The 113,758-nt window shown below is 70.8% G+C and carries 105 protein-coding genes, 1 tRNA gene and 2 pseudogenes (2 of these 108 only partly in view); 63 read left to right on the top strand and 45 right to left on the bottom strand.

Annotation, left to right across the window (positions count from 1 at the left end):
* From proP to CG723_RS04805, 3 genes are all read left to right on the top strand, one after another.
* Positions 1-284: the end of a glycine betaine/L-proline transporter ProP gene (proP, locus tag CG723_RS04815; RefSeq protein ID WP_100591973.1), read on the top strand. It extends 1,132 nt beyond the left edge of the window; the window shows 284 of its 1,416 coding nt (coding positions 1,133-1,416); its start codon lies beyond the left edge, outside the window; it ends in the stop codon at positions 282-284.
* Between the two features lie 85 nt (positions 285-369).
* Positions 370-1,503 (top strand): DUF2330 domain-containing protein, encoded by a 1,134-nt coding sequence (locus tag CG723_RS04810; protein ID WP_199841659.1) that lies wholly within the window; start codon positions 370-372, stop codon positions 1,501-1,503.
* A gap of 41 nt (positions 1,504-1,544) precedes the next feature.
* Entirely contained in the window at positions 1,545-2,225 is a 681-nt protein-coding gene (locus tag CG723_RS04805) for an O-methyltransferase (RefSeq protein WP_100591971.1), read from the top strand.
* A 36-nt stretch (positions 2,226-2,261) separates the two neighbouring features.
* Here the strand turns inward: CG723_RS04805 and CG723_RS04800 are convergent, their stop codons facing one another.
* Entirely contained in the window at positions 2,262-2,657 is a 396-nt protein-coding gene (locus CG723_RS04800) for an FHA domain-containing protein (RefSeq protein WP_100591970.1), read from the bottom strand.
* 107 nt (positions 2,658-2,764) lie between these two features.
* Here CG723_RS04800 and CG723_RS04795 point away from each other — a divergent pair, with 107 nt between their 5' ends.
* Positions 2,765-3,178, top strand: coding sequence for a J-domain-containing protein (locus tag CG723_RS04795; protein WP_100591969.1), 414 nt, complete (start codon positions 2,765-2,767; stop codon positions 3,176-3,178).
* A 37-nt stretch (positions 3,179-3,215) separates the two neighbouring features.
* The gene (locus CG723_RS04790) at positions 3,216-3,530 is read left to right on the top strand and encodes an antibiotic biosynthesis monooxygenase family protein (protein WP_100591968.1); all 315 of its coding nucleotides are present in this window, start codon (positions 3,216-3,218) and stop codon (positions 3,528-3,530) included.
* A 4-nt stretch (positions 3,531-3,534) separates the two neighbouring features.
* On the opposite strand, the gene CG723_RS04785 is transcribed toward CG723_RS04790, so the two are convergent.
* A complete protein-coding gene (locus CG723_RS04785; protein ID WP_100592558.1) occupies positions 3,535-4,080 on the bottom strand; it encodes a DinB family protein in 546 nt (181 codons plus the stop codon).
* Positions 4,081-4,227: 147 nt separating this feature from the next.
* Here CG723_RS04785 and CG723_RS04780 point away from each other — a divergent pair, with 147 nt between their 5' ends.
* Positions 4,228-4,725 (top strand): GNAT family N-acetyltransferase, encoded by a 498-nt coding sequence (locus CG723_RS04780; RefSeq protein ID WP_100591967.1) that lies wholly within the window; start codon positions 4,228-4,230, stop codon positions 4,723-4,725.
* A gap of 44 nt (positions 4,726-4,769) precedes the next feature.
* On the opposite strand, the gene CG723_RS04775 is transcribed toward CG723_RS04780, so the two are convergent.
* The 3 genes from CG723_RS04775 to CG723_RS04765 form a co-directional block, all read right to left on the bottom strand.
* Entirely contained in the window at positions 4,770-6,848 is a 2,079-nt protein-coding gene (locus CG723_RS04775; protein ID WP_100591966.1) for an MDR family MFS transporter, read from the bottom strand.
* Between the two features lie 200 nt (positions 6,849-7,048).
* Positions 7,049-7,720, bottom strand: coding sequence for an HAD-IA family hydrolase (locus CG723_RS04770; RefSeq protein ID WP_100591965.1), 672 nt, complete (start codon positions 7,718-7,720; stop codon positions 7,049-7,051).
* 134 nt (positions 7,721-7,854) lie between these two features.
* On the bottom strand, positions 7,855-8,433 hold the full coding sequence (locus tag CG723_RS04765) for a TMEM165/GDT1 family protein (protein WP_100591964.1): 579 nt from the start codon (positions 8,431-8,433) through the stop codon (positions 7,855-7,857).
* A gap of 470 nt (positions 8,434-8,903) precedes the next feature.
* Here CG723_RS04765 and CG723_RS04760 point away from each other — a divergent pair, with 470 nt between their 5' ends.
* The 4 genes from CG723_RS04760 (at position 8,904) to CG723_RS04745 (ending at position 13,922) form a co-directional block, all read left to right on the top strand.
* Entirely contained in the window at positions 8,904-9,551 is a 648-nt protein-coding gene (locus CG723_RS04760; RefSeq protein ID WP_100591963.1) for an HNH endonuclease family protein, read from the top strand.
* A gap of 96 nt (positions 9,552-9,647) precedes the next feature.
* Positions 9,648-11,300, top strand: coding sequence for an alkaline phosphatase D family protein (locus CG723_RS04755; RefSeq protein ID WP_100591962.1), 1,653 nt, complete (start codon positions 9,648-9,650; stop codon positions 11,298-11,300).
* A gap of 139 nt (positions 11,301-11,439) precedes the next feature.
* The gene (locus CG723_RS04750) at positions 11,440-13,401 is read left to right on the top strand and encodes an FAD/NAD(P)-binding protein (RefSeq protein WP_100592557.1); all 1,962 of its coding nucleotides are present in this window, start codon (positions 11,440-11,442) and stop codon (positions 13,399-13,401) included.
* 59 nt (positions 13,402-13,460) lie between these two features.
* Positions 13,461-13,922 carry a DoxX family protein gene (locus tag CG723_RS04745; RefSeq protein WP_100591961.1) on the top strand — a complete coding sequence of 154 codons (462 nt, stop codon included), beginning with the start codon at positions 13,461-13,463 and terminating at the stop codon, positions 13,920-13,922.
* Positions 13,923-13,987: 65 nt separating this feature from the next.
* Here the strand turns inward: CG723_RS04745 and CG723_RS04740 are convergent, their stop codons facing one another.
* Complete coding sequence (locus CG723_RS04740; RefSeq protein WP_100591960.1) at positions 13,988-14,638, bottom strand: superoxide dismutase; 651 nt, start codon at positions 14,636-14,638, stop codon at positions 13,988-13,990.
* A 262-nt stretch (positions 14,639-14,900) separates the two neighbouring features.
* Between CG723_RS04740 and CG723_RS04735 the strand changes: the two genes are divergently transcribed.
* The gene (locus tag CG723_RS04735; protein ID WP_100591959.1) at positions 14,901-15,527 is read left to right on the top strand and encodes a DedA family protein; all 627 of its coding nucleotides are present in this window, start codon (positions 14,901-14,903) and stop codon (positions 15,525-15,527) included.
* 52 nt (positions 15,528-15,579) lie between these two features.
* Here CG723_RS04735 and CG723_RS04730 read toward each other — a convergent pair whose 3' ends face one another.
* The gene (locus tag CG723_RS04730) at positions 15,580-15,822 is read right to left on the bottom strand and encodes a DUF2277 domain-containing protein (protein WP_100591958.1); all 243 of its coding nucleotides are present in this window, start codon (positions 15,820-15,822) and stop codon (positions 15,580-15,582) included.
* Positions 15,823-15,952: 130 nt separating this feature from the next.
* On the opposite strand from CG723_RS04730, the gene CG723_RS04725 reads away from it, so the two are divergent.
* Positions 15,953-16,291, top strand: a complete 339-nt coding sequence (locus CG723_RS04725) for a hypothetical protein (protein ID WP_100591957.1) — start codon at positions 15,953-15,955, stop codon at positions 16,289-16,291.
* A 29-nt stretch (positions 16,292-16,320) separates the two neighbouring features.
* On the opposite strand, the gene CG723_RS46810 is transcribed toward CG723_RS04725, so the two are convergent.
* Positions 16,321-16,485 carry a hypothetical protein gene (locus CG723_RS46810; RefSeq protein ID WP_165914432.1) on the bottom strand — a complete coding sequence of 55 codons (165 nt, stop codon included), beginning with the start codon at positions 16,483-16,485 and terminating at the stop codon, positions 16,321-16,323.
* A gap of 217 nt (positions 16,486-16,702) precedes the next feature.
* Here CG723_RS46810 and CG723_RS04720 point away from each other — a divergent pair, with 217 nt between their 5' ends.
* The 3 genes from CG723_RS04720 (at position 16,703) to CG723_RS04710 (ending at position 20,571) form a co-directional block, all read left to right on the top strand.
* The gene (locus CG723_RS04720) at positions 16,703-17,341 is read left to right on the top strand and encodes a PASTA domain-containing protein (RefSeq protein ID WP_100591956.1); all 639 of its coding nucleotides are present in this window, start codon (positions 16,703-16,705) and stop codon (positions 17,339-17,341) included.
* Between the two features lie 2,357 nt (positions 17,342-19,698).
* Positions 19,699-20,052 carry a hypothetical protein gene (locus CG723_RS04715; protein ID WP_159032387.1) on the top strand — a complete coding sequence of 118 codons (354 nt, stop codon included), beginning with the start codon at positions 19,699-19,701 and terminating at the stop codon, positions 20,050-20,052.
* 285 nt (positions 20,053-20,337) lie between these two features.
* Positions 20,338-20,571 (top strand): hypothetical protein, encoded by a 234-nt coding sequence (locus CG723_RS04710; protein WP_100591954.1) that lies wholly within the window; start codon positions 20,338-20,340, stop codon positions 20,569-20,571.
* A 206-nt stretch (positions 20,572-20,777) separates the two neighbouring features.
* Here the strand turns inward: CG723_RS04710 and CG723_RS46050 are convergent, their stop codons facing one another.
* Entirely contained in the window at positions 20,778-21,122 is a 345-nt protein-coding gene (locus CG723_RS46050; RefSeq protein ID WP_159032386.1) for a hypothetical protein, read from the bottom strand.
* A gap of 1,228 nt (positions 21,123-22,350) precedes the next feature.
* On the opposite strand from CG723_RS46050, the pseudogene CG723_RS47320 reads away from it, so the two are divergent.
* Positions 22,351-23,634 (top strand): annotated as a pseudogene (locus CG723_RS47320) (IS481 family transposase); the annotation flags it as partial.
* 111 nt (positions 23,635-23,745) lie between these two features.
* A pseudogene (locus CG723_RS49115) lies at positions 23,746-24,096 on the top strand (tyrosine-type recombinase/integrase); the annotation flags it as partial.
* 71 nt (positions 24,097-24,167) lie between these two features.
* On the opposite strand, the gene CG723_RS04695 reads toward CG723_RS49115, so the two are convergent.
* Positions 24,168-24,239: transfer RNA gene (locus tag CG723_RS04695), tRNA-Val, on the bottom strand.
* A 215-nt stretch (positions 24,240-24,454) separates the two neighbouring features.
* Here CG723_RS04695 and CG723_RS04690 point away from each other — a divergent pair.
* From CG723_RS04690 to CG723_RS04660, 7 genes are all read left to right on the top strand, one after another.
* A complete protein-coding gene (locus CG723_RS04690; protein ID WP_234374147.1) occupies positions 24,455-25,795 on the top strand; it encodes a hypothetical protein in 1,341 nt (446 codons plus the stop codon).
* Between the two features lie 98 nt (positions 25,796-25,893).
* On the top strand, positions 25,894-26,550 hold the full coding sequence (locus CG723_RS04685) for a DUF4383 domain-containing protein (protein ID WP_100591950.1): 657 nt from the start codon (positions 25,894-25,896) through the stop codon (positions 26,548-26,550).
* 25 nt (positions 26,551-26,575) lie between these two features.
* Positions 26,576-27,367 carry a FadR/GntR family transcriptional regulator gene (locus CG723_RS04680; protein WP_234374146.1) on the top strand — a complete coding sequence of 264 codons (792 nt, stop codon included), beginning with the start codon at positions 26,576-26,578 and terminating at the stop codon, positions 27,365-27,367.
* Between the two features lie 48 nt (positions 27,368-27,415).
* Positions 27,416-28,561: a galactonate dehydratase gene (gene dgoD, locus CG723_RS04675; RefSeq protein ID WP_100591949.1), complete on the top strand. Its 1,146-nt coding sequence runs from the start codon at positions 27,416-27,418 to the stop codon at positions 28,559-28,561.
* A gap of 56 nt (positions 28,562-28,617) precedes the next feature.
* Positions 28,618-29,238: a bifunctional 4-hydroxy-2-oxoglutarate aldolase/2-dehydro-3-deoxy-phosphogluconate aldolase gene (locus CG723_RS04670; RefSeq protein ID WP_100591948.1), complete on the top strand. Its 621-nt coding sequence runs from the start codon at positions 28,618-28,620 to the stop codon at positions 29,236-29,238.
* The gene (locus CG723_RS04665) at positions 29,235-30,227 is read left to right on the top strand and encodes a sugar kinase (RefSeq protein WP_267893683.1); all 993 of its coding nucleotides are present in this window, start codon (positions 29,235-29,237) and stop codon (positions 30,225-30,227) included. The genes CG723_RS04670 and CG723_RS04665 overlap by 4 nt, the downstream gene beginning before the upstream one ends.
* Before the next feature lie 33 nt (positions 30,228-30,260).
* On the top strand, positions 30,261-30,488 hold the full coding sequence (locus tag CG723_RS04660; protein WP_100591947.1) for an FmdB family zinc ribbon protein: 228 nt from the start codon (positions 30,261-30,263) through the stop codon (positions 30,486-30,488).
* Positions 30,489-30,501: 13 nt separating this feature from the next.
* Here the strand turns inward: CG723_RS04660 and CG723_RS04655 are convergent, their stop codons facing one another.
* From CG723_RS04655 to CG723_RS04645, 3 genes are read right to left on the bottom strand one after another with little or no spacing between them, the layout of a single operon-like run.
* Entirely contained in the window at positions 30,502-31,335 is an 834-nt protein-coding gene (locus tag CG723_RS04655) for an HAD family hydrolase (protein ID WP_100591946.1), read from the bottom strand.
* Entirely contained in the window at positions 31,332-33,821 is a 2,490-nt protein-coding gene (locus CG723_RS04650; protein WP_234374145.1) for a phosphoribosyltransferase, read from the bottom strand. The genes CG723_RS04655 and CG723_RS04650 overlap by 4 nt, the downstream gene beginning before the upstream one ends.
* Positions 33,822-33,847: 26 nt before the next feature.
* A complete protein-coding gene (locus CG723_RS04645; RefSeq protein ID WP_100591944.1) occupies positions 33,848-35,014 on the bottom strand; it encodes an HpcH/HpaI aldolase/citrate lyase family protein in 1,167 nt (388 codons plus the stop codon).
* A 187-nt stretch (positions 35,015-35,201) separates the two neighbouring features.
* Between CG723_RS04645 and CG723_RS04640 the strand changes: the two genes are divergently transcribed.
* Positions 35,202-36,131 carry a TerD family protein gene (locus CG723_RS04640; RefSeq protein WP_100591943.1) on the top strand — a complete coding sequence of 310 codons (930 nt, stop codon included), beginning with the start codon at positions 35,202-35,204 and terminating at the stop codon, positions 36,129-36,131.
* 80 nt (positions 36,132-36,211) lie between these two features.
* On the opposite strand, the gene CG723_RS04635 is transcribed toward CG723_RS04640, so the two are convergent.
* The 6 genes from CG723_RS04635 to CG723_RS04610 form a co-directional block, all read right to left on the bottom strand.
* On the bottom strand, positions 36,212-36,952 hold the full coding sequence (locus CG723_RS04635; protein WP_100591942.1) for a TerD family protein: 741 nt from the start codon (positions 36,950-36,952) through the stop codon (positions 36,212-36,214).
* A 99-nt stretch (positions 36,953-37,051) separates the two neighbouring features.
* Positions 37,052-38,200 (bottom strand): DUF475 domain-containing protein, encoded by a 1,149-nt coding sequence (locus tag CG723_RS04630; RefSeq protein WP_100591941.1) that lies wholly within the window; start codon positions 38,198-38,200, stop codon positions 37,052-37,054.
* 73 nt (positions 38,201-38,273) lie between these two features.
* Positions 38,274-38,849 carry a TerD family protein gene (locus CG723_RS04625; protein ID WP_100591940.1) on the bottom strand — a complete coding sequence of 192 codons (576 nt, stop codon included), beginning with the start codon at positions 38,847-38,849 and terminating at the stop codon, positions 38,274-38,276.
* Positions 38,850-38,947: 98 nt separating this feature from the next.
* Positions 38,948-39,523, bottom strand: a complete 576-nt coding sequence (locus CG723_RS04620; protein WP_100591939.1) for a TerD family protein — start codon at positions 39,521-39,523, stop codon at positions 38,948-38,950.
* A 180-nt stretch (positions 39,524-39,703) separates the two neighbouring features.
* Positions 39,704-40,162, bottom strand: a complete 459-nt coding sequence (locus tag CG723_RS04615) for a peroxiredoxin (RefSeq protein WP_100591938.1) — start codon at positions 40,160-40,162, stop codon at positions 39,704-39,706.
* 171 nt (positions 40,163-40,333) lie between these two features.
* Positions 40,334-40,771, bottom strand: a complete 438-nt coding sequence (locus CG723_RS04610; protein WP_100591937.1) for a DUF3052 domain-containing protein — start codon at positions 40,769-40,771, stop codon at positions 40,334-40,336.
* Between the two features lie 437 nt (positions 40,772-41,208).
* Between CG723_RS04610 and aceE the strand changes: the two genes are divergently transcribed.
* The gene (gene aceE, locus CG723_RS04600; RefSeq protein WP_100591936.1) at positions 41,209-43,956 is read left to right on the top strand and encodes a pyruvate dehydrogenase (acetyl-transferring), homodimeric type; all 2,748 of its coding nucleotides are present in this window, start codon (positions 41,209-41,211) and stop codon (positions 43,954-43,956) included.
* Positions 43,957-44,035: 79 nt separating this feature from the next.
* On the opposite strand, the gene CG723_RS04595 is transcribed toward aceE, so the two are convergent.
* The gene (locus CG723_RS04595; protein ID WP_100592554.1) at positions 44,036-44,407 is read right to left on the bottom strand and encodes a peptidase inhibitor family I36 protein; all 372 of its coding nucleotides are present in this window, start codon (positions 44,405-44,407) and stop codon (positions 44,036-44,038) included.
* 235 nt (positions 44,408-44,642) lie between these two features.
* Positions 44,643-46,253 carry a DHA2 family efflux MFS transporter permease subunit gene (locus tag CG723_RS04590; protein ID WP_100591935.1) on the bottom strand — a complete coding sequence of 537 codons (1,611 nt, stop codon included), beginning with the start codon at positions 46,251-46,253 and terminating at the stop codon, positions 44,643-44,645.
* A 115-nt stretch (positions 46,254-46,368) separates the two neighbouring features.
* Here CG723_RS04590 and CG723_RS04585 point away from each other — a divergent pair, with 115 nt between their 5' ends.
* The 7 genes from CG723_RS04585 to CG723_RS04555 all read left to right on the top strand — a co-directional run bounded on the left by CG723_RS04585 (position 46,369) and on the right by CG723_RS04555 (position 54,108).
* Positions 46,369-47,013, top strand: a complete 645-nt coding sequence (locus CG723_RS04585; protein ID WP_234374144.1) for a TetR family transcriptional regulator — start codon at positions 46,369-46,371, stop codon at positions 47,011-47,013.
* A gap of 160 nt (positions 47,014-47,173) precedes the next feature.
* Positions 47,174-48,382 (top strand): alpha/beta hydrolase family protein, encoded by a 1,209-nt coding sequence (locus CG723_RS04580; RefSeq protein ID WP_100591933.1) that lies wholly within the window; start codon positions 47,174-47,176, stop codon positions 48,380-48,382.
* A gap of 76 nt (positions 48,383-48,458) precedes the next feature.
* A complete protein-coding gene (locus CG723_RS04575) occupies positions 48,459-49,313 on the top strand; it encodes a DUF4429 domain-containing protein (RefSeq protein ID WP_199841657.1) in 855 nt (284 codons plus the stop codon).
* A gap of 206 nt (positions 49,314-49,519) precedes the next feature.
* Positions 49,520-50,884 (top strand): sensor histidine kinase, encoded by a 1,365-nt coding sequence (locus CG723_RS04570; protein ID WP_199841656.1) that lies wholly within the window; start codon positions 49,520-49,522, stop codon positions 50,882-50,884.
* A gap of 16 nt (positions 50,885-50,900) precedes the next feature.
* Positions 50,901-51,578 (top strand): response regulator, encoded by a 678-nt coding sequence (locus tag CG723_RS04565; RefSeq protein WP_100591930.1) that lies wholly within the window; start codon positions 50,901-50,903, stop codon positions 51,576-51,578.
* Positions 51,579-51,763: 185 nt separating this feature from the next.
* On the top strand, positions 51,764-52,894 hold the full coding sequence (locus tag CG723_RS04560; protein WP_100591929.1) for an alpha/beta hydrolase: 1,131 nt from the start codon (positions 51,764-51,766) through the stop codon (positions 52,892-52,894).
* Positions 52,891-54,108, top strand: coding sequence for an acyltransferase family protein (locus tag CG723_RS04555; protein ID WP_100591928.1), 1,218 nt, complete (start codon positions 52,891-52,893; stop codon positions 54,106-54,108). The genes CG723_RS04560 and CG723_RS04555 overlap by 4 nt, the downstream gene beginning before the upstream one ends.
* A gap of 70 nt (positions 54,109-54,178) precedes the next feature.
* Here the strand turns inward: CG723_RS04555 and CG723_RS04550 are convergent, their stop codons facing one another.
* On the bottom strand, positions 54,179-55,207 hold the full coding sequence (locus CG723_RS04550; RefSeq protein WP_100591927.1) for an aldo/keto reductase: 1,029 nt from the start codon (positions 55,205-55,207) through the stop codon (positions 54,179-54,181).
* Between the two features lie 5 nt (positions 55,208-55,212).
* A complete protein-coding gene (locus tag CG723_RS04545; RefSeq protein WP_100591926.1) occupies positions 55,213-55,674 on the bottom strand; it encodes a MerR family transcriptional regulator in 462 nt (153 codons plus the stop codon).
* 148 nt (positions 55,675-55,822) lie between these two features.
* Here CG723_RS04545 and CG723_RS04540 point away from each other — a divergent pair, with 148 nt between their 5' ends.
* The gene (locus CG723_RS04540) at positions 55,823-56,638 is read left to right on the top strand and encodes a serine hydrolase domain-containing protein (RefSeq protein WP_100591925.1); all 816 of its coding nucleotides are present in this window, start codon (positions 55,823-55,825) and stop codon (positions 56,636-56,638) included.
* A gap of 57 nt (positions 56,639-56,695) precedes the next feature.
* Here the strand turns inward: CG723_RS04540 and CG723_RS04535 are convergent, their stop codons facing one another.
* Complete coding sequence (locus tag CG723_RS04535; protein WP_199841686.1) at positions 56,696-57,352, bottom strand: pirin family protein; 657 nt, start codon at positions 57,350-57,352, stop codon at positions 56,696-56,698.
* Between the two features lie 95 nt (positions 57,353-57,447).
* Here CG723_RS04535 and CG723_RS04530 point away from each other — a divergent pair, with 95 nt between their 5' ends.
* From CG723_RS04530 to CG723_RS04510, 5 genes are all read left to right on the top strand, one after another.
* The gene (locus CG723_RS04530; RefSeq protein WP_100591924.1) at positions 57,448-58,662 is read left to right on the top strand and encodes a PucR family transcriptional regulator; all 1,215 of its coding nucleotides are present in this window, start codon (positions 57,448-57,450) and stop codon (positions 58,660-58,662) included.
* A gap of 89 nt (positions 58,663-58,751) precedes the next feature.
* Positions 58,752-59,690 carry an ACP S-malonyltransferase gene (locus CG723_RS04525; protein WP_100591923.1) on the top strand — a complete coding sequence of 313 codons (939 nt, stop codon included), beginning with the start codon at positions 58,752-58,754 and terminating at the stop codon, positions 59,688-59,690.
* A gap of 17 nt (positions 59,691-59,707) precedes the next feature.
* Positions 59,708-60,739: a ketoacyl-ACP synthase III gene (locus CG723_RS04520; RefSeq protein WP_100591922.1), complete on the top strand. Its 1,032-nt coding sequence runs from the start codon at positions 59,708-59,710 to the stop codon at positions 60,737-60,739.
* Positions 60,740-60,810: 71 nt separating this feature from the next.
* Positions 60,811-61,059, top strand: coding sequence for an acyl carrier protein (locus CG723_RS04515; RefSeq protein ID WP_100591921.1), 249 nt, complete (start codon positions 60,811-60,813; stop codon positions 61,057-61,059).
* Between the two features lie 83 nt (positions 61,060-61,142).
* The gene (locus CG723_RS04510) at positions 61,143-62,414 is read left to right on the top strand and encodes a beta-ketoacyl-[acyl-carrier-protein] synthase family protein (RefSeq protein WP_100591920.1); all 1,272 of its coding nucleotides are present in this window, start codon (positions 61,143-61,145) and stop codon (positions 62,412-62,414) included.
* 112 nt (positions 62,415-62,526) lie between these two features.
* On the opposite strand, the gene CG723_RS04505 is transcribed toward CG723_RS04510, so the two are convergent.
* On the bottom strand, positions 62,527-63,021 hold the full coding sequence (locus CG723_RS04505) for a DUF3145 domain-containing protein (RefSeq protein WP_100591919.1): 495 nt from the start codon (positions 63,019-63,021) through the stop codon (positions 62,527-62,529).
* A 380-nt stretch (positions 63,022-63,401) separates the two neighbouring features.
* On the opposite strand from CG723_RS04505, the gene CG723_RS04500 reads away from it, so the two are divergent.
* Both CG723_RS04500 and CG723_RS04495 read left to right on the top strand, forming a co-directional pair.
* Positions 63,402-64,322, top strand: a complete 921-nt coding sequence (locus CG723_RS04500) for an SGNH/GDSL hydrolase family protein (protein WP_100591918.1) — start codon at positions 63,402-63,404, stop codon at positions 64,320-64,322.
* A 31-nt stretch (positions 64,323-64,353) separates the two neighbouring features.
* Positions 64,354-65,346 carry an aldose epimerase family protein gene (locus tag CG723_RS04495; RefSeq protein ID WP_100591917.1) on the top strand — a complete coding sequence of 331 codons (993 nt, stop codon included), beginning with the start codon at positions 64,354-64,356 and terminating at the stop codon, positions 65,344-65,346.
* A gap of 97 nt (positions 65,347-65,443) precedes the next feature.
* Here CG723_RS04495 and CG723_RS04490 read toward each other — a convergent pair whose 3' ends face one another.
* Positions 65,444-67,882 carry a glycoside hydrolase family 3 protein gene (locus CG723_RS04490; RefSeq protein ID WP_234374143.1) on the bottom strand — a complete coding sequence of 813 codons (2,439 nt, stop codon included), beginning with the start codon at positions 67,880-67,882 and terminating at the stop codon, positions 65,444-65,446.
* A gap of 94 nt (positions 67,883-67,976) precedes the next feature.
* On the opposite strand from CG723_RS04490, the gene CG723_RS04485 reads away from it, so the two are divergent.
* Positions 67,977-68,585 carry a TetR/AcrR family transcriptional regulator gene (locus CG723_RS04485; protein WP_100591915.1) on the top strand — a complete coding sequence of 203 codons (609 nt, stop codon included), beginning with the start codon at positions 67,977-67,979 and terminating at the stop codon, positions 68,583-68,585.
* A 19-nt stretch (positions 68,586-68,604) separates the two neighbouring features.
* On the opposite strand, the gene CG723_RS04480 is transcribed toward CG723_RS04485, so the two are convergent.
* The 5 genes from CG723_RS04480 to CG723_RS04460 form a co-directional block, all read right to left on the bottom strand.
* A complete protein-coding gene (locus CG723_RS04480; RefSeq protein WP_100591914.1) occupies positions 68,605-68,934 on the bottom strand; it encodes a YrdB family protein in 330 nt (109 codons plus the stop codon).
* Between the two features lie 19 nt (positions 68,935-68,953).
* Entirely contained in the window at positions 68,954-69,763 is an 810-nt protein-coding gene (locus CG723_RS04475) for an NAD(P)-dependent oxidoreductase (RefSeq protein WP_100591913.1), read from the bottom strand.
* Between the two features lie 47 nt (positions 69,764-69,810).
* Positions 69,811-70,608 carry an EI24 domain-containing protein gene (locus CG723_RS04470; RefSeq protein WP_100591912.1) on the bottom strand — a complete coding sequence of 266 codons (798 nt, stop codon included), beginning with the start codon at positions 70,606-70,608 and terminating at the stop codon, positions 69,811-69,813.
* A 68-nt stretch (positions 70,609-70,676) separates the two neighbouring features.
* Positions 70,677-71,099: an organic hydroperoxide resistance protein gene (locus CG723_RS04465; RefSeq protein WP_100591911.1), complete on the bottom strand. Its 423-nt coding sequence runs from the start codon at positions 71,097-71,099 to the stop codon at positions 70,677-70,679.
* 73 nt (positions 71,100-71,172) lie between these two features.
* Positions 71,173-72,204 carry an NADP-dependent oxidoreductase gene (locus CG723_RS04460; protein ID WP_100591910.1) on the bottom strand — a complete coding sequence of 344 codons (1,032 nt, stop codon included), beginning with the start codon at positions 72,202-72,204 and terminating at the stop codon, positions 71,173-71,175.
* A 70-nt stretch (positions 72,205-72,274) separates the two neighbouring features.
* Between CG723_RS04460 and CG723_RS04455 the strand changes: the two genes are divergently transcribed.
* Positions 72,275-72,784, top strand: coding sequence for a MarR family winged helix-turn-helix transcriptional regulator (locus CG723_RS04455; protein WP_100591909.1), 510 nt, complete (start codon positions 72,275-72,277; stop codon positions 72,782-72,784).
* 106 nt (positions 72,785-72,890) lie between these two features.
* On the opposite strand, the gene CG723_RS46045 is transcribed toward CG723_RS04455, so the two are convergent.
* Positions 72,891-73,568 (bottom strand): SCO2400 family protein, encoded by a 678-nt coding sequence (locus CG723_RS46045; RefSeq protein WP_159032385.1) that lies wholly within the window; start codon positions 73,566-73,568, stop codon positions 72,891-72,893.
* A gap of 226 nt (positions 73,569-73,794) precedes the next feature.
* On the opposite strand from CG723_RS46045, the gene CG723_RS04445 reads away from it, so the two are divergent.
* The 8 genes from CG723_RS04445 (at position 73,795) to CG723_RS48615 (ending at position 82,549) form a co-directional block, all read left to right on the top strand.
* On the top strand, positions 73,795-74,958 hold the full coding sequence (locus CG723_RS04445) for a mandelate racemase/muconate lactonizing enzyme family protein (RefSeq protein WP_100591907.1): 1,164 nt from the start codon (positions 73,795-73,797) through the stop codon (positions 74,956-74,958).
* Positions 74,955-75,971 carry a zinc-dependent alcohol dehydrogenase gene (locus CG723_RS04440; RefSeq protein WP_100591906.1) on the top strand — a complete coding sequence of 339 codons (1,017 nt, stop codon included), beginning with the start codon at positions 74,955-74,957 and terminating at the stop codon, positions 75,969-75,971. The genes CG723_RS04445 and CG723_RS04440 overlap by 4 nt, the downstream gene beginning before the upstream one ends.
* A gap of 100 nt (positions 75,972-76,071) precedes the next feature.
* Complete coding sequence (locus CG723_RS04435; RefSeq protein WP_100591905.1) at positions 76,072-77,040, top strand: hypothetical protein; 969 nt, start codon at positions 76,072-76,074, stop codon at positions 77,038-77,040.
* A gap of 67 nt (positions 77,041-77,107) precedes the next feature.
* Positions 77,108-78,217: a multiple monosaccharide ABC transporter substrate-binding protein gene (gene chvE, locus CG723_RS04430; RefSeq protein ID WP_100592552.1), complete on the top strand. Its 1,110-nt coding sequence runs from the start codon at positions 77,108-77,110 to the stop codon at positions 78,215-78,217.
* Positions 78,218-78,275: 58 nt separating this feature from the next.
* Positions 78,276-79,802 (top strand): multiple monosaccharide ABC transporter ATP-binding protein, encoded by a 1,527-nt coding sequence (mmsA, locus tag CG723_RS04425; RefSeq protein ID WP_423835770.1) that lies wholly within the window; start codon positions 78,276-78,278, stop codon positions 79,800-79,802.
* 5 nt (positions 79,803-79,807) lie between these two features.
* Positions 79,808-81,058: a multiple monosaccharide ABC transporter permease gene (mmsB, locus tag CG723_RS04420; protein WP_100591903.1), complete on the top strand. Its 1,251-nt coding sequence runs from the start codon at positions 79,808-79,810 to the stop codon at positions 81,056-81,058.
* A gap of 58 nt (positions 81,059-81,116) precedes the next feature.
* Positions 81,117-82,277 carry an aldose epimerase family protein gene (locus tag CG723_RS04415; protein WP_100591902.1) on the top strand — a complete coding sequence of 387 codons (1,161 nt, stop codon included), beginning with the start codon at positions 81,117-81,119 and terminating at the stop codon, positions 82,275-82,277.
* Positions 82,163-82,549: a DUF4291 family protein gene (locus CG723_RS48615; protein ID WP_100591901.1), complete on the top strand. Its 387-nt coding sequence runs from the start codon at positions 82,163-82,165 to the stop codon at positions 82,547-82,549. The genes CG723_RS04415 and CG723_RS48615 overlap by 115 nt, the downstream gene beginning before the upstream one ends.
* A 25-nt stretch (positions 82,550-82,574) precedes the next feature.
* Here the strand turns inward: CG723_RS48615 and arfA are convergent, their stop codons facing one another.
* The 9 genes from arfA to CG723_RS46800 all read right to left on the bottom strand — a co-directional run bounded on the left by arfA (position 82,575) and on the right by CG723_RS46800 (position 91,790).
* The gene (gene arfA / locus CG723_RS04405; RefSeq protein WP_100591900.1) at positions 82,575-84,083 is read right to left on the bottom strand and encodes an arabinosylfuranosidase ArfA; all 1,509 of its coding nucleotides are present in this window, start codon (positions 84,081-84,083) and stop codon (positions 82,575-82,577) included.
* A 20-nt stretch (positions 84,084-84,103) separates the two neighbouring features.
* Positions 84,104-85,030, bottom strand: a complete 927-nt coding sequence (locus CG723_RS04400; protein ID WP_100592551.1) for an arabinan endo-1,5-alpha-L-arabinosidase — start codon at positions 85,028-85,030, stop codon at positions 84,104-84,106.
* Between the two features lie 68 nt (positions 85,031-85,098).
* Positions 85,099-85,968, bottom strand: coding sequence for a carbohydrate ABC transporter permease (locus CG723_RS04395; protein ID WP_100591899.1), 870 nt, complete (start codon positions 85,966-85,968; stop codon positions 85,099-85,101).
* Positions 85,965-86,906 carry a carbohydrate ABC transporter permease gene (locus tag CG723_RS04390; protein ID WP_100591898.1) on the bottom strand — a complete coding sequence of 314 codons (942 nt, stop codon included), beginning with the start codon at positions 86,904-86,906 and terminating at the stop codon, positions 85,965-85,967. The genes CG723_RS04395 and CG723_RS04390 overlap by 4 nt, the downstream gene beginning before the upstream one ends.
* Positions 86,903-88,258, bottom strand: coding sequence for an extracellular solute-binding protein (locus CG723_RS04385; protein WP_100591897.1), 1,356 nt, complete (start codon positions 88,256-88,258; stop codon positions 86,903-86,905). The genes CG723_RS04390 and CG723_RS04385 overlap by 4 nt, the downstream gene beginning before the upstream one ends.
* A gap of 156 nt (positions 88,259-88,414) precedes the next feature.
* The gene (locus CG723_RS04380) at positions 88,415-89,263 is read right to left on the bottom strand and encodes an SMP-30/gluconolactonase/LRE family protein (RefSeq protein ID WP_100591896.1); all 849 of its coding nucleotides are present in this window, start codon (positions 89,261-89,263) and stop codon (positions 88,415-88,417) included.
* Positions 89,260-90,036, bottom strand: coding sequence for an IclR family transcriptional regulator (locus CG723_RS04375; RefSeq protein WP_100591895.1), 777 nt, complete (start codon positions 90,034-90,036; stop codon positions 89,260-89,262). The genes CG723_RS04380 and CG723_RS04375 overlap by 4 nt, the downstream gene beginning before the upstream one ends.
* Before the next feature lie 306 nt (positions 90,037-90,342).
* Positions 90,343-91,635 carry a helix-turn-helix domain-containing protein gene (locus CG723_RS04370; protein ID WP_234374141.1) on the bottom strand — a complete coding sequence of 431 codons (1,293 nt, stop codon included), beginning with the start codon at positions 91,633-91,635 and terminating at the stop codon, positions 90,343-90,345.
* Positions 91,636-91,637: 2 nt separating this feature from the next.
* Entirely contained in the window at positions 91,638-91,790 is a 153-nt protein-coding gene (locus tag CG723_RS46800) for a hypothetical protein (protein ID WP_165914430.1), read from the bottom strand.
* A gap of 188 nt (positions 91,791-91,978) precedes the next feature.
* Here CG723_RS46800 and CG723_RS04365 point away from each other — a divergent pair, with 188 nt between their 5' ends.
* From CG723_RS04365 to CG723_RS04325, 9 genes are all read left to right on the top strand, one after another.
* A complete protein-coding gene (locus tag CG723_RS04365; protein WP_100591894.1) occupies positions 91,979-92,989 on the top strand; it encodes a DUF3068 domain-containing protein in 1,011 nt (336 codons plus the stop codon).
* Between the two features lie 279 nt (positions 92,990-93,268).
* On the top strand, positions 93,269-94,420 hold the full coding sequence (locus CG723_RS04360) for a glycosyltransferase family 4 protein (protein WP_100591893.1): 1,152 nt from the start codon (positions 93,269-93,271) through the stop codon (positions 94,418-94,420).
* On the top strand, positions 94,417-95,166 hold the full coding sequence (locus tag CG723_RS04355) for a class I SAM-dependent methyltransferase (protein WP_100591892.1): 750 nt from the start codon (positions 94,417-94,419) through the stop codon (positions 95,164-95,166). The genes CG723_RS04360 and CG723_RS04355 overlap by 4 nt, the downstream gene beginning before the upstream one ends.
* The gene (locus CG723_RS04350) at positions 95,163-99,269 is read left to right on the top strand and encodes an alpha-(1->3)-arabinofuranosyltransferase (protein WP_100591891.1); all 4,107 of its coding nucleotides are present in this window, start codon (positions 95,163-95,165) and stop codon (positions 99,267-99,269) included. Before CG723_RS04355 ends, CG723_RS04350 begins: the two co-directional genes overlap by 4 nt.
* A complete protein-coding gene (locus CG723_RS04345; RefSeq protein WP_100591890.1) occupies positions 99,266-100,564 on the top strand; it encodes a condensation protein in 1,299 nt (432 codons plus the stop codon). Before CG723_RS04350 ends, CG723_RS04345 begins: the two co-directional genes overlap by 4 nt.
* Positions 100,561-101,292 carry a class I SAM-dependent methyltransferase gene (locus tag CG723_RS04340; protein WP_100591889.1) on the top strand — a complete coding sequence of 244 codons (732 nt, stop codon included), beginning with the start codon at positions 100,561-100,563 and terminating at the stop codon, positions 101,290-101,292. The genes CG723_RS04345 and CG723_RS04340 overlap by 4 nt, the downstream gene beginning before the upstream one ends.
* A gap of 14 nt (positions 101,293-101,306) precedes the next feature.
* Positions 101,307-102,236, top strand: coding sequence for a hypothetical protein (locus CG723_RS04335; protein ID WP_100592549.1), 930 nt, complete (start codon positions 101,307-101,309; stop codon positions 102,234-102,236).
* Entirely contained in the window at positions 102,223-102,453 is a 231-nt protein-coding gene (locus tag CG723_RS04330; protein ID WP_100591888.1) for a Trm112 family protein, read from the top strand. The genes CG723_RS04335 and CG723_RS04330 overlap by 14 nt, the downstream gene beginning before the upstream one ends.
* A gap of 23 nt (positions 102,454-102,476) precedes the next feature.
* Positions 102,477-103,085 carry a hypothetical protein gene (locus CG723_RS04325; RefSeq protein ID WP_100591887.1) on the top strand — a complete coding sequence of 203 codons (609 nt, stop codon included), beginning with the start codon at positions 102,477-102,479 and terminating at the stop codon, positions 103,083-103,085.
* A gap of 70 nt (positions 103,086-103,155) precedes the next feature.
* Here the strand turns inward: CG723_RS04325 and CG723_RS04320 are convergent, their stop codons facing one another.
* Positions 103,156-103,866 carry a FadR/GntR family transcriptional regulator gene (locus CG723_RS04320; protein WP_100591886.1) on the bottom strand — a complete coding sequence of 237 codons (711 nt, stop codon included), beginning with the start codon at positions 103,864-103,866 and terminating at the stop codon, positions 103,156-103,158.
* A 168-nt stretch (positions 103,867-104,034) separates the two neighbouring features.
* Between CG723_RS04320 and CG723_RS04315 the strand changes: the two genes are divergently transcribed.
* Both CG723_RS04315 and CG723_RS04310 read left to right on the top strand, forming a co-directional pair.
* On the top strand, positions 104,035-105,483 hold the full coding sequence (locus CG723_RS04315; protein ID WP_100591885.1) for an acyl-CoA synthetase: 1,449 nt from the start codon (positions 104,035-104,037) through the stop codon (positions 105,481-105,483).
* Complete coding sequence (locus CG723_RS04310; RefSeq protein ID WP_100591884.1) at positions 105,476-106,828, top strand: carboxyl transferase domain-containing protein; 1,353 nt, start codon at positions 105,476-105,478, stop codon at positions 106,826-106,828. The genes CG723_RS04315 and CG723_RS04310 overlap by 8 nt, the downstream gene beginning before the upstream one ends.
* Before the next feature lie 390 nt (positions 106,829-107,218).
* Here the strand turns inward: CG723_RS04310 and CG723_RS04305 are convergent, their stop codons facing one another.
* Together CG723_RS04305 and CG723_RS04300 are read right to left on the bottom strand one after the other, a co-directional pair.
* Complete coding sequence (locus CG723_RS04305; protein ID WP_100591883.1) at positions 107,219-108,091, bottom strand: LLM class flavin-dependent oxidoreductase; 873 nt, start codon at positions 108,089-108,091, stop codon at positions 107,219-107,221.
* 401 nt (positions 108,092-108,492) lie between these two features.
* The gene (locus CG723_RS04300; RefSeq protein ID WP_100591882.1) at positions 108,493-112,167 is read right to left on the bottom strand and encodes a S8 family serine peptidase; all 3,675 of its coding nucleotides are present in this window, start codon (positions 112,165-112,167) and stop codon (positions 108,493-108,495) included.
* Between the two features lie 258 nt (positions 112,168-112,425).
* On the opposite strand from CG723_RS04300, the gene CG723_RS04295 reads away from it, so the two are divergent.
* A complete protein-coding gene (locus CG723_RS04295) occupies positions 112,426-112,764 on the top strand; it encodes a CU044_2847 family protein (protein ID WP_100591881.1) in 339 nt (112 codons plus the stop codon).
* A gap of 378 nt (positions 112,765-113,142) precedes the next feature.
* Here CG723_RS04295 and CG723_RS04285 read toward each other — a convergent pair whose 3' ends face one another.
* Positions 113,143-113,758 carry the 3' end of an MFS transporter gene (locus CG723_RS04285; protein ID WP_100592548.1) on the bottom strand. Its footprint extends 662 nt past the window's final position, so the window shows 616 of its 1,278 coding nt (coding positions 663-1,278); the start codon falls outside the window, past its right edge — the gene reads right to left on this strand; the stop codon is at positions 113,143-113,145.

The raw sequence follows: 113,758 nt of genomic DNA, 5'->3' as shown, positions 1-113,758 counted from the left end.
CGCTGCCCGCGCTCTTCCCGACCCGGGTGCGCTACGGCTCGCTGTCCATCGGCTTCAACATCTCCGTCTCGCTCTTCGGCGGCACGACCCCGCTGGTCGTCACCGCCCTCATCGGGGCGACCGGGAACATGATGATGCCCGCGTACTACATGATGGCCGCGGCCGTCATCGGCGGTGTCGCGGTGTGGTTCATGACCGAGTCGGCACGCCGCCCGCTGCCGGGCTCGCTGCCCGCGGTCGAGCCCTGCGACCTGCCGCAGACCGCGACCGCTACAGCCGCGTAACACCCGGAACCGCGCTCCACCGCGCCCCGTCTGCTCCTTCGCCGCACACGGCACGGACACACGGGGCGCGACATCGGGGGCCGGCATGAGAACCGCACAACCACTGACCATGAGGGCCAGGGCGCTGCTGACAGCCCTGGCCCTCATGGCGTTCCAGATCGCCGCGCTCGTGTCACCGGCGTACGCGTGCGGATGCGGCGCGATGGTGCCGCCCGCGGGCACGGACCTCACCGTGTACGACGAGACGTCCGCGGTGCGCTGGGACGGGCACAGCGAGCAGATCGTGATGAGCCTGTCGGTGAGCGGCAACGTGCGCGACGCCGCCTGGATCATGCCCGTACCGCACCGCGCGTCGGTCGAACTCGGCGACCCCGGGCTCTTCTCGCAGCTGAGCGACGTGACGGCACCGGTCGAGCGGACCCGGCACCACTTCTGGCCCGGCGCCGACGACTGGCCGTTCGACGGCGGGAGCGGCGACGGCGCCACGGCCGGCGCCCCCGCACCCGGCGGCCCCGTCGAGGTGGTCGGCCGCGAGCACCTCGGACCGTTCGACGTCGCCCGCCTCACCGCGACCGACCCCGGCGCACTCGCCGGCTGGCTCGACGAGAACGGTTTCCAGCTCCCCGACCGCCTCGACAACGCGCTGCGCCCGTACGTCGACCAGGGCTGGGAGTACGTGGCGATCCGCCTCGCGCCCGCCGACGCCGACAGCGTGCTCGGCGGCGCCCTCGACCCGCTCCACCTCACCTTCGCCAGTGACCGCCTCGTCTACCCGATGCGGCTGTCGAAGCTCGCCCGCACCGAGCAGCACCTGCGCCTGTACGTGCTCTCCGCCCACCGCATGGAGCCGCGCTCCACGATCGGCGGCGACGCCCCGGAGGTCACGTACGCGGGCCGGATCCCGGCCAAGTCCGGCGGGCCGCTGACCGAATTCGCGGGAGGCGAGCGCTACTTGACCGCGCTCACCCAGGATTTCCCGCAGCCGTCGCGCATTTACGACGACCACGAACTGCGGCGCACCGCGAGCGACGCCACGCACCGCAGCGTCGTGTGGGACGACGAACTCCTCACCGCCGGGGGCGTCCCGGTGTGGCTGCTCACCGTTCCGCTGCCCGTGACCCTGCTCCTGCTGGCGGCCGCCGTCCTCCGGTTCCGCCGGCGGGCCCGTCGGCCGGTGCCGCCCCCGACGCCGGTGCACGCCCCGCCGCCGCCCGGCTGAATCCCGTGCGGCCCGCCGCCCCGTACGCCCATCATGGGGCCATGGCTGAGCACGCATCCGAAGAACAGTGGACCGCCGTCGACGACTACCTGACCGGACTCCTCGCCCCTGACGACGAGGCCCTGGCGGCGGCCCTCGCGGACAGCGAGGCGGCGGGCCTCCCGCACATCGCCGTCGCCCCGAACCAGGGCAAGTTCCTCCACCTGATCGCCCGGATCCAGGGCGCGCGCCGCGTCCTGGAGATCGGCACGCTCGGCGGGTACAGCACGATCTGGCTGGCCCGCGCCCTCCCCGCCGACGGCGTCCTCGTCACCCTCGAGTACGACCCCCGGCACGCCGAGGTGGCCCGCGGCAACCTCGCCCGCGCCGGCCTCGACAAGATCGCCGAGGTGCGGGTCGGCCCCGCCCTCGACTCGCTGCCCGGCGTCGCGGCCGACCACCCCGACCCCTTCGACCTCGTCTTCATCGACGCCGACAAGGCCAACAATCCGCACTACGTCGAGTGGGCGCTGCGCCTGACCCGCCCCGGCAGCGTGATCATCGTCGACAACGTGGTGCGCGGCGGCCGCGTGACGGACGACTCCGGTGCGGCCCCCGACATCCGCGGCACCCGCGCCGCGCTCCAGATGATCGCCGACCACCCGAGGCTGGACGGCACGGCGGTCCAGACGGTGGGCAGCAAGGGCTACGACGGCTTCGCGCTCGCCCGCGTACTGCCGTAGCGCCCGTTCCTGACGCTCCGACAGCCTGATGGGTCATCACATCTCGTGGTAGAAGCCCACGTTGACGCTGCGGGGCTCATTGCGGTCCAGGACCACGACCTCACCGGACGCACCCGGCGCGAGAGCCGCGGCCCCTCCGTACACGAGGGGCCGCGGCTCCCCGCCCGTCAGCGTGAGGCGCACCTCGGACGAGGGCTCGTCGTGCGAGCCGCGCAGCCAGAACACGGACCAGGCGCCGTCCTGCCCGCAGCGGAACTCCAGATGGACGCGCGAGACGAACAGCCAGTCGTCGGGCGTCGCGAGCCGGCACACGTTCCGGTCACGCCCCACGCGCAGCACGGCTCCCGGCTCGCTCGGCGCGTCGGCCATCAGCATCCCGGCCGTCGCACCCGCGTCCGCCCCCGCGACGGAGGCCATGGTCAGCTCCAGCACCCGCACAGCTCCTTCGGTCTTTCGCGGCCCGTCGGTACCGGGTCCGCCGACGCCGCATCCTAAGTTGTCCCCTGCCCCTACGGGATGCCCTCTGGGACAATGGGCCCATGACCGAACGCAAGCCACCCGACGTCAGCTTCGAGTCATGGGTCGACAAGCAGATCCGCGACGCGGAGCGCGCAGGAGACTTCTCCCACCTCGCCGGAGCCGGCAAGCCGCTGCCGAGCACGGCCGACACGACGTACGACGAGAACTGGTGGATCAAGCAGAAGATGGCCCGCGAGGGCTTCTCCGTGCTGCCCCCGTCACTCGCTCTGCGCAAGGAGGCCGAGGACGCGCTCGCCGAGGCGGCGCAGGCCTCCTCCGAACGGATCGTCCGCAAAATCGTCACGGACATCAACGACAAGATCCGCGACATGATGTTCAAGCCCCCGCCGGGACCGCCGCTCGGCCTGAAGCCGTACGACGTCGAGGAGATCGTCCGCGACTGGCACGAGCGACGCGGGGCGCACGGGGCCTGACGCCGATCTCACGCGCCGGTGCGCGAGGATGGGCGCCATGAGCATCGTGAAGATCAACGTCCTGACCGTCCCGGCTGAACAGCGGGAAACCCTGGAGAAGCGCTTCGCCTCGCGCGCGGGCGCGGTGGAGAACTCGGACGGCTTCGAGTGGTTCGAGCTGCTGCGCCCGATCGAGGGCACGGACGACTACCTGGTGTACACGCGGTGGCGCGACGAGGCGTCGTTCACCGCGTGGATGGAGGGCTCCATGAAGGAGGCCCACCAGGGCGGCGCGGACCGACCGAAGCCTGCGGCCAGCGGGTCCCAGGTGTGGTCGTTCGAGGTGGCGCAGCAGGCTTCGCCCAAGTCGTAGCGGCCTAGGAGCGGTCCGCCTCACGATCCTCCGTGAGCACCAACCAGCGCCGCCCGTCGATGAGTTCGCGGGCGGCGTCCAGGTGTCCGGCGTGGCAGGCGGTCTCGGTGATGACGTGCAGCAGCACGTCCCGGTGGCTGTGCAGGTGCGGCGGTCCGAAGAGGTGGTGCGGCCACCAGGCGAGGGGCGCGTCCGCGGGTGTGGCGGTGATGATCTCGTCCGCGCGGTCCGTCTCGCGGCGGTACCGCTCGAGGACGTCGGCCGCCGGCACGTCCGGGGCGACCTGCCAGGCGTCCTCGGTGGCGTCGAGGCCGTCGATGACGGGTTGATCACCCGTCAGGACCGCCTGGAACCAGAAGCGTTCGACATCGAGCGCCAAGTGCTGGACCAGTCCCAGACACGACCAGCCGGACGGCAGCACGGGCCGCCGCAGCGCCTCGGGGCCGAGCCCGTCGATGATGCCCAGGATGTGGCGGCGCTGTCCGCGCAGGGCGTTGAGCAGCGCCTTGATCTCGCCGGCGCCCGTCTCGTCGTAGGTCGCGCCGGTCATTGCCACGTCGGTCACAGGTACGTCCGTCATGGGTACGTCGGTCACGGGTACGTCGGTCACAGCAACAGAGCATGTCCGAACCCCGGGTGCCTGTACAGGGCGAAACCCGCTTGCGTCCGGCGCCGCCCCTTCGCCGACAATGCCCGCATGAACTCGCCGTGGACCGTCACCCCTGAGCCGTTCGACTCCACCGTCGCCGCGGAGCTGTGGCGCGCGTACTACACGGAGGTCAGCGACCGCTGGTACCTGCTGCACGAGGGGCACACGACCGACCCCGACGAGCTGGAGCGCGAGGTCGCCGCCGACACGGGTGCCTATCTCGCGGCGCCGGGCGGGGTGTTGCTGGTCGCGCGGTACCGGGGCGAGCCCGCCGGGACCGCGGGCGTGCGGATGATCGACGCCTCGACCGGCGAGCTGAAGCGCGTCTTCGTACGGCCGGAGATGCGCGGGAAGGGCGGCGGCTCCGTGCTGCTCGCGGAGGTCGAGAGCTCCGCGCGGGGTCTCGGCGCCGAGCGGGTCGTGCTCGACACGCGGGGCGACCTGGTGGAGGCCCGCATGCTGTACGCGCGCCACGGCTACCAGGAGACGGCCCCGCACAACGACGAGGTGTTCGCCGAGCACTGGTTCACCAAGAAGCTCATCTGACGAGCCTGATGACGAGCCGGGCCCGAAGCGCCTGAGCAGTGGTGTCAGGGGCCGGCCGTGAGGCCGTCGTGCGGGCGCTCCGCGTCCGACCCGCACAGCTCCGCGTTGAGCTCCTCCACCAGTTTCACCAGGTCCGTCGGGCGGTCCGGGCCCCACCAGTCGCCCAGCAGTTCGGCGAGCGACTCCTCGCGGGACGCGGACAGCCGCGCGGCGACCTCGCGGCCCTCGTCGGTGAGGACGAGGTCCACGCCCACGCGCGTGGCGAGGCGCCGTTCCTCCACCTGCCGGGCGGCCGCGATGATCACGGGCAGCGGTACGGCGCTGTGTTCGGCGAGCGCCGCCGGCTCCGCCCACCCGTACCGCTTGATGCGCAGCAGGAGCCAGCTCGCGGCGGGCAGCAGGTCGTAGCCCGCCCGTTCGGTGATCTTCTCGTAGATCTCGCGGCGCCCCTCCCGGGTGCCGAGCACCGACAGGGCCCGCGCCACCTCGTCGTGCGACGAGCGCTGTACGGGGTTGCTGGCCAGGGTCTCCGTCCCGTCCGGCGCGGTGACCGAGCCGCGCAGCGTGTCCTCACGCAGGAACCAGGCCAGTACGAAAGCGACGAGGGCGACCGGGGCGGCGTAGAGGAAGACGTCCGTGATGGACGACGCGAAGGCGTGCAGGACCGGTCCGCGTACGGCGGGCGGCAGGCCGCCGATGCCTCGTGGGTCCGACTGGAGCGCGTTCACGTCGACGCCGGGCGGCAGGCTGCGGCCTGCGAGGGCGTCCGTGAGTTTGTCCCCCAGGCGGCTCGAGAAGATCGTGCCGAAGATCGCGACGCCGAAGGAGGCGCCGATGGAGCGGAAGAACGTCGCGCCGGAGGTGGCGACGCCCAGGTCCTCGTACGAGACGGCGTTCTGCACGATCAGGACGAGGACCTGCATGACGAGGCCGAGGCCCAGGCCGAAGACGAAGAAGTAGGCGCTCATCTCGCCCGTCGAGCTGTTCTCGTCGAGCTGGTGCAGGAGGAGCAGACCGAGGGTGGTGACGCCGGTGCCGACGACGGGGAAGACCTTCCAGCGGCCCGTACGGCTGACGATCTGGCCGGACACCGTCGAGGAGAGCAGCAGTCCGATGACCATCGGCAGCATGTGCACGCCCGACAGCGTCGGCGAGATGCCCTGGACGACCTGGAGGAACGTCGGCAGATACGTCATCGCGCCGAACATGGCGAAGCCGACGACGAAGCTGATCACCGCGGAGAGCGTGAACGTGCGGATGCGGAACAGCTTCAGCGGCAGGACCGGCTCGGCGGCCCGCCGCTCGACCTGGACGAACACCACCGCGAGGACCACACCGAGTACAGCGAGGCCGATGATCTGCGCCGAGTCCCAGGCCCAGGTCGTTCCGCCGAGCGAGGCGACCAGGACCAGGCAGGTCGCCACGGCGGCGATCAGGAAGGTGCCGAGGTAGTCGATCGTGTGCTTGGCGGAGCGTACGGGGATGTGGAGCGTGGTCGCGATGACGACGAGCGCGACGACGCCGATGGGCAGGTTGACGTAGAAGACCCAGCGCCAGCTGAGGTGTTCGGTGAAGAGCCCGCCGAGCAGCGGGCCCAGCACGCTCGTCGCGCCGAAGACCGCACCGAACAGGCCCTGGTACCTGCCCCGGTCACGGGGCGGGACGATGTCGCCGACGATCGCCATGGACAGGACCATCAGCCCGCCGCCGCCCAGTCCCTGGAGGGCGCGGAAGCCGATCAGCTGCGGCATGTTCTGCGCCATGCCGCACAGCGCCGAGCTGATCAGGAAGATCACGATGGCGATCTGGAAGAGCTTCTTACGGCCGTACTGGTCGCCGAGCTTGCCCCACAGGGGCGTGGCGGCCGTCGACGCCAGCAGGTACGCGGTCACGACCCAGGACAGGTGTTCAAGGCCGCCGAGGTCGCTCACGATGGTCGGCAGCGCCGTCGAGACGATGGTCTGGTCGAGCGCCGCGAGAAGCATGCCGAGCAGCAGCGCACCGATCGAGACCATCACGCTGCGGGGGGCGTGGCCGCCGCCGATCGTGGAGCCGGTGCGGTCAACGCCGGGGCCTGCCGTCAGGTCCGTGCGGGGAAGGCCCCCGCTAGCGTCCTGGGTCATGGACACCTCCTGAGACACCGCGCCGGACACTGCCGGCGGGTGCTCTGCCATGTACCAGGATGGTGGGTGAGTCCCGGTTTGGCCTGTTGAGGCCGGGGCGCTCAGGAGGGGTCCGGCGGCGCGGGCCCGGCGGATGGTGCGGCGCGGGGCTCGCCGATACGGATACAGGGGTGTGGGGCTGTCCGATACCGGGGTGCGGGCTAGCCGATGTGCAGCAGGATCTCTCCGGCGGCGCCCGCCTCGACCCGTACCTGCGTCAGGTCGTCCACGACCACCGTGGGGCCGTGCGCGCCCGCGCGGGGGCCGACGCCGACGACGCGCATCCCGGCGGCGCGGCCGGCCGCGATCCCGGCCTCCGAGTCCTCGAAGACGACACAGTCGGCCGGGTCGATGCCCAGCTCGGCGGCGCCCTTGAGGAACCCCTCGGGGTCGGGCTTGCTGGCGCCGACGCTCTCGGCGGTGATGCGCAGGTCGGGCTGGGTGAGGCCGGCGGCGGCCATGCGGCGGGTGGACAGGGCCACGTCGGCCGAGGTCACCAGGGCGTGCGCCAGACCGCCCTCGCGCAGTGAGGCCATGAACTGTGCGGCGCCCGGCACGGGGACGACGCCGTCGATGTCGGCGGTCTCCTCGGCGAGCATGCGCGCGTTCTCGGCGTGGTTCTCGGCCATGGGACGGTCGGGCAGGAGGAGCGCCATGGACGCGTAGCCCTGGCGGCCGTGGACCACCTTCATGACCTCGACGGCGTCGAGCCCGTGGAGGGCCGCCCAGCGGTGCCAGCAGCGCTCGACCACCGCGTCGGAGTTGACCAGCGTGCCGTCCATGTCGAGCAGAAGGGCGCGGGCGGACAGAACAGTGGTGGCCGTCATCGGCAGGGTCCTCCAGGCGTAGGAACAAGGTGACCCCGCCCACCGGTCAGGGTGAATGGGCGGGAGCCACTTTGTTCCTCAACTGTACAAAACAGGGTGGCGGCTACGCCAGCGGCCCTGGTCAGGGCCGGATCCACGGCTTACGCCACCGCTTCGTAGAGGCTCCACACGCCCATGCCGAGCATCAGGACCGCGGCGATCTTCGTGATGAGCGCGAGCGGCACCCGCTTCATCAGCGCCTTGCCGCCGACGATGCCGAGGCCCCCGACGGCCCACAGGGCGAGGACGGCGCCGAGGCCGACGGAGAGCGGGTCGTCGTAGCGGGCGGCGAGGTTCGCGGTCATGATCTGCGTCAGGTCACCGAACTCCGCGACCAGGATGAGCATGAAGCCCGCGCCGGAGACCTTCCAGAAGCTCTGGTCCTTGGGCCTCCGGACCTCTTCCTCCTCCTCGTCCTTCTTCATCAGGAGGACGGCAGCGCCACCGAGGAACAGCACACCGGTCAGGGCGTGCACGAGCTGCTGCGGCAGCAGGGTCAGGACGCTGCCCGCGGCGACGGCGAGCGCGACATGGACGGCGAAGGCGGCGGCGACACCGGCGAAGACGTACGAGGCGCGGTAGCGCGTGCCGAGGACGAGTCCGGCGAGCGCGGTCTTGTCGGGGAGTTCGGCCAGGAAGACGATGCCGAAGACGACCGCCATCACGCTGATGCTGATCAAGATTCCTCAATCGGTCGGGCTGCCCCGCCGAGAGTCACGTAGTCCTTTACGACACCTCGGCACGGCAGCGCTCAGGTGCGTACACAGGTGTGCACGCAGTTGAATCACTGCTTTGCCGAAGGTCTCGCTGGCCGGACCGGGCGTACGGGTCCTGCCTCCGGGCGCCGGCTCAGAACGAGCTGAGCAGTATGTCGACGGTCCGGCGAAGAGCTACTCCCCTTCTGCGCCGTCCATCGTACGCGAACTGCTGAGCGAATCGGCATGACCCGCGTCACGCCCGGACGCGCCGCCCCGGTACACCGGCCCGCACCCCAAGTCACGCCCGCTCCCCCAGAAGTCACGTCCGCCCCCTTGATGTGTACGCGTCGTTGACGCGACCCTGTCACTCGGCGCACATCTCCCGGAAACCCCGGAGCGCCAGCATGGCCGGGCCCGCTCGGCCAACTTCCCCCCACTTCAAGGGAGTTCACATGCGCATGTTCTACGCGCGTCGACGCACCGCCGCACTCGGCGCCGTCACCGCCGTCGTCTCCGCTCTCACCCTGCTGAACGGCCCGGCGGCGCAGGCCGCTCCCCCCACCCCGGTCAGCGGCGCCACCGCCCGCACGTACCTCTCCGAGCTCACGGTCAAGGCCGAGGGCTCCTCCGACGGCTACAGCCGTGACCTCTTCCCGCACTGGATCACGCAGTCCGGCGCCTGCAACACCCGTGAGGTCGTCCTCAAGCGCGACGGCACGAACGTCTCGCAGGACTCCAGCTGCGCGGCCACGTCCGGCAGTTGGTACTCCGAGTACGACGGCGCGACCTGGAGCGCGGCGGCCGACGTCGACATCGACCACATCGTGCCGCTCTCCGAGGCCTGGAAGTCCGGCGCCAACGCCTGGACGACCGCCCAGCGCCAGGGCTTCGCCAACGACCTCACGCGGCCCCAGCTCATCGCCGTCACGGACAACGTCAACCAGTCCAAGGGCGACCAGGACCCGGCCAAGTGGATGCCGTCGCGCACCGCGTACAAGTGCACCTATGTCCGCATGTGGGTGCAGGTGAAGCACTACTACAACCTCTCGGTGGACTCCGCCGAGAAGAGCGCGCTGACCTCGTACCTCAGCGGCTGCTGACCCCTGGGGCCGAAGACCTGGATCCCGGCTTCCCGGAACCACCCCGCCGGTCTCCGTCGTTCCGTACCGTACGGGGCGACTGAGGAGGCTGATCACGTGGCACGGCTGCGACTTGGACCGCTGCTGAGATACGTGGACGAGTCGTCGGCGACCGTCTGGGTCGAGGCGAGCCGTCCGTGCACCGCCGAAGTGCGCTGCACGGACGGCTCGTCCGGCCGTGCCCGCACGTTCCAGATCTGCGGCCACCACTACGCGCTGATCCCGGTGACCGGCCTCACGCCGGGCAGCGCGACGGCCTACGAGGTGCTGCTCGACGGCGTCCAGGTCTGGCCGCTCGCCGACTCGCCCTTTCCACCGAGCACGATCCGCACGCCCGCGTACGACGACGCGGCCCGCCCCGTCCGTATCGCGTTCGGCTCGTGCCGCTGGGCAGCGCCGCCCGCCGACGGCCACGACCCCGTCGGCCCGGACGCCCTGGACACGCTGGCCACCGAACTCGCCGCAGCGCCCGAGGCCGAGCGCCCCGATGTACTGCTCCTGCTCGGCGACCAGGTCTACGCGGACGAGACCTCACCGGCGACCCGCCGCTATCTCGCGGCCCGCCGCGACCTGCGCGACGCCCCGGGCAACCAGGTCGCGGACTACGAGGAGTACACCCGGCTCTATTACGAGTCCTGGCTCGACCCCGATGTGCGCTGGCTGCTGTCCACTGTCCCCTCCTGCATGATCTTCGACGACCACGACGTCATAGACGACTGGAACACCAGCGCCTCCTGGCTCGCGGAGATACGGGCCACCGACTGGTGGAACGAGCGGATCCTCAGCGGCCTCATGTCGTACTGGGTCCATCAGCACCTGGGCAATCTGGCGCCCCCCGAACTGGCCGCCGACCCCGTATACGCGGCGGTGCGCGCGGACCCCGACGGGACGGACGTGCTCAGGGAGTTCGCCGCCCGCGCCGACGCCGACGCGACCTCCGTGCGATGGAGCTACCGGCGCGACTTCGGCCGCGTACGGCTCCTGATGGTCGACACGCGGGCCGCCCGCGTGCTGGCCGAGTCGGACCGGTCGATGCTCGATCCGACGGAGGCGGCGTGGCTGCGGGAGCAGTCGCTGGAGTCACCCGGCGCGTACGACCATCTCCTCATCGGGACGTCACTTCCCTGGCTGCTGCCGCATCTCGTGCACGACGCCGAGGGGTGGAACGCCGCACTGTGCAGGGGCGAGCGCGGCGCGCGGTGGGCCCGGCTCGGCGAAAAGCTGCGCAGGCGGGCCGACTTGGAGCACTGGGCCGCGTTCCCCGCGTCGTTCGACGCCCTGACGGCGCTGATCGCCGAGGCGGGCGGCGGCGAGGGCGCGCCGGCGACGGTGTGCGTGCTCTCCGGCGACGTCCACCACGCGTACGTCGCCGAACCCGCCTGGCCCGACGGCGCACCGGCCCCGGCCGCGCGCGTCCTCCAGCTGACCTGCTCGCCGCTGCACAACTCCATCCCCGGCTCGATAAAGCTCGGATTCCGCCTCGGCTGGAGCGGCTTCGGCCGCGCCCTCGGCCGGCGCTTCGCCCGGCACGGCCGGCTCACCACTCCCCCGGTCTCCTGGCGCAAGACGGGCGGGCCCTGGTTCGGCAACCAGCTGATGACACTGACGCTGCGAGGTCGCGCGGCGCGACTACGGCTCCAGGAGGCACAGCCGGTGCCGGGCGGAAAGCCCGGGCTGCGGGAGGCGGCGGACATCGTGATGAGTGAGTGACCGTACCGAGTCGGTGACCGTACTGAGTGAATGTCGTGAATGACCGTGCGTGACCAGGCCTGTCGCCCACGGGTCCGCCCGGTGAAGATACGGCGCACACCCGGACTCCGCTCTTCCCTTGACAGGGCGACCCGGCATGATGAGCGGACGTTCCGCTTCCAGCAGCCCCACATGTCCCTGGAGTCCCTCTTTGTCCGCAGTGTGCTCGGCGCCGGCCGCAGCGATAGTCGGCGCGGGCCCGCGCGGCACCAGCGTCCTCGAACGACTCTGTGCCTCGGCCTGCGAGCTCCTGCCGCCCGGCGCCCGCCTCACCGTCCACGTCGTCGATCCGGCGCCGCCGGGAGCGGGCAGCGTCTGGCGGACATCACAGGCACCCGAACTCCTGATGAACACCGTCACCTCACAGGTCACGCTGTTCACCGACGACAGCGTGGACTGCTCGGGTCCGATACGCCGGGGCCCGAGCCTGCACGAGTGGGCCCAGCACCAGGGACTCCCCCTCGGCCCCGACGACTACCCGTCCCGCGCCCTCTACGGCGAGTACCTGGAATGGGTGTTCGCCGACACCGTGGGCTGCGCGCCCGACGCCATACGCGTTCAGGTGCACCGGGCGCGAGCCGTGCGCCTCGACGACGCGGACGACGGCCGCCAGACCCTCGTACTCGACAACGGGCAGGAACTGACCGGCCTGTCCGCCGTCGTCCTCGCCCAGGGCCATCTGCCCGCGGCGGCGAGCCCCGCGCAGACGCGCCTCACCGAGTACGCGCTCCACCACGGCCTGCGCCACGTGCCGCCCGCCAACCCGGCCGACCTGGACCTCTCCGCCCTCGCCCCGGGTGAAGCCGTCGTGCTGAGGGGCCTCGGCCTCAACTTCTTCGACCACATGGCGCTGCTCACCGAGGGCCGCGGCGGACGCTACCGCCGCACGTCCGCCGGGGAGTTGCGGTACAAGCCCTCGGGCCGCGAGCCCTGTTTGTACGCCGGTTCGCGCCGCGGCATCCCGTACCAGGCGCGCGGTGACAACGCCAAGGGCGCCTACGGGCGTCACGAACCGGCCGTCCTCACCGCCGAGGTCATCGCGCGCTTCCGCAAGCGCGCCGGCTCGGGGGACGCGCCGGACTTCCTCGGCGAGATCTGGCCGCTCGTCGCGAAGGAGGTGGAGACCGTCTATTACGAGACACTGCTGCGCCGCGCGGGCGCGGGGGACGCCGGTTTCCGCGAAGGCTTCCTCGCCGCGCCGCACCAGAGCTCCGAAGAGGCCGACGTTCTGTACGAGTTCGGGATTCCGGAGGGTGTCCGCTGGTCCTGGGATCGCATCTCCCGGCCGCACGCGGAGCTGCACTTCGGCTCGCCCGACGCGTGGCGGACCTGGCTCCTGGCCCATCTGCGCGAGGACGCGGCGCACGCCGCGCTCGGCAACGTGGACGGCCCCGTGAAGGCCGCCCTGGACGTGCTGCGCGACCTGCGGAACGAACTGCGCCAGGCCGTCGACCACGGCGGGATCGGCGGCGGCTCGCGCCGCGACCACCTCGACCGCTGGTACACCCCGCTCAACGCCTTCCTGTCGATCGGCCCGCCCCGGCGGCGGATCGAGGAGATGACCGCGCTCGTCGAGTCCGGCGTCCTGACGGTGATCGGGCCGCGCCTCGACGTGCGGACCGAAGACGGCGTTTTCGTCGCACACTCGCCCGATGTGCCCGGATCATCCGTGAGAGCCACCACACTCGTCGAGGCGCGGCTGCCGGAGACGGACGTGGCGCGCACCGGCGACCAACTGCTCGCCGGGCTCCTGAAGACGGGCCACGTCCGGCCGCACACACTCGACGGTTACGTGACGGGCGGGGTGGACGTGACACCGCGCCCGTACCGCCTGATCGACCGTCAGGGCAGGCCACACGCACGGCGGTTCGCGGTCGGCGTGCCCACGGAGGGGGTGCACTGGGTGACCGCGGCGGGTGCTCGCCCGGGGGTGGATTCGGTGACCTTGTCGGACGCGGACGCGGTCGCGCGGGCGGCCCTGCGGACGGCCGCCGAGGACCGTACAGAGCCCGGCACGGAGTGCCAATCATGGCCAAATGTTGAACTTGCAAGCGTTGATTAGGGTCCCCTAACCTGTGGCCTCCATCGGTTCGTCCCCAACCGACACAAGGAGTCCCCCCTATGACTGGACGTCTCAACAGCGCCCAGCCCTACGCCCTCGGCCTGTTCCGCATCATCGTGGGCCTGCTCTTCGCCTGCCACGGCGCCGCCTCGCTCTTCGGCGTCCTCGGCGGAGCGATGGGCGGCGGCACCGTCCCCACCGGCACCTGGCCCGGCTGGTACGCGGCCGTCATCCAGCTCGTCGGCGGCGCCCTCGTCGCCCTCGGCCTCGGCACCCGCGCCGCGGCCTTCATAGCCTCCGGCTCGATGGCCTACGCGTACTTCAAGGTCCACCAGCCGGAGGCCCTGTGGCCGCTCCAGAACGGCGGCGAACCGTCCGCGATGTTCTGCTGGGCCATGCTGCTCCTGGTCTTCACCGGCTCCGGGGCGCTCGGCCTCGACCGGCTCTTCACGGCACGCGGCGAGAGCAAGGCTCAGACGCCGGCCGCTTCGGCGTCCGAGCCGGAGCCTGCTGCGGCTTGATGCATGGCCTGCTTGACGGCTTGACCGCTTGATGGGGGTGCCGGCGCACTAGTGCCGGTATCCCCTCACCTCCCCCGGTGACCCGGCGACTCGAACGGCACCGGCTCGAACGGCACCGTGAAGCACGCGAGCCGGGCGCCCGCTCCGCCCGGCATCCCGTGCAGCACCACGGACCGCGCCCCGCCAGGCCTGAACTCCCAGCCCTGCCACGCGGTCGCCGCCCCCGCACCGTGTGCGTCCGTGGTGAAGTCGAGCCAGACCTCGTTCTCCGGGTTCGCATAGGCCGGGTCCTTCGACGGCCGCACCGGATCCTCGCGGTGCTGGTAGTGCCCGCCCGCCGCGGCCGGATCCCCGCCGCACTCCCCCTGGTGCACATGCGCGCCGTACACGCGCCCCGCGGCCAGCCCCTCGACCCGCACACTCACGCCCATACGACCGTGCCCGCCACGCTGAACGACCTCGATCCGCGCTCCGGCGGGCACGAGCTTCATGTCGTACGTGACCGCGGGCGACGCCACGAAGGCGTTCGGCGGCGAGAACCACGCCGCCTCCCGTACCCCGTAACGAGCCGGCTCCGCCGCCCCACGGCCCGCCGGCCAGCCGCCCGCAGTCCCGTGGCCCGCAATTCCGTCGCCGCCCGTCCCGCTGCCCGCCACCCCGCCGCCGGCCGCGAGCACGACCGCCGCCACCGCTCCCGCCACGATCTCTGCCGCCATCGTCCGCTCCTCCAGCTCACGCTCTCCCGCTCGCGGGTCCTCCCGCTCCGTAGTTCGTACGGGGTTACCGGGGCGTACCGCGCCTGCGACGCGGCACCCGGGTGAACGCGACGTGGAGAACACCTGAGCCCCTGGTGACCCTCCAGCCACAACCGAGGCGTACGCTGTACAGCTGTCATCAGCCGCCCCTGCCGCTCCCCGCGACATCGCGGCGTCCATCGCCGACCGGGGAATTCACGAACACGGATCACGGGGGGTCGCGGTGCTGGAGAGTGTGGGGTCGCTGACCGGCGGTCCGTGGATCTACGCGGTGGTGGCCCTCTCGGTACTGCTCGACGTATTCCTGCCCGTCCTGCCGAGCGGCGTCCTGATCATCACCGCGGCCACCGCCGCGGCGGCCGGCACGGGGACGGCGGCCGGGCAGGTGACGCCCGAGGTGCCGTCCATCCTGGCGCTGATCCTCTCGGCGGCCACGGCGTCGGTACTGGGCGACCTGGTCGCGTACCGCATCGCCTGGCGCGGCGGCGAACGTCTCGACCGCGCGATCGCCCGCTCCCGCCGCCTGACCAGCGCGCAGGAACGTCTCGGCGGGGCGCTGGCGCGCTCCGGCGGCGGCATCCTCGTGGTCATCGCCCGCTTCGCCCCGGCGGGCCGCTCGATCGTCTCGTTCGCGGCGGGCACGGCTCATCGCCGGGTCCGTGAGTTCCTGCCGTGGTCCGCCCTCGCGGGCGTGGCCTGGGCGGGCTACAGCGTGGCCCTCGGCTACTTCGGCGGCCAGTGGCTCGGCGCGAGCTGGCTGGCCACGGGGGTGTCACTGCTCGCGTTGTTCGCGGCGGGGGCGGGGGCGGCGTTCCTGATGCGGCGCCCGGCGGCGGAACGGGCGAGCTGACCCACCCGAGGCCCATCCCAGGCCCGCCCCGGGACCTGACTCGGCCCCTCGCCTAGGCGGCTGGCTCCTGGGCCAACTGGCGTCCCTGGCCACGGATTTCGAGCCCGTCGAGCAGCTCGGCGGTCGCCTGGGCGACGACGTCGACGGCCCGGTCGAACACCTCCTTGTTGTGCGCGGCGGGCGCCCGGAAGCCGGACACCTTGCGCACGTACTGCAGGGCTGCGGCCCGGATCTCCTCCTCGGTGGCCTCCTCGGGGAGGACGGGCGGGCGAAGGGTCTTGATGCTGCGGCACATGCCTCCAGTCTCGCGCGCTCCGCCGCCCTCGCGCACACCTTCACAAAGAACCTGCGTTCGAAACACACGTACGAATGAACACGTCCGCCATCGCTCGCCTCAAGAAATCGAACAGGCGTAGCATTGCCGCGTGGCAGCGACCTATGACTTCCCGAGTGACCTCCTGGCGGGCCAGGAGGAGCTGCACCAGGTCAGGGCGGAGCTCCTGACCCTCCTGAAGCGGCTTCCCTGGTCGGTGGACCCCCTCGACGGGTTCAACGACGACCACGGCTGGCGCAAGCGCGAGCGCCCCGCATCCCCTGGCTGGACCCCGGACGAACAGGCCGAGGTCGAAAAGCTACGGCAGCGGGAGCGCGAGCTGGCGGTCTTCGTGACGTGCCACCGCTACTGGAAGGACGTCTCGGGCCCGGACAAGGTGGACGCCCGCATGTACCTCAAGCGGACGCACGAGGCCGACGCCCCGGAGTGACCGAACCCCAGGATCACCCCCGGCGACTCTCAAGCCGCCTCACGCATGGCGGCGGCCCACTCGACCACGAGAGCCTCGTACTCCACTCGCTCCTCCGCACTCAACCGCCCCCCGGCGCGCAGCCAAAGGGCACGTATCTGCTCGTTCACCTCGGCGGCAGGCCGCACGGTCGCGGGTTCGGAAGTCGTGGCCATGACGTGAAGCCTACGTCCACGCACGTGAAGGCTGCGTGAAACCCCCTCGGAGTGACGGAAGTTACGACGTCACGCGCACCCCGAGACGACAAAACACCCACCCCGAATAGACATTCCACCCTCCTCCGAGCCCACATGACGGAAAACTCGTTCACAACTCCTTCACGTGGCACATAATGCCCCTTCTGCACACGAACTACCCCAGGGGGACTACGACATGCGCACGCGCACGACCGCCGCCGCACTCGCCGGCACCGCGCTTCTCGCACTCACGGGCTGCGGAGCCGAAACGGTCAGCAACAAACCGGCAGCACCCCGAACCACACCCGGAACCCCCACCCCCACTCCCACCCCCACCGCGAGCAAGGCCGCCGCCGCCGAGACGGCAAGCCTGTCGAACATGACCGGCAAGGGCCTCCAGTACGCCCAGGACGAGGCGCAGGCGGCGGGTTTCTACGGGCTCACCTCCCATGACGCTCTCGGCCGGGGCCGCATGCAGGCGTTCGACCGCAACTGGAAGGTGTGCGCGCAGACCCCCGCGGCGGGCAAGCACCCCACGGACACGAAGGTCGACTTCGCCGCGGTCAAGCTGGAGGAGGCGTGCCCGTCGAAGGACGCGGACAAGCCGCAGCCCGCCGGATCAACGATGCCCAACTTCAAGGGCAAGTCGGTAAAGGCGGCGCGCGAGGTCCTGGACAGGGCCTACAGCATCACGGTGAACGACGCGACCAGCCAGCACCGCATTGTGTTCATGGAGTCCAACTGGCAGATCTGCACCCAGAACCCGCCCGCAGGTACCGAACTCGACGGCCGGCCGGTGAAGTTCAACGCAGTGAAGTTCAACGAGCCCTGCTGACTGACAAGGGCCGCGGCCGGTCGCGGGCCCAGCTGGAGCCTTCAGTCTCAGCCAGGGCTTCAGGCAGCCCACCATCGGACTGATTTCCGCGTAACACTGGCCCAGCCCCGCCTCGGACGATATCCAAGGCGGGGCCACACAGTCGAAAGCAAGCTACCTATTGTTCCGCGGCTGCTTCGAATTCTGCCCGGACGGCTTCAGTCATCGCCCCCCGCGCGGGCGCGACTTTTCATCCTGATCACGCCTCCGATCGCACACGCAACGAGGTCGACGCGTGGCGCACGGTCGAATGACCCTGCCCACCTTGAACGCCCGGGGATGAGGACCCCCTTGGGACCCCGGGCTGACGTGGGCCCCCTGAAGCGATCTCCAGGGGAGCCGACGCAGAGCAACTGACCTGGGAACTGCTGCCGGTGGGCGCAGACGATTTCGAACCGCCGACATCTGCCTTTTGCTGCTGAGCTGTTGGCAGGTGTCAGCGTTGGTCACCGCTGAGCGCCCCTCCACGGCCCCGAGACGGCCCCGGGAGGGCGCTCCGTGTTGCGATGACATCCGCTCTAGGAGCCTGTCCGGCTACCAGGCACCGACTGCATGTTCGGCGGATTGGCCGGCATGCAAGGGCCGGGATCACAGTTGGGCATGTTCGACCCACCAGGCACCGACGGCGTGTTCGGCGGATTACCCGGCACACAAGGGCCGGGATCACAGTTGGGCGTGTTCGTCCCAGGCACACCGACGGGGCAGTTCATACCCACACGGCAGTCGCTGTTGGGCGTGTTCGGCGGATTGCCCGGGACGCAAGGCCCAGGATCACAGTTGGGCCTGTTCGGCGGATTACCCGGCACACAAGGCCCAGGATCACAGTTGGGCCTGTTCGGCGGATTACCCGGCACACAAGGCCCAGGATCACAGTTGGGCCTGTTCGGCGGATTACCCGGCACACCGACCGGGCAGTTCATACCCACACGGCAGTCGCTGTTGGGCGCCACTGGCGCCGATACCGTCGTGGTCGGCGCCGTCGTCTGAGGCGCTGCTTCAGCGCTTGAAACGCCTATTGCCACAGCGAGCATCGCAGCAAAGAACGTCGCGCCGATCATGTAGGGGATGCGTTTCAGGGTATCTGTCGCCATAACGGTCACCTCTTTTTCCGTGGCCGGGGCAGTTTTCGCCCCACCAAACAGGAGAGTTCCGCCGTAACCATGGGGTGATTCACCATGACCCCCGGGTGACACTGCTCGGCGCCGGACGTGGGTCAACATCTCTGAATGAGCGAGCATCACAGAAAAAACTGGAATGCTGTCGGGGCAGTGCCAATTTTCTACTCTACTGTCCTACTCTCCTCTGCTCTATTTGGAGTTCGGTATCCACGGCGCCGGAAGACCACCCTCAAGTCACGTCGTCTATCCGTGCACTATCAGCGCAGGTGCCCACGCGGTCGGAGTGGCGGCTTTGGGCGAAAGCTGTTACGGGCGAGCGATCGCGGCCTCTCAACCCGCCACTCACCCACAACGCTCACCACGATTCGGCCGGCCCTCGCGAACAGCGCCCCGTCCATCCCAGCGTCTGAGCGCCCCGCCGGAGGCATGTCCTGTGCCTTCCGTTTCCCCTCAGCAAGGCTCTCTCGCTCTGGTTGCGCGACCGGCGTAGCAAGGGGCCCGGAGCGAGGCGGAGACAGGAGCGCAGGGCCCCGGCGGTGAGCCGGGGAGCGCGCGACGAGCGGAGCGAGGAGCCTCGATGGAGCAGGGAACCAACGTGGCTTCCGAACGGGCCTTGATCGCAGCGAGAATGCGGCGGCCCTGCCCTGAGATCGTGCGCTGCTCGATCCCGTCAGGTGCGAGGAACTCGAAGCTCCTCAACTCGTCCGCCTGCAAGGCGATTCGGCCCAGGAACTCGGGAGCGATCTGCCCTCCGTCGAAGAGGTACAGGACCTTGTCTCCTTCGGCCGCGCCGGGAGCCCATTCGACGGCCGGCAAACGGCCGAGTGGAGGGGCGGTGTACGCGCACGTCGTCCAGGACACGCAGCGCGAGTCGGTGAGCCACATGGACCGGCGGCTCAGGCGGTGGCTCGATCGCGAGTGTGACCATGGGCGTTGATGCCAGCCCCGGATGTCGAAGACCCCCGGCCGAGAACGGCCGGGGGTCTTCTCCCAGGTGGGCGCGGACGGTTTCGAACCGCCGACATCTGCCTTGTAAGTTCGATCCGATCCTGCTCCCGCTGCTATCGGTGACTGGCACGACGTCCGGACAGGGATGCTGATTTACGCCGCCGTCCGGTGCCGTTGATGTCAGGCGTGGATGTCAGAGGCCTCGTCGACAGGGCAGGAGACGTGTCAGACCTGCGGTGAATGATCCCGGGTATGGGATACGAACTGCACATGACGCGCGCCTCGGACTGGTTGGACAGCGAGGAACGCCCCATCTCGCTGCGCGACTGGCTTGAGTTTGCACACAACAGCGCGGCACTTCGGCAAGAAGGCCACCTCGACCTGCACAGCGTAGGCCGGCAACCGGTGTTCACATGGGGCAGCCTGGACAGCGTCGCGGTCGGGCTCCATTGGTGCGAGGGACGAGTGATTCTGTCCGGGGCCCACGCACCTGGTGTGGACCTGGTCGGCTTGGCTGACCTCGCAGCCGAACTGTCCGCGAAGCTGATCGGCGACGAGGGGGAGCAGTACCCGAGATCTGTCCGCCGCGGCAACGAAGAGCCCTGAGCTTGGGAATCACCGGGCCGTCACGGAGGGGGTTGACGCTGACCAGCGCAAACGGCCTCTGGTGATTAATCGCGAGGCGTCGCGCTTGACTGCTCTTGACCGCTGGGATCCGCTCTTTCTGGCACGGATGTGGCACGGGCTTCCATCCGCTCTGACGGGTCGCGTCACCGACCCCGCACCCGACAGCAATGTCAACCGAACGGCCCAACATGACGTGTCACCCACATGGATGAACAATTGACTGAGTACTGTCCCAACCGAGGCAATCTGTGAAAGGCGAACCAAATGCGCATTCGACGAATCCTCGCCGCAGTCTTCGCCACGGCAGCCCTCGCCGGACTCGGCCTCACAGGCGCCGCCACCGCCACCGCCACCGCCGGCAGCGTCACCCCGACCAGCGTCACCCCGACCAGCGTCACCCCGGGTGAGTGCACGGACGGCGGCGGAACGATCGATCGGTCGACGCCCATGCTCCCGACCTGCAGAGGCGGTATGAACGACGGGCAGACGGTCGACTAAACCCCACTAGGGCCCGTTGTGAAAGTGGATCGGCGCCCCGCAGCCGCGCGTTGCGGGGCGCTCCCTCGCGAGCGTTCCCCCTCGGCTGACGGCTCAACGTACCTGGGAGGCGTGACACGACTTCCGAAGGGTCGGCACTTGAGGCTGGGCTACGCCTCACCCCTCAACAGGCTGAACTGGGGCATCCCTTGACTCGGACCACCGCCTTAGGAGCGAGGTTGGGTGATCACCGGCAAGGCGGCTTGAACTTCCACGGCCACTTCGAGTTGCTGCTCACCGCTGAACTCTTCGATCCCCCATGTGCCATCCCCACTGACCCTGTGCGTGACCTCGTGGTCGAATTCCATCTCGGTAGGAATACCGGTGGCGGACGCCGATCCGTCCGGATTCAAGGTCACCGTGGTGTCGCACTTCCGGGCGTGCCAGGTGCCTACGAGCTGAGACTCGCGGACGTTTTTCGCTGGCGGATAGCCGCCCCATCCCACGCACGCGGAGACCGACAGCACTATCGGGGTTGTAATCAGCGCCCACTTCCATGTGCGGCCGTTCATCGCCCGCCCCCTCGTACTAGTGGCCTGATCTTAGGCTTCTGGCCAGCCGGGGCAGCATGCGATCTGCGCGCGACGACGTGGGCGGTAGTTGAGACGTCCGCTTGCTGCGATTCGGGATGGCTCCTGGCCTCATCCCTATCAGGTCGATCGAGGCACCTTCTCGACCATGGTGAACGTCTGTAGACCCATGGTCCGGCTAGCGCTGAGGTTCGGCGTTGATCGGTGACGTACGCCCTTGTTGGTGTCAGCCGCTGATGTCAGATGACCTAAGAGAAGAAGAGAAACACTCCGACTCCGACCAGAAGGCCCCCGATCGCAATCGATCCCGCTCTGGTTCGGCGGACTTTCTGAGCTTCAGCGGAACGCCCTTCCTCGCCCTCTTCCCGAATCACCTTGCTGGTGAGAGCGGCGAAGCCGAGGAACAAGCCTCCGAGGAGCGTGAGAACGACGCCCAAGATCCCTACCAAGATCTGCGCATCGCTTTCTTCCGCAAGCCTCACCAATCCCCCTCTGCTTGGACACCGTCTACGGGCCTGCCCCATCCTCAGTGGGGTCGATCAGGCGGTCAAGGGACATGCACAGGGTGCAGCTGAGGTTTCTGCGTCATCAAACAGCTCGACGCGGCTGCTCCGACACCCAGCTCAACCCACCACCTACCTCAGCTCCCATCCCGTCCGCCGTCGACCCACACATCGTGGAGCGGGCGTGGTTCAGGGCGTCAAGGTGGAGCGCGCCACTGTACGAACGACCTTGACGCCCTGGGCCGCGACTGCTCGGCTCTGCCTGGGTCGACGGTGGACGGGATGGGAGCCCACCACGCTCGCCACGATGTGCCCGCGGCCGGGAACGGCGCCCCCTCCCACCCGGTGCCGGCCGATCCCCCGCCGGAGGCATCGTCTGTGACCGTGGGCCGCGTTCGTCGGGTGCTCGACTCATGACCTCCGGGCCTATCCACGGTGGGCGGGCGTCGGCGCAGCGGGGCGGAGCGGGCCGAAGGCAGGAGCGGCAGCCCCGGCGGAGCCGGGAAGCCCGCCCGGCGGAGCGGAGCGCAGCCGGGTGCTTGATGAAGTAGGGAAAGTTCTACCGCGCCCTGATCACAAGGCGATGTCCGGTCCCGGTAGATGCTTGACACTTCGATCCCAGCTGATGGTTGACAGTGGCCGTGATCGGCTATGCCGTGCGCGTTGTTGTGGCGCGTTGCGGGAGGTCGGGATTGGCTCTGGTGGAGTTGTCGGTCGTCGAGCAGAGGTATCGGGCCGTGTTGGCGGTGCTGGCCGGGGCTTCGGTGACGGAGGTCGCGGCCTCGTTGGGGGTGTCGCGGCAGACGGTCAGTGTGTGGAAGTCCCGTTATGCGGCTGGCGGGTTGGCTGCGTTGGCGGATCGTTCCCGGCGGCCGGACTCGTGTCCGCATCAGGTGTCTGCGGAGGTGGAGGCGGCGGTGTGTGACCTGCGGCGCAGGCATCCGGCCTGGGGTCCGCGCAGGATCACTCATGTGCTGGAGCGGTCCGGGTCGGTGAGCCCTGCGCCGTCGCGGATGACGGTGTATCGGATCTTGGTGCGGCATGGGCTGATCGAGCCGGGGGTGCGGCGTCGGAAGCGGTCGGATTACAAGCGGTGGCAGCGGGATGCGCCGATGCAGTTGTGGCAGATGGACATCGTCGGCGGGGTGATGCTGGTCGACGAGGTGACCGGGGAGCTGTCCGAGGCGAAGATCGTGACCGGAGTGGATGATCATTCCCGGTATTGCGTGATCGCGTCGGTAGTGGTGCGGGCGACCGGACGGGCGGTGTGTGCCGCGGTCGCTGGTGCTTTGCGGATCTTCGGTGTGCCGCAGGAGGTGCTCACCGACAACGGCAAGCAGTTCACCGACCGGTTCGGGCAGGGTGGTGAGGTGCTCTTCGACCGGATCTGCCGGGAGAACGGGATCGCTCATCGGCTGACCCAGCCAGCCTCGCCGACCACCACCGGGAAGGTCGAGCGGTTCCATCAGACGCTGCGGCGTGAACTCCTCGACGACTGCGGCCCGTTCACCAGTATCGAGGCGGCGCAACAGGCGCTGGATGCGTGGGTGGGCGAATACAACACCGAGCGGCCGCACCAAGCCCTGGAGATGCAGACTCCGACCGAACGCTTCGCGGCGGTGCCTGCGGCGGAGCGGGAGCTTTTGGGGTTGCGGGTGCCCGCAGTGTTGGCGGCCGTGCCCGCACCGAGGACCGAGCTGGTTGCTGACGTGCCTGACGGCTCGACGCCGGATGCGCCCGAAACGAATGCGGACGCGGTCATGCCATTGGTGGTGCCGGGAGGGCCGGTGGAGTTCGAGCGGGTGGTTCCCGCGTGCGGGAATCCGCAGGTGGCGGGCAAGCAGTTCTGGCTCGGTCCGGCCCGCTCCGGGCTGAGCGTGACGTTCTGGGCCGACACCGCCGTGATCCATCTGCTGGTCGCCGGGGCTCGGATCAAGACCGTGCGCTCACACCTGTCGGTGACGGATCTGACGCAGCTGGCCGCCCGCGGCGGACGTGCCGCCGGGCCGTCTCCACTGCCGACCGGCGAAGGATGCGCGTTCGAGGTGGACCGGACCGTGAACAACAGCGGGCTGGTCGGCCTGGGCCGACACCAGGTGCAGCGGCTGCGTCAGGCGGCCTTGCGCGAGCGTGCCGGGGATCGGTGGGCTGAGAGCGACTACGTCTTCACGACACGCACCGGTCGGCCGATCGAGCCGCGGAATGTGTATCGCTCTTTCACCCGTGTCGCCGGGAACGCCGGACTGCGTGTGATCCGGCTGCATGACGCTCGGCACGGCACCGCGACACTGCTCACCGCTGCCGGCGTGGCCCCTCGTGTCGTGATGGAGATCCTTGGGCACAGTCAGATCGCGGTCACCATGAACGTCTACACACACGTCGTCCAGGACACGCAGCGCGAGGCTGTCAGCCACATGGATCGGCTGCTCAGGAGGCGGCTCGACCGTGAGTGATCATGGGCGTTGATGTCAGCTCTGGATGTCAAAGACCCCCGACCGTAAACGGCCGGGGGTCTTTTCCCAGGTGGGCGCGGACGGTTTCGAACCGCCGACATCTGCCTTGTAAGGGCAGCGCTCTACCACTGAGCTACGCGCCCGGGATGATTCGACAGCCTACCTTGCCCGTGGTGGTACCCCGCAAACCCGTATCGTCCGGCAAAGTCCCAGGGCCCAGAGCGAACTATCCGGCCCGTGTGTTCGTCATTAACCGGTGGGAGAATGACAGCGGGCAGGGCGGATGAGTGCACGGGCGAGGGCAGCACGGGAGAGGGTAGTGACGGCGACACCACCGATGCGGCCGTATGCGCCGTCCATGCGACCGCGCGCCGCGCTTCGCGATCTGCTCGGGCTCGTCCTGCTTCCGCTGCCTCTCGTCGCCGTAGCCGTCGCTGCGGCGCCGGCCGCGTTCGCCGGGGGCGGCACCCGGCGCTGGTTCGGGCGCGGGGAGGGCCAGCGGGCGGAGGCGCAGGCCGCCAAGGACGCCGCCGCGGCCGCGTTCTACGAACTCGACACCGCCCAGCGCGATCTGCGGATCTCCATCGAGACGATCACGGCAGTCGACGACTCGCCCGCCGCGCGCCGCACCGTCTCCGACTTCGAGGCCCTCGGCCGGCGCATCGACGAGGCCAGCCTGCAGTACATCACCGCGGTGGACGCGCACGACCTCGACCGGGACGACCTGGAGGCCTCGGTCGCCTCGCGGGCACGCGCCGAGCTGAGCCGGGCCAAGGACGAGCTGACCAAGGTGAAGCTGGACCTCGACCGGTTCTCGCAGGGCCTCGGGCCGCTGCTCGGGAAGGCCGAGACGCAGCTGGCGCGGCTGGCCCCCGCGGTCGAGCGGGCGCGGCAGGCGCTCCTCGCGGCGAGTAACTCACTGGACGCCGTGCGCGGCGCCGGGCTCAAGGCCGACGATCTCGCCGCCCGCCTCGCCGCCCTCGGCCCCGAGCTCACCCGGCTCAATCAGGGCGCGGGCCGGCACGGCGTGCCGGAGACCCTGGAGCGCGCCGAGCGGGTCGCGCGGGATGCTGAAGCCGTGCGGGCCGAGGCCCGGCGGCTGCCGGAGCGCGCCGCCGAGATCGACCGCCGCCTCGTCTCGCTGCGGACGCGCGCGCAGGCCCTGACCACGCGGGCCGGGCAGGTAGAGCCCGTCCTGAGCGAGCTGCGCAGACGGTTCTCGGCCCGGTGCTGGCAGGACCTCCAGCATGTGCCGGAGCGCGCCGCGGAGAACGTACGGCAGGCGGAGCGGAAGCTGGCCGAGGCGCGTACGGCGCGGGACGAGCAGCGCTGGCCGGACGCGACGTCGCTCCTGTCGACGGTGCGGGCCCTGCTGAACACGACGGACGAGGACGTGTCCGCCGCCTCCGACCGGCTGCACCGGCTGAACGCCGTGGCGAAGGACCCGCAGCAGGAGATCGACCGGACGCGGTTCGCCATCCGGGACGCGCAGCGGCTCGCCATGTCGGGGCGCAGCACGCCCGAGCCGCGGCACGCCCGCCCTCTCGACGACTCCGTGGCCCGCCTCGACCGCGCCGTCGCCGCTCTCGATGGCCGCCATCCCGACTACTGGCACTTCCTCACGGAGACGGAGGCCGTCCGGCAGACGGTCGCCCGCGTCGTCGCGCAGATCAGGGAGGACCGCGGCGCCCCCTCCTGAGCTGCCGCGCTCCTGCCCGGCCTCCGGGCCCCGTCCCTGTTGGCGCCCTCGGGGCTACGGGCGGATCCTTGAGGTACGTACGTGCAAGGGAGGCGATCATGGCCACGCATATATCCGAGAACCGCCCAGCCCCCCGCTTTCGGCACCAGCGCGTCATTCTCGACGATCACCTGCCCGTCGACCACAGCCTCAGCAAGGTCTACCGGATAGGCGCGGGCCTGATGGGACTCGTGCTGGTCGCCTTCGGCATCCTGGGCCTCATCGACCAGATCGGATTCTTCGACACCGGCGGTGACAAGATCGCCGGCCTGAACACCAACGGTGCCCTCAGCGTCCTGTCGATCCTTGTCGGCGCACTGCTGTTCGCCGGCATGGTCATCGGACGGAACGTCGCCTCGACGATCAACCTGACCGTCGGCATCCTGTTCATCCTCAGCGGCTTCGTGAACCTCGCCCTGCTACAGACCGACTACAACTTCCTCGCGTTCGAGATCCAGAACGTGCTGTTCAGCTTCGTGGTCGGCGTGATGTTGATGGCCTTCGGGATGTACGGGCGCGTGAGCGGAACACTGCCGCACGACAACCCGTACTGGCGCGCACGCCACCCGGAATCCGCCGCCCGCGAGGACCGCGCCCGCGCCGCCCGGCAGCCGCACCCCACCCCCGAGGTCGCCAAAGCCCCCGGGGTCACCGGCGCCACCGAGACCACCAAAATCACCGATGGTCCCGGGCCGCCGAGAATAATTGATAAATAACCAGCTCACGTGCGAGGCTGCCCCCATGATGCGCAAGGACAGGGGCAGCTCTCGTACGGAGAGCCCGCGCACGGACAGTGCGAGCCAGGACGGCACGCCAGGGGTCTCGTACACCGGGCGCGGCGTCCACCGGACCGTCGTGGAGGCGCTCGCCCGGCAGATCTTCGACGGGACGTACGCGGAGGGGGATCTCCTCGATCTGCCGGGCCTGATGGCAGAGCTGGACGTCAGTCAGACCGTGCTGCGCGAGGCGATCAAGGTGCTGACCACCAAGGGTCTCCTGGACGCCCGGCAGAAGCGGGGGACGTTCATACGCCCGCGCGACGACTGGAACCTTCTCGACAGCGACGTGCTGCGCTGGACGATCGACTCCGGCGCGCCCGGCGCCTTCTTCACCGATCTCCTCGAGCTGCGCCGCGCCGTCGAGCCCGCCGCGGCCGCGCTCGCCGCGCTGCACCGCACGGACGCGGATCTCGCCGCCCTCGACGCCGCACTCAGCGCGATGGCCGCCGCCGAGCAGGCACCCGTGACCGCCGATCCCGTCATGACCGACAGCGACCCCGTTCTCGCCGTGCGCGCCGACGCCTCCTTCCACACGGCGCTCCTCACCGCCTCCGGCAACCCCTTCTTCGCGCAGATGCGGCGCGTCATCATCCCGGCCCTGGTCGTACGGGACCGGCTCGTGCACGCCGGACGGCACGAACACCCGTTGCCCGCCCACGCCCTGGTCGCCGACCGCGTCCGCGCGCGGGACCAGGACGGCGCATTCGCGGCGATGCTCGACGTGATCGACCTGTCCCGGAGCGGCCATCCCTGACACCTCGCCGCCGCCCCACCCCCGTAACACCCCGAGAGGAACCCCTACGTGAAGATCGCCCGCATCGAGACCTTCCTCGCTCCGCCCCGCTGGATGTTCGTCCGCGTGGAGACCGACGAAGGGGTCGTCGGCTGGGGTGAGCCCGTCGTCGAAGGGCGTGCGGAGCCCGTGCGGGCAGCCGTCGAGGTGCTCGCCGAGTACCTGGTCGGCCAGGACCCGCTGCGTATCGAGGACCACTGGCAGGTCATGACGAAGGGCGGTTTCTACCGCGGCGGGCCGGTCCTGTCGTCCGCCGTCGCCGGGCTCGACCAGGCCCTGTGGGACATCAAGGGCAAGACGTACGGGCAGCCCGTGCACCAGTTGCTCGGCGGGCCGGTGCGTGAGCGGATCCGGGCGTACGCCTGGGTGGGCGGTGACGAGCCGAGCGAGGTCAGGGACGCGGTGAGCGCCCAGGTCGAGGCCGGGTTCACGGCGGTGAAGATGAACGCCGGCGGGCGCATGACGCCGCTCGCCACCCGCGAGGAGGTCCGCGCGTGCCTGCTGCGCGCGGAGACCGCCCGTGAGGTCCTGGGCGACGAACGGGATTTCGCGCTCGACTTCCACGGCCGCGTCTCCCCCGCGAACGCCCGCCGGCTGCTCCCCCTGCTCGCCGAGTACGCGCCCCTGTTCGTCGAGGAGCCCGTCCTCTCCGACCACATGCAGGCCGTCCCCGATCTGGTGAACGCCTCCAACATCCCGATCGCGCTCGGCGAACGGCTCTTCACCCGGCGGGAGTTCCTCGCCCCACTCCAGGCCGGCGTCGCCGTGGTGCAGCCAGACATCTCGCACGCGGGCGGCATCTCCGAGCTGCGCCGCATCGCCGCGCTCGCCGAGATGTACGGGGCCCACATCGCGCCGCACTGCCCGCTCGGGCCCGTGGCCCTCGCCGCGAGCCTCCAAGTCGCCTTCACCACACCGAACTTCCTCATCCAGGAGCAGTCGATCGGCATCCACTACAACAAGGACGCCGAGCTCCTCGACTACGTCTCCGACCGCGAGCCGTTCCGCTTCGTCGCGGGCTCGCTGCTGCGCACGGAACGGCCCGGCCTCGGCGTGGACGTCGACGAGGCGGCCGTACGCGCGGCCGACGCCAAGGGCCACGCCTGGCGCAACCCCGTGTGGCGGCACGAGGACGGCTCGTTCGCCGAGTGGTGACCCGTGAAACGCCCTACGAAACGCCCACCCATGAAAGGGAACCGAGGAGGAGCACCATGGACTTCACTACCGCACTGCGCGCCGAGCGCCTCGTGGCGATCGTCCGGGGAAGCGACGCCGACGCGTCGTTCCGTACGGTCATGGCCCTGGCCGAGGCCGGAATCCCGCTGGTGGAGGTGTCCCTCAGCGGCCGTGACGCCCTCGACGTGATCCGCAGGGCGCGGGCCGAGCTCGGCGACGACGTCTGGCTCGGTGCCGGCACGGTGCTGACCGCCGAGGACGCCCGCGAGGCGGCCGCCGCCGGGGCGAACCTCATTGTGACGCCCGGGCTGGGCGCCGGGGTCGACGAGTCGCTGCGGCAGGGCCTGCCCGTGCTCGCCGGGGTGCTCACGCCGACCGACGTCATCGCGGCCGAGGCGTCCAGGGCGACGGCCCTGAAGATCTTCCCGGCGTCGGCGACGGGCGGTCCGTCGTATCTGAAGGCGCTGCGGGGGCCGTTCCCCCGGACGCCGTTCGTGCCGGTGGGCGGGGTCGACGCGGCGGCGGCGACCGCCTATCTGGAGGCCGGCGCCATCGCGGTCGGGGTCGGCTCACCCCTCATCGGCGACGCGGCGGACGGCGGGGACCTGGGTCAACTGCGCAAGCGGGCGGCCGAGTTCAAGGCGGTGTGCGGGTGACGGCGTCGGGTTCGGCGAGCCCCGCTTCAGCCGGGGCCCCCGCCTCCCCCATCGACGTACTCACCTTCGGCGAGACCATGGTCGCGTTGCGCGGCCACGGTCCGTTCAAGCTGGGCGGCTCGATGGACCTGTCCGTCGCGGGCGCCGAGTCGAACGTCGCCATCGGTCTCACCCGGCTCGGCCACAGCGTCCGCTGGGCGGGCGCGGTCGGCGCCGACGAGGCGGGCGAACTGGTCCTGCGCACGCTGCGCGCCGAGGGCGTCGACACGTCCTGCGTCGCCCGTGACACCGGCGCCCCTACGGGCCTGATCCTGTTCGAGCCGCGGCTGCCCGAGGTGACGCGGGTGCAGTACTACCGTGCGGGCTCGGCGGGTTCACGGCTCGACGCCGACCGCGTCGAGCGGGCCTTCGCGGCCGGTCCGCCGCCCCGCGTCCTGCATCTGACGGGGATCACGCCCGCGCTCAGCACCTCCGCGCGCGACGCGTGCCGGCGCGCCCTGCGGCTCGCCCGCGAACACGGCGCTCCGGTCAGCCTGGACGCCAACTACCGCTCCCAGCTGTGGAGTTCGGGGACGGCTGCCGCGGAACTGCGCGACTGGATCCCGTACGTCGATGTCCTCATCGCCTCCGACGACGAGTTGCCGCTGTGCGCGCCGCCCGGGCCTGACCCGGTCAAGGCCCTCCTCGATCTGGGGGTGCGCGAGGTCGTCGTCAAGCTCGGCGCCGACGGGGCGATCGCCCACTCGGCCGACGGTGAGCTACGTGTCCCGGCACGGCCGGTGCGCGCCGTGGACGCGGTCGGGGCCGGTGACGCCTTCGTCGCCGGCTATCTCTCCGCGCTCCTCGACGGCGAGGACACCGCCGGGCGCCTCGACCGGGCGGTGACGACGGGCGCCTTCGCGGTCGCGCAGCCGGGCGACTGGGAGGGGGCACCCACACGGGCGGAACTCGGGCTGCTCGGGGCGGGCCGAGGCACGGTCGTACGCTGACGCCCGCGGGGCACGGCCAGCTAACCTGTGCCCATGCCACGCTACGAGTACCGCTGCCGGACCTGCGGCGACACGTTCGAACTGAGCCGTCCCATGGCCGAGTCCTCGGCCCCCGCGGACTGCCCCGCCGGCCACGACGACACGGTGAAGCTGCTGTCGACGGTCGCCGTCGGCGGCACGACATCGGCCGCCGCACCGGCCCGCCCCGCCGGCGGCGGGGGCGGAGGCGGGGGCTGCTGCGGTGGGGGTTGCTGCGGGTGAACGTACAGGTCCCTCAGGGGTACGTACGCGGCTGCCGGACCCTGTCGACCAGCTCCCGCAGGATCGTCTCGCCCGCCGCGACGCCCCGGTCCTCCAGGGCCGTGACGTGCGGCGCGGTCCAGCCCGCGTCCGCCAGCTCTCCGTGGCCGGGGCGCCAGGCGTGGTCGGCCGCGAGGAGCAGGTCCGCGTCGAGCAGGGAGTCGCCGGCCGCGAGCGTGAGGTCGGCGCCGGAGCGGCGGGCCACCTCGTGCATGGCCGCACTCTTGGTGAGCGGCTTCGGCACGGCGTAGATCTTTCGGCCCTGGAGGGAGACCGTCCAGCCGCGGCGCTCCGCCCAGACGGCGAGTTCCTTGACCCAGCCCTCCGGGAGCAGGGACCGATCGACCACGAGATACGCGAAGAGGTCCTCGGCGACGCGCTCCTTCAGGAGCCACGCCGGGTCGGCCGTCCGCACCAGATGCGCCCTCACCTCGTCGAGCGGCGCGCACTCCGCGGCCAGCCGCTCGTCGACAGCGGCCCGCCAGTCCGGGTCGGAAACGCCGTCCACCAGCAGGTGCCCGCCGTTGGCGCAGATCGCGAACTGCGAGACGGGGCCCGGGAGATGGATGCGTCCGTACTGCTCACGGGTGCGGGTCGTGGTCGGGACGAAGAGAGCGCTGCGGCCGAGTTCGCCGAGCAGCTCGGCCGCGTCCTCGGTGACGTAGGAGAGGGGCTTGCCCTCGTAGACCTCGACGCACAGCAGGCGCGGCGCTTGCGCGTCGGGCATGGTCAGGCCGAGGGCTGCGGCGGAGTAGATCAGGGTGCGGTCGAGGTCACTGGCGACCAGGGTGACGGGCGTGGCGCTCACTTCGCGGCCACCGCCTTGCCGTCCGCGCCGGTGGCGCCCCGCGTGTACTTCGGGTGGATCAACCCGACGCAGGTGTAAGGGAGTTCGGCGACCTCCTCGACCGGTACCCCGCGCTGCTCGGCGAGCAGGCGTACGTGGTCGAGGTCGGCGCCGGCGCCGGTTCGGGCGAGTATCTTCCACGGAACACGGCGCAGCAGCACGCGGGTCGTCTCGCCGACGCCGGGCTTCACCAGGTTCACGTCGTGGATCTCGTACTCCTCACTGATCCGCTCGACGGCCGCCCACCCCTCCCAGGTGGGTGCGCGGTCGGCGGAGAGCATCTCCTTGACCTGGGCGTCCACGGCGTCGGCGACCTCGTCGAAGCAGGCCTCGACGGTGTCGAGGAAGTGCGTCGAGACATCCGCCTCCGCGAGCTCTCGGTAGAACTTGCCGCCGTGGAAGTCGTTCGACCCGACGAGGTCGGCGCGCAGCACCGTACGCGATATCAGCCCGGATACCGTCGAGTTGAGGCACGCGGACGGGATGAGGAAGTCCTCGCGGGTGCCGTAGGTGCGCACGCAGGACCCGGGGTCGGCGAGCACCGCGATCTCCGGGTCGAACCCGGGGCCGCCCTCGTCTCGCTGATGGGTCTTGAGTGCTTCGGCCAGTTCGCGGGTGATCGCGCCCTTGCCGGTCCAGCCGTCGACGAAGACGACATCGGCCGGGTCGTGGTGGGCGGCGAGCCAGCGCAGCGCGTTCGCGTCGATGCCGCGGCCACGGACGATCGAAACGGCGTAGTGCGGCAGGTCGAGGCCGCGCCGCGCCTGCGCCCAGCGGCGCATCAGCACGCCGACGGGCGTCCCGGCGCGGGCGAGCGAGACGAGCACGGGACGCGGGGACCGTTCGGCGAGCACGGTCTCGGTCACGACGCCGACCGCCTGCGCGATCCGCGCGGCCGAGACCTCGAGGGCGGACTGGAACAGCGCCTGGTACTCGGCGCTCGGCTGGTACTCGACGGGCAGCGACTCGGCGTAGTGCGCGCCACCGCCCTGTATCGCCTCCTCGCGCTCCTCGGTCGGCGCCTCCAGCTCGACGTCCGAGAGGTCCTGGAGCAGCCAGCCGACCTCGTCCGGCGCGTACGAGGAGAAGGCGGGGCCGCGGAGGGGCTCGGGGAGCGTGGGGGACACGGGGGGCCTTTCGGGGGCAGTCCCCTGGGGGACGTAGGAAGGCACGACGGCGAGCAGCACGCGCGGGGTGTGCTCGGCGAGGCGCGCCAACAGGCCGTCTGAGGCATGCAGTTGGGGCGTGTCCGCGGTGGAGTCGACGACGGCGACGATCGCGTCGAAGTCACCGCCCGCGACGTTGTACGCGTAGCGCTCGCCCGGACCGTCGGCCGGGTCGTCGTGGGCGGGGAAGACGAGTCGCGTACGGATCGCGTAGCCGGGGTCGTCGACGGCGAGGACCGGCGAACGGGTCGTGGTGGAGTAGCGCACCTGCGCCTGCGTGCCCTTCTCGACCTCGCGGGCCAGGGCGAGCGGCGCGTACATCAGCTCCTCGAAACCGAGGACGAGTACGCGGCGGGCGTCCCCCAGGGGCGCGCTCAGGCGGGCGGCCATCGCGGGGAGCGCCGCGTCGAGCGCCGCACGGTGCTCCGGCGTGAAGCCGTGCCGGCCTCCGTCGGGCACGGACGCGGGCCACCGAAGGTCCACGCGGGTCACGCTGCCCGGCTCGCTGCCCGGCTCTGTGGGCGGCTCGCCGCCCGGCCCTGTGCGCTCCGTCGGGGTCTCGGCGAGGGACTCGTGGTGGGCTACGAGCGCCTGCCCCTTGGCGAGGACGCCGTCGGGGAGCTTGACGGTGCCGGACGCCGACGCGACCAGGTCGACACGGGCGCCGATCTCACGGGCGAAGTCGGCCAGGCGGCCCCGGTCGTCGGGCGAACGCATGTCGACGAGGGCGACGATGACGTAGTGCCCGCGCGGGTAGCGCTCGTGCAGGGCGCGGATCGTGTTGAGGACCGTATTACCCGTGGAGAACTCGTCGTCGACGAGGACGAGCGCCCCGTCGCCCGCGAGGAGCCGGGGGTCCTCCGGCAGCAGCAGATGGGAGGTGGCGTGCGAGTGGGACTCCTCGAAGCCGCCCGCGCGCGCCACTCCGTCGACGGGGCGCCGCGTCGAGTGCAGATAGGGCGCGAGGGCCAGGCCGTCGGCGACGGAGTGCCCGAGGCCCGTCGCCGTCTCGGCGTATCCGAGCACGACCGCCTGCCGCGCCGCGTCGTCGCCGAGCAGCTCGCGCACCCGCAGACCGAGGTCGTACCCGGCGCGCCAGACCACGGCCGGCGACTGGGGCACGTGCTTGCCGAGGACGTTCGACACGAGCAGATGGGCCCGCTTGGGATTGCGGCGCAGGGCAAGGCCCAGCAGCCCGGATATCTCCTCGTCACCGACGAGCTCGACCCCGAGCCGCTGTGCGACCCATGTCCCCGACCAGACCACTTCGCCCCTTTTCATTGCTTTCATCATGACTCGCGCGCTCGTCACGCGGGCAGGCCGGCGTTGAGCAGCTCCACGAAGCCGACGTCCTCACGGGCGACGCCGAAGGCCTCCGCCCGCTGGAGGGTCCGCTCGGCCCAGGCACGGTGCGGCTTCACTTCATTCATCTTGTTCGTGTACGCGGACCTGAGGACGCCACCACCGCCGCGCTCGGGCCGCAGGATGTCCTGGGCGTCGCCGTACTCCTCGTGACTGACCACGGACAGCGCGTGCACGGGCATCACGTGCGAGGGGTGGATGCAGGTCTTGCCGAGCAGGCCGTTGGCCCGGTCCAGCTCGATCTCGCGCAGCAGGCCGTCCATGTCGTGCTCGATGAGGGCCTGGCGCAGCTCGACGGCCCGGCTCTCCAGGAAGGGGCTGCGGCGCAGCTGCGGCTTGAACATCCGCTCCTGGTGACGGAAGTACTCCCAGACGGGCCCGGTCACGGTGAAGCCGGTGCCGTCGGCCCGGCCGAGCAGATTGACCACGTCCCCGATCACGGAGGCCACGATCTGGACGTCGTACGCGGTCATGTCCGGCGGCCTGCGCAGCCCGTACGCGGAGCAGAAGTCGGTCACGCCGAGGCGCAGGGCCAGGACGCGGTCGCGGTACTTGTCGACGGTGCGGGCGATCCCGGTGAGGGTGTCGCCCCGCGTCTCCAGGTGCAGGAGCTCGGGCGACTCCAGGACGGGCATCGCGAAGAGGCGCCGCCCGGTGGCCGCCTCGGCGGCGGAGAGCGCCTCCAGGAACGGCACGCCCCGCTCCTCGGTGAATTTCGGCAGTACGAATCCGGACAGCAGCCGCACGGCCGGGCCGAGACGGCGGACGAGGTCGGTGATCTGTCCGGCGGCGCGGACGCGGACGAACAGCAGCGGAGGCTGCGCGTCCGGCCGGGCCGCGAGGTCGGTGAACTGCGCGACCAGGTTCTCCTCGGCGTCCGCAACCTCGGCGTCGTCGATCGAGTCCTCCAGGCACAGCACCATCGAGACGACACCCCGGCCCGCCTGCTTGAGGACGTCGTCGGCGAGGCGCGGCCGCGTGGCCGGGCTGTAGAGCGTGGCCCCGAGGGCCGCCGCGAGCATGCGGGGCGGCGAGTCCGCGGTGAAGTCACCGGGCTCCCGGTGGAACAGGCGCTGCCGCACCTCAGGGGCGATATGCCCGAAATGACGCATGAGACTCCCCCGTCGTGCCGCTCGGGCCCGAATTTAAGTGGCCGGTAATAGTACGTAGGGATCCATGTCAAGGGTTCCCATCGGGCATGAAATTCAGGTAACCCACCCATGTCGAGTATGTCGCTCGGTCTCACAGTCTCGGGCCCCCGCGTTGTCCTGGCCAGGACAGGGAAGGCAGGATGACCGCATGACGCACGCGATGCTGAAGGGGTCGAACGTCCCGCTCGAGGCCACGGCGGTCCGCGCCGTGCTGCGCTGGGCCATCGGCCAGGGCGTGCCCGACGTCGACGCCTCGGCGCTGCTCCTCGGCCCCGACGGTCGCGTACGGTCCGACGAGGACTTCGTCTTCTACAACCAGCCCCGGCACCCCTCGGGCAAGGTCTGGCGGCTCGGCAAGAAGCGCGTCGCCGACGGACTCACCGACACGATCCAGTCGGACCTGGCGGGCCTCGGCCCCGAGGTCGGCCGCGTCCTCCTCGTCGCCTCGGCGGACGACGTCCCCTTCGACCATGTACCCGCCCTGCGGATCCTGATCTACGACGCCGCGGCCGCCGAGGGCGAGCCCCTCGCCCGCTTCGACGTGAAGCCGGAGACGGGCGCCGAGACGGCGCTGATCTGCGGCGAGCTGTACCGGCGCGGTGAGGGCTGGAAGTTCCGGGCCCTGGGCGAGGGCTACTCGAACGGCCTGGTCGGCCTGGCGACCGATTTCGGCATCTCGGTGGACGAGTCGGAGCCGGCGCCGGATCTTCAGGCATCGTCGCCTCCGGGCCCGATGCCGGCCGCCGAGCCGTCGTTCCCGCCTCCGGCCCCCGACACCTCGTTCATGGGGTCGGGGTCGGATTGGGGATCAGGTTCGGGTTCGGGTTCGGGTTCGGGCTACGGGTACCCGCAGGCGCCCACGCAGCAGCCCATCGCCGCGTCGCTCCCTCAGCCCGCGCCCCAGCCCGTCTCCCAGCCCTCGTACGGGTATCCGCCCGCGGCGCCCACGCAGCCCGCGCCGCTGGTCATGCCGGTGCCGACGACGCAGCCCGCGTACGGCTATCCGCAGCCGGTGCAGCCGCTGCCCGACCCGAACTTCGCCCTGCCGCCGCAGGGCCCGCAGTTCATCTCACGCTGAGCCCGCGACCGGCCCCGGGCGGCTCGGGGCCGGATCGGGCGACGGAACTGGGACCCGGCGTCTGATCCGCCGGAGACGCCCTAGCGCTCCCCGACCTTGGACTTGTACCCCCGGCCCCACTGAAGGCCCCACCCGTACAGCCGGTCCAGCTCGGCCTGGAACCCGTACACGAACTTCACCTCGCGTCGCACGATCAGCTCACCCTTGACGTTCTCGATCGTGACGACGGCGCAGGAGCGGGCCTGCGGGGCGCGCTCGTCGAGGCTGATCTCGACACGCGGGCCGTTGCTCGGGTAGAGCGTGACGTGGGCGTGCGTACGGTCGAACGCCGGTGTCTGGTCGTAGATGTAGACGAAGACAAGCAGTCGCTTGATGGACTCGCGATGGTCGAGATTGACGTAGATCGTCTCACCCGACGCCGAGCCGAAGCGGTCGTCCCCGCTGAGCTTCACGTACGGCGGCGCGTTGAGCGCGCCGAAGAAGCTGCCGAGCGGCTGGACCACGCCCTTCTCCCCGTCGGTCAGCTCATACAGACAGCCGAGGTCGAGGTCCACATTGACCATGCTCTGCGTATGGGCCTGCACCACATCGGGCTTGAACAGCTTGAAGGGGTGCCGCAGCAGGCTCTCGCGCTCCGGGCCGCCGATGTCCGACGTCCGCATCCGCCAGGACAGGTTGATACGCAGATTCCCGGTCGCCGCCCCCTGTTTGGTGAGCGAGACGACCGGGTGCCGCTTGGTGAGTTCGATGGAGTTCGACGCGGCGCTGCCCGACTCGAAATCCGCCGCACGCCCCCGCCACAGTCCGTCCCAGAAGGACATTTCGCCCCCAAGTGCCCATGTTTCATGGTCCAGTTACGCCGACGGGGCGGCCGGTGAGGAGTTCTCCTCGCGGACCGCCCCGCTCACAGCGTTCCAGGATCAGTGCCCGGACGAAACCTCAGCCTTCTCGCCCGAGGCCGCCGCTTTTCCCTCGGCGGCCGCGATTCGCGAGTTGCGGCGCACCGACGACCAGAACGACCAGGCGATCAGGACGACGCCGATCAGGCCCGTGATGACCTCGTTGATCTCGTACTGGATCGTGACCAGGAGGATCACGGCAAGGGCGCCGATCGCGTAGTGCGCGCCGTGCTCCAGGTACACGTAGTCGTCCAGGGTGCCCTGGCGGACCAGGTAGACCGTGAGCGAACGGACGTACATGGCACCGATGCCGAGGCCGAGCGCCATCAGCACGATGTCGTTGGTGATGGCGAAGGCGCCGATGACGCCGTCGAAGGAGAACGACGCGTCCAGGACCTCGAGGTAGAGGAACATGAAGAACGCGGCCTTGCCCGCCATCGCTATGGCCGGCGCGGCCTTGCCGCTCTTCCTGGCCTCTTCCTCGACCTCGTGCTCGCGCTCCTCTTCCTCCTCCAGGCGGTTCTCGAAGTACCCGGAGAGACCGCCCACGATGAGATAGGTGATCAGACCGGCGACGCCGGCGATGAGCACTGTCTCGGCCTTGTCCACATGGGCGCCACCGTGCTGGTGGGCGTGCGTGGCCACGGTGAACGAGGAGATCAGGAGCACGATCATCGCGATGCAGACCGACAGCATGTCGACCTTGCCGAGCTTGGCGAGCGGACGCTCGATCCAGCGCAGCCACTGGACGTCCCGCTCCTCGAAGATGAAGTCGAGGAAGATCATCAACAGGAACATGCCACCGAACGCGGCGATCGACGGGTGCGCGTCGGTCACCAGCTGCTGGTACTTGTCCTTGTCATTGAGCGCGAGCTTGACCGCCTCGATGGGGCCGAGCTTGGCGCTGACCGCAACGATCACGACGGGGAAGACCAGTCGCATACCGAAGACGGCGATCAGCACACCGACCGTCAGGAAGATCTTCTGCCAGAAGGCATTCATCTTCTTCAGGATTCCGGCATTGATCACCGCGTTGTCGAAGGACAGCGAGATCTCGAGGACAGCAAGGATCGCGACGACCCCGAATGCTGTCCATCCGTCGTAGAACACAGCCGCGACCAGGCCGAGCGCAGTAATTGCGAACGACCAGCCGAAGGTTTTCAAAACCACTGGCTACCCCATCAGGTGTGTACGGGTCTCCCCCGCGCCGGTATGACGGGGCTCCCCCGCTCCGCGCACGGCTTTACGAAACATTGACCCCGAAGTCTAGAGCGATGCCGCGAAGGCCCGACGCGTACCCCTGTCCTACGGCGCGGAACTTCCATTCGCCGCCGTACCGGTACACCTCGCCGAAGATCATCGCGGTCTCCGTGGACGCGTCCTCGCTCAGGTCGTAGCGGGCGAGTTCCTGGCCGTCCGCCTGATTGACCACGCGGATGAACGCGTTGCTGACCTGGCCGAACGTCTGCCCTCGGTTGTCCGCGTCATGGATCGAGACCGGGAAGACGATCTTGTCGCAGAATGCCGGCACCTTGGACAGGTCGATCAGGATCGACTCGTCGTCACCCTCGCCCTCACCGGTGAGGTTGTCGCCGGTGTGCTCGACAGAGCCGTCCGGGCTGGTGAGCTGGTTGTAGAAGATGAACCACTCGTCGCCGAGCACCCGGCCGTCCTTGCACAGCAGCGCGCTGGCGTCGAGGTCGAAGTCGGCTCCGGTGGTGGAACGCGCGTCCCAGCCGAGTCCGATCAGTACCTGTGTGAGGTTCGGTGCGGCCTTGGAGAGGGAGACATTGCCCCCCTTGGCGAGCGTGACACCCATGATCGTGATCCTCCCCGGTGTGATGTCGCTTGAGTTGTCCAGCGCGTCCGGCGCCGCACTCGCGTGCGACGCCGGACGGTCATACGGTCGTGCTCGGCTCAGACGTTGACGCCGAAGTCCTGCGCGATGCCGCGCAGGCCCGAGGCGTAACCCTGGCCGATGGCGCGGAACTTCCACTCCGCGCCGTTCCTGTACAGCTCGCCGAAGACCATGGCGGTCTCCGTCGAGGCGTCCTCGGAGAGGTCGTAACGGGCGATCTCCGCCCCGCCCGCCTGGTTCACGACGCGGATGAACGCGTTGCGCACCTGGCCGAACGACTGCTGGCGGTTCTCGGCGTCGTAGATCGAGACCGGGAACACGATCTTGTCCACATCGGCCGGGACGCCGGCGAGGTTGACCTTGAGCTGCTCGTCGTCACCCTCGCCTTCACCCGTGGTGTTGTCGCCGGTGTGCTCGACCGAGCCGTCCGGGCTCTTCAGGTTGTTGAAGAACACGAAGTTGGCGTCACTGCTGACCTTGCCCTCCGTGTTCGTCAGGATGGCGCTGGCGTCAAGGTCGAAGTCCGTGCCCGTGGTGGTACGAACGTCCCACCCGAGGCCGATGATGACCGCGGTCAGGCCAGGTGCCTCCTTGGTCAGCGATACGTTGCCGCCCTTGCTGAGGCTGACTCCCACGAGTCCTCCCATTGGTGTCGGGGGCGGGGAGCCCCGTCGTGCATTGGTATCGGATCAACGTCTGGATCCTAGTGACCGGTTCCCGGCAGCCACAGGCTCCGCACCCGAAGAATCCCAGGGTGTCATCCCCGGGACATCCCCGAGAGATGCGCGGAGCACGCCCTTGTGACCGCTGAGGGGTCAGAGGGTGTCGATCGCCTTGACGTATTCGTTGAGGTCACGGGCGTCCGGCAGGCCGTTGACGACGGTCCAGCGGACCACGCCCTCCTTGTCGATGATGAAGGTGCCGCGCACCGCGCAGCCCTTCTCCTCGTCGAAGACGCCGTACGCGCGCGAGGCCTCGCCGTGTGGCCAGAAGTCCGACAGGAGCGGGTACTCGAGGCCCTCCTGCTCGGCGAAGACGCGCAGGCTGAACGGCGAGTCGTTGGACACGGCGAGCAGCTGGACGTCGTCGTTGACGAACTTCGGCAGCTCGTCGCGCAGGGCGCACAGCTCGCCGGTGCAGACGCCGGTGAAGGCGAACGGGTAGAAGAGCAGCACCACGTTCTTCTCACCCCGGAAGTCCGAGAGCCGCACGGTCTCGCCGTGCTGCGTCTTGAGCTCGAAATCCGGAGCCTTCGTGCCGACCTCGATCGTCATGGTCAAGCTTTCCTTCCGTGGAGCCGTTCGGGTGAGGCCCAGCCTAGGCGCCGAAGGCGGTCTCCCCTCGTGGGGGCCTCGCGTGCGGCCCGGGCAAAGCGTGCGGCCCCCGTCGACGCGTCATGGCGTCGGCGGGGGCCGCACGGAGTGTCTGCTGGGGTCTTTCGTCGGCTAGCGCTTCTTGGCGGCCGCCTTCGGCGTGACGAGGCGGCTGCCCGCCCAGTCCTTGCCCGCGTTGATGCTCTTGGTCTGCGAGAGACCCGCGGTCTGCGCGGCTTCGTTGATGTCGCTCGGCTCGACATAGCCGTCGCGGCCGGTCTTCGGGGTCAGCAGCCAGACAGGGGCACCGTCGTCGACCAGCTGGCTGGCGTCTACCAACGCGTCCGTCAGATCGCCGTCGTCCTCGCGGAACCACAGCACCACCGCGTCAGCGACGTCGTCGTAGTCCTCGTCGACGAGCTCGCTGCCGATGACTTCCTCAATGGACTCGCGGAGCTCCTGGTCGACGTCGTCGTCGAAGCCGATCTCCTGGACCACCTGCTCGGGCTGGAAACCCAGCCTCGCGGCAGGGTTGGTCCGCTCCTCCGCGTGGTCCGCGGTCGCGCTCACGGATTGCCTCCTGATCATGTTTACGAAGTTGTCTGCGGCTTCGCGCGTGCGCGAAGCGTTGGCCGTAGTCCACACGGGCGGGGCGGATCGCGCAAGTACCCGGCCCCCGAGACCGCCGAAACGGTGACGTTCCAGGCGGTGTCACCGCATCTTCAGTCAAGGATCCCCGCAGGCCGGTGATGTATGCCACACCGATCTGCCGGATTTGCCCACCCTGTGGATGACCGTCGTCCACCTCGGCCGAACGGCCTCACGAAACTGGTGAACCACATGAGCGTATCGTTCAGATTTGGCCGCACCCGTCCAGGGAACCCCGGGGAATCACTCCGATTACCTCGCGGTAGAGATGACGATTGCGTTCCCGAGGTACACGATGGGGAGCGGCGCAGCCCCATTGCACCCCAATTGCACATCTCGACCGACAGTGAAGGAACAGCGTGGTTTCCGGATCCGATCGCAATCCGATCATCATTGGCGGCCTCCCCAGCCAGGTCCCGGACTTCGATCCCGAAGAGACCCAGGAATGGCTCGACTCCCTCGATGCCGCCGTCGACGAGCGCGGGCGCGAGCGGGCCCGCTTCCTGATGCTCCGGCTGATCGAGCGCGCCCGCGAGAAGCGCGTGGCCGTGCCCGAGATGCGCAGCACGGACTACATCAACACGATCGCGACCAAGGACGAGCCCTTCTTCCCCGGCAACGAGGAGATCGAGCGCAAGGTCCTCAACGCGACCCGCTGGAACGCCGCGGTGATGGTCTCCCGCGCCCAACGCCCCGGCATCGGGGTCGGCGGCCACATCGCCACCTTCGCCTCCTCCGCCTCGCTCTACGACGTGGGCTTCAACCACTTCTTCCGCGGCAAGGACGACGGCACGGGCGGCGACCAGATCTTCTTCCAGGGCCATGCGTCGCCGGGCATCTACGCCCGCGCTTATCTCCTGGACCGCCTCACCGACGGCCAGCTCGACTCGTTCCGCCAGGAGAAGTCGAAGGCTCCGTACGGCCTGTCGTCGTACCCGCACCCCCGACTGATGCCGGACTTCTGGGAGTTCCCCACCGTCTCCATGGGCCTCGGCCCGCTGGGCGCGATCTTCCAGGCCCGGATGAACCGCTACATGCAGGCCCGCGACATCGCCGACACCTCCGCGTCGCACGTCTGGGCGTTCCTCGGCGACGGCGAGATGGACGAGCCGGAGTCGCTCGGCCAGCTGTCGATCGCGGCCCGCGAGGGCCTCGACAACCTGACCTTCGTGGTGAACTGCAACCTGCAGCGCCTCGACGGCCCGGTCCGCGGCAACGGCAAGATCATCCAGGAACTCGAGTCGCAGTTCCGCGGCGCAGGCTGGAACGTCATCAAGCTGGTCTGGGACCGCAGTTGGGACCCGCTGCTCGCGCAGGACCGCGACGGCGTCCTGGTGAACAAGCTGAACACCACGCCCGACGGCCAGTTCCAGACGTATGCCACCGAGCCCGGCTCGTACATTCGCGATCACTTCTTCGGTGGCGACCACCGGCTGCGCGCGATGGTCGAGAACATGACCGACGACCAGATCCTGCACCTGGGGCGCGGCGGGCACGACCACAAGAAGATCTTCGCGGCCTTCAAAGCGGCCAAGGAGCACAAGGGCCAGCCGACGGTCATCCTGGCGCAGACGGTCAAGGGCTGGACCCTCGGCCCCAACTTCGAGGGCCGCAACGCGACCCACCAGATGAAGAAGCTGACGGTCGACGACCTCAAGGGCTTCCGCGACCGTCTGCACTTGCCGATCACCGACAAGCAGCTCGAGGACGGCGCCCCGCCGTACTACCACCCGGGCCGCGACTCGGAGGAGATCCAGTACATGCACGACCGCCGGCACGCGCTCGGCGGCTATGTGCCGACCCGCGTCGTGCGGTCCAAGCCGCTTCCACTCCCCGACGACAAGACGTACGCAAGCGTGAAGAAGGGCTCCGGCCAGCAGTCGATCGCCACCACCATGGCGTTCGTCCGGCTGCTCAAGGACCTCATGCGGGACAAGGAGATCGGTCGGCGCTTCGTCCTGATCGCGCCGGACGAGTACCGCACGTTCGGCATGGACTCGTTCTTCCCGAGCGCGAAGATCTACAACCCGCTCGGCCAGCAGTACGAGTCCGTGGACCGCGATCTGCTGCTCGCGTACAAGGAGTCGCCGACGGGTCAGATGCTGCACGACGGCATCTCCGAGGCGGGCTGCACGGCCTCGCTGATCGCCGCGGGATCGGCGTACGCGACGCACGGCGAGCCGTTGATCCCGGTCTACGTCTTCTACTCGATGTTCGGTTTCCAGCGCACCGGCGACCAGTTCTGGCAGATGGCCGACCAGCTGGCACGCGGTTTCGTGCTGGGGGCGACCGCAGGCCGGACGACCCTGACTGGTGAGGGTCTGCAGCACGCCGACGGTCACTCGCAGCTGCTCGCCTCGACCAACCCGGCCTGCGTCGCCTACGACCCGGCCTTCGGCTTCGAGATCGCGCACATCGTGCAGGACGGTCTGCGACGCATGTACGGCGCCACCGCCGAGCACCCGCACGGCGAGGACATCTTCTACTACCTCACTGTCTACAACGAGCCGCTGCAGCACCCGGCCGAGCCCGCCGATGTCGACGTGGAGGGCATCCTCAAGGGCATCCATCGCTTCAGCCCGGGCACTTCGGGCACCACCCCGGCGCAGATCCTCGCCTCGGGTGTCGCGGTGCCGTGGGCTCTGGAGGCACAGCAGATCCTCGCCGCCGAGTGGAACGTCAGGGCGGACGTCTGGTCGGCTACCTCCTGGAACGAACTGCGCCGCGAGGCCGTCGAGGTGGAGCGGCACAACCTGCTGCACCCCGACGAGGAGCAGCGCGTCCCCTATGTCACGCGGAAGCTGTCCGGCTCGGAGGGTCCGTTCGTCGCGGTCTCCGACTGGATGCGGTCCGTGCCCGACCAGATCTCCCGCTGGGTGCCGGGCACGTACCAGTCGCTCGGCGCGGACGGCTTCGGCTTCGCGGACACGCGCGGCGCGGCCCGTCGTTTCTTCCACATCGACGCCCAGTCGATCGTGGTGGGCGTACTCACGGAGCTGGCCCGCGACGGCAAGATCGACCGCTCTGTCCTGAAGCAGGCGATCGACCGCTACCAGCTCCTCGACGTCTCGGCGGCCGACCCCGGCCCGGCGGGCGGCGACGCGTAGGGGCCTGGTCCCGACTGTCGTAGAGGTTCGAGGTGCGGTGCGGCCACGGGGGCCGCACCGCACCTCGCCTTCTTTCATCTCAGCGCTCCCAGACCTTGAACGCCCGTACCCGGTAAGGAGATTGGGGCGCCCATGTGCCACTGCCGGGATAGGTCTGGAACTCCCCCGTCTCGGCGCACTCGGCGGACTGGTAGGCCGTGACCGGCCGTCCGGTGCGATTGGCGAGAGCCTGCGCGCTGCCCCCCTCCGGCAGCGCGACGCAGCTCTCGATGTCGATCCCGGACAGCTCGTACGTCTGCCGGTGTCCCTTGAACGCCGGCTTCTCCCACAGGCACAGCTCCCCCGCCGCGCAGTCCCCCGATGTCGGGGGAGCGGCGGCCCCGGCATGGACCGGTGTCAGCAGGACGGCCGCCAGAGCGGCCGCGGCCGTCATCGGTAACGTCGTACCCATCGCGGCGCGCATCCTCGTACCCATATCGTTCAACCCCCGTGTCGTGCTGGTCACTTGTCTGCACTCTGGACCGGTGGGCAATCAGACGGGAAGAGCTGACGAATCAGATCACTCGGATAAGCGAAATGCCCCCAGGATTTCCCTGAGGGCATTTCGGGGTGGGTGCGGGGGCACTTCGGGGGTGGTCTGCGGGTTTCCCCCGAGGGGGCCCGATGAGCGCATCCCCTGAGAGGCGCTAGATGTGTGCGGCCCCCGCGCCCGCCTCAGCGTTCGTTCCCCGCTTGGTCAGGAACGCGACGAAGATCGCCACGACGGCGACGCCCGCGGCGACCAGGCAGGCCAGGCTCATGCCGGAGATGAAGGTGTCGTGCGCGACCGAGGTGATCTTCTCGGCAAGCTCGGCCGGTGTGCCCTTCGGGACCGGGCCCACACCGACCTGGACCGCCTCGGACGCCTGGTCCAGCTGGGCGGGCGTGAGCGGCGGAAGCTTGGCGTCGGTCCAGTTGCCCGCGAGGTCGTTGTCCACCTTCGAGGCCATCACGGCGCCGAGCACGGCGGTGCCGAGGCTTCCTCCGATCTGCATGGCGGCCTGCTGGAGGCCGCCCGCGACGCCGGAGAGCTCCATCGGGGCGTTGCCCACGATGACCTCGGTGGCGCCCACCATGACGGGAGCGAGGCCCAGGCCGAGGAGGGCGAACCACAGCGACATGGCGCCGCTGCCCGTGCCCGACTCCAGCGTGGACATGCCGTACATGGCGACGGCGGTGAGCAGCATGCCGCCCGCGAGCGGGATGCGCGGACCCACCTTCGTGATCATCGCGCCCGCCAGCGGCGAGCCCACGATCATCATTCCGGTCAGCGGCAGGAGGTGCAGACCGGAGTCGACGGGGCTCATGCCGTGCACGTTCTGCAAGTAGAAGGTGACGAAGAAGAGGCCGCCCATGAAGGCGATGGCCATGAGCACCATCAGGACCACGCCGGCAGACAGCGGCACCGAGCGGAACAGGGCCAGCGGGATCAGCGGCTCCTTGACGCGCGTCTCCCAGATCGCGAAGAGCGCGAAGCACAGCACGGAGGCCGCCAGGAACGTCCAGGTCAGGCCGTCGCCCCAGCCCCACGCCGGGGCCTTGATGAGCGCCCAGACCAGGCTGAACATCGCGGCGGAGAGCAGCACGATGCCGAGGACGTCGAAGGATCGCGGCGCGTTCTCTGCGCGGTGGTCCTTGAGGATCAGGAGCCCGAGGACTAGGGCGATGACGCCGACGGGGACGTTGATGAAGAAGACGGACTGCCAGCTGACGTGCTGGACGAGCAGCCCACCGAGGATCGGGCCGCCCGCGGTCGACGCGCCGATCACCATGCCCCAGATGCCGATCGCCATGTTCAGCTTCTCGGCGGGGAACGTGGCCCGCAGGAGGCCGAGCGCGGCCGGCATGAGGAGCGCGCCGAACAGGCCCTGGAGCACCCGGAAGGTGACCACCAGGGCGATGCTGTCCGACAGGCCGATGGCCCCCGAGGCTGCGGCGAACCCGATCACGCCGATGAGGAAGGTCTGCCGGTGACCGAACCGGTCGCCGAGCTTGCCCGCGGTGATCAGCGTGACCGCGAGGGCGAGGAAGTAGCCGTTGGTGATCCATTGGACGTCGGCGAAGCTGGCGCCGAGGTCCTTCTGGATGGCCGGGTTGGCGATGGCCACGATGGTGCCGTCGAGAGCGACCATCATCACGCCGATCGCGACGGAGAACAGCGTCAGCCAGGGGTGGCCGCGAAGCCCCTTGGCCGGGGCCGGAACGGACACGGGCTCCGGAGCCTTGTCCGCCTTGTCGACGGTGGTCTGACTAGTCATGCGTTCGAGGCTAATGACAGTGACTGACAGTTGACAAACCAATTCACAAGTCGGTAACTGTCACGTTGCTCACAGGTAAGCTGAGCTGGGCAAACGGATGCAAAGAGGGACACGGGTGAAGACGCAGGAAGCGCGTTCAGGGCTGCGGGAACGCAAGAAGCAGCGCACCCGCGAGGCCCTGCTGCGCTCCGCGCTGGAACTCTTCACCACAAAGGGGTACGACCACACGACGGTTGACGAAATCGCGGAGGCCGTCGACGTCTCGCAGCGCACCTTCTTCCGGTACTTCACCAGCAAGGAGGAGACCGCGTTCGCGGTCCAGGACATGGTGGAGTCCCGCTTCATCGCCCTCCTGCGCGAACGCCCCGCGGCCGACAGCCCGTTCGAGGCCCTGCGTGGTGCCGTGCTCGACGCCTGGGACACCCTCGGTGAGCCCATCGAAGAGGTCGTTCCGGTCGAACTCCACATGCGCACCTACCAGATGATCGAATCCACCCCCTCCCTGATCGCTGTCCACCTGCGCCGTTCCACAGAGCTGGAGGAGGAGATCGCGCGCGTGATCGCCGAGCGCGAGGGCCTCGACGTGGAGACGGATCTGCGCCCCCGCGTGACAGTGGCCGCGTTCAGTGGCGTGATGCGCATGGCCGGGCGGCTGTGGGGCGCCGGTGAGGACATCAGCGTCGAGTCGATCCGCGAGGTCACGGAGTCCTATCTCGACCAGCTGGGGCCGGTGTTGGCGGGGAAGTGGCGCACAGAGTGACCGACTGTGCACTCCCGCGCGCCAAGGGCGCAATCGGCACCTACAGAGTGTGACGACACCACCTAAGCTAGGACCGTTTCGCCCTAATTGCCCCGCCGGAAACGTGATCTGCCTCACCGATTTCGCGGGTTGGTCCGCGGTTCTCCTAGGGTGTCCCGCAGTGACTTCCTTCGACTCATCCCCGCAACTCAGCGTCTGGCGCGCACTGCTCGCACTGGCCGTTGTGTTCGTCATGCTGGCGACCACCGGCTGGACCGCCGTGCGCCACAAGGGCGTCACCTCGCCGGTCAACGCCGCCATCACAGCGTGGGAACACGGCCACCTCAACGGGCGCGCTCTGCCGGACCCGGACGGCTCGCCCGCCCGCCTCGCGCAGTTCTTCGCCGCACTCACCAGCCAACAGCGCACCAGGCTCGTCGCCCACTACCCGCTCGCCGTCGGCAACATGAACGGCGCGCCGCTGGAGCTGCGCTACCGCGCCAACCGCATCGCCCTCGACCAGGCCCGCAAGGTGGCGCGGAGGAGCACGCACGACAACCGGCTCTCCGCTGCGGGACAGCGCGACGCCGGCCAGCGCATGAACCGGTACGCGTCGCTGATGCGCCCCGACCGCAAGATCCTCGCCTTCGATCCCCTGGGCACCGGCCGCGTCGCCGAGGTCTTCGGGGACCTCGACAAGGCCCAGCGCGTCTCGGTCGTGGTCCCCGGCGTCGACACCAACCTCCTCACGTTCCAGCGGACCGTCCGCAAGTACTCGGCGCCGGTCGGCATGGCCCGCTCCCTGTACCGCGCGGAGCGCGCCGCCGGACCCGGCACACGCACCGCCGTGATCGCCTGGGCCGACTACACGACGCCCGCGGGCCTCGGCGTGGACGCGGCCACCGCGATGCGCGCGAAGGAGGGCGCCACCCGGCTCAACGCCCTGGTACGCGCACTGCCGGGCCGCACTCCGGTGGCCCTGTACTGCCACAGCTACGGTTCCGTGGTGTGCGGTGTCGCCGCCCACAAGCTGCCCTCCCGGGTGAGCGACATAGCGGTGGCCGGCAGCCCCGGAATGCGCGCCGAGAAGGCCGCGAAACTGGGCACCCACGCGCGCGTGTGGGCGATGCGGGACAGCGACGACTGGATCCAGGACGTGCCGTACCTGGAGGTCGGCGGGATCGGTCACGGCGCCGACCCCGTCTCCCGTGGATTCGGCGCCCGGGTCCTGTCGGCAGCGGGCGCACGCGGGCACACCGGCTATTTCGAGCCGGGCACGGAGAGCCTCAGCAACTTCGCCGACATCGGCATCGGTTCGTACCGCACCCTGCGATGTGCGAGCGGGCATGACACCTGTCGTGACGGATCTTCCGGCACAACATCGGCCTGACGCGCGTAGAAATCGGTGAAACAGGGGCACGACGCAACAGGGGACGGAGGCGCGCGTGCCGCATACGATGAGCCGCATGGGTGACGTACTGGCCGGATTTCATGCCGCCTGGGAGTTCGGGTCCGACTCCGTGCTCATCCGCTTCGAACGGGGAATCCGCACGCCGAAGCTGCTCCAAGCACTCGGTGAGCGCCGCATCCCCTATGAGGCGATCGCGGCGGTGACACTCACTCCCGGCAAGCGCGGGACCGTCGTCCTGCGCGCCGTGCCGAGACCGGGCGCCGATCCGCTGATGGACGCGGCCGCGGGACAGCTCAAGGAGGGGTGCGACCCCTACCGGCTCGTCCTGCCCGCCGAGCGCGAGACACTCGCCGAGTACTACGCGGACGAACTGCGCGACGTGCTGGCCCTGGACGACGACGCACCGGCGGGCCGCTACCTGGTGGCGGCGCCCGAAGCGCCACTGCACTTCAAGGCCTACGACGGCAAGGCCTCTTTCGACGGTAAGTCCGTCGCGTTCCGATGGTTCTGGACCGGGGCGTCGTCGGCGAAGTGGAAGGCCGGCGACAAGAGCTTTCCCGTCTCGGATCTGAGCGGCGTCGAATGGCGTTCGCCCGAGGTCTTCGAGGGCCACCTGCGGCTGTTGCGCCGCGACACGTCCGAGCAGCCCGCTCAGGCCGACCAGGACCCGGCCGCCGTGATCTTCGGTCTCGGGTACGGGCCCGTGCACGAGTCGCTGCCCTTCGCCGCGTCCATCCTCGCGGCCGTAAGGGCCGGCTCGGCCGTGCCCGCGTCCGGCGCCTCCCCTGCCCGGCGTGACCCCGCGGACATCGCGGACCGCATCCGTCACCTGGGCGAGCTGCACCAGGCGGGCCTCGTCACGGACTCCGAGTTCTCCACGAAGAAAGCCGAGCTGCTGGCTGAGTTGTAGGGCGGCCGCGGGGTGCGAGCCCGGCCTGGGAGCGAGCGACCCCGGCATGGCGTGCCGCTCGGCTCCGGGTGCGGTCCTGGCGCACGTGACTTCGTCGAGGTTCGACGTCCGTCGGTCGGCCCCTCATGTCATACCTGGGTACGGGGTCCGGTGAGCTCCCCGGTATGACGGCACCGCGGGTGGTTGTTGCCTACGCTGAGCAGGCCATGAGCCCCACATCGACTGCACCCGACCAGGAGCCCCGCCCGCCGGACCGCAAGGCCGCACCGCCGGGGGGCCCGCGCCGCGTGCTCGCCGCCGTCCTCGGCGGGCTGCGGGCGGCCGGGGCCTCGCTCGCCGCTCCCGCCGGACCGGCCGAGCCTCTGCTCGGCCACTCGTCGAGCCGCTGGGTGCGGCTGGTCCCCTATGTGCTCGCGCTGGGCTTCGTCGCCACACTGATCCCGGTCACCACCCAGGTCCTGTCGAACGACTACGGGGTCCCCGGCGGTCTCGCCGGCGCCCTGGGGGTCGCACAGGCCGCTCCTCTGCTGCTCGCCGTCAGCCGGCCGCTGCTCGCGTGGGGCATTGTGATCGTCGCGGACATCGTCGGGGCGATTGTCATCCAGGGATCGGCCTCCCAGCACGCCGCGCCCTGGACCCCCATGGTCATCGTGGGATATCTGGCCCTGTGCTTCGTCCTGTCCCTGCGGGAGGGCAGACGCACGGTCCTGGGGGTCTGGCTGGTCACGGTGGTGTCCGGACTCGTCCTCGACCTGTTCCGCCCCTCGGACAGCCAGTCCACGAGCGTGCTGATGATCGTGCTGAGCGGTGGGGTGCTGCTGTTCGGGACGCTGCTGCGCGAGCGCGGGGAAGCACAGCGCAGACTCGTCGAGCAGGAGACGATCAACGAGGCCGAGCGTTCCCAGCGCACCCTCCTTGAGGAACGGGCGCGTATCGCACGGGAGTTGCACGACGTCGTGGCTCATCACATGTCGGTCATCACGGTGCAGGCGGACTCCGCGCCGTACCGGCTCCAGGGCCTGACCCCCGAGGCGTGCGAGGAGTTCGGTTCGATAGCGGCGGGCGCCAGGGAGTCGCTCGGTGAGATGCGGCGGCTTCTCGCGGTGCTGCGCAGCGAGGACGCCCCGGGCGGCGAGCGCGCGCCTCAGCCGGGTCTCGGCCGGCTTCAGCAACTGGTGGAGGCCACGGTACGGGGCGGTGTCCCGGCGGAGTTGTCGATGCCCGAGCTGACGCTCGTCGGGGAGCTGACCGATGTGCCGCCCGCGGTGGACCTCTCCGCGTACCGCATCGTGCAGGAGGCCCTGGCCAATGTCGTGCGGCACGCTCCCGGTGCCCGGACTCAGATCTCTGTCTCCAAGGACGAGGACGCCCTGCTGGTGATCGTGGTCAATGGCCCGGCGGGCGAGCACGCCTCACCCGTGGAGACGACCGGCACAGGACACGGTCTCATCGGGATGCACGAGCGCGTACGGTTGGTCGGCGGCACACTCGACGTGGGCCCACTGCCCGGGGGAGGCTTCCGCGTCGCGGCCCGACTCCCGCTGGCCGAGCCCGACTCCCCCTCGTCGTAAAGGAATTCGGCACCGCATGACCATCCGCGTGATCATCGTCGACGACCAGGCCATGGTGCGAGCGGGGTTCGCCGCGCTTCTGGCCGCGCAGAGCGACATCGACGTCGTGGGCGAGGCTCCGGACGGCAAGCAGGGTGTCGAGGTCAGCCGGACCACCCATCCGGATGTCGTCCTCATGGACGTGCGGATGCCCGAGATGGACGGGATCGCGGCGACCCGCGTGCTCCTCGACCCTCCACCGGGCGTGATCCACCGTCCCAAGGTCCTGATGCTGACCACGTTCGACGTGGATGACTATGTGTACGAGGCGCTGCGCGCGGGCGCTTCGGGTTTTCTCCTCAAGGACGCACCGCCGGCCGACCTCATCGCGGCGGTGCGAGTGGTGGCCGCCGGAGAGGCGCTGCTCGCCCCGACGGTCACGCGCCGGCTCATCGAGGACATCGCAAGGCAGCGCCCGTCCGGTCGCAGGGACCGCTCGCCGGAGTTGAACTGTCTGACGCCACGCGAGACAGAGGTCCTCGAACTCATCGCCCGGGGCCTGTCCAACCAGGAGATCGCGCAGAAGCTGGTCCTCGCGGAGCAGACCGTGAAGACCCATATCGGCCGGGTGCTCGCGAAGTTGGGGCTGCGGGACCGGGCGCAGGCCGTGATTTTCGCCTACGAGACCGGCCTCGTCACGCCCGGCGACCAGTAGGCCCAGGCTCGGTATCACGCGCCGCGCCCAGGTCAGCGCGGGTCTTCCCGGCGCACCCCCTACCTGAGTAGCACCTCCGAATACCCGGGTATCACCCGAGAGTTGGCTCCCCGGTGTGACGTGGAGCCGGGCGTCGTCTTCCTATCTTCCCCTCGTCACGCCACCGGACGGAGGGGAGACGGGCGATGCGCCTGCGCTCATGGAAGCAACGCGGCCGTAGGACACTGGTCGCCGCCGCGCTCACGACGACTGTCGTGGCGGGCACGACGGGCTGGGCCGTCGGCAGCGAGCAGAGCCCCCTCACGGGTCCGCCGCCCGGCGTGGCGTCCTGGCGTGCGGATCACGCCCTCGGCGTCGGGCTGCCCGATCCGTCGACCGCGAGGCCGGCCCAGGTGGCGGCGTTCTTCCGCGGGTTGGACGACGCCGAGCGGCAGGATCTGGTCGCGCGGCATCCGACCGTGGTCGGGAATCTGGACGGCGTTCCTGCGGATCTTCGCTACGAGGCCAACACCCGTGCGTTGAAAGCCGAGCGTGACCGGGCCCGGGCGCGTGCGGAGGACCCTTCGCTCACGTCCCAGGACCACGCGCAGGCTCGCTTCCTCGTCACCCGATACGCCGAACTCCTGAAGCCCGGGCGGCAGATACTCGCCTTCGACCCACGAGGCCGCGGCCAAGTGGCCGAGGTATTCGGGGACTTGGCGGGCGCCGAGCACGCGTCCGTCGTCGTGCCCGGCTCGGACATCGACCTGAGCTCGTTCGACCGGGCCAAGGATCCGTACGGCACCCCGGCGGGGATGGCCCGCTCGCTGTACGCGGCGTCGGGCGGCCGCACGGCGGTCGTGGCGTGGGTGGGATACACGACGCCTGTCGGCCTGGGGCCGGACGCCGCCACCGGCCGGCTCGCCGAGGCGGGTGCGCCGAGACTGACCCGCTTCGTCCAGGGCCTGACGGCGTCGGGCGCGCCGCTTCCCTCCGTCTTCTGCCACAGCTACGGATCGGTGGTGTGCGGACTCTCCGCCGCCCGACTGCCCGCGTCCGACCTCGTGGTGCTCGGCTCCCCGGGCCTGCGCGCGGACAAGGTGGCCGAACTGCGCACCAAGGCCCGGGTCTGGGCCGCGCGGGACGACAGCGACTGGATCGGCCGCGTGCCGAACGTCGAGTTGTTCGGCCTGGGCCACGGCACCGACCCGACCGACCCCTCCTTCGGCGCCCGCCGCATCCCGGCCCACGACGCCGAGGGCCACACCGGCTACTTCGCGCCCGGCACGGACTCGCTGCGCGCTTTCACCCGTATCGCGACTGGAGCGACGTCATGAGTATCGCGACTCTGCGCAGGACCGCGTCCGCCATCGACGCGAAGACACCGGCCCACCGGGACCGGGCGATAGACGGACTGCGCGCACTCGCGCTGCTCGCCGTACCCATGGGCCACTGGCTCCTTGGCGGCTTCTCCCTCGACGGCCAGGGCGCGCTGCACAACACGAGCCCGCTGTCCTCCTTCGGATTCCTCGCCCCGATCAGCTGGGTGCTGCAGATGCTCGGCATCTTCTTCCTGGTGGGGGGCTACGCATCCGTTCTGTCGTACCGGCGGACACTGGAGGCGGGCGGGTCGATGAGCGTCTGGCTGCGCGGCCGGCTGGCACGTCTGGGACGCCCGGTCCTCGGGGTGACGGCGGTATGCGCTGCGCTGATCCCCGCGTTGTACGCGCTCGGGGTGCCGGAGAAGACCCTGCACACCGGCTCGACGCTGGTGATACAGCCGCTGTGGTTCGTGGGCGTCTACACGGTGATCACCGCGCTCACGCCGTACTGCGTACGCGCCGCCCGGAAACTGGGGGCGTGGGCGGCGGCACCGCTGCTCGGGTCCGTAGCCGTGATCGACTTCCTGCGCTACGGGCCGCATGCGGATGCCATGCCGTCCTGGCTGAGCCTGCTCAACCTGCTCCCCGGCTGGATGTTCGCCTACCAACTGGGCGTCTGCTGGGGCGAGAAGAGGATCGGAAGGCGTGGTGCGTGGGCGCTGCTGATCGGCGGCGCCGCCCTGTTCGCGACGCTGCTCCTCGCGTTCCACTACCCGGAGTCGATGGTGGGCGTGCCGGGCGAGGTGCGGACGAACTCCCATCCGCCGTCGTTGCTGGTGCTCGCGCTTGCGGCCGCGCAGAGCGGTGCGGCGATGCTCCTGCGGGACCGGATCGGCCGGCTGCTGCGGCGGCCCGCGCTGTGGGCTCCGGTCGTCGTCATCAACCTCTCGGCGATGACGATCCTTTGCTGGCACCAGACGGCGCTGCTGGCAGCGGCGATACCGGGTTCCTTCGCCGGTGCGATACCCGGGCTGACGACGAGTCCGGACTCGCTGGGCTGGATAGCGGCGAGGGTCGCGTGGCTTCCGGTCTTCGCCGGGCTGCTCGCGCTGATCGGCAGGTACACGCGCGGCTTCGAGGCTCCCTGGAAGCGGTCGACGCATGCGCGGCGGGCGCTGGCCGGGCTGCTGGCCGCGGGGTTCGCGGTGTTCGCGCTGGGGCTCACGTGAGGTGCCGGCCGACCGCCACCGGGGGCAGGAGATGCCCACGGCGGCGGACCGGGCGGGTGGCACCGGGGTGTTACTCGCGCCCCGCCGAGGTGAAGGTCATGTCGGCGTAGCGGTCACCCGCGACCTGGGAGGCGATGGGGGCGATCAGGGCGAGTTCGGCGTCGGTGAGGGTGATGCGGGTGGCCGCGGCGTTCTCCTCGATGCGGCTGCGCTTACGGGTGCCGGGGATCGGGACGACGGGGAGTCCGAAGGCCCCCGACTGCTGCTGCACCCAGGCCAGGGCGATCTGGCCGAGGGAGGCGCCATGGGCCTCGGCGACCTGGCGCACCGGCTCGAGCAGGGCCGCGTTGGCAGCGGCGTTGTCGCCGGTGAAACGGGGCTGCTGGCGGCGGAAGTCGTCCGCGCCGAGCTCCTTGTCGGCGCTGACGAAGGAGCCGGTGAGGAAGCCGCGCCCGAGCGGCGAGTACGGCACGAGGGCCACACCCAGTTCGGCGGCGGTCGGCACGACCTCCTTCTCGATGTCGCGGCTGAACAGCGACCACTCGGACTGGAGGGCGGCGATCGGGTGCACGGCCTGGGCGGCGCGCAGTTCGCCGCCGGTGACCTCGCTGAGGCCGAGGTGCTTGACCTTGCCGGCGGCGACGAGTTCGGCCATCACGCCGACGGTCTCCTCGATCGGCACGTTCACGTCGCGGCGGTGCATGTAGTAGACGTCGATCGTGTCGACGCCGAGACGCTGGAGGCTGGCGTCGATGCAGGCGCGGATGTACTCGGGATCGTTGTTGATGACGCGCTTCGTGGGGTCGCTCGGGTCCACGCCCAGGGCGAATTTGGTGGCCAGCACCACCTCGTCACGGTGCGCCTTGAGGAAGGGAGCAAGGAACTTCTCGTTCTCGCCGGCGGCATAGGCGTCGGCGGTGTCGTACAAGGTGACGCCGAGTTCCAGGCCCCGCTCCAGGGTGGCCCGCGCCTCGTCGGCGTCCGTCGGACCGTAGGCCCAGCTCATGCCCATGCAGCCGAGGCCCTGCACGCCCACCATGGGCCCGTTGTTTCCCAACTCCACAGTGGAAATCCGCTGCGGCTGCTCCGTGCTGCTCATTCGGTTCAGGCCCTCTCCGACGCCCGCCGGGCGCCCGCATAGAAGTCAATCTTGAGGTCGAGTACGGACAAGGTGTCCTGGAGTTCGGCGATCCGGGACAGCACGTCCCTGCGCGTCGATTCGAGGAGTTCGCGGCGCTCCTCGAAGGTGTCCTCACCGACCCGCACGAGTTCGGCGTAGCGCACCATGTGTGCCACGGGCATCCCGGTCAGCCGCAGCTTGCCCACGAAGGTGAGCCAGTCGAGGTCCCGGTTGCTGTAGCGGCGCTGGCCCGTGTGCGAGCGGTCGATGTGGGGCATGAGCCCGATCCGCTCGTACCAGCGCAGCGTGTGGGCGGTCAGTCCGGTGAAGGCCACGACCTCGCTGATCGTGTAGTGGTCCTGGCCCTCCGGGCGCGGGTGAGCGGTGGGGGCCGATGCGCAGACGTCGGCCTTGCTGGGTGCGGGGGTGGTCTCCATCACCGTCATGCCCCCACGCTAGAACGTTGAAGTGCACTCCAAGCAAGCACATTGGGGAGGAATTCCGGACGGCGTCCGTCGATGCGACTTGGCCCGCGCGACGGCCCGGCCCAGCTCGTGGGCGTAGGAGGGTGTCCTCGCGGAGCCCGTTAGGCTCGTGGCCATGCAGAGCCTTGCGATGATCGAGAACTGGCCGGTACCGACCGCCGCCGCAGCCGTCGTCCGCGCGGACGGCACGGTCCTCGGGGCGCACGGCCCGACGGCCCACCGTTTCCCGCTGGCCTCGGTCACCAAGCCGCTCGCCGCCTACGCCGCCCTCGTCGCCTACGAAGAGGGCGCGATCGAGTTCGACGACCAGGCCGGCCCCGAGGGTTCCACGGTGCGCCACCTCCTCGCGCACACCTCCGGGCTCGCCTTCGACGAGCACCGGGCGACGTCGGCGCCGGGTACACGGCGGCTGTACTCGAATGCGGGGTTCGAGGTGCTCGGCGACCACATCGCGAAGGCGACGGAGATCCCGTTCGCGGAGTATCTGCACCAGGCGGTATGCGAGCCGCTCGGGATGACCTCGACCTCGCTGGAGGGCTCGCCCGCCAAGGACGGGGTGTCGACCGTGGACGACCTGGCGCGGTTCGCCGCCGAGGTGCAGGCTCCCCGGCTGCTCGATCCGCGGACCGTCGCCGAGGCGATGACCGTTCAGTATCCGGGCCTCAAGGGCGTGCTGCCGGGGTACGGGCACCAGAACCCGAACGACTGGGGGCTCGGGTTCGAGATCAGGGACTCCAAGTCGCCGCACTGGACGGGGAGTTCGTCGTCGCCGCGGACGTTCGGGCACTTCGGGCAGTCGGGCACCTTCCTGTGGGTCGACCCCGAGGCCGGTGTCGCGTGTGTGGCGCTGACCGATCGGGCCTTCGGGCCGTGGGCGGCCGAGGTGTGGCCCCCCTTCACGGACGCGGTGCTCGCCGAGGTGTGAGGGGTCGGTCTCGAGCGGTCACGTGTGAGGGGCGCGCGGCCGTTCGCAAGGGAGGCCTCAGCGGGCGGCCATCTCCCACAGCAGCAGTTCCGCCGGTCCTGACGCCACGGCTTCGAGGTCGGGTTCCCCGGCAATCCTGACCGAGTCGCCTGCGCCCAACTCCTCACCGCCGAGCACCACTTCGCCGCGGACGACATGAACGTACACCTGGGCCGCGTCCGGGACGGCGGCGCGCTCCCCCGGTCCGAGGCGGCGCACATGCAGGAGGGAGCCGGCCTCGGGCACGTCGTAGGGCGTGGAGTCGGCGATGCCGTGCACGACCTCGTAGACCGGGTCGCCGCCCGGTTCCACAGGAGCGAGCCACATCTGGACGAAGACGAGCGGGTCGGGGCCGTCATTGCGCTCGACATGACGCACTCCGCCGCCCGCGCTGAGGCGCTGCACATCGCCCGGGGCGACCACGGACTCGTGCCCCGTCGAATCGCGGTGGGTGAGCCGGCCCGAGACGACCCAGGTGACGATCTCGGCGTGGCTGTGCGGATGCTCGTCGAAACCCGCGCCCGGCGCGAGCCGTTCCTCGTTGCAGGCCAGGATCGATCCGAAGCGCAGGTTGTCGGGGTCGTAGTGGGGCCCGAAGGAGAAGGCGTGGAACGACTCGATTCCGGCGTCCGGCTCGCCGCCGGGGTACCGGTCGCCGGAGCGACGTACTTCCATCACGCCGTACACGGTAGCCCCGGACGCGGACGTCCACGTGGCCACCTTGCACCCTCCACTCCGCTGAGCCGTCCCGATAAGGCAGTCTTGTCCCCGTGCCCGAACCCTCAGCGAACGAAGCCCCCGACCATCGCGACCGCCGTGCGAACCCCCACCCGCACTCCGCGACCCTGAAGCGCCTGGAGAAGTCGTCCGGGAGCCTCGCCGCGCAGGCCATTACGCGCATGGACGAGACGCTGCCGTGGTACCGGGCGATGCCACCGGAGAACCGCTCCTGGATCGGGCTGGTCGCGCAGGCAGGTATCGCGGCCTTCACCGAGTGGTTCCGGCACCCGGACGCCCCCCAGGCGATCTCGACCGACGTCTTCGGCACCGCGCCTCGCGAGCTGACCCGGGCCATCACGCTGCGCCAGACCGTGGAGATGGTCCGCACGACCATCGAGGTCATGGAGTCCGCGATCGACGAGGTCGCGGCGCCCGGCGACGAGTCGATCCTGCGTGAGGCACTGCTCGTCTACGCACGGGAGATCGCCTTCGCGACCGCCCAGGTCTACGCTCAGGCGGCCGAGGCGCGCGGTGCGTGGGACGCCCGACTCGAGTCCCTGGTGGTCAACGCGGTTCTCTCGGGCGAGGCCGACGAGGGTGCCGTCAGCAGGGCCGCGGCGCTCGGGTGGAACTCGCCGGAGCACGTGTGCGTGGTGCTCGGCACCGCCCCCGACGGGGACAGCGAGCTGACCGTCGAGGCGATCCGCCGGGCCGCCCGGCACGCCAAGCTCCAGGTCCTGACCGGGGTGCTCGGCGACCGCCTCGTCGTCATCGCAGGCGGCAACAACAATCCACTCCAGGTCGCGAAGTCGCTGATCGGCCCGTATGCGGCGGGTCCCGTGGTGGCCGGCCCCGTGGTCCCCGACCTGCTCGCCGCGACCAGGTCGGCGCAGGCCGCGGCCGCCGGACTCAAGGCGTGCGGGGCGTGGCAGGACGCTCCGCGCCCCGTTCTGGCGGATGATCTCCTTCCGGAGCGGGCGATCGCGAGCGACCCTGCCGCGCGCGAGCAGTTGGTGGAGGAGATCTACAGACCACTCGAGGAGGCCGGTTCGGCTCTCCTGGAGACGCTCAGCGTCTATCTGGAACAGGCGAGCAGTCTCGAAGGGGCGGCCCGGATGCTCTTCGTCCACCCGAACACCGTCCGCTACCGGCTCCGACGTGTGACAGACGTCACCGGCTGGTCACCCTCCGATGTCAGGTCGGCGTTCACGCTGCGGATCGCGCTGATCCTGGGGCGCCTGGCCGACGCGGATCCTCAGTCATAGCCTTTTGTCGGGGGCCTACAATTCCCCCTTCGGTTCTTCGTCCCTGTCCCCACGGGCGGCCGTGGCCGTCCACAAGAGAGAGTGTGAGAGTGCTCGTACTCGTCGCTCCCGGCCAAGGCGCTCAGACGCCCGGCTTCCTGACTCCCTGGCTAGACCTCCCCGGTGCCGCAGACCGCGTCGCCGCGTGGTCGGACGCCATCGGGCTCGACCTTGCCCACTACGGCACGCAGGCCGACGCGGACGCGATCCGTGACACGGCCGTCGCTCAGCCTCTGCTCGTCGCGGCCGGACTCCTGTCGGCCGCGGCACTCGGCGACATCGCTCCTGACGCCGTCGCGGGCCACAGCGTCGGCGAGATCACCGCGGCGGCCTTCGCCGGGGTTCTCGACGACACCGCCGCCCTCCAGCTCGTGCGCAAGCGCGGCCTGGCCATGGCCGAGGCGGCCGCCGTGACCAAGACCGGTATGTCCGCCCTGCTCGGCGGCGACCCGGAGGTCACCACCGCGCACCTGGAGAAGCTGGGCCTGACCCCGGCGAATGTGAACGGCGCGGGCCAGATCGTGGCCGCGGGCACCCTCGAGGAGCTCGCCGCGCTCGAGGCCGACAAGCCCGAGGGCGTACGCCGGGTCGTGCCGCTGACGGTGGCCGGCGCGTTCCACACCCGCCACATGGCTCCCGCGGTGGCGACGCTGGAAGAGGCCGCTCAGGCCCTCACCCCGGCCGACCCCACGGTCGCGTACGTGTCGAACAAGGACGGCCGGACGGTCGCCACCGGTGCCGAGGTCGTCTCGCGTCTGGTCGGCCAGGTGGCCAACCCGGTGCGCTGGGACCTGTGCATGGAGACCTTCAAGGAGCTCGGCGTGACCGCGCTCGTCGAGGTGTGCCCGGGCGGCACCCTCACCGGTCTCGCCAAGCGCGCCCTGCCGGGCGTGCAGACCCTCGCTCTCAAGACCCCCGACGACCTCGACGCAGCCCGCGCCCTGATCGCCGAGCACACCTCCGCCGCGGCGGACACGCAGACGGCCTGACAAGGAGCCCCGAGAGCATGTCGAAGATCAAGCCCAGTCAGGGCGCCCCGTACGCGCGCATCATGGGCGTCGGCGGTTACCGGCCGACGCGGGTCGTGCCGAACGAGGTGATCCTCGAGACGATCGACTCGTCCGACGAGTGGATCCGCTCCCGTTCGGGCATCGCGACGCGCCACTGGGCCTCCGACTCGGAGACCGTGGCCGCGATGTCGATCGAGGCCTCCGGCAAGGCCATCGCGGACGCCGGGATCAGCGCGGAGCGGATCGGCGCCGTGGTCGTGTCGACCGTGTCGCACTTCAAGCAGACCCCGGCCATCGCGACCGAGATCGCGGACAAGCTCGGCACCGCCAAGGCGGCCGCGTTCGACATCTCCGCCGGGTGCGCGGGCTTCGGCTACGGCCTGACCCTCGCCAAGGGCATGATCGTCGAGGGCAGCGCCGAGTACGTGCTGGTGATCGGCGTGGAGCGGCTGAGCGACCTGACCGACCTGGAGGACCGCGCGACGGCCTTCCTGTTCGGTGACGGCGCGGGCGCCGTCGTCGTGGGCCCCTCGCAGGAGCCGCACATCGGTCCCACCGTCTGGGGTTCCGAGGGCGACAAGTCCGAGACGATCAAGCAGACCGTGCCGTGGGACGAGTTCCGCGTCGGCGATGTGTCGAAGCTGCCGCTCGACAGCAAGGGCGACATCAAGTTCCCTGCGATCACGCAGGAGGGCCAGGCGGTGTTCCGCTGGGCCGTGTTCGAGATGGCGAAGGTTGCCCAGCAGGCGCTGGACGCGGCCGGGATCAGCGCGGACGACCTGGACGTCTTCATTCCGCACCAGGCAAACATGCGGATCATCGACTCGATGGTGAAGACTCTGAAACTGCCGGAGCATGTCACGGTCGCCCGTGACATCGAGACCACCGGCAACACCTCGGCCGCCTCGATTCCGCTCGCGATGGAGCGGCTTCTGGCGACCGGGAAGGCGAAGAGCGGCGACACCGCCCTCGTCATCGGCTTCGGGGCGGGTCTCGTCTACGCCGCCACGGTCGTTACCCTCCCCTAGGCAGACCGTCCCGGATCACTCCGGGCACAAACGCCGCCACACCCTCTGGATACGTAAGAAGGAGCGCCAACATGGCCGCCACTCAGGAAGAGATCGTCGCCGGTCTCGCGGAGATCGTGAACGAGATCGCCGGCATCCCGGTCGAGGACGTCCAGCTGGACAAGTCCTTCACCGACGACCTGGACGTCGACTCGCTGTCCATGGTCGAGGTCGTCGTCGCCGCCGAAGAGCGCTTCGACGTCAAGATCCCGGACGACGACGTCAAGAACCTCAAGACCGTCGGTGACGCCACCGACTACATCGTCAAGCACCAGGCCTGATCAACCGCTCGCCTAGTGCTGCCGCTCCGCCACCCGGCGGTGGCGCCGCTGAATCCCTCGCATCCGTTGGAGAAAGAATTCCTGTGAGCCCGACCAATCGCACCGTGGTCGTCACCGGTATCGGCGCAACCACACCGCTGGGTGGCGACGCGACGTCCACCTGGGAGGGTCTGGTCGCCGGTCGTTCCGGTGTCCGTCCCCTCGAACAGGAGTGGGCCGCCGACCAGGCGGTCCGCATCGCGGCGCAGATCGCCGTGGAACCGAGCGAGGTCATCCCGCGCCCGCAGGCCCGCCGCCTGGACCGCTCGGCGCAGTTCGCGCTGATCGCGGCCAAGGAGGCCTGGGCCGACGCCGGTTACACCGACAAGGCCGGTGAGGACCCCGCTGTCGCCCCCGACCGGCTCGGCGCGGTCATCGCCTCCGGCATCGGCGGCGTGACGACGCTCCTCGACCAGTACGACGTGCTGAAGGAGAAGGGCGTACGCCGCGTCTCCCCGCACACCGTCCCGATGCTCATGCCGAACGGCCCGTCGGCCAACGTGGGCCTGGCCGTGAACGCCCGCGCGGGTGTGCACACCCCGGTCTCCGCCTGCGCGTCCGGCGCCGAGGCCATCGGCTACGCGATCGAGATGATCCGCACGGGCCGTGCGGACGTCGTGGTCGCCGGTGGCACCGAGGCGGCCATCCACCCGCTGCCCATCGCCGCCTTCGGCAACATGATGGCGATGTCCAAGAACAACGACGACCCGCAGGGCGCCTCGCGTCCCTACGACGTCGGCCGGGACGGCTTCGTCCTCGGTGAGGGCGCCGGTGTCCTGATCCTCGAGTCCGCCGAGCACGCCGCCAAGCGCGGTGCCCGCGTCTACGCGGAGGCGGTCGGCCAGGGCATCTCCGCCGACAGCCACGACATCGTCCAGCCGGAGCCGGGCGGCCGCGGCATCTCGCAGGCCCTGCAGAACCTGCTCGACAACACCGACCTGGACCCGGCCGAGATCGTGCACGTGAACGCGCACGCGACCTCGACGCCGGCCGGTGACGTGGCCGAGCTCAAGGCGCTGCGCAAGGTCTTCGGCGACGACACCGACCACATGGCGGTCTCCGCCACCAAGTCGATGACGGGCCACCTCCTCGGCGGCGCCGGCGGTATCGAGTCGGTCGCGTCGGTGCTCGCCCTGTACCACCGGGTGGCTCCGCCGACGATCAACGTCGAGAACCTCGACCCGGAGGCGGAGGCTGCCGCCGACATCGTCCGCGGTGAGGCCCGCAAGCTGCCCGTCGAGGGCCGCATCGCCGCGCTGAACGACTCGTTCGGCTTCGGCGGACACAACGTCGTGCTGGCGTTCCGCTCGGTCTGACCCCCGCGTACACGTACGTAGCCGAAGGGGCCCCCACCGTGATGGTGGGGGCCCCTTCGGCAACTGCGAAGCACCACCGCTCAGAACGCCTGCAGAAAGCCTGCGGAACGCCTCACACCACCTGGTGCAGCCACCGCACCGGGGCGCCCTCGCCCGCGTAGCGGAAGGGTTCCAGTTCGTCGTCCCAGGGCTTGCCGAGGAGCTTGGCGAGTTCGGCTTCCAGGTCCGTCTCACCGCCCTTCGAACGGGCGAGCGCGGCGCGCAGCCGGTCCTCGGGGATGAGGATGTCGCCGTGGATTCCGGTGACGGCGTGGAAGATGCCCAGTTCGGGCGTGGCGCTGTAGCGCTCGCCCTCGGCCGTCGCGCAGGGTTCCGCGGTCACCTCGAAGCGGAGGAGCTGCCAGCCGCGCAGCGCGGACGCCAGTTTGGAGGCGGTGCCCGCCTCACCGCGCCAGGAGAACTCGGATCTCCAGGTGCCCGGCGCCGCCGGCTGCCGGATCCAGTCGAGGTTGATACGCGCGCCGAGCACGCCCGCGACTGCCCATTCGACGTGCGGGCACAGCGCGCGCGGTGCGGAGTGCACGTACAGGACTCCACGTGTCGTCACCGGGACCTCCAGTGTGGGACGAGGTTCGCCTTCTCCGGCGGCCTCGCGCCCGTGCCGAGCAGTTTTCCCCAAAGACCAGTTGAACCCGGGGAACCAGGAAAAAAGGGACAGATGTGACGTGATGTAATTTAGCGGAAGCTGTCTTGCGGGGCTTCACTGGGTCGGCCGACCGTCCTGTCGCTGCCGTGACAGCAGTGGCCGGGCCGCCACGGGGCGAGGCTACCGTGTGGCGGCGCAAGGAGTGTGACGTACCGTCGGTCCCGGCGCCCTGGAGGGCCGACGTTTCACCCGCGGGGACTCAACCGCGGCGGCGTGCGCGGCGTCACGTTCGACAACAGAGGCGTCGGCGGCGGCCAGAACCGGTGAGAGAGGACAACGGGATGCGGATCCGAAGCCACCGGTCGGCTGCCGTCCGGGCCGCCGTCGCCGGTGCGACGGCGGTTCTGCTCGGTGCCGCGGGCCTCGCCGCATGCGACGCGATCGGCGACAACTCCCCAGGACCGGAGGGCAGTACGGCCGGTACGAAGCCGTCCCCGAAGCCCACCCCCAGGTGGGACACGAGCCCGCGCTCCGTTGCCGCCGTGGGCGACTCCATCACGCGGGGCTTCGACGCCTGCTCGGTCCTCACGGACTGCCCGGAGGTGTCGTGGGCGACCGGTTCCGACACCGGGGTGCGCAGCCTCGCGGTCCGGCTCCTGGGGAAGGACCGGGCGGCCACGCACAGTTGGAATTTCGCGCGCACCGGTGCACGGATGGCTGACCTTCCCGCGCAGATGGAGCAGGCGGCCGCGGTGTCACCGGGCCTTGTGACGGTGATGGCGGGGGCCAACGACGCCTGCCGGCCGACGCCCGCCACGATGACGCCGGTCGACACGTTCCGCGCCGACTTCGAGGAAGCGATGCACACGCTGCGGCGCGAGGTGCCCAAGGCTCAGGTGTATGTGTCGAGCGTGCCGGACCTCAAGCGCCTGTGGTCGGCGGGCCGGACGAATCCGCTGGGCAAGCAGGTGTGGAAGCTCGGCATCTGCTCGTCGATGCTGGCCGACCCGGACGACCTCGCGGCAGCGGCGACGCAGCGCCGGGCCTCGGTGCAGGACCGGGTGGTGGCGTACAACGAGGTGCTCGCGGACGTGTGCGCGAAGGACCGGCGGTGCCGGTACGACGGCGGGGCGGTCTTCGCCTACCGGTTCGACGGGAAGCAGCTGAGCCACTGGGACTGGTTCCACCCCAGCAAGGACGGCCAGTCGCGGCTCGCGGCGATGGCGTACCGACGGGTGACGGCCAAGGAGCCGATCACCTGAGCCGGGGGCTCCCCGGCGTAAGGTCTCGATCATGCGCAGCGAACTCTTCGGCACGCTCCCCGACGGCACGCCCGTCCACCGCTGGACTCTCGAACGCGGCGGGGTGCGGGTGCGCGTCCTGACGTACGGCGGGATCGTGCAGTCGGCGGAGGTTCCCGACCGGGGCGGTGCCACGGCGGACGTGGCGCTCGGTTTTCCCTCGCTGGACGGGTATCTCGCCCATCCGGGGCCGTTCCTGGGCGCGCTGGTCGGCCGGTACGCGAACCGGATCGCGGGCGGCCGCTTCCCGCTCGACGGCCGGACCTACCACCTGGCGCAGAACAACGGGACGAACGCACTGCACGGCGGCGAGCGCGGCTTCGACAAGCGCGTGTGGGACGCGGACCCGCTGGAGCACGGTGTACGACTGCACCGGGTGAGCCCGCACGGCGAGGAGGGCTTCCCGGGGCGCATGGAGGTCTCGGCGACGTACACGCTCGACGAGAGCGGGGCGCTGCGGATCGTGTACGAGGCGGTGACCGACGCGCCGACCGTCGTGAACCTGACGAACCACTCGTACTGGAATCTGGGCGGCGCGGGCTCCGGTGACGCGGCGGGCGGGCACGAGGTGCGCATCGCGGCCTCGCGGTTCACCGCGGCGGACGGGGATCTGATCCCGACCGGTGAGTTCACCGAGGTGGCGGGGACGGCCTTCGACTTCCGGGAGCCGCGGAAGCCGGGGCTCGGCCACGACCGCAACTACGTGCTCGACAAGGGGGTCACCGAGGCGCCCGCGGAGGTCGCCGAGCTGCACGACCCGGCGTCGGGGCGGACGCTGACCGTCGCGACGACCGAGCCGGGGCTCCAGCTGTACACGGGCGACCACTTCGACGAGACGCTGCCGTTCGCGCCCGGCGCCGGGATCGCCCTGGAGACCCAGCACTTCCCGGACTCCCCCAACCGGCCCCGGTTCCCGTCGACGCAACTGAGGCCGGGGCAGGTGTTCCGTTCGGAGACGGTGTACGGGTTCGGCACCCGCGCCTGAACCCCCGGAACCGGAACCCGTACCACCAACACCCCCCCGGCCCCAGGCCCGCCCCCGGACCCGGACCCGGACCCGGCCCCGCACCCTGCGAATCCGCTCAGACTGCGATCCGCGTGCTCACGCGCCGGTCCATGACCGAGCGGCCCGCTTCCACCTCGTACGCGCCCGCCTGGTGCGCCCACGCGTTGGCGCTCTCGTCCCAGATCTCGTAGGCGCGGCGCGGCAGCGGGACGGTGACCTCGACGCTCTCGCCGGGTGCCGCCTCGGCTCCCGCGAAGCCGGCCAGCCAGCGGGCCGGGCGGGCGGGGTCGGCCTGCTCGGGCGCCAGATAGACCTGGACCACCTCGCGACCGGACCGCTCACCGGAGTTGCGCACCCGGACCACGGCCGTCGCGCCCGCGTCCCGCACCTCGATCGACTCGTACGTCCAGTCGGTGTAGCCGAGGCCGTGGCCGAAGGCGTACGACGGGGTGGCGCCCGACCTCTCCCAGGCGCGGTAGCCGATGAACACGCCCTCGGTGTAGGCCAGCCGGCCGTCGGTGGGGGTGACCTCGGTGACGGGTGCGTCCTCGAACGCGCCCCAGGTGGTGGGCAGCCGGCCGCCGGGCTCCTCGGCTCCGGTGAGCACGTCGGCGAGGGCGTCGCCGCCCTCCTGGCCGGGGAACCAGCTCAGGAGCACGGCCGCGACGTCCTCGCGCCACGGGAGTTCCACCGGGGAGCCGGAGTTCACGACCACGACGGTGTTCGGGTTGGCGGCGGCAACGGCGCGGACGAGGTCGTCCTGACGGCCCGGCAGGCGCAGGTCCTTGCGGTCGAAGCCCTCGGACTCGACACGCTCGGTGGTGGCCACCACGACGACCGCGGTGTCGGCGGCGCGCGCGGCCTCGACGGCCTCGGCGATCAGCTCGTCGGGGTCGCGCTGCGGCTCGCGGTGCACCAGCGAGAACGCGATGGCCTGGAGCGGGGCGCCCTCGGGCTTGAAGACGACGTAGCGCAGGGATACGTCGACGGGCTCGCCGGCGACGAGGTCGACGTCTCCGCGGCCGACGGGGCTGCCGAAGAACGCCGCGAACGGGTCGGCGGCGGAGGCGAGCGGCTGCTCCCCGTCGAAGACGGTCTGTCCGGCGACGGTGAGGGTGAAGCCGCCGATGCCCTGGGTGCCGAAGGTGTGCGGCCCGGAGGCGCGCGGGGTGAAGGTGCCGGTGATCTCGACGGTGTGCAGGGTGTCGTGGGTGACGCCGTCGGGCAGGTCGGCGCCGATCCACTGAATACGGCCGCCGGGCACGGAAGCGGTGCCGATGACGTCGCCGGAGGCGTCCAGGCAGTGGGCGCGCAGCTCGAACCCGGCGCCCGCGGGGGCGAGTTCCTCGTTCGGGTCGGCGCCGACGGCGTACGTGAGCGTGCCCTCGGGGAGCGCGGCGGTCAGCCCGTCGAGCGGGGAGACGACATGGGCGGGGAAGACAGTGGCGGAGCCTCCGCCGAGGACCCGGGCGTCGCGTGCGGCGGCGCCGATGAGGGCGACGCTGCCGCCTGGACGAAGGGGAAGCGCACCGGAGTTGCGTACGAGGACGAAGGCGCGGCGGGCGATCTCGCGGGCGAGCGCCTCGCCGTCGATCTCTTCCGGGGCCTCGGTGACCACAGGCTCGGCGCCTTCGAGGATGCCGACGCGGGCGGCGAGGCGCAGCACGTTGCGCACGGCCTCGTCGACGGTGGGCTCCTCGACCTCACCGGCGCGGACTGCGGCGGCGAGCGCAGGGCCGTAGACCGTGCGCGGGCCGGGCATCGCGACGTCGAGGCCGCCCTCGATGTCGCCGGTGGTGGAGCGGGCGGCCATCCAGTCGGAGACGTTGAAGCCGTCGAAGCCCCATTCGCCGCGCAGCACCTCGTTCACGAGGTAGCGGTGTTCGGTCATCGTCGTGCCGTTGACCCTGTTGTAGGCGGTCATGATGCCCCAGGGGTGGGCGTTCTCGACGATGGCCTCGAAGGGGGCGAGGTACAGCTCACGCAGGGCGCGGGCGGAGACGGTGTTGTCGACGGTGAAGCGGTCGGTCTCGGCGTCGTTGCCGACGAAGTGCTTGACGGTGGTGCCGACGCCGCCGGACTGCACGCCGCGCACGTACCCGGTGCCGATCGCGCCGGTCAGGTACGGGTCCTCGCTGTACGCCTCGAAGTGCCGGCCGCCCAGCGGCGAGCGGTGCAGGTTGACGGTCGGGGCGAGCAGCAAGTGGACGCCCTTGCGGCGGGCCTCCTGGGCGAGCAACCGACCTGCTTTGCAGGCGAGTTCGGGGTCCCAGGTGGCGGCGAGCGCCGTCGGTGACGGAAGGGCGATCGAGGGGTCGTCGGCGGTCCAGCGGATGCCGCGGACACCGATCGGGCCGTCCGACATCACCAGCGAACCGAGGCCGATGCCGGGGACAGCGGGCAGGGACCACATGTCCTGCCCGGCGAGGAGATTCGCCTTTGCGTCGAGGTCGAGCTTGCCGAGCGCTGCCTCGATGACAGCCTCGCGTGCCTGGTCCTGCTGGGTCTCCGCCACGGCGGCGCCTCCTCGTTGAAGTCCGGCCCTTGGCCGCCATCCTGCACCCGTTACCTGTAGATCGGTAGGTTTCGTTATGTCGCCGTTATGAACGATGTCGTACGGTGACGGCATGGGTACGAGAACCGCCAGGAGCGAGGAACGGCGCGCGGAGATCCTCCGTGCCGCCCTGGAGGTGATCGCCGAGCGCGGATACCGCGGCGCCACGCTTGGGGCGGTGGCCGAGCGCGTCGGGCTGACGCAGCAGGGGCTGCTGCACTACTTCCGCACCAAGGAGGCCCTGCTCGTCGCGGTCCTGGAGGAGCGCGACCAGTGGGACGCGGTGCCGGACGGCCGGTGGCGGCTCGACCTGCTGGCCTCGCTGGTCGAGTACAACGCGATGCGGCCCGGCATCGTGCAGACGTTCTCCGCACTGCTCGGCGAGAGCGTCACGGAGGACCACCCGGCGCGGCCCTACTTCACCGAGCGGTACGGGAGCGTGCGGGAGAGCATGGCCGCGGTGCTGCGCACCGAATACGGGGAGCGGCTGCCCGGCGGCCTCACGCCCGAGCGGGCGGCGCCGCTGCTCGTGGCGGTGATGGACGGGCTGCAGTACCAGTGGCTGCTGGACCCCGATTCGGTGGATATGCCGGGCGCGTTCCGCGACTTCCTGGCGCTCATCGAGGGCGGCGAAGGCGACGCGGGGGACGCGGGCCCCGGGTGAACTCCCGTGTGTGCGGCGGCTACTGGCGCCAGACGACCGCGAGCGTCTTGCTCACCCCGCACACCAGGACGTAGGCGACGGCCCAGCCGACGGCCCCGGCCAGCAGGAGCGCGGCCGCGCCCGCCCCGAACCACACCAGCTCGAAGGCGACCCGGCCCGCGCCCCGCGTTTTGTACGACGCCTTCTGGGACCCGAACAGCGCCCACAAAGTGATCATCACGGCGATGACCCCGAGGCCGAGCAGCCAGGCGAGCGGGGCCGAGACGTCGCGGGTGAACCCCCAGCGCCCGACGGCCCCGAGGGCGGCCAGTTCTATCAGGAAGAGCACACCCAGGTTCGCCGTCTTCATGGGCGCAGTATGGCCCGGCCTACCGCTCGCGGATACGGGTCACGGCCCGCGCGATGTCCTCGTGGACGAGGGACGGGTCCGCCGCGGCCTGCTTGAAGTGTCCCAACACGGCTTCCATGGCAGGGAGTTCGGTGGTCTCGGTGGCCAGGGCGATGTCCTTGACGGCGAGGTCCGAGCCGAAGTGCACGCCCTGCGCGAAGGCGCGGGCGACGGCTCCGCCGAGGGGGCCCGCGGCGAGGGCGCCCTTCGCGACGTCCTCGGGCAGGCCGAGCGCGTCCGCAAGCGCCATGGCCTCGGCGACCAGGCCGACGCCGCCGATGACCGCGGTGTTGACGACGAGCTTGAGAGCGGCGCCGGAGCCGGGCGCGCCGGTGCGGGTGACCGTGCCGAGGTGGGCGAGCACGCCTTCGATCCGGTCCGCGTCGCCGCCCGCGAGGATGCCGAGTTCGCCCGCCTCGGCCTTGTCGGTGCTGCCCATGACCGGTGCGTCGACGAGGGTCACCCCGTCACCGAGCCGCGCCGCCAGCTGCCGTACGGCGTCGGGGCCGATGGTCGACATCTCCGCCCAGTACGTGCCGGGCCGCAGTTCGGGCGCGATGGCGTCGGCGACCTCGGACACGGCGTCCGGGGTGGCGAGCATCGTGATGACCACGTCGGCGTCGCGCACGGCGTCGGCGGGGGTGCCGGCGAGGACCGCGCCCCGTTCGACGAGCGGGGCGGCTTTCGCCGGGGTGCGGTTCCAGACGGTCAGCGGGTGTCCGGCGTCGAGGAGATGGCGGGCCATGGGCGCGCCCATGTGACCGAGGCCGAGGAAGGCGATCTTTTCCATGCCCCGACGCTAGCGCGTCCCGCCCGGATCGGACCGGGCTCTTGGGGTCAGTGCGTGGCCGGGTCGCCGGTGGGGTGCGGGGCGGGCTCGGGCGCCGGTTCCGGGGTCGTCTCGCCGAGCAGGTCGCGGGCCATCAGGGTCGCGCCCGCCACCGCTCCCGGCATCAGGAACACCGCGACGACCGGCACCAGGAACGCGACGGCGAGCGGCGTGCCGAAGCCCCAGGCGAGGCCCTTGCGGGAGCGCAACAGGGCGAGGCGCTCGCGCAGTTCGACGCTGCGGCGCTGGAGCGCGACCGCGGCGAGTTCCTCCGTGAGGAAGAAGCCGGTGACGAAGAAGCCGAGCACCGGGACGACGGTCTGGCCGACGAACGGGACGAACCCGAGGGCGAAGAGCAGGACGCCCCAGAGCGCGGCGCGCACCAGGACCCGCAGGCTGTCGCGGGCGGAGATCCACAGTTCGCGCCAGAGCGGGAGGCCCGACTCGGGGGCGTGGCCACCCTCGGCGAGGTCGACCTTCTCCGACAGGGACTCGTAGAAGGGCTGGCCGATCAGGAGGGTGACGGCGGTGAAGGCGAGGACGGCGAGCAGCAGGACGAGGGCGAAGAGCACGGCCGTCAGGAAGCCGCGGAACAGGCCGGCCCACGGGGACGTCCAGTCGTCGGCGAAGGGGGTCGCCCAGGTGACGAAGTCGTCGCCCCACAGGGCCAGGCAGACCAGCGCGGCCGCGTACAGGACCAGGGTGATCAGGCCGGGCAGGAGCCCCATGCCGAACTGTTTGCCGTGCTGGGAGACCCAGCGCTGGCCCTTCATCAAGTAGCCGAAGCCCGCCCCGAGATCACGCATGGGCACCACCCTATGGGACCGGCCCGCACCCCTTGCGCGGGGTACGGGCCGGGGCCGGGTCGCGCCGCTCAGACGGAGAGCGTGACCGTGATGTTGCCGCGGGTGGCCTTGGAGTACGGGCACACCTGGTGGGCCTTCTCGACCAGGGACTTGGCGGTGGCCTCGTCCACGTTCGGGATCTTGGCGGCGATCTCGACGATGAGGCCGAAGCCCTCGTCGTTCTTGCCGATGCCCACGTGCGCGGTGACGGTCGAGCCGGAGATGTCGGCGTTCTCCTGGCGGGCGACCACGGCGAGCGCGCCCTGGAAGCAGGCGCTGTAGCCGGCGGCGAACAGCTGCTCCGGGTTGGTGCCGGCGCCGCTGCCGCCCTGCTCCTTGGGCGGGTTCACGACGACGTCGAGCTTGCCGTCGTCCGTGGAGACGCGGCCGTCACGGCCGTTCTCCGCGGTGGCCACGGCGGTGTAGACGACGTCCGACTGCTGGATGGGCATCCCGTACTCCCTCATTCGATCCGGTAGGCGGAAAGAGATTACCGAATCCCGGAAGGAACGAGCGTGACCGGGGTCACTCCCCCAGCTTGACGATCATCTTTCCGATGTTGTCACCGCGCAGAACCCCGAGGAACGCCTCCAGGTTGTTCTCGATGCCCTCGACGACGGTCTCGCGGTACTTGAGCTCACCGGAGCGGATCCAGGCGCCGACCTGCTGCACGAACTGCGGCTGGAGGTCGTAGTGGTCGCCGACGAGGAAGCCCTCGATCCGGCCGCGGGTCTGGATCAGGCGGGACAGGTTGCGCGGACCGGGGGCGGCCTCGGTGTCGTTGTAGACGGAGATCGCGCCGCAGATCGCGATGCGCCCGTCGCGGTTGAGCCGGCCGATCGCCGCTTCGAGGTGGTCGCCGCCGACGTTGTCGAAGTAGACGTCGATGCCGTCGGGGGCCGCCTCCTTGAGCTGCTCGAATACGGAGCCGTCCTTGTAGTTGAAGGCGGCGTCGAAGCCGTACTCCTCGACGAGGAGCTTGACCTTCTCGGCCGAGCCCGCCGAGCCGACGACGCGGCCCGCGCCGAGGAGCCTGGCGATCTGGCCGACCTGGCTGCCGACGGCACCGGCCGCGCCGGAGACGAAGACCGTGTCGCCCTCCTTGAAGGACAGGGTGCGCAGGAGACCCGCGTACGCCGTCAGGCCCGTCATGCCGAGGACACCGAGGTACGTCGACAGGGGCGCGGCCTCCGGGTCGACCTTCACGGCCTGCTTGGCGTCGAAGGTGGCGTACTCGCGCCAGCCGTTGAAGTGCAGGACGTGGTCACCGACGGCCACACCCTCGTCGTTCGAGGCGACGACCACGCCGACCGCGCCGCCCTGCATCGCCTTGCCGAGCTCGTACGGGGCGACGTACGACTTGGCGGCGCTCATGCGGCCGCGCATGTACGGGTCCACGGACACGTACAGGTTCTTGACGAGCACCTGGCCGGGGCCGGGCTGGGCGATCTCCACCTCGCTGAGCTGGAAGTCCTCGGGCTTGGGCCAGCCGACCGGGCGGCTGGTCAGCTGCCACTCGCGGCTCGTGGCGGGGATCTGAGGGGTGTCGACAGACATGGCGGGTGCCTCCTGATTGCTTCACTTACTGAAACAACCATGCTCCTCGATATTTCATAGTGTCAAGTAAATGGGTACTCTGGAGTACATGGCCGCCAGCAGCTCCGCCCCGAAACGCGTGACAGATGACCTCGTGACAGCCGATGCCGTGACCGCCGACCCGGTGACCGCCGACCTGGTCGAGCTGATCGGCACGCTGGTCTCGCGCCACTACAAGGAGTACGAGCAGGCCGCCTCGGGCCAGGGCCTCACCACGGCGCAGGCGCGGGTTCTCGATCTGCTCTCGCGGGAGCCGATGCCCATGCGGCACATAGCCCAGCAGGTGAACTGTGAGCCGTCGAACATCACCGGGCTCGTCGACCGGCTGGAAGCGCGCGGCCTCGTCGAGCGCCGCCCCGACCCGGCCGACCGGCGTGTGAAGCTGGCCGCACCGACGGCAGAGGGTGTGCGGATGGCGCGGGGAGTGCAGGGGAACCTGGGCTTCGCGCGCGGGGCCATCGCCTCGCTGACCGGCGACGAGCGGGTGGCGCTGCGCAGGCTCCTCGCCAAGATGATGCTGGACGGCGACGCCACGGCCTGACGCCGGCCGCGAGTGACGACCTTCAGGTGACCGACGTGACGGTCTGACGTCGGCCGCGCCTTCCCGCAGGAACTGGGGTCTTTCGTCTGGATCGGGCCGGATCCCCCTAGGTGCACCACCACAGGAAGCGGTCGCACGTCTCCGTCGGGGTGGGCTGCGGCGGGGGCGGCGGTGTCGTGGTGGGCCCGGGGGCGGGCGTGCCGGGGCCGGTCGGGGTGTGCGGCGTCGGGGTGGCGGCGGGCACGGAGGTGGCGTGGCCCTCGGTCCCCTCCTTCGCCCCCTCCGTCTCCTTGCCCTTCTTCGCGTCCTCGGACTCCGACGCGGACGGGGAGGGGGACGCCGAGGCGCTCGACGCCTGCGGGTCCGCCTCGGCCGCGGCGGCGCCGGTCGGGGTGCCGGCCGCCGAGGATGCGGCGGCCTGCGCCTCCTGGTCGGCGGCTTCCTCGGCCGACGTGGACGAGCCCTGCGCGTCGCCGTCCGCCGACGACTCGGTGCCGAGTTCCGCGAAGCTGAGGCCGCCCGCGGCGAGCGCGAGCCCCGCGGCGGCGATCACGATCTTGTTGCGCCGGCGCCGGTGGGCCCTGCGGGCGCCGCGCTCACGGCGTTCCCTGCGGGAGCGGCGGGTGTGCGTGGGTTCGTCGGCGTAAGGGGCGCCGGCGTTCTCGGCCGACTCCTGCGCCGCGAGCGCCTCCGCGTGCGCGCGGCACGCTTCGGCGGGCGTGCCGCACCCAGGGCAGGCGAGGGCGCCATTGAGGTGCCTTCGGCACGGGTGGCAGTAATCCATGACGCATGGAGGCTAGGCGCCGTGCCGGTAACGGAAAAAGCCGGGGCTGTGAATGTTCTGTGCGGAACCGCGTGTTCCGAAGAATTGACCCTCCATATGGCTTCTGTGCACGGCGTACCGGGCGACCGGGTGCACGAACCATTGACACCCCGCGCGCACCTCCCTACTGTCACGCCAAGATTTCGAACGCATGACGAAATATCGAACGTCGCAGGGGGCAACTGCCGTGCGCATCACGGGAATCAGCACACACGTGGTCGGGACGCCTTGGCGCAACCTGACCTACGTCCAGGTGCACACCGACGAGGGGATCACCGGGGTCGGCGAGACCCGCATGCTGGGCCACACCGACGCGCTCGTCGGCTACCTGAAGGAGGCCCAGGCCAACCACATCGTCGGCTCGGACCCCTTCGCGACCGAGGACCTCGTACGGCGCATGAAGTACGGCGACTACGGGCGGGCCGGAGAGATCGTGATGTCCGGCATCGCGGTCGTCGAGATGGCCTGCTGGGACATCAAGGGCAAGGCGCTCGGTGTGCCGGTGTGGCAGCTGCTCGGCGGCAAGGTGACGGACCGGGTCAAGGCGTACGCGAACGGCTGGTACACCACCGAGCGCACCCCCGAGGCGTACCACAAGGCGGCGCAGGCCGTGATGGAGCGCGGGTACAAGGCACTGAAGATCGACCCGTTCGGGACGGGGCACTACGAGCTGGACCACGAACAGAGCCTGTACGCCGTGTCGTTGATCGAGGCGGTGCGCGACGCGATCGGGCCCGACGCCGAGCTGATGCTGGAGATGCACGGCCGGTTCTCGCCCTCCACCGCCATCCGGCTGGCGCGCGATCTCGCTCCCTTCAAGCCTGCGTGGCTGGAGGAGCCGGTGCCGCCGGAGAACCTCAAGGCGCTGGAGAAGGTGGCCGCGAGGGTGGACATCCCGGTCGCCACGGGTGAGCGGATCCATGACCGGATCGAGTTCCGTGAACTGTTCGAGAGCCAGGCCGCGGACATCATCCAGCCGGATGTCGGCCACATCGGCGGCATCTGGGAGACGCGGAAGCTGGCGGCGACGGCGGAGTCCCACTATGTGCTGGTGGCGCCGCACAACGTGGGCGGTCCCGTGCTCACTGCGGCCTCGCTCCAAGTCGGCTTCTCCACACCGAACTTCAAGGTTCTGGAGCACTTCAACGACTTCGCGGACGCCGCCATCAAGAAGGTCGTGAAGGGCGCGCCGCAGGTCGATCCGGAGACCGGGTGCTTCGAGCTGTCGCACGAGCCGGGGCTCGGGGTCGAGCTCGACGTGGACGCGGCGGCCGAATTCCCGCAGCAGCAGGCGCGGTTCGACCTGTGGGCGGAGGGCTGGGAGCAGCGCCGGCCGGAGGGTACGCGGTGAGCGTCGCGGTCGTCGTCGAGGCGCCGGGCGCGTACCGGATCGTCCCTCATGAGCCGACGCCGCCGGGTGCCGGCGAGGCGCTGGTCCGCGTCCACGCCGTGGGCATCTGCGGCAGCGACCGCGAGGTGTACCAGGGCAACCGGCCCGAGGGGTACGTGCGGTACCCGCTCACTCCGGGGCACGAGTGGTCCGGCACCGTCGAGGCCGTCGGACCGGGCGCGCCGCAGTCGCTCGTCGGCAGGAAGGTCGTCGGCGAGGGCTTCCGCAACTGCCAGGTCTGCGACCGGTGCCACGCCGGCGAGACCACGCTGTGCACGGCCGGGTACGAGGAGACCGGGTTCACGCAGCCCGGCGCCATGGCCGCCACCCTCACCCTGCCCGCCCGGCTCCTGCACGTTCTGCCGGACGACGCCGACCTGACGGCGGCCGCGCTGCTCGAACCCGCGGCCTGCGTCGCCGCCGCCGCGCTCAAGGCGGACGCGCGGCCGGGCGAACGTGTCGCGGTCGTCGGCGCGGGGACCCTCGGCATGCTCGCCGTGCAGTTCCTCGCGGCGAACTCCCCCGCCGAACTCCTCACCGTCGACACCCGGCCCGAACGGGCCCCCCTTGCAGAACAGCTCGGCGCGACGGACTTCCGTACGCCCGACCAGGAGTTGCCCGGCGACTTCGACGTGGTGATCGAGACCGCCGGCTCCGCGGACTCGGCCCGTGCCGCGGCGTCGCTGCTGCGGCGCGGGGGGCGGCTCGTCCTCACCGGGCTCCCGGCGTCCGGTGAGGCGGGGCTCGATCCGACCGGCCTCGTCGTGCGGCAGCTGGAGGTGCGGACCGTGTTCGGGGCGCCGCCGGCCGCCTGGGCGCATGCCGTGCGGGTCTTCGGCGCGGGGCTGCTTGATCCGTCGCCGCTGGTGACGCACGAGCTGCCGCTGGATCAATTCCCGTACGGCATCGAGCTGGTGGGATCCGGTGACCCCAAGGTGGGCAAGGTGCTGCTGCTCCCCCAGGGCCCCTCGTAAGCCCTGGCCCCTGCCTCCCGGCGCGTTCCGGGCGTGCCTACACCCATCGATCCGAACTTGGTTCGAAATACCGAACAACACCGAACGTGAAGGACTGCCCGTGACCGACTCCCCCTCTCCCCGCCGCCCCGGCGAACCCGCCCTCGCGGCCCTGGGCCTGTCCGCCCCCTCCACCGCCGACGCCGACACCTCCCCGCACGCCTTCCCCGACGGTGGCACCTGGCGCACCGAGATCCCCTCCGTCGAGGGGCCCGAGGCGCTGGCCGTCGTACTCAAGGAGGCCTCGCGCCTCGACGTGCCGGTCCACCGGATCAGCCAGGGCAGCGGCGTGTGGATGCTCACCGACGCCGAGATCACCGAGATGGTCGAGTCGGCCGCCGAGCGGGACATCGAGCTGTGCCTGTTCACCGGGCCGCGCGGCACCTGGGACACCGGCGCCTCCGTGCGCACGGACTCGCGCGGCGCCGGCCTGCGCGCCCGCGGCCACGACGCCGTCGCCGGATGCGTGGAAGACGCGGTCCGGGCAACGGAGTTGGGCGTGAAGTGCCTGCTCGTCGCCGACGAGGGCGTGCTGTGGACGCTGCACCGGGCGCGCGAGCAGGGGGTGATCCCCGGTGACACCACGCTCAAGGTCTCCGCGCTCATCGGCCCGGTCAACCCCGCCTCGTACGCCGTCTTCGAACGGCTCGGCGCCGACTCGCTCAACGTGCCGAGCGATCTCACCCTCGCCCACCTCACCGAGATCCGCCGGGTCTCCGCCGCACCCATGGACCTGTACGTCGAGGCGCCGGACGACCTCGGCGGCTATGTACGGATGTACGAGATCGCGGAGCTGATCCGCCGCGGGGCGCCGCTGTACCTGAAGTTCGGGCTCGCGAAGGCCCCCGCCATCTACCCCTACGGCGCCCACCTGCGCGACGTCACTCTCGACACCGCCCGTGAGCGCGTGCGCCGCGGCCGGCTCGCCCTCGACCTGCTGGCCCGGCACGGCGCGGACGGCGGCATGTCGCCGCTCGGCTCGCGGCTGCCGGGCACTCTCGACCGTTTCCCGCTGACCGTCTCCCACTGAATTTCCCGCCGGCGTTTCCCGCTGACGTTTCCGCTCCCCCCGACGCGACCGACAAGGACTGATGACCATGCGCAACCGCAGAAGTGCCGTTTCCGCCGTGGCGGGAGCCGCCGCTCTCGCCCTCGCCCTGACCGCCTGCGGGCAGAGCAGCGAGGGCGGCAGCAAGGAAGCCAAGGACAAGAAGGAGATGACCGTCGGCATCGCCATGCCGACCAAGTCGTCCGAGCGCTGGATAGCCGACGGCAAGAACATGGTCGCCACACTGCACAAGGCCGGCTACAAGACGACCCTCCAGTACGGCGAGGACGACGTCGACCAGCAGGTCCAGCAGCTCGAGGGCATGATCACGCAGGGCGTGGACGCGCTGGTCATCGCCGCGATCAACGGCGACGCGCTCTCCAACGTGCTCAAGGAGGCCCATGACGCGGACATCCCCGTCATCTCCTACGACCGTCTCCTGCTCAACTCCCCCTACGTCGACTACTACGCCTCCTTCGACAACGAGAAGGTCGGCCAGCTCCAGGGCACGTACATCACCGAGAAGCTGGGTCTGAAGGACGGCTCCAAGAAGGGGCCCTTCAACATCGAGCTGTTCGCGGGCTCGAACGACGACAACAACACCAAGTACTTCTTCAACGGCGCGATGAAGGTGCTCCAGCCCTACATCGACAAGAAGCAGCTTGTGGTCAGGTCCGGCCAGACGGCGCTCAACAAGGTCACGACGCTGCGCTGGGACGGCGGCACCGCGCAGAAGCGCATGGACGACCTGCTCACGTCGTCGTACTCCTCCGCCAAGGTGGACGCCGTCCTCTCCCCGTACGACGGCATCTCGATCGGCATCCTGTCCGCCCTCAAGTCCGACGACTACGGCTCCGCGAGTAAGCCGCTGCCCGTCGTCACCGGGCAGGACGCCGAGGTCGCCTCGGTGAAGTCGATCGTCGCGGGCCAGCAGACCCAGACCGTCTACAAGGACACCCGGGAGCTGGCCAAGGTCGCCTCCAGCATGGTCGACGCGGTGCTGAAGGGGAAGAAGCCGCAGGTCAACGACACCACTTCGTACAACAACGGCAAGAAGGTCGTGCCGTCCTACCTGCTCCAGCCGGTGAGCGTCGACAAGAGCAACTACCAGAAGGAGCTCATCGACACCGGCTACATCAAGGCGAGCGACCTCAAGTAGCCCGCCCACACCACCGGTTCACACGGAGCAGAAAGGCACGACCATGGCGGGACCCGTCCTGGAAATGCGCTCGATCGTCAAGACCTTTCCCGGCGTCAAGGCGCTCGCGGACGTCTCTCTGAGCGTCCGCGCGGGCGAGGTCCACGCCGTCTGCGGGGAGAACGGCGCCGGGAAGTCGACGCTGATGAAGGTCCTCAGCGGCGTTCACCCGCACGGCAGTTACGAGGGGGAGATCCTCTTCGAGGGCGAGCCGTGCCGGTTCAAGGACATCGGGGCGAGCGAGAAGCGCGGCATCGTGATCATCCACCAGGAGCTCGCCCTGGTGCCGTACCTCTCGCTCGCCGAGAACATCTTCCTCGGCAACGAGCACGCCACGCGGGGCGTGATCAGCTGGGGCGAGACCCTCAAGCACGCCACGGACCTGCTGCGGCGGGTCGGTCTGAACGAGCACCCGCAGACCCGCGTCGCCGACATCGGCGTCGGGAAGCAGCAGCTGGTCGAGATCGCCAAGGCCCTGTCGAAGGAGGTGAAGCTGCTCATCCTCGACGAGCCGACGGCCGCGCTCAACGACGAGGACAGCGGCAAACTCCTCGATCTGATCCTGGAGTTGAAGGGCCAGGGCATCACCTCGATCATCATCTCGCACAAGCTCAACGAGATCGCCCGGGTCGCGGACTCGGTGACGGTCATCCGCGACGGGCACTCCATCGAGACGCTCGACGTGAAGGCCGCGGAGACGACCGAGGAGCGGATCATCCGCGCCATGGTCGGCCGCGACCTCGACCACCGCTTCCCGGAGCGCACCCCGCACCCGCAGGACCACACGGCGGCGCCGGCCCTCGAGATCCGCGACTGGACCGTCTTCCACCCCATCGACCAGCAGCGCAAGGTCGTCGACTCGGTGTCCCTGAACGTGCGCCGCGGGGAGATCGTCGGTATCGCGGGGCTGATGGGCGCGGGCCGCACGGAACTCGCGATGAGCGTGTTCGGCCGGGCCTACGGGAAGTACGCGGGCGGCAGCGTCCTCAAGGACGGTACCGAGATCCGCACCCGCACCGTCCCCGAGGCGGTCGGACACGGCATCGCGTACGTCACGGAGGACCGCAAGCACTACGGCCTCAACCTCATCGACTCCATCAACCGCAACATCTCGCTGAGCGCGCTGCGCAAGGTCGCCCGGCGCGGGGTGGTCGACGAGCACGAGGAGCGGAAGGTCTCCGAGGGCTTCCGGAAGTCCATGAACATCAAGGCGCCCAACGTCTCCGAACCCGTGGGCCGGCTCTCCGGCGGCAACCAGCAGAAGGTCGTCCTCAGCAAGTGGATCTTCGCTGGGCCCGATGTGCTGATCCTCGACGAGCCGACCCGCGGCATCGACGTGGGCGCGAAGTACGAGATCTACACGGTGATCGACCAACTGGCCGCCGAGGGCAAGGCCGTTGTCTTCATCTCCTCCGAACTGCCCGAGCTGCTCGGCATGTGCGACCGGATCTACACGATGTCGGCCGGACGGCTCACCGGTGAGGTCCCGCGAGCGGAGGCCACCCAGGAAGTGCTGATGCGGCACATGACCAAGGACAAGAGGTAGGACCGATGAGCACGAACCTGAAGGCCGGGTCGCCGGCCGGCGCCGAGGCCCCGAAGGAATCCGGAGACAACGGGCACGCGACCGGCCTCGGCCGGCTGCTCATCGACGGCATGCGCCGCAACATGCGGCAGTACGGGATGCTCTTCGCCCTCGGCCTGATCGTGATCCTTTTCGAGGTCTGGACGGGCGGCGACCTGCTGCTGCCGCGCAATGTCTCGAACCTGGTGCTGCAGAACAGCTACATCCTGATCCTGGCGATCGGCATGATGATCGTCATCATCGCGGGCCACATCGACCTGTCGGTCGGCTCCATCACCGCGTTCACGGGGGCGCTCGCCGCGGTGCTCATGGTCACGCACCACTGGTCGTGGCCGGTGGCCGCGATCGCGGTCCTCGCCGTCGGCGCGGTCGCGGGGGCCATGCAGGGCTTCTTCATCGCCTACCTCGGTATACCGTCGTTCATCGTGACCCTGGCGGGCATGCTGCTCTTCCGCGGTCTGACGGAGATCTTCCTCAAGGGGCAGACGCTCGGCCCGTTCCCCGAAGGGCTGCAGAAGGTGGCCAACGGCTTCCTGCCCGAGGTCGGCCCCGACACCAACTACCACAACCTCACCCTGCTCCTCGGCCTCGGCCTCATCGCCCTCGTCGTGTGGCAGGAGGTGCGCGACCGCAAGCGCCAGCAGGAGTACGCGCTCGACGTGCTGCCCGCGAAGCTGTTCGCGCTGAAGCTCACCGCGCTGGTCGCCGCCGTCCTCGTCTTCACCCTGCTGCTCGCCAGCTACAAGGGCGCGCCCGTGGTGCTGATCGTCCTGGCCGTGCTCCTCGTCGCCTTCGGCTATGTGATGCGCAACGCGGTGATCGGCCGCCATGTGTACGCGATCGGCGGCAACCTGCCGGCGGCGAAGCTCTCCGGCGTCCGGGACAAGAAGGTCACCTTCGCGGTCTTCCTCAACATGGGGATGCTGGCGGCGCTCGCGGGCCTGGTCTTCGCGGCCCGCTTCAACGCCGCGTCGCCGAAGGCGGGCGTCAACTTCGAACTCGAGGCGATCGCCGCCTCGTTCATCGGCGGCGCGTCGATGAGCGGCGGCGTCGGCACGGTGCTCGGCGCGATCATCGGCGGCACCGTCCTCGGCGTCCTGAACAACGGCATGAACCTCGTCGGCGTCGGCACCGACTGGCAGCAGGTCATCAAGGGCCTGGTGCTGCTCGCGGCGGTCGGCTTCGACGTGTGGAACAAGCGCAAGGTCGGTTCGTAAGTCAGCTCGGCCCCGCCGGCCCAAGCCCGGCGGGGCCCACCCTTTGAGGGAGCCGCACATGGAACTGAGCAGACGCACTCTCCTCGCATCGGGCGCCGCCGCCGGTGCAGCAGCCACCGCGCTGGGCGGAACAGCCCACGCCTCGGCCTCCGCCTCGGGAAGCAGGAGGCCCGTGAAGGAGCTCTTCGGCAAGCTCGCCGACGGCACGAGGATCTACCGCTGGTCCCTGGAGAACGGCGGCACCCGCCTGAAGGTCCTCTCCTACGGCGGCATCGTCCAGTCCCTGGAGATACCGGACCGCCACGGCCGGTACGTGAACGTCTCCCTCGGCTACGACACCATCGAGGACTACGTCGCCGGCACCACATTCTTCGGTGCCACGATCGGCCGCTACGGCAACCGCATCGCGAACGGCCGGTTCGCCCTCGACGGCACGACGTATCAGCTCTCCGTGAACGACGGGGCCAACTCCCTGCACGGCGGAGCGAAGGGCTTCAACACGCGGGTGTGGGACGTGGAAGACTTCAACTCCGGCTCCGACGTGGGCCTGAAGCTGCACTACACGTCGGTCGACGGCGAGATGGGCTACCCAGGCACGCTCAAGGTAACGGTCACCTACACCCTCGGGCCGAGCGGCGACTGGCGCATCGACTACGAGGCGACGACGAACAAGGCGACCGTCGTGAACCTGACGAACCACACGTACTACAACCTCGCGGGCGAGGGCAGCGGCGGCATCTACGACCACGAACTCACCCTCGCCGCCTCCCGTTACACGCCCACCGATTCGGGCCTCATCCCGACCGGTGAGCGGGCGAAGGTCACGGGCACCCCGTTCGACTTCCGCTCCGCGAAGCCGATCGGCCGCGACATCCGCACCGCGCACCCGCAGCTGGTCACGGCCAAGGGCTTCGACCACAACTGGGTCCTCGACAAGGGGATCACGGCGCGGCCGGTGCACTTCGCGACACTGCGCGACCCGTCCTCCGGCCGCACTCTGGAGATCGCCACGGATCAGCCGGGCGTCCAGTTCTACTCGGGCAACTTCCTCGACGGCACGCTCACCGGCCCCTCCGGGCGCACCTACCGGCAGGGCGACGGCCTGTGCCTGGAGACGCAGCACTTCCCGGACTCGCCGAACCATCCGGCGTTCCCGTCGACGGTGCTGCGCCCGGGCGAGACCTACCGGACGACAACGGTGCACTCGTTCAGCACCTGACCGACCCCCACCCGCGTCCCCCCGGCATCGCCCGCGACGACCACGGGCGATGCCGGTCATGGCGCGCCATTCAGGTCGGCCTGTCCGGTGAGGCCGTGGAGCGCTATGTGGACCGCTGGATCGTGCACATCACCGATGTCACGGATCTGGCCCACTCGACCCACGCCGCCGTGCGCGAGGGACGTCTCGACGACGCACTGCGCGAGCTGCCGGCGGAGCGCCCCCACCCGCTCGCGGAAGCGCTCCGCGAGCGGGTGGGGGCGGACAACTGACGGACCGGCACGGTCCTTCGACGACTCAGCCCAGCCGGATCACGTTCCACGACAGCGGTTCGAGGGTCGCCTTGAGGGTGCCGCCCTCCAGCACGGTCCCCGTCACCTGATGCGGCGCCACCCGCTCAGGCTCCGCGAGCGTGTTGCGGGCGTCCGGGTCGGCGTCGGCAAGCACCGAGTGCTCCACGACCTCACCCAACTCCAGCCCATGCATCGTCACTTCGAGCGGCAGGGACTCCGTCTGACTGCGGTTGACCGCGAACACAGTGACCGTTCCGTCCTCCGCGCGGACCGCCGTAGCGTGCAGCAGGTCCGCGGTGCCGTGGCGCTTCGTGTCGTACGTCGGTCCTGACATGCGTACGTCGAGGACCTCGCCGCGCCCGTACCGCGACGCCGCCGCGAACGGGAAGAACGTCGTCTGGCGCCAGGCCGGGCCGCCGGGCTCGGTCATGATCGGGGCGATGACGTTGACGAGTTGGGCCAGGCAGGCCACCGTGACGCGGTCCGCGTGGCGGAGCAGGGCGATCAGGAGCGAACCGAAGACGACCGCGTCGGTGACCGAGTAGACGTCCTCCAGGAGGCGGGGGGCCTGAGGCCAGTCGAGGGCGGAGACCTCGGCGTCCGTGCGCGACATGTACCAGACGTTCCACTCGTCGAAAGAGAGGTTGATCTTCTTCTTCGACTTGAGGCGTGCGCCCACGTGGTCGCACGTTGCGACGACGTTCTCGATGAACGACTCCATGTCCACCGCCGACGCGAGGAAGGAGTCCCGGTCGCCGTCGTGCTCCTCGTAGTACGCGTGGAGCGAGATGTAGTCGACCAGGTCGTAGGTCTCCTGCAGGACCTTCGCCTCCCACTCGGCGAACGTGTCCATGCCTTGGCCCGAGCTGCCGCAGGCGACCAGCTCGACGTCCTTGTCGATCTGGCGCATCGCACGCGCCGTCTCGGCGGCGAGCCGCCCGTACTCCTCGGCCGTCTTGTGGCCGGTCTGCCACGGTCCGTCCATCTCGTTGCCCAGGCACCAGAGCCTGATGCCGAAGGGGGCCTTGTCGCCGTGGGCGATGCGGCGGTCCGACAGCTCCGTGCCCGCCGGGTGGTTGGCGTACTCCTGGAGTTCGATGGCCTCCGCGACGCCGCGCGTGCCGAGGTTCACCGCCATCATCGGTTCGGCCTGCGGGCCGACCTTCTTCAGGAACGCGATGTACTCGGACAGGCCGAAGCGGTTCGACTCCGTCGTGCGCCAGGCCAGGTCGAGACGGCGCGGGCGCTCCTCGGCGGGGCCGACCGAGTCCTCCCACTTGTAGCCGGAGACGAAGTTGCCACCGGGATAGCGGACGGCGGTGACGCCGAGTTCGCGGACCAGTTCCAGGACGTCCTGGCGCAGGCCCGCCTCATCGGCGGTGGGGTGGTCCGGCTCGAAGATGCCGGTGTAGACACAGCGGCCCAGGTGCTCCACGAAGGAGCCGAAGAGCCGGGGGTCGACCGTGCCGACCGTGAAGGCGGGGTCGAGGGCGAAGCGTGCGGTGCGGGTCATGTCTCCCTCAGGGTTCGGGATTACGGACGTTGATCGAGTCGCCGGACAGCCGGCCAGCCGTCCTTGCCCCAGCTCAGCTCGTTGAGGCCGAGCTTGGGGGTGCCGGAGTCGCCGGCGTCGTAGTAGTGGTAAGCGAGTACGTCACGCCCCTTGTCGCGGAAGACGGACTCGCCCCCCGTGCCGACGAACCGGCCGTGCCCCGAGAGGAGCAGCGTGCCGCCGCCGGCCAGGAGCGGGGTGCCGTCCTCGTCCGCGTACGGGCCCGTGACCGAAGCCGAGCGGCCGACCCGGATCTTGTACGTGGAGTTCACGCCGGAGCAGCACGCGTCGTACGAGGCGAAGAGGTAGTAGTAGTGGCCGTGGTGGACGACGGCCGGGCCCTCGACCGCGTACGGGGCGTCGGGGCGGGTCGCCAGGTGGTGGACGGTCGCGCCCTCGATCGCCTTGCCGGTCCGCGGGTTCAGCTCGACCATGCGGATGCCGGACCAGTACGAGCCGAAGCTCATCCAGAGTTTCCCGTCGGCCCGGACGATCGCCGGGTCGATGGCGTTCCAGGTGTCGGTGGTCCCGGAGCTGAACACCTTGCCGTGGTCCGTCCACGTACCCGGGAGACCCGATGCGGAGGTGGCGACGCCGATCGCCGAGTGGTTCGTGCCCCAGGACGAGACCGCGTAGTAGAGCCAGTACGTGCCGTCGCGGTAGGAGACGTCGGGGGCCCACGGGTCGCCGGTGTCGTTGTACTCGTACCACCAACTCGGCGGCGCGGCGAAGGCGTTGCCCTCGTCGGTCCAGTGGACGCGGTCCTTCGAGAGGCGGGCTCCGATGACGCCGCCGGTCGAATAGGCCACGTACTGGCCGGACTTGAGCTTGATGACCGTCGGGTCGTGGACGATCTGCTGGCCGGTGATCGCCTGCGGGTCCGGGTAGGCGGCGTCGGCCTGCGCCATCGTGGGCAGCAGGGCGAGAAGGGCGGCGGCCGCCACGGCTGCCAGGGGTCTGCCCACTGTGCGTACGGTCACTGTCCCGCCAATCCTGTGTGGGCCACGCCCGCCACGATCTGGCGCTGGAAGAAGACGAAGACGACGATCAGGGGCAGGCCCGCCATCAGACCGCCGGCCATCAGCTGGGCCCACTGGATGCCGTACGAGTTCATGACGGTCGCGATGCCGTTCGGCATGGTCATCAGGTCGGGGTTGTTGGTGACCATGTACGGCCACAGGAAGTTGTTCCACGACGCGATGAAGGTGAAGATGCCCACCGCCGCGAGCGAGGGCCGGGCGAGCGGCACGACGATGGTGAAGAAGACCCGCCAGCGTCCGGCGCCGTCGATGAACGCGGCCTCCTCCAGCTCCTTGGGGATGCCCTGGAAGAACTTGTAGAGGATGTAGACCATCGCGGCCGGCGCGCACTGCGGCAGGATCATGCCCCAGTACGTGTCGACCATCCCCATCTGCTGGACCGTGGTGAACAGGGGCACGCCGAGGACGGCCGGGGAGATCATGAGTCCGGCCATGACGACGCCCATCAGGACGTTCTTGCCGCGGAACTCGGTGCGGGCGAATCCGTAGCCGGCGAGCGCGCTCACCGTCAGCACGATCGCGGTCACACAGACCGACACCACAAGGGAGTTGACGAACCAGTCGGTGATGTTGCCGGTCTCGAAGAGTGCCTTCCACGCCTGGCCGGTCCACCCCTTCGGCAGCCAGTGCGGCGGCACCTCGACGGCCTCGGTCTCCGACTTCAGCGAGGTGAACAGGGCCCAGGCGAGCGGCGCCAGGAAGACGGCGGAGACGGCGACGCCGAGGAGGGTGAGCACGATCTGGCTCGGCGTCCAGGCCTTGCGTGTACGGGTCTTGATGCGTATCTGCGTGGCGTCGGTGGTCATCGCGCGCCCTCCTCACGGTTGCGCAGCAGCCACATCCGCGCGAGGGCGACGGCCGCGATGATCACGAAGAAGATGACGGAGATGGCGGAGGCGTAGCCCACGCGGTAGCTGGTGAAGCCCTGTTCGAGGGTGAACTGCACGAAGGTGCGCGTCGATTCCTCCGGCCCCGGCCCGAAGTCCTGCATCACGACGGCCTGGTCGAAGACCTGGAGCGAGGCGAGGATCTGCAGGGCGATGACGAGGCCCGTGATGTTGCGCAGCATCGGCAGGGTGATGTGGACCACGCGGTGCCAGGCGTTCGCGCCGTCCAGCTTCGCGGCCTCGTAGAGGTGCCCGGGGATGCCCTGGAGCGCGGCGAGGTAGAGCAGGAAGCTGAAGCCGACCGTCCACCACAGGGTCGTGATGACGACGGCGAGCATCGCGTACGACTTGTCGGTCAGCCAGGGGGTGTCGATGCCGAAGACGTGGTTGACCATGCCCGTGCCGGGGTTGAACAGCCACTGCCACAGGTTGCCCGCGACGGTGGAGGGCAGCAGGAACGGCAGGAAGAAGCAGAGCCGCCACAGCCATGTGCCGCGCTCTATGTGGTGGGCCAGCATCGCGAGCAGGAAGGCGAGGACGGTGATGCAGGGCACGACGAGCAGCGTGAAGAAGGCGCTGTGGCCGAGCGAGTCCCACATCAGCGGGTCATGGAGGGCCTCGCGATAGTTGTCGAAGCCGATGAAGCCCGCGCTGTCGCCGGAGATGTTGGCGTCCGTGAAGCTGAGGTAGACGCCGCGCAGCAGCGGCCAGATCACGAAGAACGCGAACAGTGCCAGGAACGGGGCGACGAACCAGCCGCCGTGCTGGAAGCCCTGCTTCCTGCCGACGGTGGCGGCGCCCGCCGCGGCGGCCTGCGCGCGCGGCGGTGCGATGACGGTCTCGGCGCTGGTCGTCATGCGGCCGCACCTCCTTGCCCTGCGGTCTTGCCGTCCATGGGGTTCTTCATGGCCAGGAGCTGGGTGAGCACGCCCTTCATGCGGCGGGCGACGGCCTGAGGCCTGGCGGAGCCCAAAGTCGAGGAGACGACGATCGGGCCGACGCGCTGGGCGAGGATGCCGGTGGACCCGGCGAACCACACCTTCGGCTCGTTCGCCTGGTGGTCCATGGCGGAGACGTATTCGTTCTGCGGGCTCAGCTTCTTGTACGCGGCCGTGGACAGGGTCGGCGTGTACGCGGGGATGTGGCCACCGGCCGCCCACTGCCGGGCGTGCTTGACGACGTACGCGGCGAGTTGGTGCGCGCCCTCGTTGGTGGCGCCGCCGCGGCCGGCCTGGTGCGGCAGTACGAAGGAGTGCGACTCGGCGTGGGTGGCCTGCTTGCCGAAGACGGGCGGCAGCGGGGTCGCGCCGTACTCCAGCTTCGCGCCGGAGAAGACCGGCACGGACCAGTTGCCCTCCCAGGTGAAGGGGGTGCCGTTGACGAACTGTTCGGCGCCGACGGACCCCATGCCCGGGTTGGCGTACCCGTCGGCGACGTGCTGACGCAGGAACTCCAGGACCTGGGTGGCCTTGTCGGTGTCGAAGGTGACCTCGGTGTTGTCGGCGTTGAACCAGGTGCCGCCGAGCTGGGTGTAGAAGGCGACGAAGAACCACCACTGGAAGTTCTGGTCGTTGACCCACAGGCCGATGGTCTGAAGCCCCTTCCGGGTGGCCTTCTTGGCCTCCTTCAGCATGTCGAACCACCCGTCGGTGGACGTGACCGGGACGAGCCTGCCGTCGTCGCCGATCAGGCCCGTCTTCTTCAGGACGTCCTTGCGGTAGAAGCAGAGCTGGACGTGAATGTCGAGCGGGAGGGCGTAGAGCTTGCCGTCGATGACGGCGCGCTTCCACAGCGCGGGGTTGAAGTCGGCTTCCTTCACGCCGTACTTGGCGAGCAGGCCGACGTCCCACGGGTCCAGGAGGCGGCCGGGCGAGAACCCGGTCACCCGGCCCAGGTGCATCACGCCGAGGTCCGGCGCGCGGTTGCCCGCCGCGGCCATGGCGAGCTTGGTGTAGAAGGGGCTGCCCCACTGGAGGGTCGAGTCCTTCACGTCGATGCCGGGGTGCTCCTTACGGAACGCGTCCAGCATCGCGATCATGTTGTAGCCGTCGCCGCCGCTGAAGAGGTTCCAGTAGCGCACGCGTGTGCTCGCGCTGGAGGCGAGCGCGTCGGCCCCCGTGCCCAGCGCCGCAAATCCGAAGCTGCCCGCCACCGTCAACCCGCCGATTCCGGCCAGGAGTTGCCTGCGGTTCAGGCCAGGTCGTCCCATTCCCTGCCCTTACTGTTCGAGATATCGAATGATGCTCGTAACTTCGAACGGGACCGTAGATTCGGGACGCGGCGACGTCAATGGGTTGCGCAACACAAAGGTGCGGGACCCCCACCCGCGTGGAGGTCCCGCACCTTCGAAACGCTCGCTCCGGGCTCAGCCCTCGAACGCGGGTTGCGCCAGACCGCGGCCCATGTCGCGCAGGACGAGCAGCGAACCGGCGTACGGGGACGGGGCGTCGAGACCGACGCGTGCCGACGTGACGTACAGGTCGGTGAGGTCCGCGCCGCCGAAGGCGCAGGCAGTGGGGCGCTTCACCGGCAGCTCCACGACGCGGTCGAGCGCGCCGGACGGGGTGTAGCGGCGCAGCGCCGAGCCGTCCCAGAGGGCGACCCACACACAGCCGTCCGCGTCGACGGTGAGCCCGTCGGGGTGACCCGCCCCCTCCTCGACGACCGCGAACTCCCGTCGGCGCACGACCTGTTGACCGTCCACATCGAAAACATCGATGCGTCGCGTCGGGGTGTCGACGTAGTACATGAGCGTGCCGTCGGGGCTCCAGCCGGTGCCGTTGCTGACCGTGACGTCGCCGAGGATCTCGGTGGTGGTCCCGTCGGGCGCGATCCGCAGGAGGTTGCCGCCGCCCGGCGTCTCGTCGTACGCCATGCTGCCCGCCCAGAGCGAGCCGTCGGGGGCGACGGCGGCGTCGTTGCCGCGCCGGCCCGGCACGGGGTCCCGGTGCAGCCAGCGGAAGCCCTTGCCGCCTGGCCCGTACAGGCCGATGCCGTCACGGAGGTTGACGACGAGTCCCGCGCCGCCGGCCCGCGGTTTGGCGGCGCCCACGTGCTGCTCGGTGGCCATGACCGTGCGGCGGCCGGTCGCGGGTTCGTACGTGTGGACCCGGCTGCCGAGGATGTCGACCCAGATCAGCCGGCCGGCCTCCGCGTCCCAGGTGGGGCCCTCCCCGAGCGTGGCCTCCGCGCGGACTGCCACCTCGGGCCTCATCGGCCGGCCCCCCGGTACCCGAGCCGCCCCGACAGGTCGGCGGCGCCCTTCACGGCGAGCTGCGCCAGCTCGTCCTCGCGCGACTCGCTCCAGCGAATCATCGGCACCGACACCGAGAGGGCCGCGACGACCCGTCCGGAGCGGTCGCGCACGGGGGCGGCGACGCAGCTGACGTCCGGATTGGACTCGCGGCTCTCGACGGCGACACCGCGCTCCCGGATACCGGCGAGGGCCTCGCGCAGGACGGCCGGGTCGGTGATGCTGTTCTCCGTCATCGCCATCAGCTCGGCGTCGTCGGGGACGCGGACCGCCAGCTCGGGCTGCGGCAGCGAGGCCAGGAGCATCTTGCCGACGGAGGTGCAGTGCGCGGGCAGTCGGCGCCCCGCGGCGGAGACCATCCGCACGGCGTGGGTACTGTCGACCTTCGCGATGTAGATGACGTCGGTGCCCTCGAGGATCGCCACGTGCACGGTCTCGTCGCAGGTCTCGGCGACCTCGCGGGCCACCTGCTGGCCCTCGGCGGCGAGGTCGAGCTGCTCCGCGTACCGGCTGCCGAGCTGGTAGGGGCGCACGCCCAGGCGGTAGCGGCCGGGCTCGCCCGGGACGGTCACGAGGTAGGAGCGGGCGGTCAGCGTCGTGACCAGCTCGTGCACGGTGGTGCGCGGCAGCTGGAGCTTGCGGACGATGTCCGGGGCGGACAGGGTGCCGTCCCCGTCCAGGAACAGCTCAAGTATGTCGAGAGCCCGGGTCACGGCGGGTACGAGACGCCCCACGGCCGGCCCCCTCTCTATGTTCGAAATTTCAACAGTCGGTCGGTATCACGAACATAGGCTACTCACAGCCGCGTTGAGGGGGCAATGGGCCCGGGGGCGCCCCGCGCACCGGTTCGCGACCTTGTGACGGCACCCACATGCCCCGTACGCGTGTCACAGCCGCTAGGGCCTGATGTGCTGTTTTCTCCGTGATGGCTTGGTAGTCAACCCCGACAAGCTCGGGCAGCTGGGCCCGGTGTCGGACCCATGGGCGGTCGACCGCGAGGTGCGGCAGGCCCGCCGGCAGCCGAGGGACTGCCGGACCGGTCACGGTCCGCCGGGCAGATCCCTCAACCGCCGAGCGCGCAACACCAGTTCCAGCTCGAAACGGCGGTCCGGGTCGTCGATCTCGTCGCCCCACAGCTCGCGGATCTGGCGCAGCCGGTAGCGGACGGTCTGCGGGTGGACGCCGAGGCGGGCGGCCACCTCGGGTGCGCCGCCGCGTGTCTCCAGCCAGGCGAGGAGGGTGTCGGCCATGCGGCGGGCGTGGGTGGGGCCGCAGTGGGCGAGGGGCGCGAGCGCGCGACGCGACAGGTCGTCGATGAGTTCCTCGGGCTGGAGGAGCACGAGGGCCTGGGTGTGTTCGGTGCAGTGGAGCACCTCGCCCGCCGGGAGCAGCCCGCGCTCCACGAGCCGGACGGCTGCCTCGGCCCAGCGCAGGGACTTCGCCGCGTCCGACAGCGGCACCGGCGGACCGATCGCGCCCGACCAGCCGGCCATGGCGCGGCGCAGGAGTTCGGGGCGGCCCGCCGCGTCGGGGTCGGGCACGACCATGCGGGGCTGCTCGGTCTCCATGTCGAGGAGCACGCCCTGCCCGACGGCGGGCGCGACCGCCTCGCGCGCGGGGCGCAGGAGCACTCCCACGGAGACCCGGCCGGGCAGGGGCCAGCCGATCCGGGAGGCCCGTTCGGCGAGGGCCCGCACGGGGTCGGGCGGGGCGGCGCCGCCGCGTTCGCCGTGGTCGGGATGTTCGGTCTGATCGGTGAGGAGCAGGTCGATCAGTTTGCGCTGGAGGCGCAGGCGTTCGCCGGCCTGCCGGGCGGCGGCCTCGGCGTAGCCGCGTACGGACTGGTCGACGAGTCCGTCGAGGTACTCGAATCCCGACTCGGCGAGTTCGTACATGGCGGGCGGCGGGATGAGGGCCCGCTGACCGAGTTCGGCGAGGCGGCGCCAGGCCAGGCGGACGCCGAGCCGGTACATGGCCTGGAGCGAGTCGAGGCTGCGGCCGTGCAGGCTCTGGCCGCGGCCGAACTCCTGGAAGACGGCCGGGTGGGAGCGCGGCCGGTCCTCCGCGTCGGCGAGCTGGAGCTGCACGAAGCCCTCGATGGCCCTGCGGATGCCGACGAGCGCCATGGGCTCGCCGGACTCGTCGAGCACGAGGGGTAAGTGGGGGTATTCGCGGCGGATCTCCCGCAGGATGTCCTCCGCGAGGGCGGGCGCCTCAGCCATGGCGAGGCCGGCGAACCGTTTCACCTGGAGCCGGGGCACATCGCGCCAGGCCGAGCGCTCGGGCCGCACGGCGCTGCGGGTCGCGGGGCCGACGGACGGAACGGGGGGCACCCTCAACGCTCCCGGCCGGCTGTCTCGTACGTCACGAGCGGCACGTTCGGCTGGTCCGGGGTGGCGTTCAGAAGGGCCACGACGCCCAGGGAGGCGCCGAGGGCGAGCACGGCGCCTGCCGCGACGGTCAGGGCGGCGGCGAGCAGTCGGTTCATCGCAGGGTCAGCCTCTCGTTCGGAGGTCGAATCCCCACCCGTTGCGCAGTCCCCTGCCGGGCCCCGTTCCGGCAAGTGCCCAGTGTCTGCAATGCATTGACACTCCGTCAAGGGTGCGCCTACGGTTCCCGGCCCAAAGCCGCGTTGCGCCCGCACCAGACCTCCCTCCCCCACCCCAGGAGTGCCGGATGCGTCGTACAGCTTCACCTTTCTCCCTGCTCACACTGGGTCTCGGCGCGTTCCTGCTCGCCCTGGCCCCGCTGCTCGCGTGGTACGTCGAGCCGCGCGCCGAACTCACCCCCGTGGACGTCGACACGACGACCGTGTTCACCGGAACCGGAAGCTATTTCGACACCGGCGCGGTGAAGACCGTGCGCGGCAAGAGGATCACCGTCACGCGCCAGGTGCGCGGCGATGTGGCCGCGTCCGAGAAGAGCGGCCGGGCGGTGTGGGACGTGTCCACGTCCGTCGACACCGACGCGTCGCTGCCCGCGGCCGACCCGCACGACGCGCTCCAGTGGACCCTGGAGCGCTGGGTCACCGACCGCAGGACCAACGCACCCGTGCACTGCTGCGGCGAGCAGCCGTCCTTCGAGGGCGAGGCCTACCTCAAGTTCCCCTTCGACGTGCAAAGGCGCGCCTACCGCTGGTGGGACAACACGCTCGGCGCGACGGTCACGCTCTCCTACCGGGGCACGAAGAAGGTCCAGGGCTACGAGGGCTACCGCTTCACCGGCACCGTCCCCGCCACGAAGACCGGGTCGCGCCTGGTGCCCGGGACGATCGTGGGACAGCCGAAGCGGAATCAGGTCCTGGCCGAGGAGTGGTACGCGAACCACGGCATCGAGCTGGTCGTGGACAAGAAGACGGGCCGGATCGTCCACGCGGCGATCGGCCCGCGCAAGACGCTGCGCGCCCCCGGTTCGGCGAAGGACGCGGTGGTGCTTCTCGACAGCGAGCGCATCGCGTTCACCCCGGCCACGCAGCGCCGGCAGGTCGCTCTCGCCGACGACGACAGCGGCCGGCTCCACCTCCTCGGCACGACGCTCCCGCTCACGGCGGGCGCGGCCGGCCTGGCGCTCGCGGCACTGGGTGCCGTGTTCGTCGTACGGGGCAGGGGCGGGCGGGGCGGTACGGGCGGGAGGGGGCCGTCGAATCCCGATTCGTCCCCAACAGTGCTGGAACCCTCCACGATGTGATGAGACGTCAGCTCCGGAAAGCTGAGAATTTGTCACCTCGGTGAGTAGCCGCATCGAACGGCTCGGCGAAAACTGTCCCACCCCACCCCCCGCACAGTTCAGGCACCGCCCCCGCACAGCCCCGGCACAGCTCTTCCGTAACCGCCGCCCCGGCACCCCGTTCCGCAGCCTGAGCCAGCCCCGTAAAGGCATCCCCAACGGCATCCGTAAGGCATTCCTGAAACGCCCCGCGCAAGTCCCCCCACACAGTTCCGCACCCCGAGACGAGTTGGAGCACCCATGCCCCAGCACGTGCCCACCCCCCTGCGCACGCCCCACCCGGGCGACGCGCGTCCCCACCCGGCGCTTCCCCCACCGCCGCGCCGGATCGCCTTCCTCGCCCGCCGCGACCTCGGCAATCCGGCCGCGGGCGGCTCCGAACTCCTCGTCGACCGGCTGGCCGACGGGCTCACCCGCCTGGGACACGAGGTGACGCTCCTGTGCGGCGGACCCGCCGCGTTCCGCGACTACCGCGTCGTGTCGGCGGGCGGCGACCTCGGCCACTATCTGCGGGCGCGCTCCGCCTTCGCCCGCCAGGTCGGCGACTGCGACCTGCTCGTGGAGGTGTGCAACGGCATGCCGTACCTGGCACCACTGTGGCACCGCGGCCCGACGCTGCGCCTGGTCAACCACGTCCACACCGATCTGTGGCGCATGCGCTTCGGCGGGCCGCTCGCGCCGGCCGCGCGGCTCGGGCGACGGCTGGAGCACTGGGCGCTGTCCGGCGCCGAGCGCCGCGGTCTGCTGGTGGCCGTCTCGCCGTCGACGGCGGCCGCGCTGCGGGCGCTCGGCGTCGAACGCGAACGCATCCGTGTCGTCCACAACGGCGTCGAGGAGCCGGGCCCGCGCGCGGACCGCTCCCGTGAGCCGCTCTTCCTCGCGATGGGCCGGCTCGTCGAGTACAAGCGGATCGATCTGCTGCTGCGGCTGTGGGAGCGGGTGCGGCCGGTCACCGGCGGCCGGCTCCTGATCGTCGGCGACGGGCCCGAGCGGGAACGGCTCGAACAACTCGCGGGCCCCGGCGTCGAGTTCAGGGGCCATGTCTCCGAGGCCGAGAAGAACCGGCTGCTGTGCGAGGCATGGCTGCTGCTGCACCCCTCCGCCGTGGAGGGCTGGGGTCTGGTCGTCACGGAGGCCGCCGCGCGCGGGACCCCGGCGATCGGCTTCGACGTGCCGGGCCTGCGCGACTCTGTGGAGGACGGTGTCACGGGTCTCCTCGCGCGCGGCGAGTCGTCGTTCGCGGCGGCCTGGTGCGCGCTGGCCCTGTCGGGACAGCGGCGGAGGCTGATGGGCAAGGCCGCCGAGGAACGCGCCGCGACCTTCCGCTGGGCGCACACGGTGCGGCAGTTCAGAGCCGTGGCCGCCGAGGCGGTGAGGAGCCCCGCGCCATGACGCACTCGACACGGACGTCCCCGCCCGACCCGTCGCTGCGCCGCTCGCTCGCCCTGTTCCGCGCGTTCCTGCGCGAACAGCAGGACCCCGAGGCCTGCTACTCCCTGCTGGCCCGCGACGCCGCCGACCAGGTCGAGGCGGTCTGCGGCGACGTACGCGGAAAAGTCGTCGTCGATGTGGGCGGCGGGTCCGGCTACTTCACGCGGGAGTTCCGGCGGCGCGGCGCACACGGCTTCCTCTTCGAGCCCGACGCAAGAGAGCTGGGCGAGCGGCCGTCCGCTCCCGCGGTCGTCGCGGACGGCTATCTGCTGCCGCTCGCGGAGGGCGCGGCCGACGTCACGTTCTCCTCGAACGTCCTGGAACACGTGGATGACCCGCAGACATTTCTCAGCGAGCTGGTCCGCGTGACGCGGCCCGGCGGGATCGTCTATCTCTCGTTCACCAACTGGCTGTCCCCGTGGGGCGGTCACGAGTGGGCGCCCTGGCACTACCTGGGCGCCGACCGGGCCGGCGCCCGCTATCAGCGGCGCACGGGCAGGCCGCCCAAACACACGCTCGGCGAGAACCTCTTCGCGCATCACATCGGCCCGACGCTGCGCCAGGTCAGGGCCCGTGACGACATCACCGTCGTCTCCGCGCGCTCCCGCTACTGGCCGTTCCTCGCGGCGACCGTCGCGAAGGTGCCGGGGGTGCGCGAGTTCGCCACCTGGAACCTCCTCCTCATCCTCCGGCGGTGTTCTCCATGACGAGCACGGTCCAGGCGCCGCCCCCGGCAGCGGCCCGCCCCGCCCACTCCCGGCCGGGACACGGGCGGGGGCCGCGCTCGCGGCGCTGGCTGCTGGCCTTCTGGGCCACGGTGTTCGTGCTGTTCGTGGCGGTGTCGCCCGGGCGCATGACGTTCGACACGAAGCTGGGCGTCGCGCTCGACCCGTGGAAGTTCCTCACGGACCTGGGCGACCTGTGGCACGACCGGGCGGGATTCGGCGGGATCTTCGACCAGTACGTGGGCTACTCGTTCCCGATGCTGCCCTACTACGGGCTCGCGCGCCTGACGCATCTGCCGGTGTGGCTGGCGGAGCGGCTGTGGCTGTCGATCATCGTGACCGTGGCGTTCTGGGGCGCCCTGCGCCTCGCGGAGCGCCTGAAGATCGGCAACCCGCGCACCCGGCTGCTCGGCGCGGTGGCCTACGCGCTGTGGCCGGCGTTCACGATCGTCGTCGGCTCGACGTCGGCGGCCGCCCTGCCGGGCGCGTTCCTGCCGTGGGTGCTGCTGCCGCTCACGAACGACCGTACGAGCGCGCGCGTCGCGGCGACGCGCTCGGCGCTCCTCATCCCGTTCATGGGCGGGGTGAACGCCGCGGCCACGCTCGCCTCCCTCCTTCCGGTGGGCCTCTATCTCCTGTCCCGCCCGCCGGGCCCGCGCCGCCGCAAGCTGATCGCGTGGTGGACCCCGTCGGTGATCCTCGCGACGGCCTGGTGGATCCTGCCGCTCCTCCTCCTGGGCGTCTACGGCGAGAACTTCCTTCCGTACGTGGAGACTTCGCAGACCACGACGGGCACCATGTCGGCCGCCGAGTCCCTGCGCGGCGCCGGGAACTGGGTGGCGTATCTGCACTTCGGCGAGGCCTGGCTGCCGGCCGGATGGACGGTGGCGACAGCGGCCGTGACCGTCGTCGGCTCGGCGCTCGCGGCGGCCTTCGGGTTCGCGGGGCTCGCCCGCCGCGATCTGCCGGAACGCCGCTGGCTCGTCCTGACGGTCCTCACGGTCGCGCTGATCACGCTCGCGGGCTACGGCGGTGCGCTCGGCGCACCTTTCCACTCCACGGTGCAGTCCTGGCTGAACGGCGGTCTGGTCCCGTTCCGCAACATCTACAAGTTCCAGACCGGCCTGGGGCTCGCCCTCGCCTTCGGGCTGATGCATGTGGCGGCGGTCGCGGCCGAGCCGCGCGGCGCCCGCCCCCTGCGCCACCGCCGGTACGCGCCCCTCGTGGCGGCGGTGCTCATCCTGCCGGGACTCGCCTGGCCCTACCTCAACGGCTCGATCCTGCAACCGGGTTCGTTCCGCTCCCTGCCCGCGTACTGGGACACGACCGCGCACTGGCTGAAGAAGAACTCGCCCGACTCGCGCGCCCTCGTCGTGCCCGCCACCGCGCACGGCATCTACACCTGGGGCTCCCCCATCGACCAGCCCCTCGACGTCCTCGCCGACTCGCGCTGGGCGCAGCGCGACTACGTCCCGTTCGGCACACCCGGCAACCGCCGCGCCCTCGACGCCGTCGAGCAGGCCCTGACCACCGGAGGTGAAGTTCCTGGCCTCCAGGACTACTTGGGCAGGGCGGGCCTGCACCACGTCGTCGTCCGCAACGACCTCGACCCCGACCAGCTGGGCTACGTACCGACCGCGACCGTCAAGCGCACCCTGGAGGAGTCCGGGTACCGGCGCGTCGCCGGGTTCGGGCCCGTCACGACCGGCGGGCGCATCGCCGAGGGCACCCCACTCCAGGTCGAGGGGCTCTATCCGCGCCTGCGGGCGGTGGAGATCTACGCACCCGGCTCCGCGCGGCGCCCCGGGCAGGCAGCCCTGCTGCCGGTCTCCGGCACGGCGGAGGTCAGCGGCGGCCCCGAGGCGCTCCTGCCACTGTCCGCCGACCCCGGGATGCGCGGCCGGCCCACCGTCCTGGCCGGCGACAACCACCCGGGCATCGGCACGCCCGCGCTGCGCACGGCCGGTGACGGCCTCCGCCGCGCGGACACCCGCTTCGGCCTGGTCGGCTCCAACACCTCGTACACGTACACGCCGACCGAGCGGAACTCCCCGGACAGCACACAGGACCCGGGGGCGAAGCCGCGGCAGATCCTGCCGGGCGAGGGGATCCGCCATCAGACGACCGCCGTGCTGCGTGGCGCCGCGCAGGTCACGGCGTCGTCGAGCGGGAACTGGCTGTTCCACCTGCCGCAGTACGACCCGGTGAACGCGTTCGACGGGAACCCGGACACGGCGTGGGCGGAGGGCACACCGGGCACGCCCGACGGGCAGTGGCTGCGGATCGCGTTCTCCGCGAAGACACCCGTGCCCGGCACGCTCCAGGTGACTCCCCTGCCGCAGGAGGGAGTCCGGGCCGCGCCGACCCGGATCCGCGTACAGACGGAAGCGGGCTCGGCCACCTCCACCCTTCAGCCGAACGGCAAGCGCCAGACCGTCAAGGCACCTGAGGGAAACAGCAGTTGGCTGCGGATCACGATCCTGGACGCGCAGGCGGGGCACACGGGGCTCGCCGGCGCGGGCTTCTCGGGCGTCGACATCCCCGGCGTTCAGGTGACCCGGCTCCTTCGGCTGCCCCAGGACTCCACGGACGCCCAGCAGTTCAGCTTCCACGCGACGACGGAGGAGCCGAACCTCGGGCGCCGCTTCACGACCCCCGAAGGGGGCGCTTACACCCTCAAGGCGAGCGCGCGGCCCGCTCCGGGCGACGCGTTCGACAAGCTCCTCTACGACGTGGCGCCCGATCAGCGCCGCCGCATCACGGCCACCGCGGACTCCACGTCCGCGCTCGGCGGCGATCTGTCGGCGCGCAACCTCACGGACGGCGACCTGACCACGGCGTGGATCGCGGGCGACCGGCCCACCATCCATCTGCGCTGGCCGGACAAGCAGGCGGTGGGAGAGGTCGTACTCGCCGCCGCGGGCGGCCTGTCCACCCGGCCCGAGAAGATCGAGATCAGTTCGCCGGACGGGGCGGCAGTGGCGGGTGTCGACGAGAACGGCGTGGCCCGCTTCGACCCGATCACCACGGACCGACTGGACATCACCGTCACCGCGACGGCGCCCCTCACCGTCCACAACCCGGTGGCGGACGCCGATCTGCAACTGCCGGTGGGGCTGACCGAGGCGTACCTCCCGGCGCTCGACCGGTACCGCACCCCGCAGCCGTCCCCGACCCGCACGTTCAGCCTGTCCTGCGGCAAGGGACCCGAGGTCACCGTCGACGGGACGCGGTACGCGACGCGCGCGCAGGGATCGGTCAGGGACCTGGTGGAGCGCCGCCCGATCACCGTCACCCTGTGCGGGAAAGCCCCCGCGTCGCTCGAACTCCCGGCCGGCACCCACACCCTGGAGACACCGCAGAACAAGGGCCCCCTCCGTCTCACCGGCGCCACCCTCACCCGCACCGACGCCCCCTCCGCCACCCCGCCCGCCGGCCGCGATCTGCGTGTCCGCGACTGGCTCGGCGACCGCAAGGAGGTGACCGTCGGCTCCGGCCCCGCCACCTATCTGACGACGTACGAGAACGTGAACGACGGCTGGAAGGCGACCCTCGACGGCAAGGAGCTGACGCCGTTGCGCCTGGACGGCTGGCAGCAGGGCTTCCTCGTTCCCCAGGGCGCCGGCGGCACCGTGAAGCTGAGTTACGAGCCGGCGCGGACGTACGAGGCCGGGCTGTTCGGCGGGGCCGCGGGCGTGCTCGCGCTGGCCGGGATCGCCCTGTTCCGGCGGCGCGCCACGTCCACAGATGTGACGCCGCCCGCCCCGCCGCCCGGGCTGCTGCTCGGCACGGTGGCGCTCACCCTCGTCGGCGCGGTGATCGCGGGCCCGCTCGCGCTGCTCGTCCCGGCGCTCGCGTTCGTGGCGTGGCGGCGGCACGCACTCCTCGTCCCGATCGCGTTCCTGGCGATGGCGGGCGCGGGGGTCGCCGCCGCGGTGGGGGCCGGGGAGGCGTCCCGGTCGTCCGCGGGCGCGTTCGGCCCGGTGGCCCAACTCCTCGCGCTGACCGCCCTGTTCGCGGCGCTGGCGACCACCCGCAGGCCGCCGGACACCGTGGCCGGCCCGTCGCAGGAAGGCGAAGCATGAGCGTTCCGGCCCCGCCCGCGCCGCGGCGCGTCCCGTTCCCCGTGGTCGACGAGGTCGCCCGGCACTGTCTCCAGGACGAGGAGCCGGAGACCGTCCACATCGAGGTCCACCTGCCGGGCGCTCCGGACCCCGCACGCCTGAAGGCCGCGTTCGCCGAAGCGCTGCGCCGCCATCCGCGCATCCTGATGCGGGAGGCGGCGGGCCCCTGGTACCGGCGGCGCTACGAGTGGGAGCTGACCCGTGGCCCCGATGTGGACGTGGTCGCCTTCCCGTCGCCGGGGCCGGACGCGCTCAAGGACGCGAGGACGCGTGCGCTGACGCACGCCCCGCCGCTGACCGCGTCGCCGCCGATCCGTCTGGAGGTCGTGCGGGAGCGGGAGGACGGCGCCGCGGTCCTCTTCCTCACCATCAACCACACCGCGCTGGACGGCCCGGCCTGTCTGCGCGTTCTCGCGACGGCGGCCGAGATCTACGGGGGTCACGACGACGCCCCCGGCGCGCCTCCGCCACACAGGGCGCCGACCGGGGCGCCGGGGCCCGCCCTGCGCGGGCCCTCGCCGTGGACCCCGCCCGCCCGCGTCGCCCCCGGCACCCCCGATCCCTCGCCGGCCCTCTCGCCCGGCAACGGCCTCCTCGTCGCGGACCTGCCCGTGCCGCACCGGCCCGCCGGCGCCCCGTACACCGTCAACGACCAGCTCATGGCCGCCACCGCCCTGATGATCACGCACTGGAACAGGGAGCACGGCGCGCGCCCGCGCCCCCTGCGCATCACGATGCCGGTGGACGACCGGCCCCGGGGCACGGACATGCCGATCGGCAACGGCACCCGGCTCGTCGAAGTCACCTTCGAACCACAGGAGTTGGCGCCTACGGACATCCCGCTCCTGCTGCACCGCACCTCGGTGCGCACCCGCGCGCTCAAGGCCCTCGACCGGCCCCAGCTCGGCCACGGCGCCTCCCTCCTCACCGCTCCGCTCGCCCCGGTCGCCTGGCGCGCCGCGGTCACGCGCGGACTGCGCAGGGCCGCCGCTCCCTGGACGTCGACCACGCTGCTCAGCAACATCGGCCGCGTCCCCTACCCGCTCGACTTCGGCGACGCGGGCCGCGCCCACGCCGTCTGGTTCTCGGCCCCCGCGCGCATGCCGCGCGGCCTGACCGTGACGACCGCGTCCACGGCGGGCCGGCTGCACCTCGCGCTGCGCTGGTCGCGCGCCCTGCTCGGACCGGGCGACGGCGACCGTCTCCTTGACCTGTTCGAGCACTACCTGCACGCGACGCAGGAGGCGACGCCATGACCACCACGTCCGCCCCGCCGGGGCTGCGGGACTTCTACGAGGACCCGGCGACCCCGGTCGCCTCCGGCGAACAGCGCTCCCACCGCCAGGCCCGCGCGCTCGCCACCGCCCTCGGCAGACCCGCGCCCTTCCCCGCCACGGTCGTCGACATCGGCTGCGGCGACGGGCAGGCGGCGGCCACCGCGGCGCCGCTCCTCGCGGGCCACCGCATCGTCGGCGTCGACTGGTCGCAGGACGCCCTCAAGCGGGCCAGAGCCCGGATCCCGGACGTGGTGCGGGGTGAACTCACCGCGAGCGGGCTGCCGTTCGCGGCGGGCTCCGCCGACGCCGTCCTGTTCAGCGAGGTGATCGAGCACCTCGTCGACCCCGATGCCGCGCTCGACGAGATCCGCCGGATCCTGCGCCCCGGCGGCCATCTCATGCTGTCCACGCCGAACCTCGCCGCCTGGTACAACCGCGCCCTGCTCCTCGCCGGTGTGCAGCCCGTCTTCTCCGAGGTCAGCCTGCGCGCCGTGCACGGCCGCCCGGGCAGCGAGGTCGTGGGCCATCTGCGGCTGTACACGGCCCGCGCGCTGCGCTCGTTCGTGGCGGCGGCGGGCTTCGACGTCGTACGGGTCACGGGCGCGCCCTTCCACGGGGTGCCGCGCCCGCTGCGCCCCCTGGACCGGCTCGCCTGCGCGGCCCCTTCCCTCTCGTCGATCCTCCTGCTGCACGCCAGGAAGACGTGAGCGGGATGACCGCCATGTGGTGGGGCGTCGGCGCGGCGCTCCTCGCGAACGTCCTCTACAGCACCGGGTTCGTCCTGGAGAAGCGGGCGCTCGCCGCGCTGCCGCAGATCAGCGTGCGCCGCCCGGCCCATCTGGTGCGCCTCGTCGCCGGCAGTCCCCTCTGGCTCGGCGGCTCCCTGGCCCTGGCCGCCGGGTTCGGGGCCCAGCTCGCCGTCTACAGAACGCTTCCCATCGCCGCCGCGCAGGCCATCTTCGTCTCCGGCCTCGTCCTCCTGCTGCTCCTGTCCTCGGCGCTCCTCGGGGAGCGGACGACGGGCCGGGAGCGGTACGCGATCGGGGCGATCCTCGCCGCGCTCCTCATGGTCGTACTGTCCCTGCGCCAGGGCAGCGACACGGTCAGCAAGGGCGCGCCCGCCGCGCTGATCCTCGGGGTGTGCGTGCCGACGCTCGCGGCGGGGCTCCTCCTGTACGGCCTCGCCGAGCGCAGGACGCGCCGCCGGCACCGCCTCCCGACGACCGGCGTCGAGTACGGGGTCGCGGTGGGCCTGCTCTACGGCGTGAGCTCGCTGGCCATCAAGGGGGTCGCCGGGTATCTGACCACGGACCGGCTCGGCGCTGCCGCGCTGCACCTGCTGACCTCGCCCTACCCCTATCTCCTGCTGTGCACGGGCGGGTTCGGGCTCGTCATGTCGCAGGCGGCGCTCCAGCGGTGCCGCGCCTCGCTGATCGTGCCGGTGTGCTCGACGGTGACGTGCCTGTTCACGGCCGTGCTCGGCACGCTCGCGTTCGGCGAGTCACTGCCGCGCGAACCGGTGGCGCTCGCGCTGCGCCTGACCGGCACGCTCCTCGCCGTGTCCGTACTGCTCCTCATGCCGAAGCACGACGACCCGCCGCCCCACACCCCCTCGCCCGCCAAGGAGTTGGCCGACCGTGAAGCCCGATGACCCGCTGCTGAGGATCCTGGCCTGCCCGCTCGACAAGGGCCCGCTGCACCTCCTCCCGCCCGAGGAGGACGCCCTTCTGTCGGGCGAGGCGCTCTACAACCCCCGGCTGCGGCGCCGCTACCCGATCGTCGACGGCATTCCCCAGCTCCTGCCCTCGTCGGGCGAGCAGGTCCCGGAGGACGAGCACGAGCGGCTGCTCGATCGGATGTCGCCCTGACGGCGCGGCCGCCGTGCGCGACCATGGACCGTATGTCAGCGCGACGCAGGCCCGCCCCCACCGGCGAGCCCTTCACGGTCACCGACTTCCAGCTGGTCCTGCTGCGCCGCATGGCGGACCACAATGCGGACCTCGTGGAGGACGCGCGCCGGCAGCTCGGCGCGACGGTGGCGCAGATGCGGGAGGCGAACCGCCGCTACCAGGCCAGGCGTCATGTGAGAGGCCCGCTCACCACACGGTCCATGTACCGCTCGCTCCTCGGCGCCCCCGAGCACACCGTCACCCGGCACATCGGTGACCTGACGTGCGAGGCCCTGCAATGGAGCGTGCCGCTCTGGCCCGGTCTGCTCTTCGAGGCGCTGGCCGGCCCGAACGGCGCGGTGTGGAACGAGTGGCTGGTGCGGGCCCCCGGCGCACCCGCGCCCGCGCTCCGCACCCTCGACGACCTCGTGCCCTGGTCCTGCACCGTGGACGAGGTGTCCGAGGCGTTCCCTCCGGCCCGCCCGCTGGAGGGCTCGGCGCCCACGCGCTGGGGTCTCGCCTTCACGGCGCCGGACACGGAGGGGACGCCTCGAGAGGTCAAAGCGGAGTTCACCTACGGACTGCTCCAGCGCTGGACACTCACCGGCTGACGCCGGCTGGTCAGCAACCCGTCAGCAACCCCATTGCGGGGCTCTTCGCGGGGGTCCTTGCGGGGGCCGACTACTCGCCCTCGTCCGGGTCCCAGTCCAGGAGCCGTACCTTCGCCACCGTCCGTACGTGGCGGCGCATCGCCGCCGCGGCCTGTGCCGGGCGGCCCGTCTCGATCGCGTCGAGGATCGCCCGGTGCTGGGCGAGGGAGCGGGCCGGGCGGCGCGGCTGACGCAGGGACTCGGTGCGTGACTCGGTGACCTGGTCGGCGATGGACCGCATGAACTCGGCGAGGAGCGCGCTGTGGGCGGCCGCGGTGACGGCCGCGTGGAAGAGCCGGTCGCCCTCGACGCCGTGGCCGCCGTCCTCGATGTCGGCCACCATGCGGTCGAGCGCCGCGTGCAGGGCGGCGAGGTCCTCGTCGGTGCGGCGTTCGGCGGCCAGCTCGGCGAGCTTGGTCTCCAGCGCCTCGCGCGCCTCCAGGACGTCGGGCAGCCGGCGCCGGCGCTCCACCATCCTCTCGACGGGCTCCGCGTCGAGGCTGTCGCGCATGAGGTACGTGCCGCCGCCGTGCCGGGCCTCCACCAGGCCCTGGACCTCCAGGACGGTGATGGCCTGCTTCACGGAGGCGCGGCTCACGCCGAGGCGGGCGGCCAGGTCGCGCTCGGGCGGGAGGCGGTCACCGGCGCGCAGGCCGCCCTCGGCGACGTAGGCGCGCAGCCGGTCGAGGACCTGCTCGTACAGGCGCGGCCTGGCCGTCATCGGCCGCAGTGCGTCGGTCATGGGGCCCTCCTCCCTGGGGTTCCGCAGCGTAACAGCGGGCCGGACAAATGGCCCAGTGGCTGAACCAATCTTTCGGCGCATCCTTGACGTAGGGGTGACGCCACCCCCACATTGGTTCAGCCACTTGGCCACTGCCGTCACTGTCGACCGCCGCTAGGAGCGCCACCCGTGTCCCTGCTCTTCCCCGCCCTGGCCCACGACCCCGACCGCCCCGCCCTGCGCTTCGGCGACCGCTCCCTCACCTACGGGGAGCTGGCCTCGGCGGCCGGAGCCCTGGCCGCACGCCTCGACGGCGCGAGCCGGGCCGCCGTGTGGGCGACGCCCACCCTGGAAACCGCCGTCGGCGTGGTCGCGGCGCTGCTCGCGGGTGTGCCCGCCGTACCGCTCAACCCGAAGTCGGGCGGCGGCGAGCTGGCGCACATCGTGGCCGACAGCGCCCCGGACGTCGTGCTCGCCGCGCCGGGGACCGAACTCCCGGACGCGCTCGGCGACCTGCGGTTCGTCGGCATCGACGTGGACGCGTCGGGTCCGGCCCGCGAATGGCCCGAGCCGGACGCCTCGGCGCCCGCGTTCGTCGTCTACACCTCCGGCACCACGGGCCCGCCCAAGGGCGCGGTCCTGCCGCGCCGCGCGGTCACCTCGACCCTGGACGCGCTCCAGGACGCCTGGGAGTGGACCGGCGACGACGTCCTCGTGCACGGCCTGCCGCTGTTCCATGTGCACGGCCTGATCCTGGGGATCCTCGGCCCGCTGCGCCGCGGCGGATCGGTGCGCCACCTGGGCCGGTTCAGCACGGAGGGCGTGGCGCGCGAGCTCGGCAGCGGGGCGACCATGCTGTTCGGGGTGCCGACGATGTACCACCGCATCGCCGAAGCGCTGCCCGCCGAGCCGGAGCTGGTGAAGGCCCTCTCGGGGGCGCGGCTCCTGGTGTCCGGTTCCGCGGCGCTGCCCGTGCACGACCACGAGCGGATCGCCGCCGCGACGGGCCGCCGCGTCATCGAGCGGTACGGGATGACGGAGACCCTGATGAACACGAGCGTGCGGGCGGACGGCGAGGCGCGGGCGGGCACGGTCGGCGTGCCGCTGCCGGGTGTCTCGGTGCGGCTCGTGGAGGACGACGGCGTCACGGAGATCCCGGCCGGCGACCCGGAGGCGGTCGGCGAGATCCAGGTCAGGGGCCCCAACCTCTTCACGGAGTACCTGAACCGGCCCGACGCGACGGCCGGCGCGTTCGCCGAGGGCGGCTGGTTCCGCACCGGCGACATGGCGGTCCGCGACCCGGACGGCTACGTCCGCATCGTGGGCCGCAAGGCCACCGACCTCATCAAGAGCGGCGGCTACAAGATCGGCGCGGGCGAGATCGAGAACGCGCTGCTCGAGCACCCCGGGGTGAGCGAGGCCGCCGTCACCGGCGAGCCCGACGACGACCTCGGCGAGCGCATCGTGGCCTGGATCGTCCCGGCCGACGCCGAACGGCCCCCGGCCGCCGACGAGCTGGCCTCCCATGTCGCCGACCGGCTCGCCCCGCACAAGCGCCCGCGCGTGGTGCGCTACCTGGAGGCGCTGCCCCGCAACGACATGGGCAAGATCATGAAGCGGGCGCTCCCCCGTGGCTGACGCCGTGCGGCTCTCCGCCCGCGAGGCGCTCGCCGCCGTCACCGACCCCGGCACCTTCACCGAACTGCCCGCCCCCGACGGCACGTACGCGCCCGACGGGCCGCTCTCCTGGGAGGGCTACGACGCGGCGCGGGCCCGGGCCACCGCCCGCACCGGCGAAGCCGAGTCCGTGGTGTGCGGGACGGCGTCGGTCGGCGGGACCAGGGCCGTACTGGTCTCCTTCGAGTTCGGCTTCCTCGGGGGCTCGCTCGGCGAGCGCACCGGCGACCGCATAGAGGCCGCGTACGCCTTCGCCCGCGCGCACCGGCTCCCCGTCGTGCCACTCGTCGCGACGGGCGGCAGCCGGATGCAGGAGGGCATGCGGGCGCTGACCCAACTCCAGCGCGTGGCACGGCAGTCGGCGCTCACGCGGGAGGCCGGGCTTGCGCAGGTGGCGGTCCTGCGCGACCCGACGACGGGGGGCGGCTGGGCGACGCTCGGCGCGGGCGCCGATGTGATCCTGGCGCTCGACTCGGCACAGGTGGGCTTCGCGGGCTCGCGGGTCAGACCGGCGGACGCGGACCCGGCGGCGTACTCGGCACGCGGCCAGTTCGCCGCAGGTGCGGTCGACGCGGTGGTGCGCCCCGACGACCTGGCGGGGACCCTCGCCGGGTGGCTGCGCCTGCTCACACGCCCGTCCGACGGCCCCGCCCCGGTCCCGTACGCCCTCGGCCGCGGCGACCTGCCCGCCACGGGCCGCGACGCGGTGCGCCGCGCCCGCGCTCCCGAACGGCCGCGCGCCGACGCGTACTTGGACGCGTACTTCACGTCCCGGGTCACGGTCAGCGGCGACCGCTGCGGAGGCACCGACGACGGTGTGCTGTGCGGGTTCGGGGAGGGCGCGCGGGACGGCAGGACGGTCGCGTACGCCGCACAGCTCGGTACGGCGACCCGGCCGGCCGGCTACCGGACGGCGGCGCGGCTGGTGCGGCTGGCCGGGCGGCTCGGTGTGCCCGTGCTGACGCTGGTGGACACGCCAGGCGCGGCCAACGACGCGGAGGCGGAGCGGTCCGGGGCGGGCGCCGCCATCGCGGACCTGTTCACGGCGCTCGCCGCGTCGCCGGTCCCGGTCACCACGCTGGTCGTGGGCGAGGGCGGCTCGGGCGGCGCGCTCGCCCTGGCAGCGCCGGAGAACACCTGGGCGACGCCGGACAGCTACTTCTCCGTGATCGCGCCCGAACTCGCCGCCGCGATCCTCAAGCGCGCCCCGGACGAGACGGACGCGACGGCCGACCAACTGCATCTCAGGCCGCAGGACTTGGTGGAGCTGGGCGTGGTGCGCGGGATCGCGGGGACGGCGTCGTGAGCGGCCCGTCGAGTGACCCCTTGAGCGGCCCGCGCGGCCCCACAGAGCATCGAAAATACGAACAGGGGAGCAGTTGTTCCCTGGAACAGGTGATCGTCCCGCCAGGAATTGCATGAGGCCTCGGTGACCAACGATGCTTACGGTGCGCAAGCAACGGGCTGCAGACCGTGATTGCGACCCGGTCCATGTCCCATGCGTGGCCGGGGAGTTGGTCCCACACATGCAACACCGCTAGGAGAACGCGCCACCATGAACCTGATCACCGACATCCTCGCCGGCCTCGTCCACTTCGTCGGCTGGCTCGTCTGACGCCGACCCGCGGAGGTCACGCGGAGTCAACGCAGCGGCGCCGTCTCCCCCGGTCCCACAGGGAGGCGGCGCCGCCGCGCGTCACGCTCCGCAGACCGCGGCCGCGTCCGTGAGGGCACGCAGCCGCGGAAGGATCTCGCCGGCGACGCGGGCCGGCTCGCCGGGAGACGGACAGCCGTAGAGGACGAACTCGTCGATGCCGAGCTGCCGGTAGGCGAACAGCCGCCGCGCCACCTCGTCGTACGTACCGATGACCGCGTCCTGCGCCGGCCCGCTCCTACCGTCGTCCAGGATCCGGCCCGCCGCGTCCCGCGCCTCGGACGCCTCGCTTCGACCCACCAGGCGCAGGCGGAGCCCGTACCGCAGCCGCGGATTCCGGTCCCGCGAGCGGGCGATACGCTCCGCGACGACAGCGGGCGGCGCGCTCCTCACCAGCCGCACATCGGCCCGCCGGGCCGCGATGCCGTCGGCGTCCGGGGACTCGCCCCCGAAGTAGAGCGGCACCGGATGCTCGACGGCCGGATCGCTCAGCTGGGCGCCCTCGACCTGCACATGCTCCCCCTGGAAGTCGATGCGCCGGCCGTCGAGCAGGTCTCGCACGACGGCCATCACCTCGTCGGTGCGCCCGTAGCGCTGGTCATGGGTCAGCCCGGCGCCGTGCGCGCCGACATCGAGCCTCAGACGGCCGCCCGCGAACCGGCGGAAGGCGTCGGCCTGTTGGGCGATGACGGTGGGGCCCGCGCTCCCGGTGGGCAGGGCGACGAGGAAGCCGATCCGCTCGGTGTGGCGACAGAGCCCGGACGCGAGCGCCCACGGGTCGGGGCCGCCGGCCGGGATCGAGAGCGAGTCGAACCCGGCGCGCTCCGCGGCCAGGGCCGTGGGAGCCAGCGAGTCGATGTCGGCGGGCCGGCGGGCCGGCAGGTACCAGTGCAGCAGAGGGTGGTTCTCGGGCATGACGACACCTCGGGAATCGCGCGGGGGCGTGGACTACTGCGGGAGCGAACCGGCCTTCAGGACACGGGACGCGGGCGGGCCGGGCGAGGGGATGCCTCCCCGGCGCGGCCTCAGGAAAGGGCGTCGGTGCCGGGTGCGGCCGGACAGAGCATCGTCGACACACGCAGAAGATCCACGTGGCGGCGCGAGACGAGCACGCGCGAGACGAGTACCGGAGCCATGGACGCATCCTGCCCGCGGCCACCGCGCACCCACAAGAGCGTTCCCGCATGGCGGACAAGACGTATCACAGGGTGGACACCCGGACCGCTGGGACGCACGCGAAGGCCCGGCGCGGCGGTTGCCGAACCGGGCCTTCGGTCAGTACATCCCTACAGGTCAGAACACCCGCACAGGCAGAGTTACTTGACCCCCACCGCCCGGATGATCTCCTGAGTGACCTTGCCGCCCCGGTCGTCGCTCGCCGAGGCGCGCAGGGACACGTACTGCGCGTCGCCCGGCACCTTCAGCGTGCCCTTCCAGGACGCGCCGTGCCCGTCGAGCGCGACCTTCGTCCAGGTCTTGCCGTCGTCGTACGAGGCCTCGAGGGTGCCGCCGCCGATCTTCCCGGTGTCCGGGGCGCCCTTGACGTACTCGGAGCTGATCCCGACGGAGACCCGGTGTCCGCCGCGCACGTTGCCCGCGAGGTCGGTGTCCACGTCGAAGCCGAGGTTGAGCAGCGGCAGGAACGTCCACCGGTCGTCGGGGGTCTCGGCAGACTTGAACGTCCACTCCGAGTGGCCCTTCGTGGCCAGCTTCCAGCGCGCGGCATCGAGCGTCGTGTCGGTGACGACCTTGTAGGTGTGCTCGGCCGGGTCGGCGTCCCACACGTACACGGCGGAGCTCTTCTTGCGGTCCGCGAGCACCCCGTCGACGTACACCTCGGAGTTCTGCGTCTGGGTGCTGTCGCTCCACACGTCGCCGAAGCCGGTGTGGTCGGGGCCGGAGTCGCCCCAGCCGGGCACGTTGAACTGGAGGGTGTCGCCGGAGCGCTGCTGGCCCCAGCCGAGACCGGTGCCGAGCCACGGGTGCCAGACCGGCTTGAACCAGTCGAGCTCGGAGTGCTTGCCGCCCTTGTACGTGATGAGGCCGCTGCGCTGCTCCAGGTCGGTCGGGCCCGTCTGGACGGACTCGTGCCACTTCTGGCCGGTGCCGGTGGAGACGTAGTCGGTGCGCTCGGCCGGGTAGTCGATCTTCTGCAGGAAGCCGAGGCCGATGCGGAAGGTGTCGGTGATCGAGTAGCGGAACTCGCCGCCCGCCTGGGGCTTCACCGCATGGAACTTGGCGTCGATGACGGCCAGGTCGGACTTGCGGGGCCGGTAGGTCAGGTCGCCGCTCGGGACGGCTCCCTTGTGCTCGTCGGTGACGTCGTACACCCAGGGCGTGTTGCGGGTGCCCGTCATCGTGACACTGCGGCCCGCCTTCGCGTCCGCCGCGAGCTTCGCGCCGTCCGCGGAGTCGACCGTCGCGATCTGGAGCGGCCGGTCCGTGTCGTCGTCCGTGCCGAACCAGGCGTTGAGCCGGCCCGCCGCGCCGTCGGTGACGAACAGCGCCTTGACGCCCGCGTCCTGCGCGGCCTGGGCGAGCTGGGCCGGGGAGAGCGCGTCGGTACGCCGTACGAGGACGGCCCTGCCGCGCACGTTCTTGCCCGCGTAGTCGGCGGGCGCGCCGGCCCCGGCATCCACGACCGCGAGCCTGCTGCGGCCCTCGGTGAGGCTGCTGCCGGGCTGGACGACTGCCTCGCGCAGGCCGTCCACCTGGAGCGTGGGCTTCCCGAGGCGCCACACGGTGCGGTACTCGAAGGACCCGTCGGTGACCTTGTGGGTGGAAGCCGCGAAGATGCTGTCGTACTTGACGGGCAGCTGGACCGCGCTCATGTAGTCGGCGCCGCCCGCCTTCCGGTCGGCCTCCATGAGCAGGTGGCGGGTCTCGGTGGTCCGGCCGACGTCGGCCTTGACCTCCTTCAACTGCCGCCCGTCGAGGGTGATCTCGCGGTCCCGGTCGAGCTTGATCTCGGGGTCGGCGAGGTAGCCGAGTCCGAGGGAGTCCTTGCCGTGGCTGCCGTGCACGTCGAGGTAGGACTCGACGTAGTACGAGCCGGGCTTCAGGCGCAGCTGGAGGGTGCCGGAGTCACCGACCGTGGCGGGGAACGGATCGGTGTTCCCGACGAGCTGCTGCACGCCGAGATACGCGGCCGTCGCGGCGCCGTCCCGGTCCTTCACATGGACGGTGAGCGTGTACCGCTCCTCCTCCTTGACCATTCCGAACGCCGTGTGCGCGACGGGCTTTCCGGCCACGGACGCGACGATGCGCCCGCTGGTGTTCCCGACGGCGGCCTTGGCGCCGTCACCGGTCACGGTCGTGGAGGCGGTGCCGTGCGCCGGCACGGTCAGCTTGCTGTCGGCGAGCGAGACGACGCCGTCGGCCGCGCCCTCCGCGGTCAGCGTCAGCTCCACCGCGCTGTCGGAGGAGTTGCTGTAGGTGACCGTCTTCGTGACCGGCTTGTTGCTCTCGTACGGCCACTTGTAGTAGCCGAGGTCGGCGCTGCCGGTCGCGGTGACGTCCGCGGTCACGGCGTCGGGCACGCTGACGCGCCCCGAGCCCAGGTCGTAGGCGGAGTCGGCGAGCTCCTTGGACGTCGACATCAGCGCGTCCTTGAGCTGCGCGCCCGTCCAGTCGGGGTGCTTCTGGGCAAGCAGGGCCGCGACACCGGCGACGTGCGGCGTCGCCATCGACGTACCACTCATGCTGGTGTACGCACCACTGCCGGGGACCAGCGAGGAGCGGGCGGCGAGGATGCCGACACCGGGCGCGGACAGGTCGGGCTTGAGCCCGTTGTCCCCGAAGCGGGGGCCCTTGCTGGTGAAGTAGGCGGCCTCGTCGGCGGAGTCGACGGCGCCGATGGTGAGGGCGGAGTCGGCGGCGCCGGGCGAGCCGATGGAGCCGGGGGCACCGGAGTTGCCCGCGGCGATGACGAAGAGGGCGCCGGTCTCCTTGGACAGCGAGTTCACGGCGGCGGCCATCGGGTCGGTGCCGTCGCTCGCCTCGGACGAACCGAGGCTCATCGAGACGACCTTGGCGTGGATGTCCTTGGCGGCCCACTCCATACCGGCGATGATCTGCGACTCGCTGCCGGATCCCTGGTTGCTGAGGACCTTGCCGACGGCGAGGGTCGCGTCGGGGGCGACGCCCTTCTCCTTGCCGTCGGAGGCGGCTCCGCTGCCGCCCACGGTCGACGTGACGTGGGTGCCGTGGCCGTTGCCGTCCGCGACCTCCTGGCCCTCGATGAAGGACTTGGACTCGGTGACGCGGGACGCGAGGTCGGGGTGCGTGGCGTCGTAGCCGGTGTCGAGGACGGCGACCTTGACGCCCTTGCCGGTGAGCCCGGCCTCCCAGGCCTTCGGGGTACCGATCTGCTCGTTGCTCTCGGCCATGTCGGCCTTGACGCGGCCGTCGAGCCAGATCTTGCCGATGCCGTCGGCGAAGTCCTTGCCCTCGGGGGCGGTCACGGCGTTCCAGAACGTACGGCCCTTGCCGGCGTCCAGGGCGGCGCCGCCGATGCTGTCGAGGCCGCGGGTGCGGTCGGCGCCCTTCGGGGTGCGCGCGGCGGAACGGGCGCTCTTGCCTGCGTACGACACGATGAGCGGCGTCGCATCGGCCTTGCTGTCGGCAAGCCCCTGGCGTATCAGCTCACTCACGTCGAAGAGCCGCGCGTCCAGCGTTCCGGCCGCGAGGTAGGGGCGCGCCTCGTCAGGTACGACGCTGATCTTCCCGTCGTTCACCTGGGTCCTGACGGCGCCGGTCGCGCCCTTCGCGCGGTCGACGGTGACGGCCTTCTTCCCGCCGCCGAGGTCGGTGACGGTCACCTTGTCGCCGGTCACCAGGGTCACTGTGTGGGCGGCGCGGGCGGCGGGCGTGGTGGCGCGGGCCGCCGGGGTGGCGGTGTCACCGGCGACGGCCTGCCCGCCCGGAAGCAGCGCGAGCGCGAGCCCGGCCGACAGCAGGGCCGCGCTCCGTCTCGCTGGTCCTCTGGTCATCGTTGCCTCTCTTCGTAGGCCTCGGGTATGGGGTGTTACCCGAGCGCTGCGAAGAGTGTGAAGTGCGCACTGTTACGGCGACATTGACGGGAGCTGGCGGGAAGCTGCCCTGGCACCTTCCCGCCAGGGGGCGGTCCGGACACAATCCGGACGCCACCCCGATGCCGGCGTCCGCGTGCGGCTGACAGCCTCAACGCCCCTCGGCCACAATGGGGTTAGGCATGTGCCACACGTTTCGACCGGTTTCACGGGGGCGGCATGGACGGTTTGGTGGAGTACGAGACCAAGGACCACACGACCGTGGTCTTCGAGGCGTCCGACGAGACAGGGGTGCGGCTCGTCTCGCGCGGGGGCCTGCCCACGGCGCAGGCGGTGGGCACGTTCGAGTCCGCGCTCGACGGGGCGCGCTCGGCTGCCGAGTCGGCACTGCGGGTCTTTCGCGAGGGGCCGCTCAAGCCGGACGGCGTGGAGATCGAGTTCGGCGTGAAGATGTCCGCCGAAGCAGGAGCGGTGATCGCCAAGGGCACGGCCGAGGGCCATCTGGTGGTGAAGCTCACCTGGTCGGCGAAGGACCGCACGGCCACGGACGACGCGTGAACAGCGCGCGCCGGCACGCCAGGATCGAGTGCGGGCGCCGGATCGGGGCCGGCTTCCTGGTGACCGGCGCAAGGTCGTGGCCTGCGTCCATGTGATCACCGACAGCGGCGCCGAGGTCGTCCTGCCGCACCACGAGGTCCCCGTCACCGTCCGCGGTGCCCGCCTCGTTCAGCTGCATCCGAGCGGCCTGCCGCTGGGGGCGGCGCCCTTTCTCTGCTCCCACTCGTCCCAGGCCGTCTGCATCCCCCGTTGCGCCGTCGTACGTTCCGGGCGCACCGGTCACAGCGCACCCCGACCTGCGCCTGCTCACCACGCCTTTACCAAGTGCCCCGACGGACCGAGGGAGTTCGTGACGAACTGGGGACGCCCCGACAGCCCTCACGCTGTCGGCTTCCTCGCGTCGTACTTCAGGAACTTGCGCCACTTCAGGGCCAGCAGCAGGACCGCCACCACGCACGCCGCGCCGCCGCCCGTGATCGCCACCGCGGGGGACGCGAGGTCGGCCGTCGAGCCTGCGACGAAGTCGCCGAGACGGGGGCCGCCCGCCACGACCACGATGAAGACGCCCTGGAGGCGGCCCCGCATCTCGTCGGGGGCCGCGACCTGGAGCATCGTGCCGCGGAACACCATCGAGACCGTGTCCGCGCAGCCGGCGAGCGCGAGGAAGAAGAGGCCGAGCCAGAGGTCTCTGGTGAGGCCGAAGACGGCGATCGCGAGGCCCCACGCGCACACGGCGAGGACGATCGCCAGGCCGTGGCGGTGCACGCGGCCCAGCCAGCCGGAGAACACCCCGCCCAACAGCGCGCCCACCGCGGGAGCGGCGACGAGCAGGCCGGTCGTCCGCGCGTCGCCGCCGTACCAGAGCAGCGCGACGGCCGGGTACAGCGCCCGCGGATACGCGAGGACCATCGCGCACATGTCCGTGAAGAAGGTCATCCGGAGGTTGGGCCGCCCGGCCAGGAACCGCAGGCCGTCCACCACGGACGCCCGCTTG

Origin of the sequence: Streptomyces sp. CB01635 (genome assembly GCF_002803065.1) — a bacterium.
Taxonomy (GTDB): domain Bacteria; phylum Actinomycetota; class Actinomycetes; order Streptomycetales; family Streptomycetaceae; genus Streptomyces.
Note: the sequence above shows the minus strand (reverse complement) of the source record. Positions and strands in the feature narration are given on the sequence as shown.

Excerpts from the sequence above, each read along its gene's own strand:
- CG723_RS04810 (WP_199841659.1), top strand. The coding sequence starts at position 370 with ATGAGAACCGCACAACCACTGACCATGAGGGCCAGGGCGCTGCTGACA.
- CG723_RS04805 (WP_100591971.1), top strand. The coding sequence starts at position 1,545 with ATGGCTGAGCACGCATCCGAAGAACAGTGGACCGCCGTCGACGACTAC.
- CG723_RS04795 (WP_100591969.1), top strand. The coding sequence starts at position 2,765 with ATGACCGAACGCAAGCCACCCGACGTCAGCTTCGAGTCATGGGTCGAC.
- CG723_RS04790 (WP_100591968.1), top strand. The coding sequence starts at position 3,216 with ATGAGCATCGTGAAGATCAACGTCCTGACCGTCCCGGCTGAACAGCGG.
- CG723_RS04785 (WP_100592558.1), bottom strand. The coding sequence starts at position 4,080 with ATGACCGGCGCGACCTACGACGAGACGGGCGCCGGCGAGATCAAGGCG.
- CG723_RS04780 (WP_100591967.1), top strand. The coding sequence starts at position 4,228 with ATGAACTCGCCGTGGACCGTCACCCCTGAGCCGTTCGACTCCACCGTC.
- CG723_RS04775 (WP_100591966.1), bottom strand. The coding sequence starts at position 6,848 with ATGACCCAGGACGCTAGCGGGGGCCTTCCCCGCACGGACCTGACGGCA.
- CG723_RS04760 (WP_100591963.1), top strand. The coding sequence starts at position 8,904 with ATGCGCATGTTCTACGCGCGTCGACGCACCGCCGCACTCGGCGCCGTC.
- CG723_RS04750 (WP_100592557.1), top strand. The coding sequence starts at position 11,440 with ATGAGCGGACGTTCCGCTTCCAGCAGCCCCACATGTCCCTGGAGTCCC.
- CG723_RS04745 (WP_100591961.1), top strand. The coding sequence starts at position 13,461 with ATGACTGGACGTCTCAACAGCGCCCAGCCCTACGCCCTCGGCCTGTTC.
- CG723_RS04740 (WP_100591960.1), bottom strand. The coding sequence starts at position 14,638 with ATGGCGGCAGAGATCGTGGCGGGAGCGGTGGCGGCGGTCGTGCTCGCG.
- CG723_RS04730 (WP_100591958.1), bottom strand. The coding sequence starts at position 15,822 with ATGTGCCGCAGCATCAAGACCCTTCGCCCGCCCGTCCTCCCCGAGGAG.
- CG723_RS46810 (WP_165914432.1), bottom strand. The coding sequence starts at position 16,485 with ATGGCCACGACTTCCGAACCCGCGACCGTGCGGCCTGCCGCCGAGGTG.
- CG723_RS04720 (WP_100591956.1), top strand. The coding sequence starts at position 16,703 with ATGCGCACGCGCACGACCGCCGCCGCACTCGCCGGCACCGCGCTTCTC.
- CG723_RS04715 (WP_159032387.1), top strand. The coding sequence starts at position 19,699 with ATGGGATACGAACTGCACATGACGCGCGCCTCGGACTGGTTGGACAGC.
- CG723_RS04710 (WP_100591954.1), top strand. The coding sequence starts at position 20,338 with ATGCGCATTCGACGAATCCTCGCCGCAGTCTTCGCCACGGCAGCCCTC.
- CG723_RS46050 (WP_159032386.1), bottom strand. The coding sequence starts at position 21,122 with ATGAACGGCCGCACATGGAAGTGGGCGCTGATTACAACCCCGATAGTG.
- CG723_RS04690 (WP_234374147.1), top strand. The coding sequence starts at position 24,455 with ATGCGACCGCGCGCCGCGCTTCGCGATCTGCTCGGGCTCGTCCTGCTT.
- CG723_RS04685 (WP_100591950.1), top strand. The coding sequence starts at position 25,894 with ATGGCCACGCATATATCCGAGAACCGCCCAGCCCCCCGCTTTCGGCAC.
- CG723_RS04680 (WP_234374146.1), top strand. The coding sequence starts at position 26,576 with ATGATGCGCAAGGACAGGGGCAGCTCTCGTACGGAGAGCCCGCGCACG.
- CG723_RS04670 (WP_100591948.1), top strand. The coding sequence starts at position 28,618 with ATGGACTTCACTACCGCACTGCGCGCCGAGCGCCTCGTGGCGATCGTC.
- CG723_RS04660 (WP_100591947.1), top strand. The coding sequence starts at position 30,261 with ATGCCACGCTACGAGTACCGCTGCCGGACCTGCGGCGACACGTTCGAA.
- CG723_RS04650 (WP_234374145.1), bottom strand. The coding sequence starts at position 33,821 with ATGAAAAGGGGCGAAGTGGTCTGGTCGGGGACATGGGTCGCACAGCGG.
- CG723_RS04645 (WP_100591944.1), bottom strand. The coding sequence starts at position 35,014 with ATGCGTCATTTCGGGCATATCGCCCCTGAGGTGCGGCAGCGCCTGTTC.
- CG723_RS04640 (WP_100591943.1), top strand. The coding sequence starts at position 35,202 with ATGACGCACGCGATGCTGAAGGGGTCGAACGTCCCGCTCGAGGCCACG.
- CG723_RS04635 (WP_100591942.1), bottom strand. The coding sequence starts at position 36,952 with ATGTCCTTCTGGGACGGACTGTGGCGGGGGCGTGCGGCGGATTTCGAG.
- CG723_RS04625 (WP_100591940.1), bottom strand. The coding sequence starts at position 38,849 with ATGGGTGTCACGCTCGCCAAGGGGGGCAATGTCTCCCTCTCCAAGGCC.
- CG723_RS04615 (WP_100591938.1), bottom strand. The coding sequence starts at position 40,162 with ATGACGATCGAGGTCGGCACGAAGGCTCCGGATTTCGAGCTCAAGACG.
- CG723_RS04595 (WP_100592554.1), bottom strand. The coding sequence starts at position 44,407 with ATGGGTACGACGTTACCGATGACGGCCGCGGCCGCTCTGGCGGCCGTC.
- CG723_RS04590 (WP_100591935.1), bottom strand. The coding sequence starts at position 46,253 with ATGACTAGTCAGACCACCGTCGACAAGGCGGACAAGGCTCCGGAGCCC.
- CG723_RS04575 (WP_199841657.1), top strand. The coding sequence starts at position 48,459 with ATGGGTGACGTACTGGCCGGATTTCATGCCGCCTGGGAGTTCGGGTCC.
- CG723_RS04570 (WP_199841656.1), top strand. The coding sequence starts at position 49,520 with ATGAGCCCCACATCGACTGCACCCGACCAGGAGCCCCGCCCGCCGGAC.
- CG723_RS04565 (WP_100591930.1), top strand. The coding sequence starts at position 50,901 with ATGACCATCCGCGTGATCATCGTCGACGACCAGGCCATGGTGCGAGCG.
- CG723_RS04560 (WP_100591929.1), top strand. The coding sequence starts at position 51,764 with ATGCGCCTGCGCTCATGGAAGCAACGCGGCCGTAGGACACTGGTCGCC.
- CG723_RS04555 (WP_100591928.1), top strand. The coding sequence starts at position 52,891 with ATGAGTATCGCGACTCTGCGCAGGACCGCGTCCGCCATCGACGCGAAG.
- CG723_RS04550 (WP_100591927.1), bottom strand. The coding sequence starts at position 55,207 with ATGAGCAGCACGGAGCAGCCGCAGCGGATTTCCACTGTGGAGTTGGGA.
- CG723_RS04545 (WP_100591926.1), bottom strand. The coding sequence starts at position 55,674 with ATGACGGTGATGGAGACCACCCCCGCACCCAGCAAGGCCGACGTCTGC.
- CG723_RS04535 (WP_199841686.1), bottom strand. The coding sequence starts at position 57,352 with ATGGAAGTACGTCGCTCCGGCGACCGGTACCCCGGCGGCGAGCCGGAC.
- CG723_RS04520 (WP_100591922.1), top strand. The coding sequence starts at position 59,708 with ATGTCGAAGATCAAGCCCAGTCAGGGCGCCCCGTACGCGCGCATCATG.
- CG723_RS04515 (WP_100591921.1), top strand. The coding sequence starts at position 60,811 with ATGGCCGCCACTCAGGAAGAGATCGTCGCCGGTCTCGCGGAGATCGTG.
- CG723_RS04500 (WP_100591918.1), top strand. The coding sequence starts at position 63,402 with ATGCGGATCCGAAGCCACCGGTCGGCTGCCGTCCGGGCCGCCGTCGCC.
- CG723_RS04495 (WP_100591917.1), top strand. The coding sequence starts at position 64,354 with ATGCGCAGCGAACTCTTCGGCACGCTCCCCGACGGCACGCCCGTCCAC.
- CG723_RS04485 (WP_100591915.1), top strand. The coding sequence starts at position 67,977 with ATGTCGTACGGTGACGGCATGGGTACGAGAACCGCCAGGAGCGAGGAA.
- CG723_RS04480 (WP_100591914.1), bottom strand. The coding sequence starts at position 68,934 with ATGAAGACGGCGAACCTGGGTGTGCTCTTCCTGATAGAACTGGCCGCC.
- CG723_RS04475 (WP_100591913.1), bottom strand. The coding sequence starts at position 69,763 with ATGGAAAAGATCGCCTTCCTCGGCCTCGGTCACATGGGCGCGCCCATG.
- CG723_RS04470 (WP_100591912.1), bottom strand. The coding sequence starts at position 70,608 with ATGCGTGATCTCGGGGCGGGCTTCGGCTACTTGATGAAGGGCCAGCGC.
- CG723_RS04465 (WP_100591911.1), bottom strand. The coding sequence starts at position 71,099 with ATGCCCATCCAGCAGTCGGACGTCGTCTACACCGCCGTGGCCACCGCG.
- CG723_RS04460 (WP_100591910.1), bottom strand. The coding sequence starts at position 72,204 with ATGTCTGTCGACACCCCTCAGATCCCCGCCACGAGCCGCGAGTGGCAG.
- CG723_RS04455 (WP_100591909.1), top strand. The coding sequence starts at position 72,275 with ATGGGTACTCTGGAGTACATGGCCGCCAGCAGCTCCGCCCCGAAACGC.
- CG723_RS46045 (WP_159032385.1), bottom strand. The coding sequence starts at position 73,568 with ATGGATTACTGCCACCCGTGCCGAAGGCACCTCAATGGCGCCCTCGCC.
- chvE (WP_100592552.1), top strand. The coding sequence starts at position 77,108 with ATGCGCAACCGCAGAAGTGCCGTTTCCGCCGTGGCGGGAGCCGCCGCT.
- mmsB (WP_100591903.1), top strand. The coding sequence starts at position 79,808 with ATGAGCACGAACCTGAAGGCCGGGTCGCCGGCCGGCGCCGAGGCCCCG.
- CG723_RS04415 (WP_100591902.1), top strand. The coding sequence starts at position 81,117 with ATGGAACTGAGCAGACGCACTCTCCTCGCATCGGGCGCCGCCGCCGGT.
- arfA (WP_100591900.1), bottom strand. The coding sequence starts at position 84,083 with ATGACCCGCACCGCACGCTTCGCCCTCGACCCCGCCTTCACGGTCGGC.
- CG723_RS04400 (WP_100592551.1), bottom strand. The coding sequence starts at position 85,030 with ATGGCGCAGGCCGACGCCGCCTACCCGGACCCGCAGGCGATCACCGGC.
- CG723_RS04395 (WP_100591899.1), bottom strand. The coding sequence starts at position 85,968 with ATGACCACCGACGCCACGCAGATACGCATCAAGACCCGTACACGCAAG.
- CG723_RS04390 (WP_100591898.1), bottom strand. The coding sequence starts at position 86,906 with ATGACGACCAGCGCCGAGACCGTCATCGCACCGCCGCGCGCGCAGGCC.
- CG723_RS04385 (WP_100591897.1), bottom strand. The coding sequence starts at position 88,258 with ATGGGACGACCTGGCCTGAACCGCAGGCAACTCCTGGCCGGAATCGGC.
- CG723_RS04380 (WP_100591896.1), bottom strand. The coding sequence starts at position 89,263 with ATGAGGCCCGAGGTGGCAGTCCGCGCGGAGGCCACGCTCGGGGAGGGC.
- CG723_RS46800 (WP_165914430.1), bottom strand. The coding sequence starts at position 91,790 with ATGAACCGACTGCTCGCCGCCGCCCTGACCGTCGCGGCAGGCGCCGTG.
- CG723_RS04365 (WP_100591894.1), top strand. The coding sequence starts at position 91,979 with ATGCGTCGTACAGCTTCACCTTTCTCCCTGCTCACACTGGGTCTCGGC.
- CG723_RS04360 (WP_100591893.1), top strand. The coding sequence starts at position 93,269 with ATGCCCCAGCACGTGCCCACCCCCCTGCGCACGCCCCACCCGGGCGAC.
- CG723_RS04355 (WP_100591892.1), top strand. The coding sequence starts at position 94,417 with ATGACGCACTCGACACGGACGTCCCCGCCCGACCCGTCGCTGCGCCGC.
- CG723_RS04350 (WP_100591891.1), top strand. The coding sequence starts at position 95,163 with ATGACGAGCACGGTCCAGGCGCCGCCCCCGGCAGCGGCCCGCCCCGCC.
- CG723_RS04345 (WP_100591890.1), top strand. The coding sequence starts at position 99,266 with ATGAGCGTTCCGGCCCCGCCCGCGCCGCGGCGCGTCCCGTTCCCCGTG.
- CG723_RS04340 (WP_100591889.1), top strand. The coding sequence starts at position 100,561 with ATGACCACCACGTCCGCCCCGCCGGGGCTGCGGGACTTCTACGAGGAC.
- CG723_RS04335 (WP_100592549.1), top strand. The coding sequence starts at position 101,307 with ATGTGGTGGGGCGTCGGCGCGGCGCTCCTCGCGAACGTCCTCTACAGC.
- CG723_RS04325 (WP_100591887.1), top strand. The coding sequence starts at position 102,477 with ATGGACCGTATGTCAGCGCGACGCAGGCCCGCCCCCACCGGCGAGCCC.
- CG723_RS04320 (WP_100591886.1), bottom strand. The coding sequence starts at position 103,866 with ATGACCGACGCACTGCGGCCGATGACGGCCAGGCCGCGCCTGTACGAG.
- CG723_RS04305 (WP_100591883.1), bottom strand. The coding sequence starts at position 108,091 with ATGCCCGAGAACCACCCTCTGCTGCACTGGTACCTGCCGGCCCGCCGG.
- CG723_RS04300 (WP_100591882.1), bottom strand. The coding sequence starts at position 112,167 with ATGACCAGAGGACCAGCGAGACGGAGCGCGGCCCTGCTGTCGGCCGGG.
- CG723_RS04295 (WP_100591881.1), top strand. The coding sequence starts at position 112,426 with ATGGACGGTTTGGTGGAGTACGAGACCAAGGACCACACGACCGTGGTC.